Here is a 115343-nt window from a genome sequence, read left to right as displayed (position 1 = left end):
AGCATCGAATACCTGCAAAAAAAATCCGAAGCATTAAAACTCGAACAAGCCAATCTGGAACGCGAGAAAAAGCTCAGTTTCGATTCCGAAGAGCGGATGGCGAATATCGGCAAAGAATTGGCCGAAGTTGAAGGCCGTCTGAAAGAATTGGAAGAAAGATGGCAGACAGAAACCGGCTTGGTTGCCGATCTGTTGGCCGTGCGCGAACAAATCATGCAGGCAGGGCAAGAAACCGCCGATGATGAAAGCAAGCAGTTGTACGCACGCCAAAAAGAGCTAGTCGACAAACTGAAAGAACTGCAAGGTATCCAACCGCTGGTGATGCCGTTGGTCGACAGCCGCACGATTGCCGACGTGGTAGCCGACTGGACGGGCATTCCCGTCGGCAAAATGATGAAAGACGAAGTCGAGGCCGTATTGCAACTGGCCGACACTTTAAATAAACGCATCATCGGCCAACGCCACGGCTTGGATGCAATTGCCCGCCGCATTCAAACCTCGCGCGCCAATCTCGACAACCCCAACAAACCCATCGGCGTTTTCATGCTGGCCGGCCCTTCCGGTGTGGGTAAAACCGAAACCGCGCTGGCTCTGGCCGACACCTTGTACGGCGGCGAGCAAAACGTGATTACCATCAACATGAGCGAATATCAGGAAGCACACACCGTATCCACCCTGAAAGGCGCACCGCCGGGATATGTCGGTTACGGCGAAGGCGGCGTGCTGACCGAAGCCGTGCGCCGCAAACCGTATAGCGTTATCCTGCTCGACGAAGTGGAAAAAGCGCACCCCGACGTGCATGAAATCTTTTTCCAAGTATTTGACAAAGGCTGGATGGAAGACGGCGAAGGCCGCTACATCGACTTCAAAAACACCATCATCATCCTCACCACCAACGTCGGTACGGATTTGATTATGGACATGTGCGACGACCCCGACATGCTGCCGACTCCGGAAGGCTTGGCCAAAGCCTTGCGCACACCCATGCTGAAAGTTTTCCCCGCCGCCCTGCTGGGCCGCATGCAGGTTATCCCCTACTATCCGCTATCCGACGACATGCTCGCGAAAATCGTTGAATTGCAATTGGGCCGTATCGTGAAACGAATCAAAGACAACCACAATATCGACCTGACCTATTCACCCGAAGTGCTGAAGCTGATTACCTCGCGCTGCACCGAAGTCGAATCAGGCGGCCGTATGATCGATGCGATTCTTACCAATACCGTTCTGCCGCAAATCAGCCGCGAACTGCTTACCTGCGCAACGCAAGGCAAACAGGTTTCGGCGGTGAGCATCGGCGTGGCGGATCATGATTTTACCTACGACTACCGCATGAAAAAGCAGGCGGCAGCAAAGCCTAAAAAAACAGGCGGCACGCAAGTAAGCCGACAGTAACGGCAAAAGTGTCGTAAACTCAAAAATAAGGCCGTCTGAAAAGCATTTTTTAATTCTAAAATGCTTTTCAGACGGCCTCTTATAGCAAACGGGCTTATCTTTGCCGCCTTATCAGACTTTAATGCTCTCTCTGTCCGCCAATACTTGGTCAACCAAACCGTAAGCCTGTGCTTCTTCTGCCGACATATAGTTGTCGCGGTCGGTATCGCGCTCCACTTTGGCCAAATCCTGACCGCTGTGGGCCGCCAGCAAGCGATTCAGTTTGTCTTTCAATTTCAACAACTCGCGGGCGTGGATTTCAATGTCGGAAGCCTGCCCGCCCAAGCCGCCGCTGATTAAGGGCTGATGAATCATCACGCGGCTGTTCGGCAAAGCGAAACGCTTGCCTTTGGCACCGGCGGAAAGCAGGAACGCACCCATACTGGCCGCTTGGCCGAGACATAAAGTCGATACGTCCGGTTTAATGAAATTCATGGTGTCGTAAATCGACAAACCTGCCGACACGGAGCCGCCGGGCGAATTGATATACAGGAAAATATCTTTGTCGGGATTTTCGCTTTCCAAAAACAATAACTGCGCCACCACCAGATTGGCACTGTCGTCATTTACCGGCCCCACCAGAAAAATAATGCGTTCTTTCAGCAGGCGGGAATAAATATCAAACGCCCGCTCGCCGCGCCCGCTTTGCTCGATAACGGTCGGCACCAAATAGCCGTTGCTGATTTCAGGAATCATATTGTTCTCCTTTTCAGGATAGTCAGTAAAAAGCACCAAAGCGCGGAAGGCAGCTTCGGTGCTTATTCAATTAGCCAAACTTTTCAGACAGCCTTAGGCTTGTGCGCCCATCACTTCGTCGAACGACAACACTTTTTCATTCACTTTGGCTTTGCCCAATACAAACTCAACCACATTGGCTTCAACGGCCAAAGAAGTCGGGCCTTGCAAGCGTTGGCGGTCGGAGAAATACCAGTCGATTACTTCTTGCGGATCTTCGTAGCTTTCGGCAAAGTCGCTAACTATGGCTTTCACTTGCTCTTCGCTCGGCTCCAGTTTGTTCTCGTCGACCAGTTGCGCCAAAATCAAGCCCAAAGCCACGCGGCGTTCCGCCTGCTCGTTGAACATATCGGCGGGCAGATCCAATTTAGCCGCATCAGCCATGCCTTGATTGACGAAGTTTTGTTTCATTTCGGCAGCCAAGCGTGCGGCTTCTTCTGCAACCAATACTTTCGGCAGTTGGATATCGGTTACTTTCAGCAAGGCTTCCATCACTGCTTCTTTGGTTTGGTCTTTAGTGCGGCGCACCACTTCGCGGGCTACGTTTTTCTTCACTTCTTCGCGCATTTTGGCTACGTCGCCGTCTTCAATGCCCAACGCTTTGGCAAATTGTCCGTCCACTTCCGGCAGGGTCGCTTCGGAAACGTTTCTCACGCTGATGGTGAATACGGCGGTTTTACCGGCTACGTCTTTACCGTGGTAGTCTTCAGGGAAATTGACTTCGACTTCTTTGCTTTCGCCTTCTTTCAAGCCCAGCACGCCGGCTTCGAATTCAGGCAGCATTTGGCCGTTGCCCAATACGAACGGATAGTTTTTGGCACTGCCGCCATCGAAAACAACGCCGTCGATTTTGCCTTCAAAATCAATAATCACGCGGTCGCCGTTTTGGGCTTCGCGTTCAACGTGGTTGAAACGGGTGCGTTGTTTGCGCAGGATTTCAATGGTTTTGTCTACTTCGGCATCACCCACTTCGGCGGTTACTTTTTCGATTTCCTGTGCAGATAAATCGCCTACTTTTACTTCGGGGAACACTTCGAACACGGCGGCCACTTTGAAAGAATCTTTGTCTTCTTGCTCTTCCACGCCTTCAAAGCGGGGCATACCGGCTACTTTCAGGTTTTGGGCGACGGCAACATCGTAGAATGCTTTTTGAACCAGCTCGTTCATCACATCGTTTTGCACGCTTGAGCCGTACATAGAAGCAACCATTTTCAGCGGTGCTTTACCCGGACGGAAGCCGTCGATTTTCACGCGGCGTTGGGTTTGCTGCAAGCGTTTGTCGGTTTCTGCGTTGATTTCGCTCCACGGCAGAGACAACACTACTTTGCGTTCCAGATTTTCTAAATTTTCTACAGTTACGCTCATCGTAAGCCCTTAAATTTTCTCGTGTTAATCAATGAAACGGGCATCATGCCCGTTTTGTTATGCTGCCCCTGCAATCAGGGGATAAAAATTCAGACGGCGAGTATATCACAACGCCGCCACAAAATATATTGCCCTGCGGTTTTGCGTTAACGCGGCTGAACGGGCGGCGGAGCGTTTTTTACGCAATAAAAATGCCGTTTGCACATCGTTCAGGCCGTCTGAAAACGGCTTGGCGTTTGTTTTTCAGACGGCCTCCGCTTTCATTATCCGCTTTACTTCATGCCAACAACCGTCGGGGCGCTGTTCCAAAACCGCAACGATGCCGCTGTCGGTTTTCCGAATATTTTCCGCATTTTGCGTTTCGGCCGAATCCATTCTGGCCGGTGCAAGCAGGTTCATGCGGTGCAATAGGCAATAGCGGCGGTTGAGGCCGTCTGAAAAATTATATTCGGCCCAATCAGTGATATACGAACCGTGCCAACCGTAAGGATTCAGCGGAGCTTCGTGCAGCGGTTGCGGCTGAGCGGAAAAACCGACACCGCGCACAATCGAAACCGCTTCAATCCGTTGCGGATCCAACCCCAACGCTGCCGACGCTTCCCGCCCCGCTTCACTTTGCAGCAGGGCAAGCTGTTGCGGGAGTTTGGCCGCTTTATTCTGCAAGCGGTCTTGACGGTTCAGCCCCACCATTTCAGACGGCCTCCCTGATGCGCAACCGTAATATTTGCAGGTTAATTCGATGTGGTAAGTACGGCCGTTCAAGACGGCGATAAAATCCGCCGCCCCTGCGGTCTGCCCATCGGCACGGCTGACTGCCACATTCTGCCCAAGCAGCGAAGCATGCGGGGCGGTTGACAGCCAAAATGCGAGCAGATGTTCGGCATACAATCCCAAACGGTGGCCGAACGGTTGTTTGTCGGCCAGATATTGCTGCAATGTTTCGGAGCGGTCGTCCAAATCAAGCAGGTAACGGAAGCCCGTTTCCCCCAACAATTCGCGCACGGGCAGTTCGCAGCCGCTGTGCCACAAAGCCGGCGCGGTGAGAACGGAGGCTAAATCGCGGACGTTGGGGTCGGTTAAACGCCACCATAAGGCATCGAGTGCATAGTTCATAAATGGAAATGTTTGGAAAGTTGTTTTGTTTTACGGTTATGCCCGAGGCCGTCTGAAAACTTTCCGCTTTGCCGGAACTTTGTTTTCAGACGGCCTCAACGATTAATCTTTCAAATTGCGTTTCACAGTATTCAAAAAGCCGCGCAGGATATCGATGTCTTCGGTTTGCGTATCTGCCCGCATAAACAGATTCTGCATGCGACGCATCAGGCGTTCGCTGTTGCGGCGGTTGAAAAAGCCGATGTCGTTCATCACGCTTTCCATATGGCCGACCATGCCGGCAATCTGTTCGTGGGTGGCCGGTCGGGTTTCCTGCTGCAAATGCGTCATCGGCATATCGGTTTGGCTGAATAGCTCGTAACACACCACTTGCACGGCTTGAGCGAGGTTGAGCGAGAAATAGTCGGGGTTGCCGTTGATGGTCATCAGGCGGTTGCAGTTTTGCACTTCTTCGATGCTCAGGCCGAAAGTTTCGTTGCCGAACACCAGCGCAACCTGTTGGCCGTCTGAAGCAGCTTGCAGCAATTCGGGCACAAGTTGGCGCGGCGTTTGCAGCGGCGCAGTCAGCTCGCGTTTGCGGCTGGTTAAGGCGCAGCTCAGGGTGGTGTGCGCCAACGCTTCGTCGAGCGTGGCTACGATGCGGGCGTTTTCCAACACGTCCGCCGCACCGGATGCCAACACGAAGCTCTCTTCGGGCAGTTTGAAATCCTGCGGTTTAGCGGCATCGAACACCGGCGGGTTTTCGGTCATCGGCGTGGCAATCAGTTGCGGCGCAACCAAAGTCAAACGGTGCAGCCCCATGGTTTTCATGGCACGGGCGGCGGAACCGATATTGGCGGGGTGGCTGGTGCGGGCGAGGACGATATGGATGTTGTCGAGATAGGCGGGTACGGCGGGTTTGGGATTCATCATGTTTTATTTTCGGAACGGGGGTATAATGTGCGCCTGAATATTTTTTTCAGACGGCCTCGAGGCCGTCTGAATGCTCTTTAAAAACATTGGAAACAGCGTAAACGCAGCGTTTTACGTTTTGCCTTATTGTACCCGATTAGGAAGAATGCCATGAACCCGATTTTAAACACTGCCCTCAAAGCCGCACGCAAAGCGGGCGATATGATGATCCGCGCATCGCGCAACCTCGATGCCGTTAAAACCGACAGCAAAGCGTTTAACGATTTTGTTTCCGATGTTGACCGCACCGCCGAAGCCATTTTGGTCGACGCGCTCAAAGAAGCCTACCCCCATCACAAAATCACCGCCGAAGAAAGCGGCTCGCAAGGTAAAGCCACCGCCGAATACGAGTGGATTATCGACCCGCTCGACGGCACCACCAACTATCTGCACGGCCACCCCCAATATGCCGTCTCAATGGCACTGCTGCACAAAGGCGTGTTGCAGGAAGCGTTGGTGTACGCGCCCGAACGCAACGATTTATACATGGCTTCGCGCGGCAAAGGCGCATTGCTGAACGACCGCCGCATCCGCGTTTCTTCCCGCATCGAACTCAACCGCTGCTTAATCGGCACCGGCTTTCCGGTTGTCGACCAAAGCATGATGGACACCTACCTCGCCATTCTGAAAGACTTCTTAGCCAAAACCGCCGGCGGCCGCCGCGAAGGTGCCGCCTCGCTCGACCTGTGCGCCGTAGCCTGCGGACGTTTGGACGGCTTTTTCGAGTTCAACCTCAAACCGTGGGACATCGCCGCCGGTGCATTGTTGGTACAAGAAGCGGGCGGCATCGTTACCGACATGCAGGGCAACGAAAGCTGGCTGGAAAGCGGCGACATCGTGGCCGGCAACCCGAAAGTGTTGGGCCAAATGCTGCAAATCATTGCGCCGCATCTGAAGTAAGGCCGCAAGCCGACGCTTATCGGCAAGAGGCCGTCTGAAAGATGTTTTCAGACGGCCTCTATTTTGTTTTACCGCCCTGCCGCCGATACACACCCGCCGGCGAATCCTTTACAATACCTTTCCCGAACTGATACGAGAACCGCCCATGATAGCCGTTATCGGAGGCAGCAGCCTGACCCGCCTGCCCGAACTCAACATTACCGACCGCCGTGTTGTGCGCACGCCCTACGGTTTGACCAGCAGCCCGTTGCTGTTCGGCAAACTCGGCAGCCGCGACATCGTCTTTCTTGCCCGCCACGGCCTCAACCATTCGCTCGCTCCGCACGAAATCGACTATCGTGCGAATATTTGGGCTTTGCATTCCATCGGCGCAGAGCGCATCGTATCCGTAGCATCGGTGGCTACCTTAACCGAAGCCTACGAGCCGGGCTCGCTGGTGGTGCCGGATGACTTGGTCGACTATACCCACCACCGCCACAACACTTTCTTCGAAGGCCAGTCGCAAGAAGTGGTGCACATCGATTTTTCAGAACCCTACGATGCCAAACTGCGCCAAGCCCTGCTGAAACACGCCGCCTCGCACGGCACGCCCGTGTACGACAAAGCCGTGTACGGCTGCATCCAAGGCCCGCGCCTGCCCACACGGGCGGAAGTGCGCCGTTATCAAAATGACGGTGTCGATATTATCGGCATGACCGGCATGCCCGAAGCCGCACTGGCACGCGAATTGGAGCTGCCGTATGTGCACTTGTGCGGCGTAACCGGCATCGCCTGCATGAAAAACGGCCCCAACGGTTCCGACACCTGCGGCGCAGATGCACGCAACGCCATCGAAAAAATCCGCCGCCTGCTGGTGGATTTATAGGCCGTCTGAAAACCAAAGAAAGAAACTGCATGAGCAAAACCTTAGCTACCGTTACCATCGGCCTGCTTTCCGCCAGCGATAGAGCCAGCAGCGGCGTGTATCGAGACGAAGGCATTCCCGCCTTGAAAGAATGGTTGCAGGCCGCCGTAAACAATCTCGTTCATTTCGCCGAGGCGCTCGTTCCCGACGAACAATCCGCCATCGAAGCCGCCTTACGCCGTATGGCCGATACCGACGGCTGCGACCTCATCTTTACCACCGGCGGCACCGGCCCTGCCCCGCGCGACGTTACTCCCGAAGCAACATTGGCGGTTGTCGATAAGGAAATGCCCGGTTTCGGCGAACAAATGCGCCAAATCAGCCTCTATTATGTGCCGACGGCGATTTTGTCGCGCCAAACGGCAGGCATTCGCGGCAAATGTTTGATTATCAACCTGCCCGGTCGCCCCAAAGCGATTGCCGAAACTTTGGGCGGCGTACGCGGCGAAAACGGCGAAATCAAGGTGCACGGCCTGTTCAGCGCCATTCCGTATTGCGTCGATTTAATCGGCGGAACGTTTATCGAAACCGATGAAAACGTGTGCAAAGCATTCCGCCCGAAACAGAAATAATCTGTTTTCCACGCCTAAACGTTTTTCGATTGTTTAGGTAAAACTCAGGCCGTCTGAAAAACTGTTTTCAGACGGCCTCTTGTCATAAATCCCAGACCTCACCACCCGCATCATTTGAATACAGAACACGATTTATCCGTCGAATCGTTTCCTGAAAAAACATCTTCACCATCTTCGCAAGAACTGATGCTGGCTTCGCAAACCATTGTTATCAAAGATTCATTTATTTTTAAGATACGCGGTTCATCATTCTTATCAAGAGCAACCGCTTTTAAAGTGAACTGATCATCATGCGCCCCTTGCGCTTTTCCTTGCGCACGGATACAAAACGCATTGGTTTCGGAAACCGGCAGCTCCGGCCAAGTTGTGGAAGTTTGTTTGAATGTACGATTTTGTTGGTAAAAACGTTCCATGAAATGAGCGTTTTCCAACAAAGCCGTGTGGGCGCGTTGTAAATTGCCGTTTTGAATATGATGGCGGTAGGAAGGAATTGCGATTGCCGCCAAAATGGCGGCAATCGCAATAGTGATGAGTAATTGGCCTAGCGTGAAGCCTTGCTGTGTATTCTGCATACTGTTTTCCCTGTCATTATTTTATAAAAAATTATGCCGGCAGTATGCAAAAATTTATAGCCTATGTAAAGAAAACAGCCGAATTTAATCAAGCCTTGCGTCAATATACGTAACAATCCGCTTCGTTGGCGGCAGAAGAGCAAACGGTAACAATACCGTCGCCGTTTATCTTCATAACGCGCGTTTCGCCCTTATTGCTGGTTTGATTGGCTTGAGCAATCAAGCTGAAATTACTGTTATTGTCTTCGGCAGGTTGGTACGAGATGTCAAAATAAGCATTCTGTTTCAATGCGCTGCTTACTTTATCACGCTCCGCTTTATCTTCTGTCGCACTGCCGGGAAATTTGTGGTTTTGCACGTAATAACGCTCAAGCAGTTGGGCATTCGCCAGCAAATCGGAACGCACGCTCTCCAATCGGGTGCGGCGGATGTATGTATCGTAAGACGGATAAGCGATGGTTGCCAAAATACCTATCATCAAGACGATAATCATTAGTTCGGTTAAGGTAAAGCCTTTTTGTTGAAATTTCATATTATCCTATTGTGAGAGAAGTTAAGCCGTTATGTGAAAGCTGATTATTTAAAGTTTATTAAAGAAAAAGTACTTAAGTACAAGTCAGTATAGTCTATCCCGTAATATCTCTGCGGATAAAAGCGATATTTGGTCATGTAAATATACTGAGCGGGATTATCGGCACTTGGTATTGTTCTTCAACATTTACTATTAAAAAATGTCAGCAATCGGGAATTTTGAGTAAACGCCATCTTTACTTATATTTAAATTATCCCACAAAACAATTAAATAACAAAGAGTTGTTTTTGCACTTCACGATAAGCCGTTAACTTGGCTGAAAAACAGGATTGAAGTACACTGCCGCTGTTTTTATTTTCATATAACCACTTTGGGTTTCCGTGTATACAAAACCGGTAATCTATAAAGATATCCAAACATTATGGCAAAAACGATTAAATGGTTCATTCTCTTGGCTGCCGCGGCAATAGTGGTATTTGCTGCATGGTCGTATTTCAAATCCGATGAAAAAATCAATTACCTTACCCAATCGGCCAGTCGCATGGATATACGGCAAACGGTAAGCGCCACCGGTGAAATATCGGCCGCCCAACTGGTCGCCGTCGGTTCGCAGGCTTCGGGGCAAATTAAGAAGCTGCATGTTAAATTGGGGCAGCAGGTAAAAAAAGGCGATTTGATCGCCGAAATCGACTCTACCACCCAACTGAATGCTTTAAATACCAACAAAGCCAAGCTCGATACTTATAAAGCCCAATTGCATTCCGCCGAAATCAAACAACGCACGGCAGAAAAGAAATACAAGCGCGAGAAAGCATTATGGGCGGAAAATGCCACCTCCAAAGCCGAATTCGAAGATGCGGAAGACATGCTGGCGGCGGCCAAAGCATCAGTTGCCGAGCTAAAATCCTTAATCAGGCAAACCCAAATCGCCATCAATACGGCGGAAGCCGATTTGGGCTATACGCTTATTTCTTCACCGATAGACGGCACGGTTGTTTCCATTCCCGTAGAAGAAGGGCAAACCGTTAACGCCAATCAAACGACACCCACTATCGTCCAAGTGGCCGATCTAAGCAAAATGCTGAATAAAATGCAGATTGCCGAAGGAGATGCCAATAAAGTCAAAGCGGGGCAAACGTTGATGTTCACCACCCTGTCTATGCCCGACAACAGCCGCAAAGCGGTTATTGACACAGTCGATCCCGGCCTTACCACCATGTCTAACGGCTCTTACACCACCAGCACCGACACCACCGATACCGCCATCTACTACTACGCCCGCGCTTTAGTACCCAATGAAGACGGTGCTTTGCATATCGGTATGACTACTGAAAACACCATTGTGATCAATCAAGCCGAAAAAGTGTTGAGCGTACCCAATCTGGCGGTCAAAACCAAAGACGGCAAAAAAACCGTGCGCATTTTAGGCGATAAAGACCAAGTGCAAGAACGTGCGGTCAAAACCGGATTAAGCGACGGCACCAATATTCAGATTACAGAAGGTGTGAAAGAAGGAGAAAAAGTCATTATTTCCGAATCAACCGCCGATGACATCGATGCCGCCGGACGCAAAATGGGGAAAAGATAACGGAGCAGGCTATGAGCTTAATCGAGTGTAAAAACATCAACCGTTATTTCGGCAGCGGCAACAACCGCGTTCATGTTTTGAAAGACGTGAACCTGACCATAGAAAAAGGCGATTTTGTCGCCATCATTGGCCAATCCGGTTCGGGCAAATCGACCCTGATGAATATTTTGGGCTGCTTGGACACCGCCAGCTCCGGTTCTTACACCGTCGACGGTATCGAAACCTCACAAATGTCCGCCGACGAATTGGCCGCCCTGCGCCGCAAACGGTTTGGTTTCATTTTTCAGAAATACAATCTGCTCAACGCTTTAACCGCCCGCGACAATGTAGCCTTGCCTTCCGTTTATGCCGGCATAGAGCAGACGGAACGCAGCAAACGCGCCGAAAAAATCCTGCATGATTTAGGTTTGGAAGGCAAAGAAAGCAACAAACCCAGCGAACTTTCAGGCGGCCAGCAACAACGCGTAAGTATCGCCCGTGCCTTGATGAACGGTGGCGAAGTTATCCTCGCCGACGAACCTACCGGCGCATTGGACACCCAATCGGGCGAAAACGTGATGAAAATCATCCACGATCTGCACGCCCAAGGCCATACCGTAATTCTGGTTACGCACGACCCGAAAATCGCGGCCAGAGCCAACCGCATCATCGAAATCCGCGACGGCCGCATTATCTCCGATACCAGTAAAAACGCCGATATCCCTCCCAGCAGCGTGAAAAGCATCGAAGAAAACACCTCGTGGCTGTTTTTCAAAGACCAATTTTTAGAGTTGTTCCGCATGTCGGTGCAGGCGGTTCTGGCACACAAAATGCGCTCGCTGCTTACCATGCTCGGCATTATTATCGGTATTGCTTCCGTGGTGTCGGTGGTTGCACTCGGCAAAGGTTCGCAAGAAAAAATTTTGCAAGACATCAGCGCAATCGGCACCAATACCATCAGCATCAGACCGGGCAAAGGCTTCGGCGACCGTCAGGCTTCACGCATACGCACACTCACAATCGCCGATGCGAATGCCATTTCCAAACAAAGCTATGTTGCCAGCACCACGCCGACCACCGCCACCGCCGGCATACTGACTTACCACAATATTGATGCCACTGCCCAACTTTACGGCGTGGGCGAACAGTATTTTGACGTGCGCGGCATCAAACTGGCACAAGGGCGGTTGCTGAACGAAGATGATGTCAAACAAAACAACCAAGTCGTGGTTATCGACCAAAACACCAAAAACGCCCTGTTTTCAGACGGCACCGACCCGCTGGGCAAAGTAATCCTGTTCAAAAAACGCCCGCTGCGCATTATCGGCATCACCGAAGAAGACGACAGCCCGTTCGGGAGCACCGACAGCCTGCAATTATGGGCACCGTATACCACAGTGCTCAACCAGATTACCGGCCAGCGTTATATCAATGCCATCATCGTTAAAATTAAAGATGATATCAACTCGCAAGCTGCAGAAAAAGGCCTTACCGAACTGCTCATTTCGCGCCACGACAGCGAAGACTTTTTCATGCAAAACAGCGACAGCATCAAGCAAACAATAGAAAGCGCCACCAGCACCCTGACGCTGCTCATCTCCAGCATTGCCCTGATTTCACTTATTGTCGGCGGCATCGGCGTAATGAACATTATGCTGGTATCGGTTACCGAACGCACCAAAGAAATCGGCGTACGCATGGCCATCGGCGCGCGGCAGTCAAACATTTTGCAACAATTCCTTATCGAAGCCGTCTTAATTTGTTTGATCGGCGGTTTGACCGGCGTATTATTTTCAGTCGCCATTAGCTTGGTGTTCAACCATTTCGTTACCGATTTCGCCATGAAATTCTCACCCATGTCGATTGTGGCCGCCGTATCTTGTTCCTCCATCATCGGCGTGATATTCGGCTTTATGCCTGCCAAACGGGCATCCCAACTCAACCCGATTGACGCACTGGCACATGATTAAATTTTTCAGACAGCCTCCGCCATTAAGAGGCCGTCTGAAAACTATGCAGTCAAACCCATTTGAAACAGCGTATCCATGCAACCGGACAAACCTGCACGACCGTTGTTTCAAAGCGGTTTAACGACAGCGGAGAACCTTATGAAACTGCACCAATCTTTTCAGACGGCCTTAAACTTAAGCATCGTCTTCATCATCAGCGGCTGTGCCGTCAACCACACCCCGGACAAAAACCTGACGCTCGAAGCCACCGGCCAAATTGTTTCCGCGGAAGAAGCCGCCCAACGCTACAACATCACTCCCCGCTGGTGGGAAACTTATAACGACACCCGACTCAACGCCCTGATAGAACAAGCATTTGCCCGCAATATCGACTTGAAAAAGGCCGCCGTCAAGGTGAACAAAGCCTTATACCAAGCCAACATTCTCGGCGCAGAATCAGTCCCCACTTTCAGCGGCTCTTTGGGCGCGTCCACCGGCAAAAATCTCAAAGGCGGCAACAGCACTCCTTCGTTCAGCAGCCAACTCGGTTTAAGCTATGAAATCGACTTATGGCAAAAACTCAATGCGCAAGCCGACGCGCAAGTATGGGAATATCAGGCCACACAGCAAGACTTGGCCGCCACCCGTCTGACATTGGCCAACAACATCGCCGATGCCTACTTCAATATCGCCTACCTGAACGAAGCCATCGCCTTAACCGAAAAAACCGTCAAGCAATACCAAGAAATCAACCGCATCGCCTCGGCCAAATACCGGTACGGCAAAGCCGATGCCGCTCAACCGCGTCAGGCGCAGCAGTCATTGCTGTCCGCACAAAACAACCTGATTTCTCTGAAAAACAACCGTGAATTAACACAAGAGACCTTGCGCAACTTGTTGAATCTGAAGCCTGCCGAAGCCATGGCAGCCGCCCCCGCAAGCTATCGCCTGAGCAGTGCCAAAGGCGTGGATTTAAACGTCCCCGTTTCCACCCTTGCCAACCGCCCCGATTTACGTGCTGCGGAATACCGGTTGCAATCGTCGCTGAAAAACGTAACCGCACAAAAACGCAGTTGGTATCCGAGCATTACCGTAGGTGCGACATTAAGCACTTCTTCGGACAAGGCACGCACCGCATTCGACGTACCGTTCTTAGGCGGCTCGGTCAAACTCAATCTACCCTTCCTCAACTGGAAAACTTTGAAATGGGAAGATAAAACCGCCGAAGCCAATTTTGAAAACGCCCGCCTGAATTTTGAACAAACGCTGACCGCCGCTTTAAACGAAGTGCACGGTAACTACCAAAAATTCAGCCATGCGGAAGCCACTTTGGCCAATGCCCGCAAAAAATATGCGCTCGACCAAAAAAACAGCCGCTACTACCAAGTGCGCTACCAACACGGCAAAAACGAACTGAAAGACTGGCTGGATGCGCTCAACACCGAATACGCCTCCGCCCAAACATTGCTGAACGCACGCTACGAAACTTTAAAATACGAAAACATGATCTACAAAGCCATGGCCGGACGCTACCGCGGCAAGAATCGCTAAGGCGGTGTTTTGATACAAAAGAGGCCGTCTGAAAACTTTCAGACGGCCTCTTTGCCAATCGAACGATAAACGATGTTACGCAGCCGGTTTACGGCTTTTCGTTTTATCTTCACCGCCCAATTTGTATTCGCTGCCATCGGCCAACAACAACTTCGGCTGCTCGCCTTTTTCAATCACATTTTCATTAATCACAACTTTTTTCACGCCTTTCAAATCAGGCAGCATATACATGGTTTCCAGCAGACAACGCTCTACAATCGAACGCAGACCGCGCGCACCTGTTTTGCGCTCCATCGCCTGTTTTGCAATACTGCGTAAAGCCGAGGGCAACACTTCCAATTCAACATTTTCCATGCCGAACAAAGCTTGATATTGTTTAACCAAAGCGTTTTTCGGCTCGGTCAAAATATTAATCAGCGCGTCTTCATCCAATTCCGCCAAAGTAGCAATCACCGGCAGACGGCCGATCAGCTCGGGAATCAAACCGAATTTAATCAAATCTTCCGGCTCGACGGTTTCAAATAAAGTGGTGATGTCGGCATTCTCGTCTTTGCTGCTCACAACCGCACCGAAACCGATGCCGCCTTTTTCCGTACGCTGGCGAATCACTTTTTCCAAACCGGCAAACGCACCGCCGCAAATAAACAGAATATTGGTGGTATCGACGTTGATAAACTCCTGATTCGGATGCTTGCGCCCGCCTTGCGGAGGCACCGAAGCCACAGTACCTTCAATCAACTTCAACAAAGCCTGCTGTACCCCTTCGCCGGAAACGTCGCGGGTAATCGAAGGATTGTCGCTCTTACGGGAAATTTTGTCGATTTCGTCAATATAAACAATGCCGCGCTGGGCTTTTTCCACGTCGAAATCACATTTGCCCAACAATTTGGTAATAATCTGCTCGACATCTTCGCCCACATAACCGGCTTCGGTCAGCGTAGTAGCATCGGCCATTACAAAAGGAACATCCAATTTACGCGCCAACGATTGCGCCAGCAGCGTTTTACCCGAACCAGTAGGTCCTATCAACAGAATATTGCTTTTAGACAATTCCACGTTGCCGCTGCTCTTTGGATGGCGCAAACGCTTGTAATGGTTGTATACCGCCACCGCAAGAGCCTTTTTTGCCTGCTCCTGACCGATAACATGGTCGTTCAGATTGGCGACAATTTCGGCAGGAGTAGGCAGCTTGTCCTGAACGCCCTGCACATCGGTTTCATGAGCATCCGTGTGATCATGCTGGCTTTGCAGCATAATGCCGCAGGTTTCCACACACTCATTGCAGATAAAGGCATGTTCGCCTTCAATCAGGTTTTTTACTTCATGCTCGGGCTTGCCGCAAAACGAGCAGGAACGCTTTTCGTCAGACATATTTCCGTATCTTTTAAAATTAAATTGCCGTCGGGCATTGCCCGTTTAGTAAATTCGAACAAATAAGTATAATAAGTATCCGCCCGTTTATCAAACGACATTGGCAACAAATAATGCAAATTACAGTTTTTCAGACGGCCTTTTATCGGGGAAAGTGTACCGTTTACGTAAAATATGACGGTAAAAAGTGAAAAATTTACCGCCCTTGCTTTACAAGCCGCTCAAATTTAATCAATAATACATAAAGTTACCGCATATTAATCTTGAAAATAATGGAATATGAATATGCCGATTATCCGCATAACCAAAAAAGCAGCCGCGATTTGCCTGAGCATCAGCATGGCTGCTTTTACTCTTCCCGCGTCCGCCGATGATTTAGACATTTTAGGCCAATTCTTAGAGCAGAACTTCCCCACCCAAGATGATCCGTTGGGTGCATTTGCCGCAATGAATATCGAAGAACGGATTGAAGCGCAGGCTGCCGTTGCCGGCCCGTTGCTGTCTTCCCAATCTGCACTGATTATTAATGATAAAACCGGCGAAGTGCTTTATCAGAAAAACCCCAACCGTGTGATGCCGATTGCCTCCATCTCTAAGCTGATGACTGCAATGGTGGTGCTGGATGCCAATCAAAACATGAACGAAGCCATCACCATCACGCCAGATGAAATCGACCGTTTGAAAGGTACCGGCAGCCGTTTGAGCATCGGCACCACCTTAACCCGCGGCGAACTGCTGCATTTGAGCCTGATGAGCAGCGAGAACCGCGCCACCCACGCACTCGGGCGCAGCTACCCCGGCGGTATATCCGCTTTCGTGAACGCCATGAACCGCAAAGCACAAAGCCTCGGTATGTCCAGCACCCGTTTCTACGAACCCACCGGCTTGGATTTCCGTAACGTATCTACGGCCAACGACCTGAGCAAAATGGTTCAAGCCGCCAGCAAATATGCCGTTATCCGCCGTAACAGCACTTCCAACTACGGATCGGTTTATACCAACAACGGCCGCCGCCAAAGCTATAAAAATTCCAATGCCCTCGTTCGCGAAGGCAGCTGGAATATCGAGCTGCAAAAAACAGGCTACATTCGCGAAGCCGGCCGTTCTATGGTTGTAAAAGCGAATGTGCAAAACCAACCGATTACCATCGTGCTGCTGAATGCCCCTTCTTCGCTCAGCCGTGTAAACGATGCCCGTCAAATCGAATCTTGGATGCTGCAACGTCGTTCTTAAATTTTTATCTATACTCGAAAGGCCGTCTGAACAACAGTTTCAGACGGCCTTTTTCACTTGCTTAAATCCAAAAAATATTGTTCTAACAAATAGTTAATCGGCAATAACTTAATTTTACAACCATCTGAAATAAAAAAACTATAGTTTTACTCTAATTTTGGCAGATGCTAGAGTATAATGCCTAAGCTTTTAAACACACATCGACAAAACACATCAACTGTTTCACGAAATGCGGTTCTGTCTCCCAAAGCGGAAACACTATCCATCCACTACAAAATTCCCCGCCCCTGCCCCATTTCGAGAAATCTGCTTACTCTATAAAGGAAGCATACATGCAACACGATTTCGACCCTTTGATTATCCGTGGCAAATCACTTATTCCGATTGTGCAGGGCGGCATGGGCGTAGGCGTATCCGCATCCAAATTATCCAGCGCAGTGGCTCGTGAAAACGGTGTCGGCACGATTGCCAGCGTAGATTTGCGCCATCTGCATGAAGACTTGCTCGCCGAGTCGAAAATCAACCCTACTGAAGAAAAATACTGCAAACTCAACCACATCGCACTCGATCGAGAAATTCAGAAAGCCAAAGCCGCCACACAAGGCAAAGGCATGATTGCCGTTAACGTGATGAAAGCGGTTAAAGACCACCAGGCCTTAGTGCGCCAAGCCTGCGAATCGGGTGCGGACGCTATCGTAATGGGTGCCGGCCTGCCGCTCGACTTGCCGGAAATGACCGAAGGCTATCACAAAGACGTTGCCCTGCTGCCGATTCTTTCCGAATCACGCGGTATCAACATCGTGCTGAAACGCTGGATGAAAAAAGGCATATTGCCCGATGCCATCGTTGTGGAACACCCCGCACATGCAGCGGGGCACTTGGGCGCTATGACCGTTGACGGCGTTAATGATCCGAAATTCGAATTCAAACGCGTGATTGAAGAAACATTTGAAGTTTTCAAAAAACTGGGATTGGAAAGCGAAAAAATACCGTTGATTTTGGCAGGCGGCATGGCCAATTTTGAAAAAATCACCACCGCCCTGAAAGAATGGGGAGCATCCGCCGTGCAAATCGGTACGGCATTTGCCGTTACCCACGAAGGCGATGCCCATCTCAACTTTAAGAAAACACTGGCAGGCGCACCGGTAGAGCAAGTGGTTGAATTTATGTCGGTTGCAGGTCTGCCTGCCCGCGGAGTGCGTACCAAATTCCTCGACAACTACATCAAACGCGAAGCCAAACTACAAGCCAATGCCAAAGCAGACCCGCGCCGCTGTACCCAAGGCATCAACTGCCTTTCCGTCTGTGGTCTGCGCGACGGTTTGGAAAAAGTAGGTCAATTCTGTATCGACATCCAACTGGCGGCCGCATGGCGCGGAGAAGTGGATAAGGGCCTGTTTTTCCGCGGCAAAGATCCGCTACCTTTCGACAATGCCATCAAAAGCGTTCGAGAAACCATCGAATATCTGTTGCATGGCTGCGTGATGGAGCAACGTCAAACAGGTTGATTCTTGCTCCGAAGCCATATTTGCTTGAAAGCACCGCAGCTTAAGTAACAGGCCGTCTGAAAACAAATTTTCAGACGGCCTGTTACTTAATCCCACTTTATCTGCGGCGACGCTCACCCGGCAGCGACATGTCTGCCCATTTCATAATGTTGGCGACTTCGGCCGGGTTCAGCTCGTAAAATTGGCCGCGTTTCAAGCGGTTCGGCAAACCGATGGGGCCGAAGCCGACGCGCACCAAACGGCTTACGGTTAAACCTTGGCTCTCGAAAATACGGCGCACTTCGCGGTTGCGGCCTTCTTTGATCACCACGTTATACCATTTGTTGGCACCTTCGCCGCCCTGCTCGTAGATGCGTTCCACTTTGGCCAAACCGTCTTCCAGCATCACGCCTTCTTCCGTGAGCATTTTCATCTGTTCGGTGGAAAGCTCGCCCAACACGCGCACGGCGTATTCGCGCTCGACTTCAAAGCTGGGGTGGGCGAAGCGGTTGACCAGTTCGCCCGATGTGGTGAGGATCAACAGGCCGCTGGTGTTGATGTCCAAACGGCCGATAGCCACCCAACGGCTGCTGGCGGCTTGCGGCAGGCGGTCGAAAATGCTCACGCGGCCTTGTGGGTCGTCGCGCGACACGATTTCGCCTTCTTGCTTGTAATAGAGAATGATGCGCGGCAGGCGGTCGGGCCATTTGAGCTTAATCACGTTGCCTTTAACGGTAACTTGGTCTTCCGGCGAAACTTTGTCGCCAAGCCGGGCGGTTTTGCCGTTGACGGTAACCGCGCCCTGCGTAATCCAGTCTTCCATTTCACGGCGCGAACCCACGCCCGATGCGGCAAGGGCTTTTTGCAGGCGCACCGGCTCGAAGCTGTCTAAATCGACACGTTTTTCTTTCAAATCGCGGGCGCGTTCCATGATTTTTTGATTGGGATTGCGCACCACCAGTTTTTTGGCGCGTGAAGCCTGCGTTTTCGGCGCGGCGGGTTTGCCTGAGGCTTCTTTTACGACCGTTTTATTCTTGAGGCCGTCTGAAAACTTGCCTGTGTTTTTGCGGGCAGCCGTTTTCTTGGCCGGTGCGCCGTCGCGCAATTCACGTTTGCTTGAGATTTTTTTGGTGTTCACTAAGGTCTCCTAACGCATTTTCCTGAAAGGAAAACGGTTCTTCTGCGGCTTTTGCGGCAGGAAGGGTTGTTAAAAATAGATAAGAGATAGGTTTTCAGACGGCCTTTTATATCTGTGAGGCCGTCTGAAATTAATTCAGCCGTAGGTCAGATACTTGTATCCGACAAACGATGGTATTCGGCGATTTTGTCGGATTCGAGAATCCGACCTACTGCTGCTTCTGCTGTGAGGCCATCTGAAATTAATTCAGCCGTAGGTCGGATACTTGTATCCGACAAACAATGGTATTCGGCGATTTTGTCGGATTCAAGAATCCGACCTACTGCTTACAGAGATGCGGGATACTCGGGTCAAGCCCGAGTATGACGGGCATATCGTTTTTTCAAGTAAGGCCGTCTGAAATTAATTTAACCGTAAGTCGAATACAAGTATCTGACCTAGCTGCTAATTCAGTACGGGCGGTTCGGGAAGTGGGTCGGTTTGCCCGGCTTCTGTTTCTTCTTCACCGCTTTCGGCTGGCTCGATTAAATCGGGCAATACCAGCTCGCCCAATTCAGTGAGCGGCGGCAGTTCTTCCAAACTTTCCAACTGCAAATCGCTTAAAAACACATTGGTCGTCGCCCATAAAGCGGGGCGGCCGATGGAATCGCGGTGGCCGATCACCTCAATCCAGCCGCGGTCTTGCAGCGTCTGCATCACGTTTTGCGACACCGCCACGCCGCGTATGCCTTCGATATCGCCGCGCGTAACCGGCTGTTGGTAGGCAATAATCGCCAGCGTTTCCATCACCGCACGCGAATAGCGCGGCGCACGCTGTTCCTGCAAACTGCCCAACCGCTCGAATGCGGCTTGGGCAATCTGAAAACGCCAGCCTTCATGCGTATGCACCAACTGCAAAGCGCGGTTTTGCCAGCGGGTTTTCAAGTTCGCCAGCACATCGATCAGCTTGTCGGGCGACAACGGCGGCACGCACAGTTCGCACATGGTCTTTTCGCTGAGCGGTTCGGTTTGGGTAAGCAGCGCGGCTTCAATCAGCGCGTCGGGGGGGAGTTTGTCGATCATGGTTTAGCCATTGGATAAAGTGGCAAACACAACGAAAAATATCATATAGCACACAGCACACATTATGAAAGCATTAAGAATAAGTTGAAAAAACTTTATAATATCAATATTTTTTTTCATTGCTATAATAATCATATGGATAATGCAAAATAAAAAAGAAATATAAGGGAATATCAAAATCGATTCTTTGTGGAACCAAATAAACTTGATGAAAATAATTGCAGAATTATTTATGTTGGCAAAGGATAATAGAGAAAATATCAATACATAAATAACCAATAATATATTGACTAAAATAATCTGCTTTAACATACTCAATGGGAGTTCTTACAATGTCAGTTATGATTCATTTTCTTGAATCTTTTTTAATATTTCATTTTTTAAAAAAATATCTTCATCTATAAGCGCAAGTTGTTTTAAATTTTCCATTTCCTTTTTTTGAATGTTTTTTTACTAAGCCACCAAAGAAACATACCGTTTCTATTATGCTCAGGGCTTTCCTCATGCTTCTTTTTATGGCTTATAACTTGCATAACAAATAATTCATCGGGATACATATCTAAGTTTATCCAACTGATATCGGCCCTAATGCGACTTAGAAATAATCTTTTGTATTTAGTAATATTTTCTTTTCTTTTAAATTTACTTATAATCATTTTTTTATTCTTAGGTACAATGCCTTAGTTGGATTTTAAAACTTCTATCTATATCACTGTATTTAATTTTAATTGCAAATTTTCATACATTCATATTTTAATGAATGAGGTAAATTTTTATTTTTACAAACCGACATTTGACAAGACAAATTACCTGTATAGAATATTTTTTCTAAAATTTCTACAGGTACATTATCTTTTTCTGCCAACTCAGATAAGATTGCAAAAGCAAACTCATCTTTTTCATTTATCAAAAACGAAACCATATCATCATAAAATGATATTTCTCCAACTTCCAAGCTAACAATTGAATTTTCATTCCAAATTCTTTTTAATTTTTGATAATTCGACACCGGCCACTTATTTATAGAAATATATTTCATATTCTTTACCTTATTCACTTTTCTTTATATTTTAATCCAAATTAAATCCCTGTTGTTTTAACCATTTTTGCCATACTTTTATTTCCTTTTTACTCAAGCTTCCAACACTATCACTTACTGAATGGCATTTTCCTGCGCGATAAATTCTTCCATCTTTATCAACAACAAGATTTTCATCATAAATATGTCCATGTGGCATACTTGGAAATGGATCAACATCGTTAGCATGAACCCGTATTATTCGGCCATTAATTTTTAGTGTCGCCAACCCCAAAGGATCAGCCCAAGTTTGCGCATTCGGAAAAGCAAAATAGGCATTGCTTCCTCCTGCCAAGCCTATCGGGTCTTGGGTTATAAATCTGCCAAAATTAGGATCGTAATAACGATGAAAATTGTAATGCAGGCCTGATTCGGGGTCGTAATATTGCCCTTGCAGTCTGAAAGGCTGATGAACATTCGGAACAAGGGATTCTGCAAAAGTTAACTGCCCCCATGCGCGGTATTTACCATACCATACTAAATTACCATCTTTATCTGTCATCTCGCGAGGAGAGCCTGCTTGATCACAATGAAAATAGAAGATGGTTTCATTGGTTTCGCCTTCTGTATTTGTCCAATTGTGAACTTGGGCTAAAGGTTCGTAGCTGTTTTGGTCGGCATAGGTATAGGTGTAACGCCCGTTGGCGTAAATCTCTTGAAACAGGCGCGAGCCGTCCCAAAGAAATTCGGTGATATTGGTTTGTGTGTTATCGTCAAGAATTTTGGCTTTTTTGGTACGGCAGCGTAAGGTATCGTATTCGTATCCCCATGTGTCTTTTTCCCATGTGCCGTCTTCAAGCTTGGTAAAGGTTTCTATTTTTACAAGCTGGTCAAACAAGTCGTAATGCAGATTTTGAATGATGCCTTGAGTTTCTCGACAAATGACATTCCCTAATTTGTTATAGTAGTAATTGATACCGTTGTAGTGTGTTACACGGTTATTCATAACTTTGGGTGGTGTCGGGTGATGTTTGGTTTGTTCCATGATGAAACTTTTTCCTCTATTTCAGTAGTCGGTTTCCATTTTAATGCAAGGCAAACATTTATCGGAAGCGGCGGGCAGGGATACCCGCCCTACTGTTTCAATCTTTTTCAGACGGCCTTTGTCCTTTACGCTCGGCTTTTCTGGCTTCGCGGGCGGCTTTCAATTCGGCTTCTTTCTGTTTGGCTTTTTTGAGCCATGTTTCCCATTGGTTCGGCGTTTCGAGTGTGATTCTGCCGATTTGGCCGTCTCGGAAGTCGGTGAGGGTATTTTCAGCGGCTTTTTGGTAGTTGATGCGGCCGCCGCTTAATACGGCTCCGCGTTTTTTGGCGATCCATTCGAGCCAGTCGGTGTCGTTCCAATGGCTGCTGGGGTCTTTGTCGGCTTGGTAACGTGCCTGCAACAGGGGCAGGTAGTGGCGGCGCAGGTAGTCGAGCAGTTCGAGGGCAACTTCTTCTTCGTCGAGTGCGTTGCGGCCTACGGCACCGCTGGCGGCGAGGTTGTAGCCGCTTTCTTCTACGATGATTTTCGGCCACAGCATGCCGGGGGTGTCGTAGAGCCAGAAGTCGTCGGCGAGAAACAGGCGTTGTTCGGCTTTGGTGATGCCGGGTTCGTTGCCGGTTTTGGCGGATTTTTTGCCGATCATGCCGTTTATCAGGGTGGATTTGCCGACGTTGGGTATGCCGCAGATGAGTACGCGTAGGGGTTTGTCTATGCCGCCGCGGTTGGGCATCATGTTGCGGCAGGCGCGGGTGATTTTGGCGGTTGCGCCTTGTTCGGAAGAGTCGAGGGCGATGGCTTGGGTGTCGGGCCGGCTGTTGTAGTAATCAAGCCAAACGGCGGTGCGTTCGGGGTCGGCAAGGTCTTGTTTGTTGAGGATTTTGAGTTTGGGTTTGCCGCGTGAAAGTTGTGCCAGCAGGGGGTTTTCGCTGGAGGCGGGCAGGCGGGCATCGAGCATTTCAATCACCATATCGACGCTTTTGATGCGCTCGGCGATGGCTTTTTTTGCCTTGTTCATGTGCCCGGGGAACCATTGGATTGCCATAATGTTTTGCTCTTTTATCGATATGGATAGCAAATGGGTTTGCTATGGGTATTTGTTTTGGGGGGAGGCCGTCTGAAAATAGTGCTGCTTTATTTCGGGTTGGTTTATTGCCCGTAATCGGCCGGATAACGTAATCAGGCAGCCCGACAAAGGCTGCCTGATTGAATGCGGCAATTATAGCATATTGTTTTGCTTTAAGCTTTCAGACGGCCTCTGATGCAAGAGGCCGTCTGAAAAAGAAGTTAACGCTCTGCCAGTACGGACAACTGACGGTGGCGCACGAGCAGTTCGTAATGTCCTTTCAACCGCTCTGCCAACTGCTCGACAACATATACGGAACGGTGTTGCCCGCCGGTGCAGCCAATGCCGATGGTAACGTAGCTGCGGCTTTCCACCTGCATCTGCGGCAGCCAGCGGTTCATGAAATTGCCGATGTCGTTGATCATTTCCCGCACGGCGGGCTGTTGGTTCAAGTAGTTCTGAATCGGTTTGTCGAGGCCGTTGAACGGGCGCAGTTCGGTATCGTAATAAGGATTGGGCAGGCTGCGCATATCAAACAGGAAATCGACGTTGGTCGGCACGCCGTATTTGAAGCCGAACGATTCCAAAATCACCAGCAAGCCTTTGCGCTCTTGTTTCAGCCATTGCTGCACGCTGTAACGGAGTTGCTGGGCGTTCATTTTCGAGGTGTCGATGCAATAGGCCAACTCGCGCAACGGGGAAAGCCACACCCGCTCTTGTTGCAGGCTTTCGAGCAAGGTAAGCGTTTGGCCGGACAGGGGATGACTGCGGCGCGTTTCGGAAAAACGGCGTATCAGCACGGCTTCGTCGGCTTCTAAAAACAATACTTCTACATCGTAGCCTTGTTTGCGCAGGAGTTTGATTTGCTCTTCGGCCTCGTTGATGTCGATACGCGAACGGATGTCGACACTGATGCCGAGCTGGGTTACTTCGCTGTTGTCGAGATGATATTGGATCAGGCCTGGCAGCAGCTTCATCGGCAGGTTGTCGACGCAATAATAGCCCAAGTCTTCCAGCAGCTTGAGGGCAACCGATTTGCCCGAACCGGAAAGGCCGCTAATCAGCACTATTTTCATGATCGGATTCGTTTTCTTTCAACATGGTTTGATGGCGCTCGAGAAATTCCCGCGTGCTGTCTTTGCCGCGCAACTGCAAAATGTAATTGCGCACCGCCACTTCCACCAACACGGCAAGGTTGCGCCCTACTGCCACCGGCAAGGTAACGGAACGGATGTTGACATTCAAGATAGACTCGGTTTCCGTGCGTATGCTCAAACGATCAAGCTGTTTCATATAATCATCGTCTGCCGCCACCAGATTGATGATAAGTTGCAGGATTTTTTTGGGGCGGATGGAAGTTTCGCCGAAAATATGGCGGATATTGAGCACGCCCAATCCGCGCACTTCGAGAAAATCCCTCAGCATCGGCGGGCAGCGGCCGTCGAGGGTTTCGGGGCCGGTGCGGTAGAGTTCGACCGCATCGTCAGCAATCAGGCTGTGCCCGCGCGAAATCAGTTCTAAAGCCAGCTCGCTTTTACCCAAGCCCGACTGGCCGGTAATCAATACACCGATCTCAAACACATCGAGAAATACGCCGTGCTTTACGGTGGAAACGGCCAATACGCGTTGCAGATAAATCCGCAAAACATCCATCAGATAAGGGCTTTCCAATTTCGACGTTAACAGCGGCACATTATTGGTGTGGCAATAATCGCGCAGTATCGACGGCACCGGCAGGCTGTTGGCCACGATAACCAGCGACATTGAAAAATCGAAAAGCTGGCCGAAGCCGGCTGCCGTTTCGTCTTGCTCCAAACGGGTCAGATACTCGACTTCCGCCACGCCCAATACCTGCACTTGATTGGGGTGAATAAAATTCAAATGGCCGACCAGCGCCAAAACGGGCTTGTCGGCCTCTACGCCGATACGGTTATCGGCTCCCGCCGTACCTGCCGCCCACGCCAGTTGCAGCTTGTGCTGGTTGTCTTGGTACAGGCGGCGGACAGAAATACTCGGCATGGTTGGTTACTCGGCGTTGAGTAGGCTCTGCACTTCTTCCGGAGTGGCGGCCGTCATTAAAGCCTCGCGCACCGATTTTTGAGAAAACCTGCCGGCCAGTTTCGACAGCACTTCCAAATGCTCGCCGGTAGCGTTTTCCGGCACCAGCAATACGAAAATCAGGGAAACGGGTTTGCCGTCCGGCGCGTCGAAAGCCACCGGCTCTTTGGTACGGATAAACGCACCCACGGCTTTTTTCACGGAAGCATGACGGCCGTGCGGAATCGCTACACCCTGCCCTAAACCGGTCGTGCCGAGTTTTTCGCGGGCAAACAGGCAATCAAAAACATCGGCGCGTGCCAATCCTGCTTCGTTTTCCAACAGCAGGCCGGCCTGCTCGAATACACGTTTTTTACTGCTGACTTCCAAATCCAGCGCAATATGGGATAAAGGCAAGATTTCGCTGATCAGGCTCATATAATTCTCTTCACACTAGGCAAAACAGGCTGTGATTGTACCTACTGTTCCACCAAATCTCAAATCTTTCAGGGTTGTTTTACACTCCGCACCACTGCCAATCTCTTATTTATTCTTTAGAAATTCAAACAGTTACATCAAATAAAATATCAAGGCCGTCTGAAATGCTGTTTTCAGACGGCCTTTTCTTTTTATGCCGTTTGTTTTCAGACGGCCTGCACAGCCATCCAGATATAGTGCCCTGCCAAGCCTAAAAACCACACCATACCGATGCGGTTGTTTTCAAGGAAAGTGCGGAAACATGCCCAACGATCGCGGCTTTGTATTTCGCGATATTGTTGATATTGCCAATAAACCGTCAACGGCAGCGCCATCCAATAAGGCCATGTTGCGCCGATTTGGAAGCCCAGTATCACCATCAGCATGGTGAACCAGAAATGGCACAGCATCACGGCGGAAATATCATTGTCGCCGAAAGTAATGGCTGAGGTGCGGATGCCGATTTTTAAGTCGTCTTCCTTATCGGCCATCGCATAAATGGTGTCATAAGCCAGCGTCCACAGCACATTGGCGGTAAACAGCAGCCATGCCAGCGGCGGCACGGTTTCGGTAACGGCGGCAAACGCCATCGGAATGCCGAACGAGAAAGCCAACCCCAAATAAAACTGCGGCAACGGGAAAAAACGCTTGGTAAAAGGATAAGTTACCGCCAAAAACAACGCCGGCAAACTCATCAGCCAAGTAAGGCGGTTGAGCGGCAGCAGGCACAATGCCGCCAGCAAACAGAGAATCAAGGCCAGCAAAATAGCTTCTTCGGCAGAAACCAAACCGCGGGCGAACGGCCGGGCTTTGGTGCGTTCTACTGCGCCGTCGAAACCGCGGTCGGCAAAGTCATTTACCACACAACCTGCACTGCGCATCAGAAACGTGCCGACGGCAAAAGCCAGCAGCACCACAAAATCGGGCACACCTTCCGAAGCAATCCATAAAGCCCACAGCGTAGGCCACAGCAGCAGCAACGTGCCGATGGGTTTTTCCACCCGCATCAGCTTGCTGTAAATGACCAGCCTGCCAACCACGTAACGCGGTAAAAATTTTAAGAGTAAACGTTTCACATTCATGCGTAATATTAACTATATTTATTAGATGATTTGCAGCAAAAAAGCCGTCTGTTCCCAAACGGCTTCAAAACCGTGCGAATTATAATCCAATCGATTACAACAATCACACCGTTAAACAAAACTTTTCAAGGCAGGCAGGAAACATTCCGCCAATCCCAGTTTTTCACCATGCCAATCAAACAGCGAACGTCGCGCCAGCACCGCCTTGCCGTCAAATCCGCTTAAAACGCAGGTATCTTTTAAGACGGCATATTCAAACGGGGAGCGCACCAAAGGCAGCGAACCGTCAAACAAGCGTTCCCCCAGCGGGCGGGTGCCGCAGTCGAGCAGCCCGCGCCATTCGGAAGCTGATGCCGCACACAAACTGCGTGCCCACACTACCGGCGTATCGTCCAAACACAGCAATACGTCGCGGGCGAACCACTCTGATGCTTCGTTTCTATCGAGGCCGTCTGAAAACAAGTCGTCAAAACCGCTACCGCCCAAATACAGCAAGCGCACGGAAAAAGCATGCCCCAAACCGCGTAAAGCCACGGTAAGCGATTGCGCCTGCATAATGCCGTCTGCACCGGCCGGCAAATTGTGTTCCGGCAGTTTATCCTGCCATATCAAGGTATTACTCATATCGATTTGTTGTCATTATTTTTTTACGGCCGGTTTCAGACGGCCTGATACGACTTCGGAACATCATATCCTTAGTCGATCTTCACATATTCCACCGACAAAATTTCAATCACTTCTTTACCTTCCGGCCCGTGCAGCACAACTTCGTCTCCCTCGTGCGCTTTAATCAGGCAGCGGGCCAGCGGTGAAATCCATGAAATTTTGTTTTGGGCGGTGTCAATCTCGTCGACACCCACGATTCTGACCGTCTGCTCGCTGCCGTCGCCGCGCAACAGCTCAACCGTCGCGCCGAAAAAAACCTGATCTGTTGCTTCGCGCTGCTCGGGATCAACCACTTGCGCGGCTTCCAAACGCTTGGTTAGAAAACGGATGCGGCGGTCGATTTCGCGCATACGGCGTTTACCGTAAAGATAGTCGCCGTTTTCGCTGCGGTCGCCGTTGCTTGCCGCCCAGTTAACAATCTGGACAATTTCTGGACGCTCTTTGTTGACAAGGCTGTACAGCTCGTCTTTCAAAGCCTGCCAGCCTGCGGGGGTGATGTAGTTTATCGGAGGAGATTGCGGTGCATCGGTACTCATATCTCAATAAGGCCGTCTGAAAACTTCAAAGCAGGTATTTTACTGCATTCCTCAAGAGGCCGTCTGAAATTTAATCCCCTCAAGACGAATGCAACGGCTCTGCATAACTGGTATAGTTAAGCCCTAAACCGATAATAAACAAAAGGAAAACGCTGCTTCTCCGGTGCTGCTTTCAGACGGCCTGATTGTGCCTTATTTATAAATCGATAAATACCGCTTCAGAACACGCCCCGCCCATATCTCCATGAACGAGGATCGTATGCACCTGCCGCAAAAGATTTTTTCCACCGTTACCCTTACTGCCGCCGCGCTGCTTGTTACGGCGGATGCCGCGCCTTCTGCCAAATCGAATACGCCCCGACAAGCGGCGGCAGCCGCCAAAAGCGTGGTGAAAGGCCATATTACCGACATCAATCTAACCCGCTCGTACGGCCGCAGCTACTACGAAATCAACATTACCGGCAACAAACGCAGCTACGAAGTGCTGGTAGACGCACAGCACAGCAAAGTGCTTTCCGTGATTCCGGATTACGAACCAAAATAATCCGCCGCAAGCCCTATAACTGCAAAATTTTCAAAGCAATATCTTTAAAACACCCCTAATTCGGCACTAATTTTCCAGCATTAGAATAACAAGCACTGCTCCCACCAAAAGGAAACCGCCATGAAAAAACTACTGATGGCCATCCCTGCCGCCGCTCTGGTGCTTGCAATCTCCGCACCGGCTTTTGCAACCAAATACATATCCTCCCGACAGGCTGTTGCCGCAGCCAAAGCCAAAGTGAAAGGCCGGGTGATTGATGTCGATTCCGAGCTCGACTCCCGCCGCCCGCATTACGATGTGGACATCCTCTCCAAAGGCAGAAAATATGAATTGAAAGTGGATGCAAGAACCGGAAAGGTTTACTCCAAACGCATCGACTACGACGATTAATCCGAGCGCCGCCATACGCAACAGGCCGTCTGAAAAGTTTCAGACGGCCTGTTTACGCTTCAAATCAAACAACGAACGGTTAGCTCTCCAACTCGTCGCTCAAATAGACTTTCGCACCCGTATCGCGCGGCATCACCAGATTCATTACCAATGCCGCCACGCCGCCCATACAGATCGGGTTTTGGAACAGCTCTTTAACCGGCAGCAACGCAAACACTTCCGGCTTGAAACTCACGCCCAAACCCAAGCCGATAGACGTTGCCGCAATCACGGCTTCGCGGCGGTTGATACCGTTAGTCATAATGATGCGCACGCCTGCAATCGCAATCAGGCCGAACATCAATACCATCGCGCCGCCGATTACCGGGCTGGGAATGGTGGTAAAGGCACGTCCGACAATCGGAAACAAACCGAGCAGCACCAAAATCGCGGCGATATATTTACCCACATGGCGCGAAGCCACGCCGGTCATTTGAATCACACCGTTGTTTTGCGCAAACGTCGTCAACGGCAGCGAACCGAGCGCAGTGGCAATCACCGACACCAAACCGTCGGCCAACACCCCGCCACGCAAACGCTGTTGGAATTCGTCGCCTTCATAAGGCTCGCCGGACACCATCGCCGTAGCAGTCAAATCGCCCACCGCCTCAAAAATACTCAGCAAATACACCAAGCCGGCCACCAGAAACGGCACCCACTGGAAATCAAAACCGTATTTAAACGGCACCGGCACAGTGATTACCGGCAAATCTTCCAGCACCGAAAAATCCACCATGCCCAAAAACAGAGCCACAATATAGCCCGCAATCATGCCCACCGCGATACCGCTCATGCGCAGCAGCGGATTTTTCAAGGCATTGAAAAACAGCACCACCAGCAATACAAACGCTGCCAGAGCAATATTCTGCCACGAGCCGAACGTGCCGTTGCCCAAAGCTGCGAACCCGCCGCCGAATTCGGTAATCGCCACACTGATCAAACTCAGGCCGATCATCATCACCACCACGCCGCTCACGGTCGGCGTAATCACTTTTTTCAGATAAGGCAGCAGCCAAGCGGAACCGGCCACCAAAAACGCGCCGACAAACGCCACGCCCAGCAGCGCCGAAACCATGGCGTGCTCGTCCAACCCCTGCTCTTTCATACCCAAACCGAGCGAAATCATCACGCCGACAAACGAAAAGTTAACCGACTGAATCGACAGCAAGCCCGAACCGATCGGCCCGAAACGGTTTACCTGCAAATAGGTACCAATGCCCGAAGCCACCATCGCCATCGACACCAAATAAGCCGTCATTTCGGGCGGCAGTTTGAGCGCACCGCCCACAATCAGCGCCGGCGTAATCATCGGCACGAAAATCGCCAGCAAGTGTGTGATCGCACTCAGCAGCGCATTGGCAAACGGCGGTTTGTCTTCTAAACGGTAAACCAAATCGGGTTTATCTGCCGTTTTATGAATCGGAGCAGCCATAGCGATTAAATCCTTCCTTACAGATGTAACAAAAAGCTAAAAAATGTAAGAGCGGAATTGTAAACAATTTACCCCGATGCTTCAATTTTCAGACGGCCTGAGCACGCCAAAGCCCCTTTAAATTTATGTCTTTATAATATAACGGGTAAAAATACGGCAGCCCGCGACAAGGTTTAAAAGGCTTTTCAGACGGCCTTTTACCTTTGCAAACCTTTGCAGGCCGTCCGGCGGCAATATTGCACACAGCCCGCAAAATTAAGCTACAATCACAGCGATTTTTCCAATACTTCGAGAAATAAAGGTTTTACCATGTTAAAAGGCAGCATCGTCGCTCTGATCACTCCCATGAATCAAGACGGCAGCGTAAATTTTGACCACCTCAGAACCCTTATCGACTGGCATATCGACAGCGGCACCGACGCAATCGTCGCAGTCGGCACCACAGGCGAAAGCGCCACTCTTCTCGTACAAGAACATCTGGCCGTTATCGAAGCCACAGTCAAACACGTCAACAAACGCATTCCCGTGATCGCCGGTGCCGGTGCCAACAACACCATCGAAGCCATCGAGCTTTCCAAAGCCGCCGAACGTTTGGGCGCGGACTACACTTTGTCCGTCGTTCCCTACTACAACAAGCCCTCCCAAGAAGGCATTTACCGGCACTTCAAAGCCATTGCCGAAGCCGCAAGCATTCCCATGATTCTCTACAACGTGCCCGGCCGCACCGTAGTCAACATGAGCAATGAAACCATTTTGCGTCTGGCGGAAATTCCCAATATCGTCGGCGTTAAAGAAGCCAGCGGCGACATCGCCCGCGAAATCGCACTCATCAACCAAGCTCCCGAAGGCTTTGCCGTTTATTCCGGCGACGACCCCACTTCCATGCCTTTCATGCTTTGCGGTGGCCACGGTGTGATCAGCGTGGCTGCCAACGTTGCGCCCAAAGAATTTGCCGAAATGTGCCATGCATCATTGGCCGGCGATACCGAGGCCGCACGGGCCCTAAACAAGCGGCTCGTGCCCGTTTACGACGTTATGTTCTGCGAGCCCAGCCCCGCCGCACCCAAATGGGCCGCTTCCGAATTAGGCAAATGTAATGCCCACGCAAGGCTGCCGATTATTGAACTTTCTTCAGACGGCCAAGCCAAAGTACGCAACGCATTGAAAAATGCCAAACTGATTTAACCACAGGAATCACAATATGAACCGTATGAAACCGGTAGTATTAGCCGTTACCCTGATCGGCCTTGCCGCTTGCTCCAGCAACAAAGAACAACCCCGGTTGGACTACCAAACCAAAAACCGGAAAGTAGTCAACCTTGAAGTACCGCCCGATCTAACCAATCCGGATCAAGGCAACCGTTATCAGATTCCCGCAGGCAGCGGTGCCGTGCGCGCCAGCGATCTGAACCGCAACAAAGCGGTGCAGCAACCTGCCAACCAAGCCGTATTGCAAAGCGTAAAAGGCGTGCGTTTGGAGCGCGACGGCAGCCAACGCTGGCTGGTGGTCGAAGGAAAAGAGCCCGCCGAAATCTGGCCGCTTTTGAAAGTGTTCTGGCAAGAGAACGGCTTTGATATCAAATCCGAAGAGCCCGCTATCGGTCAAATGGAAACCGAGTGGGCAGAAAACCGCGCCAAAATCCCGCAAGACAGCCTGCGCCGCCTGTTTGAAAAAGTCGGCCTCGGTGGTGTTTACTCCACCAGCGAGCGCGATAAGTTCATTATCCGCATCGAACAAGGCAAAAGCGGCACAACCGACGTATTCTTCGCCCATAAAGGCATGAAAGAAGTGTACGGCGATAAAAACAAAGACACCACTCTGTGGCAGCCGCGCCCGAACGACCCCAATCTGGAAGCCGCTTTCTTGGCACGCTTCATGCAATATTTGGGCGTAGATGCCAAACAAGCCGAAAGCGCCTTGGGTAAAAGCGTTGCCGCCACCCGCAGCGGCAGCGATTTGGCCAAACTGGAAGGCAACAGCGTTGTGTTGCGCGGCGATTACGACCGCAACTGGCGACGCACCGCACTGGCTCTTGACCGCATCGGCCTCACCGTAATCGGTCAAAACACCCAACGTCATGCTTTCTTGGTGCAACCGGCTCCTCAAGAAGGAGAGGCCGTCTCAACTAAGAAACCGAGTCTCCTCAAACGTATTTTCGGCAAAGGTAAAAACCAAGCGTCTGCCACAGCCGCACCCGAACTGATCGTGTACGTGGAGCCCATCGCCAACGGTACCCGCCTGCGCTTGCTGAACAAAGACGGTAGCGCATACCAAGGCAAAGACGCATCCACATGGTTGAGCCGCCTGCATACCGAATTGCGCTAATTACCTGCAATAAAAACAGCCTTAGATTCGTTATCTAAGGCTGTTTTTTTATTGCGGAACAAAATCATTATATAAATGCCGTTCAAAATACGGCTGCACACTCCGCAACTGAACTCTGGCTAATGCTTGAGGCCGTCTGAAAAGGCTTGCCGCCGTTACCAGCAATAACGACAAAACGGCCGGCGGTATGGGAAATAAAATCCATCCCAATCATCATAATAATCATATATCCGCTGTAACCGCTGCTGGGAAATATAGTTTTGCCAAGCCAATTTATAGCAAGCCTGAAACACCGGATCCGCCACTTTATCGACATAACGCAAGCGGAACTCTTTCCGTTCTTTTTCACTTTGTTTTACCGGCGGATTGAATTGCTGCTCCATCAAAGAAGCCGTTTCCTTATCGCATTGTGCTGCCAATGCAACCTGCAACTGCTGCTCATATTTTTTCTGAGCCACTTCACGCGCGGCACGCTGTTCCGGTGTTACCGCACACGATACCAACAAAAAAACGGCAGACAAGGTTAGAGCTTTGTGAAAAGCATTCATGGCAATACTCCTTATTAAAATTAAAGCATTCCGACAATTTAATTTTAAACCTATATGGAGAAACGGTCTAATATTGCAACCACAAATACCGAGGCCGTCTGAAAAGTGTTTTCAGACGGCCTCACTATCGACATCTTGCCTTGTTATACGGCAATCAATTTAACCTCTCCCGTACCCACTTACGCCGTTGGATAGCCGCATACAACCAAGGCGGCATCCGCGCACTCGAACATCCGCAGGCAAACATGACCGTCAAACGCAAAACCCCTTTATCGTCGACAAACCCGACCACGAAAAAACACAGGCAGAGCTAATCGAAGAATTGCACTATATGCGGGCGGAGAACGGCTACCTAAAGGAATCAAAAGCCCTCAGGCACAAAGAAACGGCCGCCAAAAAGCGAAACCGTCCAAGCACTGAAGGCAAAACATCAGCTCAAATACCTGCTGCACAGCACCTCCCTGCTCAAAAGCAGCTTTTATTACCACCACGGCCGCCCCGATCCCGATGCACAGGATAAAGTCGCCGTTGCCGAAGTTTATGCCTGCCATAAAGTGCGTTACGGATACCGGCGGATTGCCGCAGCATTGTCGTGGAACAAGAAAAGGGTTGCGCGTTTGATGAAACTACTGCAATTGAAAGCCAAAGTACGTCCGAAAAAAGCCTACCGCCATCCGGCAATGGGCGAAACATCGGCTAATATTCTGAACCGCCGCTTTGAGGCAGAAAAACCGAATGAGAAATGGCTGACTGATGCCACCGAATTCAAGTGCAGCAATGACAAACTGTATCTGTCGCCGATATTGAATGTATTTAACCGGAAAATCGTAGCCTATTCGATGAGCCTCCGCCCGAACAGCGAGATGGTGGAAAGGATGCTGAATGATGCAGTCGGTAAGCTGACAAAGGCAGATAAAGTGTTGCTGCATTCTGATCAGGGCGTGCCGTACCGTACGGAAGCCTGCCGCTGCACGTTGGCGGAACACGGAATAGTGCAAAGCATGCTGCGTAAGGGCAATTGTTGGGACAATGCACCGATGGAAAGCTTCTTTGCGATACTGAAGACGGAATGCTTTTATCAGGAAAGCAAACTTTCGATAAAGGAGCTGATGCAGACGATAGATGACTATATATGGTATTACAGCAATGAGAGATGCAGTTTGAAATTGAAAAAGCTGAGTCCTGTGGCATACAGAACCCAACTCGAAAAGACCGCCTGAAAAGGCTTTTATGTTTGTCCAAGATTTGGGGAACAGTTCAAATGTTTCAGACGACATGTTAAGCCAATATAATTTAATCAAGCATTAAAGCCGGCTTATTTCGCAGGCGCGGCGGTAGCACCGATTACACCTTTCCAGCCTTTGTCTTTATCGTTAAATTGCGCCTGGCCGGTCAGTACACTGCCGTTTTTACCATAAAAGCCTCCAGTAAATGTACCGTTTGGCTTGAATTTAGCCTCTTCATTCCCCTTAAAAGCCAGGTATCCTGCCACCAAACCGTTTGCATGCACCGAAGCTGTCTCAGGACTTGATACGGCTGGACTATCCTGCAGCCTCCATTGCCCTTCTTGACCGGATATAGTCATGCTCAATCTTTTACTTTGGCCGAAATATGTTGCAGATACATCAGCCTCCGCCGCACGGTTGGGATCGTTGTTGTATTGATAAAACATCTTACCTTTGTAAGTTACATTACCCAAACTGACTGGGAGCCTCAACTGGGAAGAATCGGAAGACTGGAGAAAGAAGTGGCGGTCGGCAGCATAAATTTTTTCACCATCTGGCCTCGCTTCGTCTTTTTTCTGCTCGCTGACACGGGCGTAACCATAGTAGCCGACCAACGTACCGTCCAAGTCTCTCAATGTTTCCACTTTTGGGGTACCGATAAAATCATGCGGCGACACAATCCCTAGGTCTATTTTGCGGGTTCCTTCCTTCAATACCAGATGGAAAAGGTTATCCAAAACCACACCGCTTCCTACGGATTCCAACCTGAGTTTGTCGAAAACTTCTGCGTCTGTTTTTCTCACTTCAGGCTGCTTCGGTTTATTATCCCGTTTCGGTGCTTCAGGCTTTCTCTCAGGAGCTTGGGAAGCGGGAGGAGCAACTTCAGGCACTTTTTCGTCGCCTTGCTCTTTGCCTTTTTCCGGTGCTTTATCCTGTTCCAGCTTAGGAGCAGGTGCAGGCATGGTTTCGGGGGCTTTGCCGCCGCCGCTTCCGCAAGCAGTCAGAAGAGAAGCGGCGGCTAAAGTGAGTAATGTTAACGTATTTTTTGATTTCATTGTTATCAATCCCATTTTGTTTATAAAGTTTTAGAATAAAAAATCCACTATAAAGGCAAAATAAATAAAAACAGCGTTATTATACCGCTTTTGCATGCCGAATCCAATACATTAATATCCAATATCCGACGGCACGGCAAAACTTACATCACTTCCAGAGTTTCGATACCGAGCAGTTCCAAGCCTTTTTGCAACGTAGCTCCTGTCAGCTTGGCCAGTTGCAGCCGTGTATTACGCGTTTCACCTTCCGCCTTCAAAATCGGGCAGGCTTCGTAGAAACGGCTGAACAAGGCGGATACTTGATACAGATAAGCCGCCAGATAATGCGGATAAGAAGTATCGGCCACGTTTTGCAACACGTCTTCAAACTTCAACAACTCTACGGCAAGCTGTTTTTCCAGCGGCTTCGTCAACACCAGCGGTGCGGCGGCATCCCATTCGCCCGCTTTTTTGAATACGCTTTGTACGCGGGTGTAGGCATATTGCAGATAAGGAGCGGTATTGCCTTCAAATGAAAGCATCGATTCCCAATCGAACACATAATCACTGGTACGGTTTTTACTCAAATCAGCGTATTTCACCGCGCCAATACCGATGCTTCTGCCGATTTTGACTGCTTCGTCTACATCCAAATCGGGGTTTTTGCTTTGCACCAAGGCTGTTGCGCGTTCCACCGCTTCATCAAGCAATTCCACCAGTTTTACCGTGTCGCCGCTACGGGTTTTGAACGGTTTGCCGTCTTTACCCATCATGGTACCGAAAGCGATATGCTCGGCAACAACATTTTCAGGCAGCCAGCCGGCTTTGCGGGCTACGGCGAAAAGCTGTTGGAAATGCAGGCTTTGACGCGCATCGACCACATACAGTACGCGGTCGGCATCCAAACGGTTCACACGGTAACGGATACAGGCCAAATCGGTGGTCGAGTACAAAAATCCGCCGCCTTTTTTCTGGATAATAAAGGCTGCCGGTTCGTCGTCTTGGTTTTTAAACTCGTCCAAAAACACCACCCGCGTGCCGTCGTCGTCGACAGCGATACCTTGCCCTACCAACTCGTCGGACACGTTTTGCAAGTCATCGTTATACATTGATTCGCCAGCCACATCTTCGGGACGGAGTTTCAAACTCAGCTTGTCGTAAACATTTTGCGCATGGCTGAGGGAAATATCGACAAACTGCTGCCATAACGCTAACACTGCCTTATCGCCGCTTTGCAGCTTCACAACATAATCTCGGGCGGTATCGGCAAAGGCTTCGTCTTCGTCGAAGCGCACTTTGGCTTCGCGGTAAAATTTTTCCAAATCGGCCAGCTCAAAGGCGGCGTTATCGGTTTGCCGCTCGACCAGATAGGCCACCAACATACCGAACTGCGTACCCCAGTCGCCCACATGGTTTTGGGCGATAACCTCATGGCCGAGATAACGTAAAACGCGGGCGATACTGTCGCCGATGATGCTGGAACGCAAATGGCCTACATGCATTTCTTTAGCCAGATTGGGCGATGAATAATCCACCACCACGATTTGCCGCTCGGCTTCGGCCACACCCAAACGTCGGTCGTTTAATGCGGCTTGAACATGCTCGGCAAGGAAGTCGGGACGCAAACGCAAGTTGATGAAACCGGGGCCGGCCACCTCGGCGGTTTCGATAATCCGGTTGCCTGCCAACGCATCGGCTACTTTTTGCGCCAGCTCGCGCGGGTTTTGTTTGGCTTTTTTCGCCGCGCCCATTACGCCGTTAATCTGGAAATCGCCGAAATCAGCATTTTTGGCAGCCTGCAAAACCACAGGCGCATCGGCGATACCTGCGGCGGCAAAGGCTTTTTCGGCTTCCGTAGCAATGGTTTGATATAGATTCATTTCGGGTATTCTCTGTTTGCTCATTAAAATAAAAGGCCGTCTGAAAACGGCAACCGTCATAAAGCAGCGGTTTTGCTGAATAGCCGTATTCTAAAAGAAATCAGCGTTAAAAACACCTCTTTATCGGCGGTTTTAAAGAGAAAAGGCCGTCTGAAAACGATTTCAGACGGCCTTTTTCCGTTTTTATGAATAAAAACAATTGTGAATTGATACTTCAATTGATTTTAAAAATGATCTTCGCAGGGAATACCGTCTTTATCACCGTCCATTTTCACATTCGGGCAATTGTTCAAAAAGAATTGGGCTTCCTCGAAAGAACGCATTTGCGAACAGTGTTGTCTACCGTCGCATCTGAAATTTTCCCGCACATTGCCCAGCAGCTTTAACTTGACGGAACCCTGCTCTTCCGAAGCCTCCGACGCAGCGCCCGACTGCTCCGCTTTCTCCGCGCTCCGCCCTGCTGGAGCATTAAGCGCCCGTTTCCACGCCTCGCGCTCAGCCATCATTTCTGCGGCAACGCGGTCTACGACGATTTCATTGCTTCTATAAGCCGCACGATACGTTTGCCAATAATCCATAGCGTAATAAGCCGCTGCGCTCAAAGCGGGAACACCGATAATGGCGGCAATCATCAAACCGACCCAGCGGGAAATTTTTTTCGGTGCTTCGTCGGTGAAATCAAACTGCTCCGGCTCGGGAACCCTGTTGCGGTTGGTGTATTCGATATGTTTCGCTTCTTCCGTGCCGCGGCTGTTGCAGACGATTTCAAACGACACGGTTTCACCCTTGCTCGGCGGCGGGTTTTCGTTAACAAAGTCTCCGGCATGGGCGAATATTTCAGCCGTAGACTGTTCTTCTCTGACAAATCCGAACCCAAGCTCGTTGTCCCAGCTGACGATGGTTCCGTGATAACGCATGTCTTCCCTTTTAATGCTTGTTTATGAAAATATGCAAATACTATTTTAAAAGAAATCGGCGGCAAAGGCATCTTTAAATTTTCTTCCGCATGCCCGCCCTCTTTTCATGCCATGCGTATTTTTCTCTGCTCAGCCTTGACAAAGCGTTTGAAAACATTAGTATATCTCTTAAAAAATCATAACAAAAGCTAACATGTCTACACTGAAAATTATTACTGCCGGAGAGTCTGTACTCGTATGTTTTTTACCACCGCCCGCCGCCTTGCCAAAGCAGCGGCGGTTGTGGGCGTTTGCGGATGCGGCACAAACTCTGCCTCATGTAGCGGAAGTAGTGACCGGCATGAATAATGTAACGGTGTTTGCCCGCCCGCAAGCCGATCTGAACAATCTTTCAGACGGCCTGTACCGTTTGTGGGAAAAAACCGAAACGGGCGACCATCAAGGGCGGCATGTAGACATTCCTGTTTGCTACGGCGGCGAGTTCGGCGAAGACTTGGCCGAAGTAGCGGCTTTCCACCACACCACTCCCGAAGAAATCGTACGCCGCCACACCGAGCCGGCTTATACCGTGTTTATGGTGGGTTTCCAGCCCGGTTTTCCCTATCTGGGCGGGCTGCCTGAAAACCTGCACACTCCGCGCCGCGCCGTACCGCGTACCCAAGTACCTGCCGGTTCGGTAGGGATAGGCGGCAGCCAAACCGGTATTTATCCGTTTGCTTCTCCGGGCGGCTGGCAGATTATCGGCCGTACGGAAATACCGTTGTTTCAGACGGCCTCCCACCCACCGACCCTGCTTTCGGCGGGCGATACGGTACGCTTTGTGGCGGAAAGGATTTGTTTATGATGCATGTTGCTGCCGTTCAAACTATGGCCCATATTCAGGATTTGGGGAGATTCGGCCTGCGTTGCCGCGGTATAGGCCATGCCGGTGCGATGGACGCGCTTTCCCTTCAGGCCGGTAATCTGCTGTTGGGCAACGATGCCGGCGCGGCGGCGTTGGAAATAGCATTGGGTGGCATTACCGTATCTTTTGAATACGACACCCCTTTCTGCATCACCGGTGCGATTTACGAAGCGCAACTTGACGACGAACCGGTTTATTCCTACTGGCGCTACACTGCGCGGCGCGGGCAAACGCTGAAACTAATCCGCGCCGTAAAAGGCATGTACGGCTATTTATGCGTACACGGCGGGTTTGACGTGCCTGCGGTGCTCGGTTCGCGCAGCACCGATTTGAGAGCGGCCTTCGGCGGCTTTGAGGGCCGTTGCCTGCGTGCGGGAGATGTTGTGCCGGTAAACTGCTCCGGACTGGAAATGAGTCGGATCGGCATCGCCCCGCCCACCCCCTCTCTCCGCATTCATGCGCTGCCTTCTTCGGAATACTACGCTTTTACCCGCAAAGCACATTACCGCCTCTGGCAAAACGCTTGGACGCTGCAAAGCGACAGCAACCGTATGGGCTACCGCTTCGACGGCGAAGAGCTGCCGTTGGAACAGCCGCTGGAAATGCTTTCGCACGCCGTCTGGTTCGGCACCATACAGGTTCCGCCGAACGGCAAACCGATTATTCTGATGGCCGACGCACAAACCACCGGCGGCTACCCGAAAATCGCCACCGTAGCAACGGCCGATTTGGGGCGGCTGGCGCAAATCCGTTTCGGCAGCAAAATCTTTTTTCAGACGGCCACCCCTGAAGAAGCGGCGGCCCTGCAACACCAAAACCAAGCCTATTTAAACAAAATCAAAAGGATAGCGGATGAAGCACGTTGATCTGAATGCAGATTTGGCCGAAGGCTGCGGCAACGACGAAGCCTTGATGCAACGCATCTCATCCGCCAACATCGCCTGCGCGCTGCACGCCGGCAGTTTTGCCGACATGCGGCGCGCACTGGTATGGGCGAAGCGGCAAAACGTGCGCATCGGAGCGCACCCCGGCTATCCCGACCGCGCAAATTTCGGGCGCACCGACATGACCTTGCCCGAAGCCGAACTGCGTGCCTGCTTGCAATACCAGCTCGGCGCGTTGCAGGCTTTATGCGATGCGGCGGGTGTTCAGACGGCCTACGTGAAGCCCCATGGCGCACTCTACAACCAAGCCGCCCGAAACAGGCAACTGGCCGGCATCATTGCCGATACCGTCGGCCGTTTCAACCCGCAATTAAAGCTGATGGCGCTTTCCGGCAGCCTGTTGCTCGAAGCAGGCCGAGAGGCGGGACTGGGCGTGATTTCGGAAGTATTCGCCGACCGACGCTATCTGCCAGACGGCAAACTTGTGCCCCGCAGCCGTCCCGACGCACAAATCGAAAACGATGAAGAAGCCATCGCCCAAGTGTTGCAAATGGTGCTCGCGGGCACGGTAACGGCAGTGGACGGCAGCACAGTAAACGTGCGGGCCGACAGCATCTGCCTGCACGGAGACGGTGCGCATGCACTCGAATTCGCCGACAAAATCCGCGCGGCTTTAGCCGCGCACAACATTGCGGTTCAGGCCGTCTGAAAAAAAACGGCGGCCTACTGAAAAATCAGAAAAACAACTTACTTAAGGAGAAAACAAACCATGTCAAACCACAACCGCCGCCATGCCCTGATCGGGGCAGCCTTTCTCATGGCCACTTCCGCCATCGGCCCGGGATTTCTCACGCAAACGGCCACCTTTACCGAAAATCTGCTTGCCAGCTTCGGCTTTGTGATTCTGATTTCCATATTGCTCGACATCGGTGCGCAGCTCAATATCTGGCGTATCATCGCCGTATCGGAACAACCGGCGCAAAACATTGCCAACCGCGTGCTTCCCGGCGCAGGCTATTTCCTTACCCTGCTGATTGTGATGGGCGGCTTGGCCTTCAATATCGGCAACGTCGGCGGTGCTGGTTTGGGCATGAACATCCTCACCGGCCTCTCCCCCGAAATGGGAGCGATCATCAGCGGCTGTATCGCCGTCGGCATTTTCCTGTTCCGCGAAGCAGGCAAAACCATGGACAAATTCGCCCAAATCATGGGTTTTATCATGATCGCCCTCACACTTTATGTGGCTTGGCAAGCCAATCCGCCGTTGGAAGAAGCGGTCTACTACACATTCTTACCGGTAAAACTGGATGCCGTCGCCATTGTTACGCTGGTAGGCGGCACGGTAGGCGGCTATATCACTTTTGCAGGCGCACACCGTTTGCTGGATGCCGGCATCAAAGGCAGAGCATCGCTGCCTGAAGTCAACCGCAGCTCGGTATCGGCGATTCTGATTGCATCGGTTATGCGCGTGGTGTTGTTTCTGGCGGTACTCGGCGTGGTATCGCAAGGTGTCAAACTCAACCCCGAAAACCCCGCCGCCACACCGTTCCAATATATTGCCGGCCACGGCGGGTGGCTGCTGTTCGGCGTGGTTATCTGGGCCGCTTCGATTACGTCGGTTATCGGCGCGGCCTATACATCGGTATCGTTCCTCGCCGGCCTGAGTGCCACGGTAAAGAAAAACAAAAACAGATGGATTATCGGCTTTATTCTGGTTTCCACTTTCGTACTCGCCACGGTGGGCCGCCCCGCACAAGTGCTGGTGTTTGTCGGCACGCTCAACGGCCTGATTCTGCCTGTTTCCCTCGGCCTGATTCTGTTGGCGGCTTACCGTCCGGACATCGTCGGCGACTACCGCCACCCGAAATGGATGGCGGTATGCGGCCTGATCGTGGTGGTATCCATGGCCTTGTTGAGCGGCATCACGCTGGTGAAATATATCGGCGGCTTGCTGGGATAAGCCGCGCGAACCCAAACCGAAAGAGGCCGTCTGAAAACGAGCTTTGCAAGTTTTCAGACGGCCTCTTTCAACAAAACATCAGGTTAAGGATTCATAATCCGCGCAATCAATGCCTTATCTTTACCCTGCATGTTCGGAATCTTTACCTGAATACCGTTGCCAGGCGCGGCATCCACCGCTTCGCCTTTGCGGGTCATGGCTTCCAGCACCAGCGTTTGGTTGCCTTGCGGGTGGATGATTTCAATGGTGTCGCCCACGGCAAAACGGTTTTTCACTTCCACCGTCGCCCAGCCGTCGGCATCGATTTCGGTAATCTGGCCGACAAACTGGCTTTGTTTGGCCAGCGAATGGCCGTGCAGGTAGTTTTGGTATTCCTGCGTTTGGTGGCGCTCCAAAAAGCCCGAAGTGTAGCCGCGGTTGGCCAAGCCTTCGAGTTCGGCCAACAGGCTGTAATCAAAGGGTTTTCCGGCCACGGCATCGTCAATCGCTTTGCGGTAGGCTTGGGCGACGCGGGCGACGTAGTAAACCGATTTGGTGCGGCCTTCCACTTTGAGGCTGTCCACACCGATTTCGGCGAGTTTGGCCACTTGCTCGATGGCACGTAAGTCTTTGGAATTCATAATATAGGTGCCGTGCTCGTCTTCCATAATCGGCATCAGCTCGCCCGGGCGGTTGGCTTCTTCAATCAGGAACACTTTGTTGGCTTCGGGATGGCGCACTTGGCCGTTGATGCCTTCAAACGCGGCATTGGCTTCTTCCTGCGCCTGACTGAAATTGAAGCCTTGCAACAATTTGGCATCGCCCGTTTCGTCGGTTTCGGCATCGTGCACTTTGTAGTCCCAGCGGCAGGCGTTGGTACAGGTGCCTTGATTGGGGTCGCGGTGGTTGAAGTAGCCGGAAAGCAGGCAGCGGCCGGAATAGGCGATACACAATGCGCCGTGCACGAACACTTCCAGTTCGATGTCGGGGCACTGTTGGCGGATTTCGGCGATTTCTTCCATGCTCAATTCGCGCGAGAGGATAATCCGCTCCACGCCGATTTTTTGCCAGAATTTCACGCCCCAGTAGTTGGTGGTGTTGGCCTGCACGGAAAGATGAATCGGCATTTCCGGCCATTTTTCGCGCACCTGCATAATCAGGCCGGGGTCGGCCATAATCAGCGCGTCGGGTTTCATGGCGATCAGCGGCCCCATGTCGGCCATAAAGGTTTTCAGTTTGGAATTGTGTGGCAAAGTGTTGACGGTAAGAAAGAATTTTTTGCCGCGTTCGTGTGCTTCGCGGATGCCTTGTTCCAGCACCGGCAGTTTGGCGAATTCGTTGTTGCGGGCGCGCAGGGAATAGCGCGGGCTGCCGGCATAAACGGCATCTGCGCCGAAATCGTAGGCGGCGCGCATGCGTTCGAGACCGCCGGCGGGAAGGAGGAGTTCGGGTGATTTCATGGGATATAAGTTCTTATAAAATAAAAAGTTTCAGACAACTGAGGCCGTCTGAAACATTGAAAAACAAACCGGTGGAATTATCCGCTTTTTTCACACGGCGGTCAATTTGGGGCAGAGGCCGTCTGAAAACGCTTTAAACTGTTTTTCAGACGGCCTTTTCAGGCGGATTTGGTTTACAATAACGGCTATTTCGAAATTTTTATGTTGAGAGAAACCATGTTAGATATCCAACAACTCCGCAACCACACCGCAACCGTCGCCGCCCGTTTGGCGGCACGCGGTTACGAATTTGACACCGCCCGTTTTGAAGAATTGGAAAACAAACGCAAAGCGCTGCAAGTCCGCACCGAAGAATTGCAGGCCGCCCGCAACAGCGAATCGAAAAAAATCGGCATGCTCAAAGGGCAAGGCAAACACGAAGAAGCCGCTCAAGTGATGGCGCAGGTTGCCGATATCAAAACCGAACTCGAACAAAACGCCGCCAAGCTAGAAGCCATTCAAACCGAACTGGAAGCATGGCTTACCACCATTCCCAACCTGCCGCACGAAAGCGTGCCTGTCGGTAAAGACGAAACCGAAAACGTAGAAGTACGCAAAATCGGCACGCCGCGCGCCTTTGATTTTGATGTGAAAGACCACGTTGATTTGGGCGCGCCGCTGGGCTTGGATTTTGAAGCCGGCGCGCAGCTTTCCGGCGCACGCTTTGCCGTGATGAAAGGCCAAGTCGCCCGCCTGCACCGTGCGCTGTCGCAATTCATGCTCGACACCCATACTACGCAACACGGCTACACCGAGTGCTACACACCCTATATCGTGAACGACAGCACCCTGTTCGGCACCGGCCAACTGCCGAAATTCGGTGAAGACCTGTTCCACGTTACCCGCGGCGGCGACGAAACCAAAACCACGCAATATCTGATTCCCACCGCCGAAGTTACCCTCACCAACACCGTGGCCGACAGCATCGTGCCGTCTGAAAGCCTGCCGATTAAGCTGACCGCGCATTCGCCCTGTTTCCGTTCCGAAGCGGGTGCATACGGCAAAGACGTGCGCGGCCTGATCCGCCAGCACCAGTTCGACAAAGTGGAAATGGTGCAAATCGTCCGCCCCGAAAAATCTTACGATGCGCTCGAAGAAATGGTAGGGCACGCCGAGAAAATCCTGCAACTGCTGGAACTGCCCTACCGCGTAATCACCCTCTGCACCGGCGATATGGGCTTCGGCGCAGCCAAAACCTATGATTTGGAAGTATGGGTGCCCGCACAAAACACCTACCGCGAAATTTCGAGCTGCTCCAACTGCGAAGACTTCCAAGCCCGCCGCATGAAAGCCCGCTTCAAAGACGAAGACGGCAAAAACCGTTTGGTACACACCTTAAACGGCTCGGGTTTGGCGGTAGGTCGCACGCTGGTGGCCGTGCTGGAAAACCACCAAAACGCCGACGGCAGCATCAACATCCCCGCCGCACTGCAACCTTATATGGGCGGCGTAACCAAGCTGGAAGCCAAATAACGGCAGAGGCCGTCTGAACACTTTCAGACGGCCTCCATCTTATTGTTTCCGCCGCAACCCGGCCTTACCGCATCTCCCATCTATATTAAACATAATTAAACATACCCATACGACACTTCAGGCCGTCTGAAAAACACAGCGCAACCGAACACGAAAGACCAACATGCCTAAAGCAACATTCTATACCCATGTCGGCAACCCCTACGCCTTCACCTGTCGTTTGGCCGCCCGCGCCATGCAAAGCGGCTCCCGCGTGTTGGTGTGGGCGGATTCGCCCGAAGCCGTTGCGCGCTTGGATATCGACTTATGGCAATTCGAGCCGACCAGTTTCTTGGCTCACGAAGTTTGGGAAACCGGCCAAGCCTGCCCCCGAGACGTGCCGCTGGTGCTGGCCTGCGGCAACACTCTGCCCGAAACGGAAAGCGGTTTGGTGGTGCTGAATCTTGCGCCCGACTTTTGGTGCGACGCGCCGGTGCCGCCTGCACGGGTGTTGGAAATCGTCGGCAGCAACCTCGAAGCTCTCGCCGAAGCCCGCGAACGTTTCCGCGCTTATCGGAGCAGCGGTTTTGAAATCGAGCATCACAATATGCAGGGCAAAGCCTGAAACCGTTTCCGACCCGTATCAAACAACACCCCATCTCTGCCATTTTCTTTCACGAAAACTTTTCACCACGACATCTGCGGTGCATTTCCGCGGGTGCGCCATTCGCGTTCATCTATATGATATCGCCGCGCGGCAACATTGATATGCCTTAAGCTATTCCCATATCCCTCTGCGTCAGGCCCGCCTTAAACTGATATTAGACTGGTTACTATCTCATTTATTACTTCCTAATAGGAAACATTACTTCAATAAAACCTGTATTTTAAAACCAAAAGGAAATCATTAGAATGCATTCCATCGACAGAGCACTGTCATTCGCAAACAGATTTTTTAATTAAAAGTTAAAGGAACCATCATGAAAAAAACCTCAATCATTTTTGCCGCTGTTGCCACTTTTGCTACTGCTTTTGCCGCCGCATCAAGCGGAGCTTCATTACCGAAATGGAACCATGCTAACGACTCCGGTGTGATTACCAGTCTGAAAGAAGTACACTATCAAGGCGTAAAACGAGTTGCCAAAAACGACGACCGTGTGAAATTCGTTGCCGAAGCCACCGGTGTCCGCGTAGATAACAGCTATCATTCACTGAAACGCGAAGGTAACCGTTAATCCGCACACACGCTATACGAGTAAACAGTCCGTACAAGTAAATAAATTCAAACAGGCCGTCTGAAAATCATTTCAGACGGCCTGTTTGATTGGTATTTTTAAATCGTTTCAACCGCGACGAAACGGTAAATCAACCGTTAATCTCTGTTTTAAAAAGATTAACCGCAATACCGTTTTCTCACCCCTGCTTCATCACCTGCTGCAAGAATTGCTGCGCACGCTCGTGTTTCGGGTTGGTGAAGAATTCTTCCGGTTCGGCTTCTTCGATAATTTGACCGTGATCGACAAAAATCACACGGTCGGCCACTTCGCGGGCGAAACCCATCTCGTGGGTAACGCACATCATGGTCATGCCGCTGTTTGCCAAATCTTTCATTACTTTCAATACTTCGCCGACCATTTCCGGATCAAGCGCCGAAGTCGGTTCGTCAAACAACATCACGCGCGGCTCCATCGCCAAGCCGCGGGCGATTGCCACGCGTTGCTGCTGGCCACCGGAAAGCTGGCCGGGCATGGCATATTTTTTGTGCGCCAAGCCCACGCGGTCTAAAAGCTCCATCGCTTTTTGCTCGGCCTGTTCGCGGCTTTGCTTTTTCACTTTCATCGGCGAAAGGATGATGTTTTCCAACACGTTTAAATGCGGATAAAGGTTGAAGCCTTGAAACACAAAGCCCACCTCTTCGCGCACTTTGTTCAAATCGGTTTTCGGATCGGCCACGTTCATGCCGTCTACCCAAATTTCGCCGCTTTCAATGGTTTCGAGCTGGTTGACGGTGCGGATCAGGGTGGATTTGCCGCTGCCGGACGGGCCGCACACCACTACCACTTCGCCTTGTTTCACTTCCAAATTTATGCCGTTAATCACATGCAGGTCTTTGAAGTATTTGTGTACATTTTTGAATTTAATCATATTTTTCCCAAATTTCAGACGGCCTTTCCCACCAAATAATTGCTCAACTGCACATAAAGTTCCGGTGCGATGTGTTCGGCGCGGTCTTGCGGGTTGATGCCTACCGCCTGCAAATCTTCGTCTGAGGCAACTTCTTTCAGATTGTTGCGTATGGTTTTGCGCCGTTGGGCAAACGCGGCTTTAACCAGCTTGCCGAAATGCTCGAAATCGCGTGCGACACCGATGCGGCCTTGCTGCGGAATCATGCGCACTACGGCGGAATCGACTTTCGGCGCGGGGTCGAACGATTCGGGCGGCACTTCGATCAGCATTTCCATATCGAAAAAATATTGCAGCATCACGCCTAAGCGGCCGTAGTCGTTGGTTTTCGGCTCGGCCACCATGCGCTCGACCACTTCTTTCTGCAACATAAAGTGCATGTCTTCCACTTCGTCCGCCACCTCGCTCAGGCGGAACAGCAACGGCGTGGAGATGTTGTACGGCAGGTTGCCGACGATTTTTTTTCTGCCCGCCACGCTTTTGAAGTCGAACTGCAAAACGTCGCCTTCGTGAATCACCAGTTTGTCGGCAAACGGCAGGGTTTTCAGGCGCTTGATGATGTCGCGGTCGATTTCGACCACATGCAGCCGGTTCAATTTCTTTGCCAACGGCTCGGTAATCGCCGCCAAGCCGGGGCCGATTTCAATCACAATATCTTCCGGCTGCGGGCGGACGGCGTTCACAATATCACTGATAATGCGGGTGTCCTGCAAAAAATTTTGCCCGAACCGTTTGCGGGCTTTATGTTCTTTCATGCTGCTTCTTCAGAATCCGTTCCAATCGCGCATTGTAGCGCAAAACACTTGAGGCCGTCTGAAAAACACGGTGTTCAGACGGCCTCGAAGCCTTGTTTACAGCCACGCTTTCAGCCCCGCCAGCAGCACGCCGTAGCGGATGAATTTTCCTGCAACCAACATGATGCAGCTTTTCCAGAAATGCAGCCGCAGCCAGCCGGCGGCAATCGGCAAACCGTCGCCGACAACGGGCAGCCACGCCAGCAATAATACCCAAATGCCATAGCGGTTGAGCCGGCGCAGCACTTTTTCAGACGGCCTCTTTTTATCGGGAAACAGCCGCCCCATACCGTAAGAGGCTATGCTGCCCAAGCCGTTGGCGGTACCGGCAACCAGCAACGCCCCCGCCCATGCTTCGGGGCGGTTTTGTACGAACAGCGCAAACGCCGCCTCCGATGTGCCGGGCAGAATGGTGGCGGAAGTAAAAGCAGAAGCGGCAAGTGCCCAGTAGAGCCAGAATAAGTCCATCGGATGCGGCAAACACAAAAGCAGGCATTGTAGCGGGGATTGGGGCCGTCTGAAACCGCCATCGGCAACAGAAAAGGTTTTCAGACGGCCTGATATGGTTCGGACGGCAACCGGATGCCGTCTTAACCGATATCCCGCACAAGCAATTACTCAGGTTATAACCAACCGCATTTCAGGCCGTTTGTCCGAAACACTATCACGCACGGAAATTCATCGGCATAATACCGCCTCTTCTTACCGGCTTCAGTGGCGGAACCAATCCGAAACACCGCCCGCATATTTTTGTATCCACCTTTCAAAACGGAACAGGTAATGCGTACCTTTTTCAGCATCATATTTCTCATTGTAGCGGTAACTTTTTTCCATATGTTCGGCTTGGTGGCGTTTATTTCGACCGAACCCGCCATTCCGAAAGGCATCATGCTTTCGGGTACGTTGGCGGTGAGCCTGATTACTTTAATGGCGGGTTTGGCTTCCAACCGCTTTAAAAGATGGCAGCTCAGCAGCGGTTTGGTGATGCTGGCTTCGGGCGTGGGCATGTTAGGCATCATCTGCTTTTTCATCGCATGGTCGGGCCGCCCCACCCCGTCCGGCGGTATGATCAGGGAAATACTGGAGAGTTTCCACAGCTATTTTTCCGGCAGCAGCATCCTGATCATCTATATACTGGCCGCCACACGTTTGCTGACGTGGCACAAACAGGTTGCCGCTATCGAAAACCGCATTTCCGCATTGAAGCAGAGAATCCAGCGGCTTTAACTTTGTTCCATCGACGCAGGCCGTTTGGAAAATTTCAGACGGCCTGCCGTTTTATCGTTTAACATACACCGTCTTTACTGCTTTAAAAACACACACTATGAAAACCATCTTAATCACCGGCTGCTCCAGCGGCATCGGCTACGACACCGCCAAACAACTGCACGCGCTCGGCTGGCGGGTATTCGCCACCTGCCGCCGTGCCGAAGACGTTGCCCGCTTGCGCAACGAAGGTTTAACCGACACCCTCCAACTCGACGTTACCGACAGCCACAGCATTCAGACGGCCTTCGATACCGTGCTCGCCCAAACCGGCGGCAAACTCGATGCCTTGTTTTCCAATGCGGGCTACGGGCAGGTGGGCGCGGTGGAAGACATTCCCCGCGATGCCCTGCGTGAACAATTCGAAACCAACGTATTCGGCGCGTGGGAATGCATCCGCCGCGCCATGGAAGTGTTCCGCAAACAAGGGCACGGCCGGATTTTGGTCAACAGCAGCATTTTAGGTTTCGCCGCCATGCCGTGGCGCGGTGCGTACAACAGCACCAAATTCGCCCTCGAAGGCATGTGCGACACCCTCCGCCTCGAAACGGCGGGCAGCGGCATTTTCGTGAGCTTGGTCGAACCCGGCCCGATTGCCACGAAATTCCGCCCCAACGCCTTGAAAAAGCTGCACCAATACATCGACATCGACAACAGCTTCCACGCCCGCAGCTACCGGCACCAGCTCAACCGCCTCGAAGCGGAAGGCGCGGTGGCACCGTTTACCATGTCGTCGCCCGATTGCGCCGCCATCTGCGTGAAAGCGCTCACTGCCGCCCAACCCAAAGCCCGCTATCTGGTTACTTTTCCCACCGTATTGTTCTGGTATCTGAAACGCCTGCTGCCCACGCCCCTGCTCGACCGCCTGCAACGGCGCGCCGTAAAAGGACAAGAAGTATGAACACGCTGTATCTCGCCTCGGGCAGCCCGCGCCGGCGCGAAATTCTCGAAAACATCGGCTATACCGTTATCCGCCTGCCCGCCGATATCAACGAAACCCCTTACGCCTGCGAACCCGCCGCCGCTTACGCCGCGCGCATGGCCTGCGAGAAAAACGCCGCCGCCGTCGCCTACTGGCAGCAGCAATATCCCTACCAGCCGCTATACCCGTTGATTACCGCCGACACCACCGTTGCATTGCATAACCATATTCTGGGCAAACCCGAATCCCCCGCCGAAGCTGCCGCCATGCTTCTGGAGCTTTCCGGCACCACCCACCAAGTGCTGACCGCCGTATGCGTGTATTGGCAGGGCGAAACCCGCGCCGTCCTCCAGCAAAGCGACGTTACCTTCAAACCGCTGACTGCCGCCGAAATCGCCGCCTACATTGCCAGCGGCGAACCGATGGACAAAGCCGGCGCATACGGCATTCAAGGCTTGGGCGGCCTGTTTGTCGAAAACCTGCACGGCAGCTTCACCGGCGTGATGGGGCTGCCCGTATATGAAACCGTAGCCCTGCTGCAAGAATTCGGCCTGCCCGTGCCGCCGTTTCAGACGGCATAAAGGCCGCGGCACAAGGCATAAACAAGAGGCCGTCTGAAAAACAGATTTTCAGACGGCCTCAAAGCATGGTTTCGTACTTATGGCAAACAAACTTGTTTTTTATCGCGGTTCCGTCATGCCCGGACTTAACCAACATACTATTTTTTAGACTTTCTTCTGTATTTTTCAAACAGCGGCTTGCGCCGACAAGCGGACGAGTGCCATACAAAAGGCAAACAAAAAACCGCGAACAAAACGGTGCAGCCGTAAAGAACGGCCGTTCCGCTTCTCCCCGCGGCTGATAACGCACATCAGCGTACCGGCCAATACCGGTGTGAACAGCAAATTGAATACTTGCAGGTTTTCGCTGCGGATAAAGTGCTCGGGAAACACCAGCAAACTGCCCGCACCGATTAACGCACCGGCAATCCCATAACCTGCGGCCACCAACCAAGATTGCGGTTTGCGGAGGCTTGATTTGGCAGAACGGATGCCCAGTTCGACTAAAACTTCGGCAACAATCTGTAAAACGAATTCTGCAAACAGCTCGAATAAAATTTCCATGACGATTCAAAATTCATAGGCCGTCTGAAAGCGAAACTCACAAAACTCGCTTTGGCGAAGCTCACTAAACTCGCTTTCAGACGGCCTCTTCAACCGCATCAATCCATATCAACGCTTTTTCAAACGCAATTCCGCCGCCCTTGCGTGTGCCGTCAGCCGCTCGCCGTGGGCCAATATGCTGGCGGTTTCGCCGAGATACTGCGCCCCCTGTTCGGAAACCTGAATCAGGCTGCTGCGTTTTTGGAAATCGTAAGTGCCTAGCGGCGAAGAGAAACGCGCCGTGCGGCTGGTGGGCAACACATGGTTGGGGCCGGCGCAATAGTCGCCTAAACTCTCGCTGGTGTATTTGCCCATGAAAATCGCACCGGCGTGGCGGATTTTTTGCGCCCATTCCTGCGGGTTTTCCACCGACAATTCCAAGTGCTCCGGCGCAATATAGTTGGCGACTTCGCAGGCTTCGTCCAAATCTTTGGCCAGAATCATCGCGCCGCGGTTGCCCAGCGAGGCTTCAATAATCGCGCGACGCGGCATGTCTTCGATCAGCTTGTTCATGGCCGTCTGAACTTCGTCCAGATATTGCTGCGAGGTGGCAATCAGAATGGCTTGGGCGATTTCGTCGTGTTCGGCTTGGCTGAACAGATCCATCGCCACCCAATCGGCGGGCGTGGTGCCGTCGGCAATCACCAGAATTTCAGACGGCCCCGCTACCATATCAATGCCCACCACGCCGAACACGCGGCGTTTGGCGGCGGCCACAAACGCATTGCCGGGGCCGGTGATTTTATCGACCTGCGGCACGGTTTCAGTGCCGTAAGCCAGCGCCGCCACCGCCTGCGCGCCGCCGACGGTAAACACTTTGGTTACGCCGGCCACAAATGCCGCCGCCAACACAATATCGTTGCGCTCGCCTTGGGGCGTGGGCACCACCATGATGATTTCGGGCACGCCGGCCACATGCGCGGGCATGGCGTTCATAATTACCGAGCTGGGATAAGCCGCTTTGCCGCCGGGCACATAAATGCCTACGCGGTCGAGCGGGGTGATCTGTTGACCGAGCAAGGTGCCGTTTTCGTCGGTGTAGCTCCAAGATTCCATTTTCTGGTGTTTGTGGTAGCTTTCCACGCGGGCGGCGGCGGTTTTCAAGGCCGTCTGAACGTTTTCGGGCAGGCGTTCGAAAGCGGCCTGCAAATCGGCTTGGGTAAGCATCAAATCGCCCATGCTTTGTGCTGCGGTGCCGTCAAAACGGTTGGTGTATTCGATAACCGCCGCATCGCCGCGCTTTTGCACGTCGGCACAGATGTCGGCAACGATTTGGTCGATTTTCGGGTCTTGCGCAGTTTCAAAAGCCAGCAACGCTTTCAGCTCGGCTTGGAAGTTGGGGGATTGGGTGGAAAGGTGTTTCATGGCTTTAACTTTTCGATTTAATAAGCGGCATAGAACGCTTTTGCCTTGGTTGATTTAACAATTTAAATACTGAATCGGATTTTGCGGTGCTTTGTAATTTTCTATCGAAGGGTAGGTAATTTTATGTACCAGTTCTTGATATTCGGCCGAGTCATTGGGTAAAGCCGTACCGTCGAACGCCCAGCGGCCTTTTATTTCAGACGGCATCCAATGATGAATGCGGTAGGCCGCAACCGACCACCCGCGATAAACTGCCACGGCATATTTCGCCTGATTTCTGCGGATACCCGTTTTCCAAGCTGCCCGGGTTCGTTTGTAAATTTCGTTATCCCGTTCAGTATCAGAAATTTCACCTGCTTTAATCTGCTTTTTCAGCCTGTCGTATTCCCGATTGATGGTAATCAACATAACAGGCAAAGCGGTTTTCAATTCTTCGGGGGCATAAATCCGTTTAATTTCCGCCAAATCCATCAAACCTTTCGTCGATGAATAAGTGCCGCCCTGTATATTGGTTAACGGCTTCTGCCCGGGCTTAACCAACGACAGCAAATCAATGGCGGTTGCTTCATATTGCAAAGCCGAAAGTTCATCTTCAATGCCGTGCCGCAAAATATAATAGTTCGGCGGGGTTTGGCATTCGGAGTAAATCTCCCGAATCAAATCCAATTTGTCGCTTGTTTGGGCCGGCTCCGTTAGAGCACATCGGGCATGATGGAATACACGGTTTCCTATGCCTTTTCCGACATAAAAAATATTGTTGTCCCTCGGATCAACCAAGCAGTAAATATAATATTTAATCTGCTCGCAGACAGCGGTTGAAAACACAGTGCCGTTCCCTTTGACGAGTTAAATGGCCCGTTAAAGCCCTTTAATCTGATGTTGCCTTATTTTCAAGTTTGGTTTTCAGACGGCCTCAATATCTAGAAACGATAAGAGGCCGTCTGAAAATATTCAATCCTTGCTCACAAACCGCTTGTTCACACGCACGCGTTCGCCGCGGCCGGCTTTTTTGATTTCCAACCAGTCACTGTAAATGGCGTGAATCAGGGCGCGGTCGGTGTCGAAGCCGTAGTCGTGCGGGTTCACCGTGGGGGCAAGCTGTTTCAACACGTCGCTCAGGCGTGCCCAGCCTTGCGGGTCGGCGGTGTTGTCAACGGCTTGCTGTACCAACGGAATCAGTTTGGTGAATTTGGCCTTGCCGTTTTTGGGCTTGGGCGCGTCCGGCTGTTCGGGTTTCGCATTTTCGGCGACTTCTGCCGTTGGTGCAGGCGGCACGGCGGTTGGTTCCATTTCGGGCTGCTTACGCTCTTGCTGTTGGCGTTTTTTGCCGCGTTTGCCGGCGGGTTTGACGCTGTCGGCTTCGGCGGCAGGTACTTGCGGTGCGGCTGCTTCGGTAACTTGTTTTTCTTTGCTGCCTTTATTTTCAGACGGCCTGCTGTTTTTATCGGCAGGGTTTTGGTATCTGCGCACTTGGATTTGATTGTTGTCGGTACGGTATTCGAACAAATCGAGCGATTTGATCAGGTCGGAAAGTTTGCCGAAGCCGTAGAGGCGCGGGTCGAAATCGGGGTTGGTTTTGTTGATGTAGCTGCCGATGGGGCCGAGGTTGGCCCAACCGAGGTCGTCGGCATTTTCTTTCACGGCGCGGATCAGCAGCTTGGATACGTCGGTTTGCTGGGCGGCGGTTTCGGCAGGTTCGCTCTGTGTTTTGGCTTTGCCGCTGTTTTTATTTTTCTCCGGCGCGCGTTTTTCGGGGCGGAAGATTTCGGTGTAGATGAATTTGTCGCAGGCTTTGCGGAAGGCTTCGGGGGTTTTCTTTTCGCCGAAGCCGTAAACGGTAAGGCCGCTTTCGCGCAGGCGGCTGGCGAGGCGGGTGAAGTCGCTGTCGCTGGAAACGATGCAGAAGCCGTCGAAATTGCCGCTGTACAGCAAGTCCATCGCGTCGATTACTAATGCCATGTCGGTGGCGTTTTTGCCTTTGGTGTAGGCAAACTGCTGCACGGGAATGATGGCGTGCGGCAGCAGGGCGGCTTTCCATTTGGAAAGGCCGTGGCTCCAGTCGCCGTAAATCCGTTTGACGCTGGCGATGCCGTATTTGGCAATCTCGGCCAGCAGACGGTCGATGATGTCGGCGGGGGCGTTGTCGGCATCGATTAAGACGGCCAGTTTTTTATCTGAGGTGATGTTCATGGGGTATGTCTAATCTAAAGTGAAACGTGTAACAGCGGCTTTTCAGACGGCCTCTTTACGGTTTTTCTACCGCTTCGGCAAACGCATTGATAATCGGCTGGATAAGTGCATGTTTGACTTTCAACGCTGCTTTGTTGACCACCAAACGGCTGGAAATATCCACGATATGCTCCACCGCTTCGAGATTGTTGGCCTTCAATGTGCCGCCGGTAGATACCAAATCGACGATCGCGTCACTCAAGCCGACCAGCGGGGCAAGCTCCATCGAGCCGTAGAGTTTAATGATGTCCACATGCACGCCTTTGCCGGCGAAGTGTTCGGCGGCGATGTCGGGGTATTTGGTGGCGACGCGCAAACGGTTGCCCGGCTGCGATGCGGCGGCGTAATCGAAACCTTTGCGCACGGCAACCATCATGCGGCATTTGGCAATCTGCAAATCCAGCGGCTGATACAGGCCATCGCCGCCGTGTTCGATCAATACGTCTTTACCTGCGATGCCGAAATCCGCCGCGCCGTATTGCACATAAGTGGGCACGTCGCTGGCGCGCACAATCACCAAGCGCACGTTGGGCAGGTTGGTGCCGATAATCAGTTTGCGCGAGCTGCCCGGTTCTTCGAGCGGCACAATGCCGGCGGCTGCCAGCAGCGGCAGGGTTTCATCAAAAATACGGCCTTTGGAAAGGGCGATGGTTAAAGCGTTGTCAGTCATGTTTTTTCCCGCTGAGGCCGTCTGAAAATATTATTTGCAAAGTAAAATTTTCAGACGGCCTGCCAAATTTGACGAGGTTTATGATTTAAGCAAAATTTTAATATCGTCGGCGAATTGCGCGGCCGTGCTGCCGTAAGGCTCAAACACAACCACTTCGCCGTTTTTATCTAACAGATAAGCACCGGCAGTATGGTCGACCAGATAAACTTTTTCGGATTGCCGCTGTGCTTTGGCCGAAACCACCCGATATTGCTGCTTGATAACCGGCAAGTTCTGCCCTTCGGTAGCAGTTAACCCGATAAAATCGGGGTGAAACTGCTTCACATATTTACCGATTAATTCAGGCGTATCGCGCTCCGGATCCACGCTGGCAAACACTACCGCCACATCTTTGGCTTGTTCGCCAAGCTGGTTCAACGCATCACGGTGGGTCAGCAATTCGGTCGGGCAAACATCGGGGCAATGCGTGTAACCGAATGACAGAATAACCACTTTGCCTTTCAGATCACTGATATTAAACGGTTTGCCGTTACCATCGGTCATAGTGAAATCGCCGCCGATGTCTTCCTTGCGCATATCCGAACCGTGAAACCCTGCGGCAGCGGCCGCTTGTTGCGGCACAACCGATGCCGCCGCCGGTTCGGCAGGCTTGGGCGCAGCCTGTTCTTGCGGCTGGCAGGCAGACAGTGAAGCCAATGCAAACGTGGTGAATAATAAATTCTTCATCATCCGGTTCATAACAGTTTCTCCCAAAGGCCGAAAATACGTCTATCTTAACGTGTTTAACCGTTTTCATGTAGGGGAAAAACGTAGTTTTTCAGGCAGATTCCGCCTGAATTTGCCCCAAGCTACTTCTACCGTTAAACTTTTAGTTAAAGATAAACTTAATTTTTATATTTTTCATACACTTGTTAAAAATAAGCCTAAATATCCGCCATAAGGCTTTACAAGATTATTTTTATCATTATAATGGCATTCTCTTCCACCTGCCCAGGTGGCGAAATTGGTAGACGCAGGGGACTCAAAATCCCCCGCCGAAAGGTGTGTCGGTTCGAGTCCGACCCTGGGCACCAAAGATTACAACCGCTTGAATATAAAATTTCAAGCGGTTTTTAATTTGCCGTTCGCTCTCACTGCAACAACCTGAAAATAAACAGAGCTGAAACAATCCGGCAATATCATCACCCGTTTATCTCAGCCCTTCCAATTAAAATCGTGATTGCGGTCGTTTTCTGTTCACATACATTCAAAAGCGCGTAACTTACTCAAATCAAAGGGATTGGATGCGGTAGAAGTAGCAAACTCAACCACTACGTTTTTGCCTTGGATATTGTATTCGACCACAGTGGTATTGCCTGTTTGACGCAGAATTTTACCTTTTTCAATCAGCTTAAACACAGACCACACGCCGGTTTCGCTAATTCCGGCACTATTGATTTCGGGCGAGGCAATATCAATTTTAGCCAATGCCCCTTCGTTTTTCGAAGGCCAAGTGAACGTTACCGGAGCAACCGGCCCATGACTGTATACATAGCTCTTACCGTCATACGAAATATTGGCACTCTCCACGCTGGGATCCAAAATCAATACTTTCACAGAAAAATCAAAAGTGGGCGTTTCCGAACCTTTATCGAAATAAGCATGCCGGATAGCGGTAATTTTATCGAGCATAGCAAAACGCTCTTTAAACGTTTCATTTTTAGCTCTTACCGTTTCCAATTTATCCGACTTTGCCAACACGGCAGTTTGGCCGGATAAATTGTTGAAATTGCTATATATACCATTCGGCCCGAAAACATTGGAAAAACTTTCAAGCGCTACGCTGTTGGGAGACCCTGCTTCAAAGGGATATCCTTGTTTACGCATGTCTTGGCAACTGTTGGTTAGGGTTACGAGCTGCTTCTCCAAAGTAGACATCAGCTTTTCATCAACCACCTTATCGGTGTTTTTCAGAATAATGCCTGAAAAATTATCCAACATCTCACGAAACGGCGACGGCAAGCGGTTTACTTCGGCTTTATATTTAACGAACGAATCATCCGGCGGCAAATCAACGCCTTTTTCCACCGCAACATTGATGGCTACCAAATAAACATAAAGTTCGTTAATGGCTTCCGTAATACCGTGGATGGCCGGTTCCTGATTGTTGTCAGACACGGTCAGAATATGAAAATCGGAAAAGGCATCGTCAACCGGCGTTGAATGTTTCAAGGCCGCCAATTCATTTTTAACTTCGCTCGTTCCTTCCGTTCCGAGCAGTTTGGAAAGCCCTGCTTTACTGAGCCAGTCTGCAACTTTACTGCCTGCTTTGGTTGTTAATTGGTTGTTGATATTCAGCGTCGTGTTATCGCTGATTCCTTTGATGATATTCGCCAAAGGAGAGTTTTTTTCCGACAGCAATTTGGCAATCTGAATGCTTTCGCGGGTTGATTTGGGTGTAACCAGCGATAAGTCGGCCACATAACCCTTCCATGCACGGATATAGTTATCGAAATAAAGCCTTTGGGCATCCGAAAGAACCGATGCCTTGCTTTGGCTGAGCGATGCATAATCACCCAACACCCAATTATCTTCACGGAAAAATTGCTCAGCCGACTTTACCATCGTAGGCAGCACTTTTTTAATATATGTTTCTTTGGTATAGATAAAGTTAATCGGCTGCTTCAACGCCCCTCCGCTTTTCCGGCGGAACAACAAATGGCTTTGCACTCCTCCCATGCTCGAAAACGACACCGGCGTTATTCCCGCCGTGCCTTCACGAGCCACGGAGGCAATGGTGTCTTCCAACACCATAGTGGCAATATCTCTTCGTGCGATTTCCTGTCTGCGGCGCTCTACCAATTCTTCATCATAAGGCACGCTGGAAGTAATGCTCTGTTTGGAAAGAATCTGGTTCAAAGCCTGCTCAATGGATTTTTTCTGCTTTTCATCCATTCCGGCAGATTCTGCCTTAGACAGATTGGACATCAACCAATTCTGCATGAAAGCGGCATCGAAATGTTCTTTATTAAACATCATCAAATATGCTTTCAAAGCGTTGTAGCCATTGATGCCGTCTGAACCACTGGTGGTTCTCAGCAGTTCGTCGAGCTTGTAGCTGATTAATGGCATCACATTGTTTTGGAGAATCCTGCGGTATGCAGACTCACCCACATCACCCATCTGTTCGCCCTGATACAAACCCATTCTGTAACTGAGCGGCGGAGAAGAAAGATCGGGAATATCTTCGCTCTTTGTGGTATCCCGCACTTGCTCCGCGAAAGCAACCGCTTTCAACAAATCAGGTGCTTCTGCAAAAGATTTTGTTTTTTGCTCCAGTTGGGTTGCTTTATTGGTAACTTGCGACAAATACGAACTGTTATTGGCATAGCTGTTCAACATCAAGGTAATGCCGCCGATAACCGCTGCGGCAATAACTGCCGCCCCCAACCAATACAGCATTTGGTTGCGGAAAAACCAAGATTTATTCTCACCGGCTAAGTTGGCCTCGCTGAGAATAACATCCGAAAACAACCTGTGTAGGAAAAAGCTGTAATCCGTATTTGCGGGGCTGGTGCGCTCTGAATCAAGGTATTTTTTCGACAGTTGGAATTCACCTTGCAAACTTTCCAAGGCCGGATTGAAAAGCTCTCCGGTTTGGGTTGCACTGGAGAAATACACACCACGCCAAACAATGGGCTGCTCGAATTTGGAAGACTTCGACAATTCTTTCAGCAAAGAAAGCACGGCCTGATTCAGGCGTTCAAACTCTTCCGGGAACGCAAATGCTGCGGCTTTATCTTCCGGGGATTCCAGATTATTGATCGTTCCCAACATGGAAGAACGCAATTTATCTTGAATCTGCACCAGCAAATTAGAAGCGGCCGCAAGCGGTGTTTCCAAACTTTCGTTGGCAGATAATGAAATACCGAAATATTGGCTGCGCTGCTCTTCGGTAAGATGTGCGAAAAACTTATCGAATCCATGCAGCAAATCGAGCTTGGTTATCATCAAATACACAGGGAAATGAATGCCCAATTTGTTGTGCATTTCATGGATACGTTTACGCAGCTCCACCGACATCTCGGCAATATTGGTTTTACCGCCCAGCAAATCGTCTACGCCAACGGTAACCAGCACGCCGTTAATCGGCTGTTTGGGGCGGTAACGTTTCAACAGCGATACGAATTCTTCCCAGTCTTCGGAATCTTTTTCGCTGTGGTTGTCATGCACCGACAAACGGCCGGCCGTATCCAGCAACACGATTTCATCCGATAAAAACCAATCGCAATCACGCGTACCGGCCAAACCGCTTACGGAAGTGCCCAATGTGCTTTCCAGCGGGAAATTCAATCCGGAACGTTTCAGCGCAGTGGTTTTACCCGAACCGGCCGCACCCAAAACAACATACCAAGGCATTTGATACAGATATTGGCCTTCTTCCAGTCTGGCCAACAGACTGTTTTTAGATTTTGAAAACTTGGCGTTTTTCAATACCTTGTCCATCTCGGCAAACTGGCGGCTCATAGAGCTGATATCCGTTGCACTTTTTAAGATGGGTTCTTGCGCCGCGCGAATTTCCTTCAACAAGGCAGCATTGCGGCGCGATTCGCGGTATTGGCGGAATATGCCTTTAGCCAGCCAAATCGCCACAATCGCCGTACACACCGCCAAACGGATGCTTTTACTCGCCAACGGGCGGATATCTCCGACAGAAACCAGCGGGCCGATAAACCATACCAAGATAATCAAACCGGCTATACCCAACATCACCCATAAAGAGCGGGATCCTAGAAAATAAAGAAGTTTTTTCATGCTCGTTTTTCCGTATCAATCCAATTTCAGATTACTTGCCCTTAGGTACATTATTGAGCAGCAGACGATGCCGACGATTCGACCGGCACTTCCACGCTGCTGCCTAATCTAGGGCCGGTACCGGTAGTGAATAACGTAATCTCAACCCTTCGGTTTTTGGCTCTGTTTTCCGGAGAATCATTCGGTGCCACCGGATCCGTAGAACCGCGGCCTTCCGAGCGGATACGGTTGTTTCCGTTTTGTACGTAAGTCAACAGAATTTCTTTAACCGCATCCGCCCTTCCTTGCGACAAATGCCAGTTGGATGGGAAATTCAGGCTTTGTATCGGTTTGTCGTCGGTAAATCCGGTAACGACCACTTGCCCGTCAACACTGTTCAACGCCTGCCCCACTGCAGCCAAAACCGGATAATACTGGTCTTGAATATAAGTGGAACCGGATTCAAACAGGCCATCCCCCAGAATAGTTACCGTGCTGCGGTCGGGCGCGTCGGCAACAGAAACCAATTTTCTGGCGATTTCATTCTCCAGCAACGGACGCAGACGAACGGTGTTTTTCACTTCTCTTTGCTTAGGAGCAACCATGGGCAGCTTGAGGCTGTTCACTTTCGTGCTCGCCGTATCGAAGTCGTCCCCGAGAGACCACTGCATCGCAAAATAAGCGATGCCCAACACTACCGCACCTAAAACCCCTACCACCCATAACGGAATGGTTAATCTGCGCTGCTGCCTTTGTACGGTATTTTTCACTACCGGATCGTGGCCGAACAGATTGGCGGTTTGGTCGGGGCGGCGGGCGTGGATAATCGCCAGCAAATCCCTTTTGATTTTGTCCACTTCCAGCTCGCCGCTGGCCAAGACTTGATATTTACCTTTGTAGCCGAATTGCAAGCACAGATACATAAATTCAATCAAATCAATATTTTTATCCGGATCTTGCTTTAAATTTTGAATAATTTCGAAGAAACGCTCACCACCCCACGTTTCATCATAAAAAGACACCAACAAGCTGTTTTTAGACCAGCTCTCATCGGCCCAGCCTGCACGCACGGCCAACTCGTCCACAAACGTGCACAAACAATATTTTGCCGCCTGTATTGCGTCATATTTAGCACCGTTTTTTTCAGCATCTTCTTCAAAGCGGTTAATCAACAAAGAAAATTTGTTGATCAGACTATCTGTAGGCAACTGACTGGTTGTTTGCCTCATAGCATTGACCAAAATGAAAACAGGCTTCGCCGCTTCAATCAATGGGTTGTAAATATTTACATTTCCATAAGCAGCATAATTCTGGTTATTCATACACAGTTCCAAATCAAATTAATTAGCTCAAAGATTTAATCGCCCAAAATTCAACGTCTAAATTCGGGAAATTCCCTGCCAGATGGAAGGCCATTCCTGAAGAAGTATCAAACATATCCCACAGTTCGTTCTTCTTATCCAGCTCGAAATAAACATAACCGCTGTGATACGGCAGCTCCCGCGGTGCAACCGACAACGCATGCACTCGGATACCGGGCAAATGGTAAGCCACCAATTCTTTCACTTTTTCCACCGTGCCGATTTTCACTACGCTGGGAATCTTCTGGCGCAGGGCTTCATTCGGCATATCGGCTTTAACGGCCAAAATAAACGAGGCTTTATCCAGCAAAGTCTGATTCGGCGTTTGTGCGACGTGCGTCGCTTCATCGCGCATATCCAGCGGAATTCTGATGGCGCGCTGCTCAAGCACAATGGAAAGAGATTTACGCAAATGGAAAAACAGCTTGCCGAAACAGGAAGCCAAATCGTTGTGCATATAAACAGGAAGGTCGCCCACCTTTCTGGCCGGCAAAAATGTCATCAAATCGGCACAAAGTTTGGAGAGGTTCACAAACAACTGCTCGGGGTGGGTTTGGCGCGCCCCTTCCTGCTCGTGGCCCAAATAAGCCAAATAGCGGTTAATCGTTTGAAGCATCATGAAATCCATCACTTCAACCGACCCGCCGGTATTCGGATCATTCACGGCATTCGCCAAGCTATTGCTCTTCTGCATCAGCAATCCGTATATCTCGGAAATATAGGCTTTCAAATGCTGCTGTTTCTGACTACCCAAGCACGGCGGGATATAAGTTTCGTCCAACACCACCTCAAAATCGGCCGAACAAGAATCAATCAACGCTACGGGCAATGCGGTTTGCCCGCTGGTTACATCGCTTTCCAACACCAGCATCGGATTCAGTTCGGCCAATGTCAATTGGCGGGCATCCAATTCGGTATTGGTCGTATCGGCCAATGTTTTCTCAAACGCTTTATAACGGAAAGAGCCGGCAAGTCCTTCTTCCGGAAAACCGATTTCGTTATTGACCGACGACGGCAGCGTAACCGCCAAACACAGCTTGGTGTCTTTAACATTGGCAGGCACTTTGAAACTTAAGCTTTCCAATTGTTTTTCAGACAACATAAAAACCGAACCGTCGGGGAATACTCCTTCGGCTTCGCGCACGCCGATAACGCCCCGTTTCAATCCGCCGGTATCCAGCACCAATGAAGAAAATCCCCAAAAATATCCTTCCCGCGATAATGCCAGTTGCCGCAAGCCGGATTCGATATAACGCTCAAACTGCTGGAAATGCTGAGGGGTAATGAATATACCTTCCGACCAGACTACTTTTGCTTCGATTGCCATGTTTTCAACCCAAATAAATTATCGTTATACGTGTGCAGATTATTTATCTTCGCGGAAAATACCTTTGCTCAAATCATTGGCTTCCTTACGCGCTTTGCCGCTTTCCCGAATATTTTTTTGTTCGGGATGCCGCTCTTTATATTCTTTCAACATTTCCTTCATTTCTTGTTTGGAAAGTTGGCTGACGGTGTTTTTACCGATATTCAGATACAGATATTGTCTGCCGAACTGATACCAGCGTTTGTCTTGCTTCAACAGCATCAACCGCCATTGGCTTTCGTTCAAATCGCGATAGCTGACCACCACGCCGAAGTATTTCAAATGCGAATCGACTTTTACCGGAAATACCTTAACCGTATCGGGATGCAGCATATATTGATTATGCTGAATCAGTTTATCGCCTAATTTTTCTTTGGTTTCGTTGATGAGATCGAAATAATTGGACTGTTTGAATTCACCGTCGGAAGTGAGCTGGTATAAATCCAAACGAACGGGAGAAGGTCTGCCGACCATATCGGGGTTAACATCGGGTGCAACGATTATTTGAACATTGATTTTTTCGCCGCTTTCATCCGATTCTTTCGGCGGCTTGTGATCAGACGCACAAGCTCCCAGCATTAAAAAAGATACGATTAAAATCAATATCTGCGATATCAAATTCTTTTGCATATTCATTCCTGTGCTTTCTCTTTAAAGCATCATGTTTGAAACAACCGAATCATGACCAAATGCTTGATAAAAATTTCTTACAATTCTAGCATTTGGAAAAAAAATGTAAAACAGAAAACAGGCTTTAAGCAATAAATTCTCCAACTTGGCGGTGTTGGCAGCCATAAACTTAAGATAATAAGAACATCAAACAGTAAAAATGTTCCTTAACTTTTGCCCAAGCACTTTCTTCCGTCTCATAACACCAAGATTAATCAACAACTAAATAATGCGGCAGCTTCACCATTATGCCGCCGGCACGGCAAGCCTCTGCTCTATCCAGAATAGCGTTGGTAACAATATTTCAATAGCACGGCAAAGGAGAACCCTATAAACAGCAAGAGGCCGTCTGAAAGATATCTTTCAGACGGCCTCTTGCCGCTTTCTGGCCTTATCCGCCCGTCAACGCCATAACGCGGATAATTTTTTTCGGCTTTTCCACAAACTCATGTTTTTCCGGTTTCAGCATTATTGCGTGGCGGATGGCTTTCTCCAATTCGGCATCGCTGCAACCGGCTCGCAGCATCGGACGCAAAGCCACTTTATCTTCCTGCCCCAAACACAGATGGATATTGCCTGTGGCGGAAAGGCGCACACGGTTGCAGGTGGCGCAGAAATGCTGGCTCATCGGCGTAATCAAGCCAAGCGTAAAGCCGCCGTCGGCACTCTGCCAATAACGTGCAGGTCCTCCGCCGATTTTGCCTTCAAACGGCGTTAAATCAAACTTCTGCTGCAACTCCGCCAATACCGGCTGCAAGCTGACTTTGGCATGCGCCTGTCCGGTTTCTCCCATCGGCATGGCTTCAATCAGGTTGAGAATAAAGCCGTTTTCGATACAGAAAGCCACCATGTCGTCCAAATCGGCATCATTAATCCCTTTAAGCGGAACCATATTGATTTTGATGCGTTCGAAACCGGCTTCTTTGGCTGTTCGGATGCCGTCCAATACCTGCGGCAGGCAGTCGGTGCCGGTAATATCTTTCACACAGTCATTACGTAAACTGTCCAAACTGATGTTCAGACGGCGTACACCGGCTTCACGCAATTCGCGGGCGTGTTTGTGCAGTTGCGTGCCGTTGGTGGTCAACGAAATGTCTTCGACACCGGGCTGGCGGTTGATTGCGGCGGCCAAATCAGCCAGCCCTTTACGCAGTAGCGGCTCGCCGCCGGTAAGGCGGAAACGTTTGGTACCCAACCGTGTGAACGCAGCAGCCACACGGCCGAGCTCTTCAATGGTCAGCCAGTCTTGGGGAATGGCAAAACCTTTGAAGCCTTTGGGCAAACAGTAAGTACAACGCAAATCGCAACGGTCGGTTACGGAAATGCGCAAGTAATCAATGTTGCGGCCGTATGCGTCGGTTAGCATGGCAATACCTGTAATAATGTGTTGTGTTTGATGGAGATTGTATGCCGCCCTGCCCGCTTTGTTGATGCTGCATTGTGGCTAGGGGCTAGTTATTTCGGAGAATATACAGGCCGTCTGAACGTATTACAAAGGCCGTCTGAACGTATTACAAAGGCCGTCTGAAAGTTTCAGACGGCCTTTTCGGTTGCGTAATTACACACCCAGCAGAGGAATCAGTATCGGCACCAATGCGGCGGTCAGCACGCCGTTGAAAATCAATCCTAAACTGGCATACGCGGCGAGCTTGCGGCTGCGTTCCAACGAAGCGGCAATACCCATCGCGTGGGATGCCGCCCCCATCGACATGCCTTGCGACGTAGGCATGCGCACCGTGCTCATATTCATCAGGCGAAAGCCGATCATCTGCCCCATCATACCCGCCAAAATCACCGTCGCGGCGGTAATGGCAGGAATGCCGCCGATGGTACGGGTGATTTCAATGGCAATCGGGTTGGTAACGGATTTTGCCGCCAACGACAACACCACGTCCCGCCCAGCTCCCATCCACTTGGCAATATACACGCCGGTAATGATGCCGGTAATGCTGCCCGCCGCCTGCGATATCACAATCGGTAACCACTGGCTGCTGATTTTTTTCCAATTGAGATACAGCGGCACGGCAAGCGACACCACGGCCGGCTTCAGCCAAAAATCAATAAATTGGCCGGCCTCGTGGTAGGTGGCATAGTCGATATCGAACGTTTTCAAATAAAGGATAACCGCAATGGTGCTCAACACCACGGGGTTACAAAAGAAACTGCCTGTCCGCACCCGCAACACATTGGCAACCCAATAAACGGTTACGGTGATAAACAGCAGCAATACGGGATGGGCGAACATTTCCATTACCACAGCCTCCGCATCCATTCATGCACCTTTCCGGTAACAAACATCACCAAAAAAGTGCTGACCACCGTAGCGGTAACAATAGAAAGCAAATCACGCCCCACCAAATCGAGATAGCTCATCACGGCTACGCACGGTGGCACGAGAAACAGGGAAAGATTTCCCATCAGCACGTCCACCAACTGCTGCAACCACGACGTTTTCACCCACCCCGCATGCAGCGCGGCAAACAGCAGCCCCATGCCGATAATACTGCCGGGCAGTTTGATGCCCGTGAAATAAACCACGCCCTCGCCCAACGCCAAGAAGCCAAAAATAATACTCAACGGCCTGATCATATGTGTGTTTTCTCCTTCTCCGCCGATAACGTGCCGTCTGAAAAACCTTTACCGAAGGCCGTCTGAAACAAGCCTTCCGTCTTCCAAACCACCCGCCATCCTGTTTTATTAAGTTGTTAATCTGTGTAAATCATAACGCCGTAGAGGCCGTCTGAAAAGACGAAACCGCTGCAATACACAAAAGAAAAACGGAATCCTGTTAAGATTCCGTCTGCATTGCAACAATATGCTTCTCTGTTTCAACTTTGTTTGTAAGGATTTTCCACGCCGTCTACCAAACGGTGCAGATATTCGCGCAACTGCGCTTCGCCGCAACCCATCAGCAGCGCATCTTCAAAAGCATCTTGTGCCGTCTGAAAAAGCTCGGTCATGTTTTCCGTCATCACTTTGATTTTCTCGGTACACGATACGATTTCACCGTTATCGCCATACCATTTCGGCATTTCGGGCATACCCATATCAACTCACCCTAGTTCAAAAAACGCGAAGGATCGTTTTTCTTTACCCGCCGTGCCGTAGCATATTTCGAGTTCCAATATTTATTGGAAAGACTGGTAATTTCGATGCGCTTGCCCGAACGCGGCGCATGGATAAAACGATTGTTGCCGATATACAGCCCCACATGGGAAATACGCCCGCGCCCCAAAGTGCGGAAAAACACCATGTCGCCGGGCTGCAAATCACTGCGGCTTACCGCAACCCCCATTCTCGCCTGCTCCGCCGAAGTGCGCGGCAAACTGATCTGCATGCTGCGGCTGAAAATATGCTGCATAAAACCACTGCAATCAAAACCCGTGCGGGCGGAAGAACCGCCGTAGCGGTAAGCCACCCCCAGCAATCCCATCGCGCTGCGGATTAAATCGTCGGCATTATCCCCGCCTGACGGTTGAGTACGCCGGCTGTAATCATCGGCTTGCAACGCCTGCCCCGACTGAAGGCGGATTAAATTTTCCAATTCGTCGGCCTGCACATTGCCCGCGCCGGGCAACATCAAACAGGCCGCCGTAAAAACGGTAAAACACCATCGTTTGAAATGAATCATCGTCAATCTGTCCGTAAACTGCTTTTCAGACGGCTTTTTGTCATTTGTTACCGTCCTTTATGTTATGCTCTCTGCTCCAATCAGCCGCTAAGATACAGCAAAAGCCATGATGATTCCAACTTTACTTGCCATGCGTGATTTCTCACGAATGCGTGAAATCATTGCCATCCTGACCAAATACGGTTTGGGTGAGTTTGTGCAGCGCATCAAGTTGTCTTACCAAAACAGCAACGAAGGCGAATCCGCCCCCGAAAGCCGCTACATGAGCACCCCGCGCCGCTTCCGCATGGCATTTGAAGAATTGGGGCCTACTTTTGTCAAACTCGGGCAGGTATTGTCCACCCGCGTCGATATTTTCAACGCCGAATGGATTGAAGAATTCGAACGGCTGCAAAGCGATGTGGCACCGATTCCCACCACCGACATCCGCGCCCTGATCGAATCCCACCTCGACCGCCCCGTTGCCAGCGTATTCAAACACATCGACCCCCAACCCATAGGCAGCGCGTCGATTGCGCAAGTACACCGTGCCGAGCTGATCAACGGAGAAACCGTAGCCGTTAAAATCAAACGCCCCGATATCGAACCGACCATACAGGCCGACCTGCGCATTTTAACCCATCTGGCCAACCTGATTGAATCGGAAATCCCCGAAGCGCGCCGATACCGGCCGGTGCAGATGGTGCAGTATTTTTCGCGCAGTTTGGCCAAAGAAACCGACTTGTCGGTAGAACTGCGCTATATGCAGCGGTTTGAAACCACCTTTCAAAACCACCCGTTTATCCATATTCCCAAAGTTTACCAAGAATATTCCAACCGCCATATATTGGTGCAGGAATACGTGTGCGACACCTTGCTGAAAGACACGCCGTCTGAAACCTTAGACCCCGACACCCGCCGCACGCTGGCCGGCCGCATCACCGACACCCTCTTCATCATGATACTCAAACAGGGTTTCTTCCATGCCGACCCGCATCCGGGCAACATCTTCCTCAACAGCGAAGGCCGCATCACGCTGATTGATTTCGGCTTGGTCGGCCACCTCAGCAGCACCCGCCGCCGCGAAATCATCGACCTCATCAACGCCCTTACCCGCCGCGACCAATTCACCATGCAATATGTGTTGAGCAACTGGGCGCAAGGCGAACTGCCCGATGAAAACCTGCTCGGTGCCGACGTTTTGGAAATGCTGCTCAACTACGAGCACACGCCCATACGCGATTTGCGCATCAGCCAAGTGATCAACGACATCACCCAAATCATGCGCCGCCACGGGCTGACCCTGCCCGGCGACTTGGTGATGCTGTTCAAAACCCTGATCACCCTCGAAGGCGTGGTCAAACGGCTCGACGGCAGCACCGAGCTGCTTGAGCAGGCCAAACCGATTGTCGCCGAAGTGTTCCGCGAACGCGCTTCGCCCGAACACATTCTGCGCAAAAGCAAAATGCATGCCCAAACCATCGTGCAGGCGCTGGACGAGCTGCCGCAAAACCTCTTCCGCCTCAGCCGCCGTCTGCAAAAAGGCCAAGTCGGGCTGAATATCGATTTCAAACACTTCGACCAATTCAGCCACCAAATCGACCGCGCCACCAACCGCCTGACCATGGGCATCGTAACCGCTGCGCTGATTATCGGTTCGTCTATCGTGATGAGTATCGAAACCGGCCCCAAATTCGTCGGCTTCCTTGGCTACCTGCTTGCCTTTGCCAACAGTATATGGATTATCTGGTCGATTTGGCGGTCGAGCAAACATTAACCGAGCCGCCCTATCTCTCGAGGCCGTCTGAAAACATCTGCGACAATGCAGACCATGTTTTCAGACGGCCTCGAAACATCCGGTTCACATTTAATCTTACAAAACTTGACTATCCGTCAGATTTGCAGTAATGTTGGCAACCTAATTTTTAATACGCCGATTTGACACAGCTTGCGGGCGTTAAAACAGCTAAAGCGTGCGGTTGCCTTGATGCAATGGCAATCCCGTCTGTTACAGCCCGCTGTGTCACAACATCGGGCTTTGTTGTATCTGGAAGAATTATGATTATTTTGGACAACGTCTCCAAGCGTTACCAACACCGCGACAAAACATGGTTTACCGCTGTCGAGCCGACTACTCTCGAAATCAAAGCAGGCGAAATTTTCGGCCTGATGGGTTATTCCGGCGCAGGCAAATCCACCCTGCTCCGCCTGATAAACCTGCTCGAACGCCCCGACAGCGGCAAAGTAACCGTCGGCGGTGAAGAATTAACCGCTTTGAGTGCCGCCGCTTTACGTAAAGCACGACAAAACATCGGTATGGTGTTCCAGCAGTTTAACTTGTTAAGCAACCGCACCGTTGCCGGAAACGTGGCTTTCCCGCTGGAAATCGCCGGTTGGCCGGCGGATAAAATCAACCAGCGCGTAACCGAATGTTTGGAAATCGTCGGTTTGGAAAACCGCGCCGAGCATTATCCCGCCCAACTTTCAGGCGGCCAAAAACAACGTGTCGGCATTGCCCGCGCGCTGGCCTCCAGCCCGAAAGTGATTCTTGCCGACGAACCGACTTCCGCCCTCGACCCCGCCACTACCCGCAGCGTGCTGGAATGTTTGGAAGACATCAACAAACGCTTCAACGTAACCATCGTTATCGTTACGCATGAAATGAGCGTTCTGCGCCGCCTCTGCGACCGTGCCGCCCTCATCCACCACGGTAAAATCGTCGAAGTTGTCGATGTGGAAAACAACCAAATCCATGCCCAATCCGAAATCGGGCGCGAACTGGTGCGGGAGGATTGATATGGCCGGCTTTACTTTATCCCAATCTCTGCAAACCATCAGCGGAATGCGCGGCGAAATCATGCAGGCACTGTGGGAAACCTTTATCATGGTCGGCCTTTCCACCACATTCGCCACCGTATTCGGCACGCTTCTGGGCGTATTGCTGTTCGTTACCGCCAACCGTCAGCTTCATTACAACCGCCCCGTCAATCTGGTGCTCGACAACATCGTCAACCTGATGCGCGCTTTTCCGTTTGTGATTCTGATGATTGCCATGATTCCGGCCACCCGCGCCATCGTCGGCAGCACCATCGGCCCGGTTGCCGCTTCATTGGTATTGAGCGTTTCCGGCTTGTTTTACTTTGCCCGGCTGGTCGAACAAAACCTCCGCGAAGTTCCCCGCGGCGTAATCGAAGCGGCCGGCAGCATGGGCGCATCGCCTGCCGCGATTATTTTCAAAGTGCTGCTCAACGAAGCCCGTGCCGGTATGGTTTCCAGCATTACCGTATTGGCGATCGGTCTGCTCTCATACAGCGCGGCCGCGGGTATGATCGGCGGCGGCGGATTGGGCGACTTGGCCATCCGTTACGGCTACTACCGGTACCAAACCGAAGTCATTATTTTCATCGTGGCGATTTTGGTATTGCTGGTTATCACGATTCAGAGTTTGGGCAACTCTATTTCGCACAAACTCGACAAGCGCTGAATATTTGAACCGGGTCGTCTGAAAACGGCATTTTCAGACGGCCTCGAAGAAACCTACCCCTGCATCAACCATACAAGGAGTATCAAACATGCAAGCAAACGCTTTACTCAGAACCTTCTCCGCCGGTGTAGTGGCTTTGGCTCTGGCTGCCTGCGGCGGCCAGCAAGAAACTGCTCCTGCAACCGCTTCTCCGGCTTCCGCCGCCGATAATACCGTCGAGAAAAAAGAAATCGTATTCGGCACCACCGTCGGTGATTTCGGCGATATGGTAAAAGAACAAATCAAACCCGCCTTGGAGAAAAAAGGCTACAAAGTAAAACTGGTTGAATTTACCGATTATGTACGCCCCAATTTGGCTTTGGCCGAAGGCGAACTGGATATCAACATCTTCCAGCACAAACCTTATCTGGACGATTTCAAAAAAGAACACAAACTGGACATTACCGAAGTATTCCAAGTGCCGACCGCTCCGCTGGGTCTCTATCCGGGCAAACTGAAATCGTTGGACGAAGTAAAAGAAGGCAGCAGTGTTTCCGCACCAAACGATCCGTCAAACTTCGCCCGTGCTCTGGTTATGATGAACGAACTGGGCTGGTTGAAACTGAAAGCCGATGTCAACCCTCTTACCGCGTCTAAAAACGACATCGCCGAAAATCTGAAAAATATCAAGATTGTCGAATTGGAAGCCGCCCAACTGCCCCGCAGCCGCGCCGATGTCGACTTTGCCGTCGTTAACGGCAACTATGCGATAAGCAGCGGTATGAAACTGACCGAAAACCTCTTCCAAGAGCCGAGCTTTGCTTATGTGAACTGGGCAGCCGTCAAAACTGCCGATAAAGACAGCCCATGGGTAAAAGATGTGGCCGAAGCCTACAACTCCGAGGAATTTAAAAAATACGCCAAAGAACGCTTTGCAGGTTACAAATATCCTGCCTCTTGGGGCGAACAAGCGGTACAAGGTGCGGCCGCAGAAGCTGCTTCAGCCGCCTCCGCTGCCAAATAAGCCTATTATTTAACCTTTCCGGCAAACGCCTTCCGATTGGGAAGGCGTTTTTTCTGGGCTGCTTTTTGCAAAATAATCAAACTGAAAAAGCTGTAACTTTTATCCCTCTTTCTTAGCAGAAAATCTCTTTCTTTTTATCGATGAAAAAATTTCAAAGGGCATGCAATCCGCTACAGAGATTGATATACCGCATCTATTCTTTCCGCTAATTTAGCTATAATGCCGTCTGAAAAGGATGTTATCGTTATCCCGCCAATTCAGACGGCATTTCTGTTCCATACAAAAGCATTTATGACTACTCCGCCTGTACGCCCGCAAGTTTCTGTCGGGCTTCTCTTATTTGCCGTAGTGCTACTTTCCATCAACCTGCGCTCCCCGATTATCGCCATCGGGCCGGTGGTCGGCTTTATCCGCGATGATTTAGGCGTATCCGGCTCTTTCATGGGCTTGGTAGGTGCGCTGCCGATGCTGGCTTTTGCCTTGTTTTCGCCGTTGGCGGCGCGGTTTGCACGGCGGTTCGGCATGGAAAACGTATTGGTCGGTTCAATCGTATTGTTGTCTGCCGGTATTGTTTTACGTTCCGCCTTGCCTTCGCCGGCCTTGCTGGTTATCGGCACTGTTGTTTTGTCGGCGGCCATTGCAATGGGCAATGTATTGCTGCCTGCGCTGGCAAAACGCAACCTGCCGAAACGTATCGGTTTGGTTGTCGGCACTCTGTCGGCCACCATGTCGGTTTCCGCCGCCTTAGCCGCTATCATCGCCGTGCCGATGGCGCAATGGCAAAACTGGCAGTGGCCGCTCGGCATCTGGATACTGACCGCTTTGCCGGCCTTGGCGGTATGGCTGTATATCCGTATGGCAAACGGCGAAACGGCCACCCGCAGCCAACCGGTTTCAGACGGCCTCAATGTGTGGCAATCCCGTGCCGCTTGGTGCATCAGCGTGTTTATGGGCATCCAGTCGCTGTCTTTTTACGCCATGGTCAACTTTCTGCCTTCGGTATTGATTGAAAAAGGAATGACTCCTCTAACCGCCGGAGCGTGCGTTTCCCTATTTCAAGCCTCCTCACTGATCGGCGTGCTGGCCGCTTCTTTCTGGTTCGGGCGCAGCAATAAAAAACAGCTTTTCAACTTAACTTCGGCCGTTTTCATGTTTGCCGGTATTGCCGGCCTCTGGCTCGGTTCCACACCGACGATGTGGTTATGGGCAGCCTTAACCGGCATCGGCGGATCGGCGGCTTTTTCTATCAGCCTGATGTTGTTTGCCCTACGCACGGACAATACTTACGAGGCCGCATCGCTTTCCGGCATGGCGCAGACCGTAGGTTACAGCATTGCAATCATCGGGCCGCTCGGCATGGGTGTTTTGTATGACTGGCTCGGTTCATGGTCGGTATCCATGACGGCATTGACCGTGTTGATGTTTGTCGAATGCATATTGGCTTGGTTTGCCGCCAGCCCGAAAACCCTCTCGCAGAGCCGAGCGGGATAGCCGGCAGGATTTTTATGCAGGCAGGCTCTTCCGCCTCATCAAGCATAACCGCGGCCGTTTGTCTTGGCCGGCTTTTCTTCCGCTTCATCCGAGGCCGTCTGAAAACATTGTTTTCTATACCGAAACTAAGGATTTTGGTATAATGCGCCGTTTAATTTATGACCGGTGCCCGAACACGAACAAACCGCGCACCGCTGCAAAACTACTACTTTAAGGATAAAACATGGGCTTTTTGCAAGGTAAAAAAATCCTGATTACGGGCATGATTTCCGAACGCTCCATCGCTTACGGCATCGCCAAAGCCTGCCGCGAACAAGGCGCGGAGCTTGCCTTTACTTATGTTGTCGACAAACTGGAAGAACGCGTGCGCAAAATGGCCGCCGAACTGGGTTCCGAGCTGGTATTCCGCTGCGACGTGCAAAGCGATGAAGAAATCGAACAAACTTTCGCCGACTTAGGCAAAGTATGGGACGGCTTGGACGGCTTGGTTCACTCTATCGGCTTTGCCCCGCGCGAATCGCTCAACGGTGATTTCTTAGACAGCATCAGCCGCGAAGCCTTCAAAATCGCCCACGAAGTTTCTGCTTACAGCCTGCCTGCTTTGGCCAAAGCCGCCCGCCCGATGATGAAAGGCCGCAACGCCTCTATTGTCGCCCTCACTTACCTCGGTGCTGTGCGCGCCATTCCGAACTACAACGTAATGGGCATGGCCAAAGCGAGCTTGGAAGCCGGAGTGCGCTTCATCGCCGCCTGCTTGGGTAAAGAAGGTGTGCGCTGCAACGGCATTTCCGCAGGCCCGATCAAAACGCTGGCCGCATCCGGCATCGCCGATTTCAGCAAACTTCTGAGCCACGTTGCCGACCACAACCCGTTGGGCCGCAACGTAACAATCGAAGAAGTAGGCAATACCGCCGCTTTCTTGCTGTCTGACCTTTCTTCCGGCATCACCGGCGAAATCACTTATGTGGACGGCGGTTACAGCATCAACGCATTAAACGATCCGGAAGAAAACGCTTAAACAGGCCGTCTGAAAAAACGGAAATAAAAGCACCCGAAACATTATTTCGGGTGCTTTTTTATATGCTTACAAAAAATCGGCCGCATTCACGATGCCATTTTAAAGTGCTGTAAAAAAGTTACACTCGTTTTTCAAACGGTCTTTTTTCTACCCAAACGGGAACTAAAACGACAATTTCTTATCAAAAAACAAAATTTAACTTTGAAATACACTCTGTTACATTAAAACCGTTAGTATGCGCGGTCTTGTTTTATTGAGTTGTATTAAGCAAATTAAATTAAATTACCCATACACTTTAGAAAAGGAAAAATTATGGCTATTGTACAAGAATTTAAAGAGTTCATTATGCGCGGCAACGTGATCGATCTGGCGGTCGGTCTGGTTGTCGGTACTGCTTTCAGCGGCATCGTAAAATCATTGGTTGACGACGTAATCATGCCTCCCATCGGTATTCTGATCGGCGGCGTAGACTTCTCCAACCTCTTTATCACGTTGAAAGACGGTACTCCTGCGCCCGAAGCCGGTTATGCTACCCTGCAAGCCGCCCAAGCCGCCGGTGCCGTTACCTTGAATATCGGTTTGTTCATCAATACCGTTATCAGTTTCCTGATTATCGCCGCTGCCATTTTCGTAGTCATCAAAGGCATCAACAAACTGAAAAAAGAAGCACCTGCCGTTGAAGAAGCTCCGGCAGAGCCTTCTGAAGAAATCCTGCTGCTGCGCGAAATCCGTGATTCTTTGAAAAAATAATCATCACTATCGCCGAACATAAAAACAGGCCGTCTGAAACAATATTTCAGACGGCCTGTTCCATTTCAGCTTAAATCTTAAACATTATTGCACTCTAAGATTCTCTTCGCGCACGGCGCTCACAACATCCATCCCGAACAGTGCATTAACATCGGTTTCATCAAACACATACTGGGCGTTGCAGAAATCGCAGTCGATTTCCACACTGCCCTGCTCCGCCACCACCGAACCGACTTCCTGCCCGCCCAACATCAGCAACATGTCGCTCACTTTACCGCGCGAACAAGTACAAGCAAATTCAATGCTTTCAGGCTCGAACACGCGGGGCGGCGTTTCGTGGAACAAACGGTATAACAGATGATGCGCATCCAGCGTAGTCAACTCTTCCGCCGTTACCGTTTGCGCCAGCGTAACCACATGCTCCCACGATTCAGTATCAATTTCCTGCTCCGGCAGGCGCTGAACCAGCAAGCCGCCGCAAACTTCGTCGGAAGCAGCCAGCGAAATATGAGTATCGAGCTGCTCCGAACGTTTCATGTAATTTATCAACATTTGCGCAATACTGTCGCCTTCCAGCGGCACCACACCCTGCCACGGATCACCGTCTTGCGGCTGTAACGTAATGACAAACACGCCATTCTCGCCCAACAAATCGCGCAAACTCTCGTTATCGTCGATGGCAGACTGCTCGTCCCAACGGGCGGTCGCACGGCAAGTCTGTTCGGACGTAGCCTCTACCACCAGCATTTTCAGACGGCCTTGCCCCTGCACTTGAATAGTCAGCGTGCCGTCAATTTTCAAATTGCTCGACAACAACGAACCGGCGGCCAGAAGTTCGCCCAATGCCCGGCGGATGGCTGCCGGATAATGCTTCTGACGGACAATGTGCTGCCACACCTGCTCAAGGCGCACATGCAGGCCGCGCACAGGCATATCGTCGAAAATAAAACGGGTACGGCAATCATTGTGGGAAGCGGCTGCCGCAGGAATATTCGGTGTCATGGTTTTCTTTCAAGCATAATCAAGTTGTCTGCAATATGGTAACAGGCCGTCTGAAATCAAGTACCTATAGAATAAACTTACAACTTCTACGGCGTAACCGCGCCTTAGCTCGAAGAGGACGATTTTGCAAACTGCCAAAGCGGCAACAGCATCGGTTCCGTACTGCTTGCCCTGTCTGCGGCTTGCCGCCTTGTATCAAAAATAAGTTTATCCGCCATAAAGCAAGAGGCCGTCTGAAAAACGAGTTTTCAGACGGCCTCTCTGCCAATCACCGTAAGTTACTCGCGCCCTTCCGAACGTTTAAAATCCCGTGGACGGAATCCCAGCACTGCCAGCGCAGCAAAATACAGCGTAGCTCCAAACAGCACCAATCCCAACAACTGCACCGCCTTATACCAGCCGGCAGCCTCTACCCATTGCAGTGGCAGATACGCCTGCACCGCCCACAAACCGCCGCCCATTACTGCGAGCGCAGCAAAAAGTTTTGCCAAAAACACCGGCCACCCCGCACCCGGGCGGTAAATATCCTGCTTCCTCAGCAACACATACAGTAAACCGGCATTCAAACATGCCCCCAAACCAATCGCCAACGCCAGCCCCACATGTTTCAACGGGCCGATAAACGCCAAGTTCATCAACTGCGTACATACCAGCGTGAAAACAGCGATTTTCACAGGCGTTTTAATATTTTGGCGTGCATAAAACCCCGGTGCCAACACCTTAATCATAATCAGCCCGATTAAACCGAACGAATACGCAATCAACGCATTCTGCGTCATCACCGCATCGTTCAAAGTAAACTCTTTATACATAAACAACGTAGCCACCAGCGGAAACGACAACACCGCCAGCCCCACCGCAGCAGGCATGGCCAACAGCATGCACAGGCGCAGGCCCCAATCGAGCAATGCAGAAAATTCCTGTGGATTATCACTCGCCGCATATTTCGACAAAGTAGGCAGCAAAATCGTGCCCAGCGCCACGCCGAGCACTCCGGTAGGCAGCTCCATCAAACGGTCGGCATAATACATCCACGACACACTGCCCGATTGCAGGAACGACGCAAAAATCGTATTAATCACCAACGAAATCTGCGCCACACTCACCCCCAGAATCGCAGGAGCCATCTGCTTCATCACACGGTTTACCGCCGCATCCTTAAAATCCAGTTTAGGCAGCTTCAAAAAACCCAGCTTCGCCAACCACGGCAACTGGAAACCCAACTGCAACAAACCGCCCACAAACACCGCCCATGCCAAAGCCATTACCGGCGGATCGAAATACGGCACGAAAAACAGCGCAAAAACAATAAACGAAACATTCAGAAAAGTAGGCGTGAACGCCGGAATACTGAATTTATGGTAAGTATTCAAAATACTGCCCACAAAAGAAGAAAGCGAAATCAGCAGGATATAGGGAAACGTAACCTTCAGCAGTTTAACCGACAGCGCAAACTTATCCGCATTTCTCGCAAACCCCGGCGCAGATACATAAATTACCCACGGAGCAGCCAAAATGCCGACCGCCGTTACAATGACCAAAATAAACGACAGCATCCCCGCCACATGACGCACAAACTCACGTGTCGCCTCTTCCGAACGGGTTTGCTTATACTCCGCCAAAATCGGCACAAACGCCTGAGCAAACGCCCCCTCTGCAAAAATCCGCCGTAGCAGATTGGGCAGCTTGAACGCCACAAAAAACGCGTCCGTTGCCATTCCCGCACCGAACGCCCGTGCAATAATCGTATCGCGCACAAAACCGAGAATACGCGAAAGCATGGTCAAACTGCCGACTTTCGCCAGCGCACCGAGTAGATTCATAAAAATTTCCGTTCAGCTTCTTATAGCAGAGCGCATATTGCCAGATTCAGATGGGCAGTCAAGCAGACTTTAAACAACACCGTGCAGCATGAGGCCGTCTGAAACCTTGTTTTCAGACGGCCTCATGATACGATATCCGCTACTTGCGCCCTTTGGAAATAATATACCGCCATCTCAGAAACCCCCATGATTCCGGCGGCTCCACTCTGAACCAAGCACGGGAATCATGCACATAGTCATCAAAAAGAACCGTTATCGCACTATTTCCCGACAATACATCCTGTATCTCCCTGCTTTCCCATATCGCTTTAATGCCTTGCTGCCATTGGCTGTATTTTTCCCTTTCCGCCCAATCGTGGGAAAATAACCAAGACTTTTCTCCCACTAACTTGGTATTCTCGCCATATTTGGTAGAGTGCACATAATTTTTCTTTCTTCCCCTTATCTTGTTCTCTTCTATACCCAGCGATTCTTTAAATACTTTTACCGCATGCATTTAGGTGCCGCTCCGCGTCTTAACCCCTTCACCGGGAAACACATCATACAAACGTGCAACATTGCTGTGTGAATAACTGGCAGTATCGAAATATTTGTTATTGTTGGTACCATCGAAAAATACCCACGTGCAGATAATTCGAACAAGTCGGGCAGGCTTGACCTTTAGCGTTGGTTTTTGGATGTTGAAGGATTTTACGAAACCTATCAATAGCTCTCTTTTCATTCTCAGAAAAATCAAAAGAATTTTCTTTACATCTATCAGCAAATTTTGCCATTGCTACTCCCCAAATTCAGGCGAACGCCAATTAATATCACACATTTTCTTATTAGAAACAGGGTCATAACTATCTATTCTGTCATAATCTTCTCGACAATCCATTAACCATAACTCACAATAACTTTTACCTATCCTATTTGGGCGGTTTTCCCTCTTAATCTCAAATTCCATCTCTCTTAACCACTTAGAATTTTTTTCTATTTTTGCTTGTTGAATTTGATTTTGTAAAAATAAAATAAATTCTTGTTTTTTTTCTTCTGTATTAATTTCCGCTTTTTTTAAAGCAAGTTTTTCTCGGCATTGGACTCGCCATGACTCCGCCTGCCTATCTGCTAAATTCTCATAATGCGGCAAATACATATAACAAAACTTCTTCTCATGTTTCGCCATACATGCCGTTAACGGATCACTTGGCTCTTTCCCCCGCCAGCCCGCTTCGCCCGGCATCGCCGAACCGATCACAAACTCGGCACGATGCTCCGGATAAAATGCCACCGTCAGATCTTCAGGCCGCTCATAGCGCGGCAACTCCGCCATATAGCGGTATACCTTCGGGTCGTTGATCTGCCCCGATTCCGCTTTCCACAACACCGTATATTTCAATCCCGGCCGCCACTGCTCCGGCAAACGGGCACAGCAGTTTATTCCACCGCCGGATAATGCCAGCAAATTGTCTCCCCCGACCGGATAATAGCCCTCCAACGACAACGGATTAAGAGGTTGGGCTTGAATCGCACCATTTGCTGCTGCAGAAGTGTCATATAAAGAGAATAAGACACCTCTATCGGCGTTGTAATTGACGCTGCGTATCGCAACATCAACACCCGCCTGCCGTTTTTCTTCTTCCACTTGTGTGCAACCCGAAAACAGCAATATCAACAAGGGGCACAGGAATACCAACCGTTTTCTCATGATATTTTCCTTATGATTAATCATTCACTTTTTACTCTAAGAGGCCATCTGAAAAGTTGGAAATACTTTTTCAGACGGCCTCTTAACTGTGCAAGCGGTTTATCTATTTATCCGTTATCTTCATCTTCTCCGGTATATTGCTCTTCAGGACGCGGTGGCCAATACACGGCTTCTTTGCTCACAATGCCACGCTTCAGAATATCCGCCGCCATTGCCGCCGTATCGGGCGGATTTTGGTAAAACGCGGCATCTTCTTCGCTCATCGCCGAATAAATGCCCTGCCATTTCACCTTGCCCGGCGGTAGCGGCAGCACTTCGTTCAGTCGGGGGAAAGTGTAGAAGATATTGCCGCTTTCGGTGCTGGTGCCGTCTATGGCAACTTTCAGCTCACGGTAGGCTGCTTCCCTTGCGGGGTCGGGCGGAGTGGCCGCAAATTCTTCCATAAATTGCTTACTTCCAGCATAGACGACTTCCAATCTCAAAGCAGAGCTCTTCCCTCCTAAACCACCCTGCATAACCGCACCATGCATCAGTTCCAAGGATTCGGCCAGTTGACCATTAATTGCTTTATAACTAGATAATTCATTCATAGCAGCAGAAAAACGTTGTTGTGAAGCGCAGCCCAACAATAATTTCTCAATAGAGACTTTATCGAAACGGTTGCCGTAAATGCGACCGAGCTCATATTGAGCCAAAGGCACGCCCAAATCTACTGCTTTTTGCAGGTAGGCCAAGCTGAGTTTTTCGTTATGGGGATAGCCAGCATTGCCTTCTGCCAAAGCATCCGAAAGCCAGTAATAGGCCATTGCCCAGTTTTGCTCCAAACCGTAGTGCAGCAGGCGGCGTGCGCGCAGCTGCAAGGGATCGTAAAAGCTCCCTGTCGAACCCTGTACATTGGTGTAAAGCAGATACAGGTTGTTGATGGCACGGTAATGCCCGCGCGTAGCGGCGGCTTCATACAGAATAACCATATTCTGTATCTCTTCGGGTGTTCTGCGCCATTCTTTGGCATGCAGCAGGGTGGCGGCCTTATACCAGCGTTGCGATTCGGCATCGGGAGCGGTCGGCGGGCTCCATTCAGTGCAGCGGTATTCGGTGCGTTCGGGGCTGAAGGCCGGAGGATTGGGATGTAGGCGGGTGTAGTCGTCGTGCATGGTCGGCTCCTGTCGACAGGCGGTCAAGCCTGCGATAAACAATAATGTGCAGAATATCGGTTTCATTCAGGGCACCCTGATACTGGCGGCACTGCGCTCGTCGGCAAACGGCACAGCATGGCCGGTGATTCTTTTCTGTTCTTTCATTTTGTGTTGATTCTTCAAGGCTACTTCTTGGAATCTTTGGAAAAATTCTTTCATATCGCCGTATTGCTTGGGCTGCGGAATTTCTCCACCGCTGTACCGCTGCAACAGAGTGCGGCGGAAATGCACGGCTGTGGCATCGTCGTCGCTGAGGATGTTCAGTTCCGAGTCTACCGCCATGCTGCGGATATTCAGATTGGCCGAACCGAGGGTGAAGAAATCGTCGTCAATCACGGTGAGCTTGGCATGAATATAGATGTCTTTCGGTTTTTTGCCGGTTACTTGTGTTTTCAGGTTGCAGAATACCGTTTCTATGCCTATGGCTTGCAATTCTTTTCGAGTTTGTTTGGCAGCCGCCCCTTCGGCTTTGCCTTTTTTCGTTAACACATAAGTACCGTCTGGTTGGAGGCTGTAAAATTCGCTGTCCCCCTTGCCTACTTGATTGCTCACACCGAGCTCATTAGCCATCTGGTGGGTGCGGAACATCATGCCTTCTTTCTCAGGTTCTGGAGTAAAGGCGAAAATGTAAATCTGCCGCTTCGCCCCCCTGTTGCTTGGCAGCCGAAAAATGCCGTTTGATCTCTCTAACCCATCGGGCATATTGGAAATATTGGTTAACAATCAGAATATAACGGTGCGGATTGGCTGCAATCTGCATATAGGCGCGGCGAATTTCTTTTTCCTTGCGGCCGTTCACTTGTTTGTCGGGGCGGGTGCGGACAATTTGCCCGCCCGCACTTCCTTTAGGGGCTTTCATCGCACTGCTTAATTTTTCGCGTGCTTGAGTGATTTTATCGCCTTTGCTGCTCACATATCTATTGCAATTGTCATCCCATGACTCGCAGAAATTATGGTTTAAATCGATTAAGCACGGCCCTTCTACCCGTAGCGAAAAATCATGGAAAGGACCGTTTCGATAACCTTTTTCGTAGTTGTATTCGCGTAAGTCGGTATCATGCAGCATCTGTACAGTATCCCAATAAGCCGTCAGACTGTTGTGCCCCATCACGTAACCGTGTGCATTTTCAAAACCGTAATCGACCATAAATGATTTTTGATGATCAGTAGGATAACTCAAAGTAGAGCTTTCCCCTCTTGTCCTGCTGTCTTCACTATTCCATAAGCTGCCTTGGTCGTTAATATCGCGAAAAACCACTTTAATATTGGGTTGCTTACCGAAAAATACATCATGAAACCATTTGGGAGCATATTCTGTCGCGGTTTTATTACCACGCTTTACCCTTACCATACCTGTAACGGCTGCTACTCGACCGGAAACATTTTCTTGTGCTTGGTTTCCCGGTTGTGTATACCAAATTAATAACCGGACTTTCACATCTCTTGCCGCAGCTTGCTTCAGCAGGTGATTTGGTGAGCCTATCTTTTCAGTATGAACCTATTAGCCTGATCTCAGGCCGTCTGAAAAATAAACCATGGATAATACTCCATTGATCCTGACTGCCGGTGTAAACGAAGCCGGACGCAGGCCACTGATCGGCAGAGTGCTTGCCGCCACCGTCCCCCTCTCGTCCGACCATGATCTGCCAGATTTGACCGATTCTAAAAAGCTGGCTGAAAAATAAGTTCAATTTTCAAAAAAATTATTCACAATATCTTTTCTATTAGAGTTTAAGATTTCATTAATGTGCTCTTTAAAGATAGGATCTTTTTCTTTATTTTCTAAATTTTCCAGTTTTGTTCGTGCTTCTTCAGGGCTTTTCATATAAAGCATCAACAAATAATTAAGATCTGATTCTGGTTTAACTATATTAGCTGAATATATGTTTATTGCAGATTGGTAGCATGGCATATCAAGAGTACCTAACTTTTCATTTAAGATACACTCACTAAACTTCAAGATACCATCTTTTTTTAACTGATTAATCTTTTGCAAATCCTGTAAAGCATCCGGGTAATGTTTTAAATTTAAAAACATTCTCATCCTAACTGAAAGGGCTTGGAAATTATTTGGCTCTTCAAGCAAAAAAGTATTTATATTATGGAGCATTTCCTTTTTTCTTTTATTGCCTTGCAACGATTCGTCCTGTTCTAAAAATATTCTATTCCACTCTTCAACTTGTGCATTAAATTTTTCATTGCTACTGTTGGTAACTATAGGGTTATTATTGTTTTCTAAAAAATTGGTTTGTTTAGAGTGTGCTGCATTATCAGAGCAGCTAATGAGAAGTGGTATGAAATAAAAGGCTATAAGAATTTGTTTCATTTTAACTCTGTGTGAAAAGATAATGTTTTTGTAATCTTATTTGATACAAAGGAACCGGATCCAGCATCTCGGACTACTTGATACATCGCCTCTAATTTTAATAGGGTTTCTTGACCGCGTTGAGGTTCAGGTAAATCAAAAATTGCCTCCCCTATTATTGTGTATATGCTGTCGCTAGATTTCCAATAACCATGAGGATTCCATTCTAGTTGTTGAGAATGCAATCGTTTTTTATTTATATATACTGTTGCATTAACTAAAAATTCTAATTTACCATCTCCTGCTAAAGGGTGTCCTGCATTAGAATGCCCTTGTGCAAATACTAATAATTTATTATTTGTAATTTCTATATTTCCAATTATATGAAATCCTCCTCGAATTCCAACGTTTTCAACTGCTTGAAATGAGCTTGAAACGCCAGTTTTCATCTTAAAATCTTCTCTTACTTGAATATATCTATATCGTTTTCTCGTAATTTGTACTTGAGAGACTTTTTCTTTATCCATTTTTCCTTTTGATTCGAAATAATCTATAGTTGCTTCCAATAATTTGGGGTTAATTTTTTCACTTTCGAATTCAGTTAAATGAAAAGGGATAATATGTGAATTCTTTAAAACAGGGATCAAGCTCCCTCCCACTTTTTTGTATAACATCACTTCTTTTAAAAATTTATTTGCAGCACCTCTTGGAATGGCTTTGGTTTTATGTATGCCAATCATGCCATCTGATTTTAATGATTGTCCTCGTAAATTTAAAATAGCTGATCCTTTATTATCATGCACTTTAATGTCATAAAATAAATCTTTAGTATTAACATTTGTTCGAACTTTTGCATAAATATTGAACGTAACCATTTCACTATCATTTTTCATACTTAGATTACCTTCTATCTTCATTGTTTTCAGAATGTTGTATTAAATGTATTTTGACTTGATCCGGTTTATCTGAATAAAAAATTTGAGTAAATCCATCAGAGTCTGTTTTTCCATGAACAACTTTATAATCATTTAGGTAAGCTACGTATTCTGTATTTTTATAAGGAATCCCTTCATCATCCACAAAATGATACCGTAAATCATACAGCCGACTTGTATCAAATAGTGGTAAATCGGCATTGTTAAAACTACTCGGCCCCGTAACCTCCCAAGCCGCCGCCTTCACCCGCACCACTTTCGGGCATCCCAACTCAATCTCGCCGTCCTTAATCCGGATATACGCTCCGCCCGAAGTCAGTACGATTTCTTCTTTGGATGCGATAACCACTTTCCCCGCACTGCTGGTTAAGACGGCATCTTTGAGGGCATTAATCTGCATTTCATCGTTCTGTGCCTGTATCTCCACCTTGCCCTGATTGGCCTGCAGTTTCGCCCCGTTGCTCTGCGCAAACAGGTTGACGCTCCCGACCGCATGGGCGGTGAAGTTTTGGCCGGCGCTGATGTCGGTGTCGCCGCCGCTGATATGGTGGAGGTGTTGGCCGGCGGTGTGCAGCTGGCTTTGCGGGGTGGCGGTGGCGATACCGTCGGGGGCCGACAGTAAAATCACTTGTTGGTATAAGTCTTTAATACAGTTTTTCAGACGGCCTTCCTGCTCTTCGGTTAAGGTTCCTTCCGCCTTAGCAGTATGGGCGGCTTTGTTCAAACTCTTTGCCAATGACAATGCCTGTTCCAAATTGGCAATGGCTTGGTCGCGGTTTAATACCGTTCCCTGTGCACCGCTTTGGCCGTCTGAAGAAATCAACAAACCCTTACCCGCCCGCAATGCACCCCAACTGTCGGTACGCAACTCAAAGCCTTCACCGTTGTCGCCGCGTTTTTGTCGTTGCCCGTCGACGATATGGCCGAGGTTGAGTTGGCTCTTGCCGTATTCGGTCGCCAGTTTGATGTGTTCCTGTCCCTGTTTGTCTTCCATCCGCAGTTTGTTGTTGGCCCAAGTGCGGATAACGTTGCGGGTGTTCCAATCGGCAGGGACGTGGTCGGGGTGGGAACTGTCGTGCATCACTCCCGAGATATACGGCCGGTCGGGATTACCCTGCACGAACGACAACATCACTTCGGTGCCTTCGTGGAGCGGGAAGTGTTGGCCGTAGGCGGGGCCGGCATACGGTTTGGCCAAGCGGATGGGACGGCTTTCTCCGCCCGGGCTCCACTCGTCGAGGTCGAACGGCAGTTTGACGCGGTAACGGCCCATATTGTCGAGATAGGCATAGGTGTAGTTGCCGGGACTGGTGATTCTGGCGGGTAGGCTGCCCTGAATCTTCGGCAGCGGGGTAATCCGTTCGGGACGGAACACCTTATCGGCGGGAATGGCGGTAAAGCTGTTACGGTAGCTGTCGCTGCGGCCGCCGTGATGCTGGGCCGACACGATCAGCCAACCGTGATCGGCTTCGGCCACAGACGGGGCCGTCTGTAACACCCGTCCCTGACTGACGGCGGTCACGTTGCCGCTGCCGGAGGCGACGAGACGGCGGCAGTGGTCGAGCTGTTGCAGTAACGCCGTCTGAAGTTGCGCTTCCTCGGGAGTCTTGTGATGCAACCCCCAACGGCTGTCGCGGCCGAGTAAGACGCTGTTGTCGCCGTCGGCACTCTTTGCCGTGGCTTCGGACCATAGGTCGCTGTCGGCAGCACGGTAGTTGTAGTCGCCGACGCGGACGGATTCGAGAATCGGGTTGTGGACGGTGTTGAAGGTATGGAAGGCTTCGGCACCGACACTCTCCAATCCCGCCTGCGGCCGGTAGGGATACGGCAGACTGCTGCCGCGGCAATAATGGCCGGCATCGTCGCCGAATACCGCCACATCGCCATACTCCTCATGTTGTTCGAAGGCGTACCAGATGCCTTCCTCCTCGCACAGCCGGTTGATGAAGGCGAAGTCGCTTTCCTGATACTGGGTTACATATTCGCGCACACTGTATTCGCGCGAAGTATTAAAGCGGAAATCGACACCGGCAAAGCGGTGGTGCTTCAACACCGCGGCGATGATGTCGGGCACGGATTGGTTTTGAAACAAACGGGAGGCGGTAAAATGTGTTAGAGCCGCTAAACGCGGCTCTAACATCAAACGGTAACGGGTTTCGTCGGCGGAAGTGTCCAGCCGCTCGCAACGGGTGATGATGCCGTGCCAGCTTTTCAACGCATCGGGGGCGAGCATGCCTTCGATTAATCCCAACACATCGGAGCTGACCGGGGTCACGGTAAAGACGGCGGTTTGGTTGATATACGACGACAGCGGCAGGTCGGCATCGCTGGAGGTGAGTTCGATGTCTAGGCGGTAGGTGCTGTTGAGGGCTTCGGTGGCGGTAAAGGAGACGACGGAGAGTTTGGGGCTGAAGCGGGAGAAGGTGAGGTGGTAGGATTGGGTCGGCATGATAGGCAATCTGCTGGAAAAATAAGCAAGATTTTAAACCATACGGGTATTGTTATGCTATCCGGCTGAAACAGAAGGCCGTCTGAAAAGCTGAGCGGCTTTTTCAGACGGCCTCATCCGTTCATTCCCAAGTTAAAACGTAAATCCGGTTTCCAATTCGTCATCGCCAACCAATTCGACCAACAATGCATATAGCGGAGCCAAATCATTGTAACGGCGCGATGCCCGCCGCAGATAATTGAGGAACCGCGGAATCTCGGGGCGGTATTTATCTTTGCCGTCGCGGTAATACAATCGTGCAAAAATACCGGCCACTTTAAGATGGCGCTGTACTCCCATCCATTCGAACCAACGGTAAAACTCATCAAAATTTTTCGGCACGGGCAATTCGGCGGCACGGGCCTTTTCCCAATAGCGGATAACCAAATCCAGCACGAATTCTTCTTCCCATTCGATAAAAGCATCGCGCAGCAGCGACACCAAATCGTAAGAAATTGGGCCGTAAAGCGCATCTTGAAAATCCAACACTCCCGGGCGGCCTTTTTCCAGCATCAGATTGCGGACGATAAAATCACGGTGCACATACACTTGCGGCTGCGCCAACAGAGGCGGCAACAGGGTATCGACGGTTTGCTGCCACAGTTGGCGCTGTTTGAAATTCAAGTTCTTACCCAATTCTTTGGCGACAAACCATTCCGGAAAAAGATTGATTTCGCGCAACATAACTTCTCTGTCGTATTCGGGCAATATGTCTTTTTTACTGTGTTTCTGCAAAGTAATCAGCTCGTCAATCGCTTCGAGTAACAAGGCTTTATGTGCAGTTTCTCCGTTTTCTTGCTGCATGGCGGTCAGGAAAGTGGTGTTGCCCAAATCGTTTAACACCATAAAACCTTGAGCTTCGTCTACATGCAGAACCTGTGGTACGTTTATCATGTCAAATAATTTTTGCACTTTCAGGTAAGGTGCGACACTCATTTTCTCAGGCGGGGCATCCATACAGATTACGGTGCGGCCGTCTGAAAAAGCGGCGCGGAAATACCGCCGGAAATCGGCATCGGCTGCGGCAAAGCTTAATTCGAAAGACTGGGCGGGATAAACCGTTTCCAGCCAATTTTTCAATTCGGTTTGTCGTTGCATGGTCGTTTTTCATTTTTTCAGGTTAAAATATCCGCTATTCTAACTGGCAAAACCGATTTAAGGTGAGACTTTGGCTCGTTTATTTTCATTAAAACCGCTGGTATTGGCCTTGGGAGTAGGCTTCGGCGCAGCAGCGACGGCGCAGGCTGCCGACGATTTGCCGCTCGGCAGCACATGCCTGAAATGCTCGCCGGAAAAACTGCGTAACGAAGCGGCGGCACATGCCGTACCCGACATCAAACGCAGCAGCGGCGAAGCCCTGCCCGCAGACTATACCCGCATTACTGCCGACCGACTCGAAGGCCAAACCAATATCAAAGTGCGTGCCGAAGGCGATGTGATCATCGAACGCAACGACCAAATACTCAACGCACAATGGGTAGACTACGACCAAAGCCTCGAAGTCGTGCGGGCAGGCGATACGTTCACGCTATATCAAAACGGCTCCACCGTCAGCGGCAGCACGGTCGAATACAACTTAGCCGCAGGCACCGGCATTTCGCACAATGCCCGCTTGGAAGCCGAACATGAAGGCCGCCGTTTGCAAAGCGTGAGCGAAACGGCCGAAATGCAGGCCAACGGCCGCTACAAACTCACCAACACCAAATTCAACACCTGCGAGCGCGGCGACGCAAGTTGGTATATTCAGGCAAAAAGCATCGAAGCAGACCAAAACAGCGGCATCGGCGTGGCCAAACATGCATCGCTGGTTTTCGGTGGAGTACCGGTTTTATATACGCCGTGGGCCGACTTCCCCATCAACGGCAACCGCAAAAGCGGCTTGTTGGTACCGGCGCTTTCTATCGGTTCAGACGGCCTAGAAATGGCTCTGCCCTATTACCTCAACCTTGCGCCGAATTATGATGCAACCGTTACGCCCGGCTTTATCAGCAACCGCGGCGTTCAATTAGGCGGGCAGTTCCGTTATCTCGAGCCTAAATTTTCAGGAAAAGTCGAAGGCACTTGGATGCCCGACGACAAACGGAGCGAACACAACAACCGCTACCGCGCCCAATGGGAACACCGCCACCAATTTACCGACCGTCTCAGCGGCGGCATAGACTTCCACCAAGTATCCGACAACGACTATTACCGCGATTTCTACAACCGCGACGACATCGCCCGCAACGTCAACCTCAACCGCCAAGCATGGCTGAAATACCATTCCCGTTTGTTGGACGGCTTCTTTGACGGCTATTTCACCGCCCAAAAATACCAAACCCTTGCCAATGCCGACGGCTACAAAGACGAACCTTACGCCCTGTTGCCGCGCTTTTCCGCCCGCTGGCAGAAAAGCATAGGCGGTGCGCAAGTCAACGTATTCAGCCAGTTCACCCGCTTCGACCACGACAGAAAGCAAGCCGGCAGCCGCGTGGTGCTGTATCCGAGCGTCAAATGGGATTTGCACAATGCTTGGGGCTATCTGCGCCCCAAAATCGGCGTGCATGCCACCTATTACGATTTGGATAAATTTAAAAATAAAGACGCACGCACACTCAGCCGCACATTGCCGGTTTTCAATGTCGACGGCGGCCTGACTTTCGAGCGCAAAGCCTCGCTCTTCGGCAACAATTACGTCCAAACCCTCGAACCGCGCCTGTTTTACAACTACATCCCCACCAAGTCGCAAAACGACCTGCCCAATTTCGACTCTTCGGAAAACAGCTTCAACTACAGCCAGCTTTTCCGTGAAAACCTGTATTCCGGCAACGACCGCATCAACTCCGCCAACAGCGTTTCCACCGCGGTACAAACCCGTTTTCTCAACCCGAACAACGGTGCCGAACTATTCCGCGCCGGTATCGGCCAGAAGTTCTACTTGAAAAACGATAACGTATTGCTCGACGGAAGCGTGGGCCGCTACACCCGCAACCGTTCCGATTGGGTGGCGTTTGCCAATGGAAAAGTCAGCGACAGCGTGAGCGTGGACACCGACGTGCATTACAACGAAAACCTGAAACGCACCGAAAGTTTCTCCACCGGCCTGCGTTACAACCCCGAGCCGGGCAAAGTATTGAGCGCGCGCTATAAATACGGGCGCAACGAAAAAATCTACCTGCAGAAAAACGGCGAATATTTTTACGACAAACTCAGCCAGATAGACCTTGCCGCCCAGTGGCCGCTTACGAAAAACCTGTATGGCGTTGCCCGCTACAACTATGAAATCAATGTTAAAAAGCCGCTGGAAATACTCGCCGGCGTCGAATACAAAAGCGGCTGCGGCTGCTGGAGTGCCAGCGTGGTCGGCCAGCGTTACGTTACCGGCCTGAACAGTAAGAAAAACGCCGTATTTTTCAACCTGCAACTGAAAGATTTGAGCAATATCGGCAACAATCCTTTTGAAAAACTGCGTTTAGCCATTCCCGGCTACAGCAAAACCAACGAGGTAGTCAAACAATGAACTGCAAATCCCTGATTCTCGCCGCCGCGCTCGGCCTCACCCTGCAAACCGTTCAAGCATCCGACATCAAATTGGTCGACGGTATTGCCGCTGTTGCCGGTACGGAAGCGATTACCCACCGCGATGTACGCCAAGGCATGGCCGAAGCGCGGCGCAACCTGCCCAAAGGCAGCCAAATCAGCGATCAAGAACTGCGCCAGCAGGTGTTGCGACAGCTTATCGACCAATCGCTGATCGTACAGGCGGGCAAACGGCGCAACATCAGCGCCGGCGATGCCGAAATCGACGAAGCCCTCGCCCGTATCGCCCAATCGCGCAAAACCACTATCGACGGCCTGTATGCCCAATCAGCCAAAATCGGTATCGGCAAAGCTGCCGTGCGCCGCAGTGTTGCCGACAGCATCATTGCCCAAAAAGTACAGCAGCAGGCGATTATGCAAAACAGCCGCGTAAGCGATGCGGAAATCGACAACCTGATCGCACAAGCCAAACAACAAGGCCTCTCGCTGCCCGAAGGCAGACCGATGCGCCAATACCGCGCCCAGCATATTTTGCTGAAAGCCGAAAGCAGCAATGCGGCGGCAGCGGCGGAAAGCAGCATCCGTAAAATCCACAATCAGGCACGCAGCGGCCACGATTTTGCCGCCCTTGCACGCCAATTCTCGCAAGACGGCAGCGCCGCGGCCGGAGGCGATTTGGGCTGGTTTGGCGAAGGCTATATGGTTCCCGAATTTGAAAGTGCCGTAAAAGCCCTAAAACCGGGTCAAGTAAGCCGCCCCGTGCGCACCCAGTTCGGCTGGCACGTTATCAAACTCAACGAAGTGCGCGATGCCGGCTCTCCCGAAGAGCGTCAACGCGAAGCCGTGCGCCAATATATTGCACAGCAAAAAATCGAACAGGCCACTGCCGGCCTGCTGCAAGAGTTGCGTACCAACTCGTTTGTAGAAATCCGCCGCTGATATCATGCATAAGGCGAGAGGCCGTCTGAAAGATTTGTTTAAAGTCTTTCAGACGGCCTCTTTCACATGCGGCGGTAAAACCCAACCGGTATTACCGCAACCGTATTCCAACGCTTTCTAGCGTTTGCGCCCCAACAAACAAATTACCGAACTGGTTCCCCGATGGCGGCTGCCTTCGTTCATTTCGCGCAAACTATGCTCGGCAATCAGCCATTCCAAACCTTTTAACGCATTTTGCATTTCTTCCAGCGTGCCGAGCATGGCGGGATCACTAGGGCCGCCGGTGCCGTAGCCGATCTGGTCGGGATGATAAAACACGCCGGCAAACAAACCGCCGCTTTGCAATGCGCCGATAATGCGCTGCATTACGCGGGTACGTTCCGGTTCGGCGAAGTGGCAGAACACCGAAGTGATCACGGCATAATGTTCAGACGGCATCTGCATTTCGGCAATGTTTTCCAAACGGGTGGCAAAGCGCACGCCTTTGGCTTCCGCCAGCTTTTGCGCTTTTTCCAAGCCCACCGCCGACATGTCCACCCCTTCGGCATCCAAACCATGCCGGGCGAGGAAAACACCGTTGCGCCCTTCGCCGGTAGCCAAATCCAACGCCCTGCCGCTCTCAGGCAGAAAGGGGCGGATGCGGGCGATAAATTCGTTGGGTTCGGTGCCGAAAATATATTCTTCGGTTTGATAACGCTCATTCCATTTGGACATTTTCTTCCTCCATACTTTTCAGACGGCCTCTACAATCCGTCCGGCGGGGCGTTTTTCAATACCACATCGGCACGGGCCTGTTCGCTGGCCAAAGTGAATTCGGCCGCCTCCCACGTGTCGTTGGCCAACTGACGGTAACGGATACGGTAAGCTCCCGCGCCGAGCTTGAAAGCGGTGAAATCGGCATGGGCGGGAATATAAACGGTGCGGATGGCGGTATCGCCTTTGGCCGGATAAATCTGCACGAACACCGCCGAACGGTTGCGGCGGTTATCGATTTTCACCATACCGTTGCCCCGCTCCGCCAGCACGGGATAGCCGTCGAGATATTGGGCGAATTCGGGATAATGCTCGGAAGCGGCAACCGCACGCGGCGGCATATCGGCAGCGGCTTCGCGTTGTTGCTGCGCCAGCCAAAACAGGCCGCCCAGCAAGAAAACGAAAAACGCCAGCCCCAGCCAGAAACGGCGCTGCCGCAATAAGTTTTCAGACGGCATCGGCTCCGCTTGTGCGGGCATGGGCGAGCTTAACGGCATCTCCGACCCGCAGCCTTGCTGTTGCGCGGCAATCCATTCATCGTGCGCACGCCGCTGTTCGGGGTCGGACAATACCGCATACGAGCGGTTAATCAGGCTCATGATACGGTGTGCGGCGGGGTTATCTCGGTTTTGGTCGGGATGGTATTTTTTGCAAAGCGAACGGTAAGCCGCGCGGATGACTTCTATCGGTGCGTCCTGCGCAACTTTGAGATTGTCGTAATGGGTATGTATGCGTTTCGACATGGGCTTTGCGGTGGGAAGGAAGGGTTATTGGGAAGGCTGTTTCACAATATCCGTCAACGGCCAGCGCGGTTTCACATTAAATCCGCCCGAAGGTTGCGCCTGCTGCAAACGCATCGCGCCGGCAAAAGCAATCATCGCGCCGTTGTCGGTGCAATACTCCATCGGCGGGAAGTAAACCTTTACGGCTTCAGCGGGCGGTTTCGGGCGGCCTTTGACGTAAGGTGGCTGTATTTTCAGACGGCCTAAGGTTTCGCGCAGTTTCCAGTTCGCCCCCACGCCTCCGGCCACCACCAAAGTGCGGAAACCGGTATCCAGCAGAGCCTTGTGCGCTTTGGCCGCCAACACGTCCACCACTGCATCTTGAAACGCACGGCAGATATCGTTGCGGGTTTGTTCGGGAATTTCGCCGTCGTTCTCCGCCCGCACTTTCTGCACGGCAGTCAGCACGGCGGTTTTCAGGCCGGAAAAGCTCATCTGCAAATCGTCGGAATGCAGCATCGGGCGCGGGAAACCGAATGCGTCGGGCGAACCGAGTTTGGCAAGTTGGGAGAGCTTGGCACCACCCGGATACGGCAGGCCGAGCAGTTTGGCGGTTTTATCAAACGCTTCTCCGGCGGCATCGTCCACGCTTTCGCCCAAAAGCGTGTAATCGCCGATGCCGCGCACCGCCATAAACTGCGAATGCCCGCCCGACACCAGCAAAGCCACAAAAGGAAACTCGGGTTTTTCATCGGCCAGCAGCGGCGAGAGCAGATGCCCCTCAAGATGGTGGACGGGAATCACGGGCTTGCCGAGCGCAAAAGCCAAAGCATTGGCATAGCTGGAACCGGCCAGCAGCGCGCCGCCCAATCCCGGGCCTTGCGTGAACGCCACCGCATCAATATCGGCATACCCTGCCCCTGCCTCTTCCAAACAACCCTGCGTCAGCGGCACCAGCCTGCGGATATGGTCGCGGCTCGCCAGCTCCGGCACCACACCGCCGTATTCGGCGTGCATCGCCATTTGCGTGTGCAACTGATGCGCCAGCAAACCGCGTTCGGTGTCGTAAAGCGCCACACCGGTTTCGTCGCAAGAAGATTCGATTCCCAATACCAACATAACTCGAGGCCGTCTGAAAAAGTAAAGCGTGATATTTTAGCGGATTTTCCACCGCCATGCGTATGAATGCGCAAAGGCCGTCCGAAACACTGTTCAGACGGCCTCATGTCCACCGATATATCCGTTACTCGAAGGTTTCTTCTTCCGCCCCTTCGTCTGCGGCGGCATGGCCGCCGTCCATCACGGCTTTGATTTCTTGAAACAAAGCGCGGAAATTTTTCGGCGGTTTGTTCAGCTCCTGCTCTTTGCGCGTGTTGCGGATTAAAGTGCGCAATTTACCCGCATCGGCATTCGGGTATTCGGCAATAAACGCCGTGAGCGCATCGTCGCCCGCTATCAGGCGGTCGCGCGCTTGTTCCACCCGCTGCAAAAAGGCGTTGTGGGCGGCATTGTCGCCACGCAGTTTGGCAAGGTAGCGTTCGATCGGCTCGGGGTCGGTATCGCGCATCAGACGGCCGATGTATTGCGCCTGCCGTTTCAAAGCGCCGTTGGAAGTTATTTTTTTATACGCCAGTACCGCTTCGTGCAAATCTTCGGGCAAGCCGATTTTTTTTAAGGTGTCGGGAGAAAGTTTGGTCAGCTCCATGCCCAAATCTTGCAGGCTGTCCATCTGTTTTTTCATCTGGGTTTTGCTTACCCATTCTTGTTCGTTATTGCTCATTTTCTTGTCTCTTTATCAGGTTGCCGCATTTTAACACAGCCGCCCGCCTTGTCTTTGCCGCCGCTATATTTTTACCGAGGCCGTCTGAAAGCAGTTAAAATACCGTGCAACCCTCATTGACGACAAAAATCATGTTCAATCACAGTAAAAACGAACTCCTGCAACTCTGCGATCAGGTGTTGGCCTTGGCCAAGCAAAGCGGTGCCACGGCCGCCGAAGCGGATTTGAGCGAATCGCTCGGCCAAAGCGTTAATGTGCGCCTGAACGAAATCGAACAAATCGAATACCAGCAGGACAAATCGCTCGATATCACCGTATACGTCGGCCGGCGCAAAGGCCGCGCCAGCACCGCCGACTTCTCGCCGCAAGCCTTGCGCGACACTGTGCAGGCTGCCGTCGATATTGCCAAATACACCGCCGAAGACGATTGCGCGGGCTTAGCCGATGCCGATTTAATGGCTCGTGAAATCGGCGATTTAGACAAATACCACGAATGGGATTTATCCGCCGAGGCTGCCGTCGCCCTTGCCAAGCAATGCGAACAGGCCGCGCTGGATACCGACAACCGCATCACCAATTCCGACGGCGCAGGCGTACAAACCGGGCATTACCAATATGTTTACGGCAATTCGCACGGCTTTTCCGCCCACCAGCAAGGCACGCGCCACAGCATTTCGTGCAGTGTGGTCGCCGCCGATTCAGACGGCATGCAGCGCGATTATTGGTACGACACCTCTTGCCGCCATCTCGATTTGGAATCGCCCGAAAGTATCGGCCGCACCGCCGCCGAACGTACCGTGCGCCGTTTGGGAGGCCGCAGCATCCCTACCGGCAGCTATCCCGTGTTGTTTGACACCGGCGTTTCCGGCGGCTTGATCGGACACCTTATCGGCGGCTTGAGCGGCGGCGCACTCTACCGCCAAAGCAGCTTCCTCATCGACAGCCTCGGCAAACAAATTCTGCCAACCTTCATCAACCTGCGCGAAGAACCGCATATTCCGCGCGCGTTCGGCAGCACTTATTTCGACGGCGAAGGCGTGGCTACTCGACCGCGCTTCGTGATTGAAAACGGCATCGTGCAAGGTTATTTTTTAAGCAGTTACAGCGCACGCAAACTCGGCATGCAAACCACTGCCAACGCGGGCGGTGCGCATAATCTGTATTTGAGCAGCACCCATACCACCCAAGCCGATTTGCTCAAAGAAATGGGCACCGGCCTGCTCGTTACCGAACTGATGGGGCAAGGGGTCAATACGCTTACCGGCGATTATTCGCGCGGCGCGGCGGGCTTCTGGGTGGAAAACGGCGTGATTGCCTATCCCGTGCAAGAAATCACCATTGCAGGACGTTTGCAGGATATGTATCTGAACATCATCGGCGTTGCCGACGATGCGTTAAAACGCTCGCCGAATAAAATCGGTTCGGTTCTGATCGGCGGCATGACGGCGGCGGGCGCGTAACCGCACCGAACGCCCGGGAAGCGGTGCAACGTTTCAATCGGATTCCGCCTTCCGTCTGTGGACAAACCGGCTATTTCAATCTGATTGAAAAGGCCGTCTGAAAATGTTTTCAGACGGCCTTTTGACTATTTACGGTTTATGGCAAGCCTCATACAGCGGCTGCAACGCCCTAATCGTTTGCGCAATCCATTCCGCGCTGTCCGCCTTTCCCAAATCGTCCCGTTCGATATGCTTGCCGATACAGAAAAAATCTTCGTCCGACTGCAAGGCAAACCCCTGCCCCGCCTGCCGCGCCACGGTCGGATAGTCGGCGTACTCGCTCTCGCTTCCATGCCAAACATCGAAACCGCCGAAGGTTTCAAGGTCAAGCCCATCCGGCCATTGATTATAGTGGGCAAGGGTAATCGGCGATTTTCCCGCTTTGTAGCAATGCCAATCCAAACTCACGGTCAACCGGCGGCGGTTGAGCAGCACCGACAAAATGGCTGCCGAATCTTGATAGGCGGCGTATTTGAAATAGGCGAAAAAGTGGGCGCGCACCTGCCAACCGTTGCACCAGCGTTCGATATGCGGCGGAGCGAACGGTTCGCCCAATTTTTCGGCCGTTTGCAGAATAGTGTCCTGCCAAATCTGCCATGCGGTTTTGTAGTCGGCTTTGATTTGGGGAATGGCTTCGGGCTGGTATTTTTTGAGTTGTGCGAATTGGAAAAACGGCCGGTTGAATAAATCACAGCTTGCCGGAGTGAACATGGTGTTCCCTTTGCGGAAAGTTTTATCAAACGGCTTTCAGACGGCCTCTCGGTTCAAACCTTGCTTCGGAAGGCCGTCTGAAAACGGACGGGATAAAGTTTGGCACGGCCGGAGCTTTTCAGACGGCCTTTTGCGGCAGCATTACAACGTGGTATCCAACGCATTGGAAATATCGTTCCAAATATCGTTGATGTCTTCGATGCCGGCGGAAAAACGCAACAAACCTTCTTTGATGCCCAAGCCTGCTTTCAATTCGGGCGGCATACCGCTGTGCGATTGGGAGTAGCTGTGGTTCACCAAACTTTCCACGCCGCCGAGACTGGAAGCCATTTTGACGAGTTTCATGTTTTTAATCACGCTGTTGGCCGCAGCTTGGGTATCGTTTTTCAGATAAACCGATACCACGCCGCCGAAACCGCGCATCTGCCATTTTGCCAATTCGTGATGCTCATGCGACGGCAAGCCCGGGTAAAACACTTTGGCAACGGCGGGATGCGTTTCCAAGCGGCGGGCGAGTTCGGCGGCGTTTTCAAGATGCTGCTTCATCCGCACCACCAGCGTTTTGATGCCCCGCAGCACCAATGCGCAATCCATCGGACCGGCCACGGCTCCGGTGTTCGTCATCATATTGCGCAACGGTTTGGCGAGTTTCGCATCTTTTACCGCCACCACCCCCATCAACACGTCGGAATGGCCGCATAGGTATTTGGTAGCGGAATGGAACACGATGTCGCAGCCCATATCGAGCGGGTTTTGCAGATACGGCGTGGCAAAAGTGTTGTCCACCCCCACCAATGCGCCCGCCGCTTTGGCTTTGGCGGCCAGCGTTTTGATGTCGACCAAACGCAGAAGCGGGTTCGAAGGGGTTTCCAGCCACAGCATTTTCACTTTTCCGCCGGCGAGAATAGCGTCGAGATTGGCGGCATCGGTCAAATCGGCAAACACCACGTTCACACCCCAATGCGCGTATACGTCCATCAGCAAATCATAGGCCCCGCCGTAGATATCGGCCACCGCCACGATGGTGTCGCCCGGGCGTAAAAACGTGCGCCACACGGCATCGATACCGGCCATACCGCTGGCAAATGCAAAACCCGCCGTACCGTTTTCCAGCTCGGCAACCGTGTCTTCCAATACTTTGCGGGTGGGGTTGTTGAGGCGCGAATATTTGTAAGGCGCATTTTCACCGATTTCGTGCATGGCAAACATGCTGTTCTGATAAATCGGCGGCATGATGGCGCGGTTGTGTTCGTCGCAGTCGTAAGCGGAGTGGATGGTTTGGGTGGCAAATTCCATAGCGTTCGACCTTTAGATAAATAAAACAGTATTTTATCACTATCTAAAAAATAGAAACAATCAATGCCGACCGCGGTTTCGAGTGATATAATTCCGCTTCTAAAAAGCAACCAAGCCTTGTTTGGCAACGATAAAGATAAAACAGGCCGTCTTAAAATACGGAACCGGTTTCAGACGGCCCGATACTGGCTTCGGCCTTGTTTTTTCACACCGCAGCACACACATAGGGCATCCGCCCGTTTTATTCTAAGGAAATCCGCCGCATGAACGCCATTGCAGACGTGCAATCCAGCCCCGATTTACGCAATCTGCCGATTAACCAAGTCGGCATAAAAGATTTACGCTTCCCCATCACGCTCAACACCGCCGAGGGTTCGCAAAACACGGTCGCCCGCCTGACCATGACCGTTTTCCTGCCTGCCGACCAAAAAGGCACGCACATGTCGCGTTTCGTGGCGCTGATGGAACGCCAAACCGAAGCCTTGTGTTTCAACCGTTTGAAAACGCTTACCGAAGAGATGGTGGCATTACTCGATTCGCATTCGGGCAAAATCAGCGTATCATTTCCATTCTTCCGCAAAAAAGCCGCCCCCGTGTCGGGCATCCAATCGCTGTTGGATTACGAAGTTACCCTCACCGGCGAAATCAAAAACGGCGTATACAGCCACACGCTGAAAGTATTGGTGCCGGTAACCAGCCTGTGCCCGTGTTCCAAAGAAATTTCCCAATACGGCGCGCACAACCAGCGCTCGCACGTTACCGTAACCATCACCTGCGGCAGCGAAGTCGGCATCGAAGAAGTGATCGATTGCGTGGAATCTCAGGCTTCCTGCCAACTCTACGGCCTTCTCAAACGCCCCGACGAAAAATACGTTACCGAAAAAGCGTATGAAAATCCGAAATTCGTGGAAGACATAGTGCGTGATGTCGCCACCCGCCTCATCGCCGACAGCCGCGTGTGCGGCTTTGTAGTGGAAAGTGAAAATTTCGAATCCATTCACAACCATTCGGCCTACGCTTACATTTCCTACCCTTAAATTGGGGGTGGGAAGGCCGTCTGAAAAACATGGCATCCGTTTTTTCAGACGGCCTCTCCTTCATTTTACGGTCTTTATAAAAACATAACTTTACAACCCGTCATGTCAGAATACTTTGCGCTTTCCGTCTAGAAACATGATTGATAGATTGCAAAACCGCCCGCCCCGACAGCCGGATATTTCGTTTTTTTATCTTACTTCAACTATTCATACTTTCAGGCCGTCTGAAACGAGCAATGCCATGAAAAAACTACTTTATTTCTTCACTACCTTTTTTGTTTTCCTCACCGGCGCACATGCGGTGGACGCTTCCAAACTGCTGCCGCCCGAGCAGGCCTTCATGCCGCAGGTCAACGTAACCGACCAAGGGATCAACGTGCAGTTTGCGATTGCCGACGGTTATTATCTCTATCAGGCGAAAATCCTTGCCGACACCAATCCCTCAGGCCTGCTGGCCGCGCCTCAATACAGTAAAGGCGAAGAAAAAGAAGATGAATTCTTCGGCAAACAAACCGTGTACCACCATGCCGCGCAAATCAACTGGCCATATGCGAAAAAACCGCAAAAATACCAATTGACGCTGCAATATCAAGGCTGTGCCGAAGCCGGTGTATGCTATCCGCCCACCGAAACCACTTTCGACATTACCCACAACGGGCTTTACCAGCCTCAGGCCGAAGCACCGGCAAACGGCAAAGACCGCTTCCTGCAATCCGCTCCGGCGGCATCGGGTTCGTCGCCCGCTCCCGCCAAAGGCTTGGACAGCAGTCGGTTCAAACTTTCATGGGATACGCTAAACGCCAATTTATTGGCGTTTTTTCTCGCCGGGCTGGGCTTGAGCTTTACCGCCTGTATGTATCCGCTGCTGCCGATCGTATCGAGCATCGTGGTAGGTGATAAAAACGCGTCCAAAGGCCGTGCTTTCGCCCTTTCCATGGTTTACGTGCAGGGCTTGGCGCTCACTTACACCATGGTCGGCGTGGTTGCGGGCTTAACCGGTGCGCTGCTTACCGTGTGGCTGCAACAACCGTGGGTGGTGCTGGCGGCGGCGGCCGTGATGGTGTTGCTGGCTTTGTCGATGTTTGGCGTGTTTACCCTCCAACTGCCTGCTTCCGTACAAGGCTATTTCCAAAACCAGAGTAATAAATTAAGCGGCGGCAAAATCGTTTCCGTATTCGTGATGGGCATGCTGTCGGCCCTGATTGTCGGCCCCTGCGTGGCTCCGCCGCTGGCCTTTGCCCTTGGCTATATCGGCCAAACCGGTGATGCCGCATTGGGCGCCTTGGCTTTATACACGCTGGCGCTCGGCACCGGCGTTCCACTGATTGCCATCGGTACCTTCGGCGGCCATATTCTGCCCCGCGCAGGCACTTGGATGGACGGCATCAAATACGCTTTCGGCTTTATCCTGCTTGCCGTTGCCGTTTATCTGGCCACGCCTTATCTGCCCTATCTTTTGGTGATCACCCTGTACACTTTGCTGCTGATCATTCCCGCCGGACTGTTGTTGGCCGGCTCCAGAAAACAGCCAGGCCGTCTGAAAAGCGCGAGCTTGGTTTTAGGCGTGGTGCTGCTTGCCGGCGGATCATGGTTTGCTTACCAAAGCGCCAACAAACAAACCACCGCCCTGCACCACTTCCTCACGCTTACGCCGCCTGCCGCCGAAGGGGAAAGCAGTGCACACGGCCATGTTTACACCGATGTTTCGGAGTTGAAAGCCGCTATGCAGGCCGCTTTGGAACAAAACCCGCAAAAACCGGTATTGCTTGATTTTTATGCCGACTGGTGTATTTCGTGCAAAGAAATGGCGGCCTACACCCTCAACCAGCCTTCGGTGCATGAAGCGGTGGATATGGATCGTTTCTTCCAAATCGACGTTACCGCCAACACGCCCGACCATCAGGCGTTGTTGAAAGAATACGGCTTGTTCGGCCCGCCGGGAGTGTTTGTCGTCCGTGCCGACGGCAGCCGCAGCGAAGCCTTGCTGGGCTTTGTGAAACCGGATGCGTTTATTGAGTGGTACAAACAAAACGAAAAGTAATTTCTACAAACCGAAGAGGCCGTCTGAAAAGTGTTTTCAGACGGCCTCCTTCTCATTTCGACCACTTTAAAGTTCCGTGCTTTCCGCTTCAAACTTCCTCAGCAATCGGGCCTGACATTCCCCCAGATGGCGGCGCATAACCTTGCAGGCGCGGTTGCGTTTGCCTTCCGCCAGCAAATCGAGCATTTCACGGTGTTCGCAATAAGTATGCCGCAAGCGGTCTTTCGGTTTGTCGAACACGGCGATAATCAGCGACGAACGCGCGCACACGGCATGCATCATTTCCAGCAGCACATCGTTATCGAGCAACCGTGCCAATTCGATATGAAACGCATTGGCTAAACGGTTCCAGCTCACGCGGTCGCCGCGCGCGAAAGCCGCTTCTTCCTCGTCCACCAAGGCATACAGCGGTTGCAAACGCTTCGACAGGCTTTCGTCGTTTTGATCCAGCAGCATGTTTACCACGGTTTCTTCCAGCGCAATCCGCGTTTCGAACACATCGCGGGTTTCTTTTGCGTCGGGCACATGTACGAATGCGCCGCGGTTGGGTAGCAGGTCAACGATTTTATCGTGCGCCAGCAATGAAAGCGCGCCGCGCACGGTGTTGCGCGAGCAGACCATCTGGCGGCACAAATCGGATTCGGTCAGTTTTTTGCCCGGCAGCAGCGCATGGTCAGTAATGCCGTCGAGAATGCGGGAATAAACGCGGAAAAGCTCCGAGTCATGTCGTCCGCCGGGTATCATGGAGGAGGTGGCCGGTGCTTCCGGCTGGTTGTTTTCGGTTTCGGTCATAGATATTCTCATGCCGGCATTACGGGTTGGAAACGTATGGACGGCCGCTTCATTTTTTTTCTGGAAATCGCGGCCGTACGAATTGGTTTTATCCGGCGGGCGGATTATAAACCATTGCCGGATTTTATTCTTGACTTTGCTGCAACTTGCCGTCTGAAAGCGGATGTTCGCGCTTTTTCAGACGGCTTTTGCAGAATATAACAGCACTAAACCGCAGCGGCTTTATCCTTCGGCCACTTCGAAACTGTGCGTTATCTTGACCGCCTTGCCCAGCATAATCGAGGCCGAACAATATTTTTCCGCCGACATCTGCACGGCTTTTTCAATCGCGCTTTCTTTCAGGTTGCGGCCCAATACTTTGAAATGGATATGGATTTCCGTAAATACCCGCGGCGTTTCGTCGGCGCGTTTGGCCGTTACGATGGCTTGGCAGTCGGTGATGTCCTGACGTTGCTTTTCGGCAATCATCACCACGTCGATACTGGAACAGCCCGCCACGCCCATCAGCAGCAATTCCATCGGGCTGGGGCCGCGTTTGGGCTGTCCTTCGACAGGCATGCCTTCCATAATAACGCTGTGGCCTGCCTCGTTGGTAGCCACAAAGCATGAATTGTCCAACCATTTTGAAGTGATTTTCATCTCGGATTATTCCTCTTCCCGCAGCGGTTTTTCCGACACCAGAATGCCGTCCGAATCGCTGTACAGATAATGTCCGGGCGTGAAGGTTACGCCGCCGAACGATACGGCTGCATCCACTTGGCCCGCTCCGTCTTTCGCGCTTTTGCGCGGATTGGTGCCCAGTGCCTTCACGCCGAAATCAAGTGTGTTGATGGCTTCGCCGTCGCGGATCGCGCCGAAAATCACCGCGCCCGCCCAGCCGTTTGCCGCGCCCGCTCCGGCAATCATGTCGCCCATCAATGCGCTGTATAAAGAACCGCCGCCGTCCACCACCAGCACTTCGCCGTCGGAATGGGTATTCATCATCTGCTTGACCAAACCGTTGTCGCGGTCGCATTTAACCGTGCGGATTCTGCCGCAGAAGCTGTATCGGCGGCCGAAATGGCGGAACTGCGTTTCGCATGACGGCGTATCGGGGGCGGTGTCGATTAAGTCGGCGGTGGAAAAATAAAATTTCTCGCTCATGTTTCTCTCCTCGGTTATGGGGCGATCCCGTTTTCAGACGGCCTCTGATATTTATAGAAGGCATGAGGCCGTCTGAAACGCATTATAAATCATTTGCGGAAACGGAAAAGCGGCCGATGGCTTTGCCATATGTACGAGGCCGTCTGAATATCCTTTTTCAGACGGCCTCTTCGGAATTTCCGGCTCTAATCCTGCTGCAAGCTGTTGATCACGCCGTTTACACCGGCCGCCGCAGCAAGTTTGTATAAGATTTCCTGAGGCATGTCGCCATGCCACAAACGGGTAATGTTGGCGACAACGGGCAGATGGCTCACCTTGCGCACACGCACCACGGCATCGACATCCAAACGGTAGGGGTGCTCCGGTTCGAAACTGAGTGTGCCCGCTTCGCCGAGGATAATGTGGTGGTTGCCGCGCAAAGCGATATGTTCCGCTGCCACCAGCCACTCGTCGGCACGGTGGTGCTTGTCTTTACACAACACGACGGGAGTATTCAGACGGCCTACTTCGTCTTGAAGGGCGCGGTTGCTCATCAGTTCTCCCCCCAAATAGAGGACATCGGCCTCGGCATCCAGAGCAGGTGAGATCTGGCGGACATCGCGCACCCGCACGATCACGGGTTTGCCGGCGGCATGATGGCGTTGCACTTCGGCCTGCATGGTGCGGATTTGTTCCTTTTCGCTGCTCCGGTCGGTGTCGGCATAAGGGCGCGAAGGCAAATAGAAAGGATCGGCGAACACCGCATCGGCCATACCCGCACGGTTGCCATCGGCGGTAATATCCAGCATTTTTTCTCCGCCGAACGCCACACCGCGCACCGTGATGATGCTGTTTTCGGGCTGGGTTTCACGGCTGATGATGCGCCATTCGTTCAACACGCGGATGGCCCGCTCCACAAATGGCAGCCGTTCCAATTCGTTGGGATGGAACACGCGCTCGTCGCCCACCGCACCGATAATAGTACGCTCCTCGCCTTTGGAAACATGCTCCTGCAACCCGCGGCTGCGGATAAATGCCACCACACATTGTACCGCTTCGGCGGAAGCCTGTTTCTGCATCACGATAATCATCTGAATCTCCCTGATTGGCCTGACCGAATAGTAGCAATAATCATCCACATACGCCAACAAAGCACTTGTTCTGACGGCCTGTGTGCTATACTTCGACAATCCGTTTTTATTCTTTCATCATGATTTGCCTGCCCCGCTCCGGAAAATTCTGGCTGAGATTCATCGTATTCGGCGGTTTCATTACCATATTGCTGATATTCGGTTTTTACGCTTCGCTGCTGTATGTATTCAGCAGCGAACGCATTCATGCGCTGGCCGACGAATCGGTGGCCGACACGGGGCGCTCCATCCGCTTCAGCGACAAAATAGGCCGCAACTGGCTGCCCCGCCCGACCATCGTGTTACGCGATATCGTACTCAGCAAGCCCGACAGCAGCGCATCCGCCGTGCACATCGAAGAAATGAGCATCGGCCTCGCGTGGAGCGGCCTGTGGAACAACTCCCCCATTATCGAAAAATGGGTTGTTAAAGAAGCCGATGCCGAAATCACGCGCCGAAGCGACGGCAGTTGGAGCCTGCAAGATTTATGGAAAAAACCGGGCAAACCCGTTGAAGTCAACCGCCTGATTGTGGAAAACAGCCGTCTGAACATCAACCTGCCCGACGACAGCTATCACGTCCGGCAATTCGGTTTGAACATGGGAGACGAAAACGAAAACAGCCGCATTTTCCATTCCGAAGGCACCGTCAGCCGCGCTCCGACCGAAACCGCTTCGTGGAAAAGCAACGGCACACTGCGCCGCAACGGTAAACAATGGGAACTGCCCGCGCTGAATTTTGAAGCCCAAGCTCCCGTTAACGGCGAAACAGCCACCGTAGCGGCCACGGCGGATTTGGTTTGGCAGCCGCAAGCCGATACTTTATACACGCGCAACCTCAACCTGCGCGCCGACAGCTCGTGGCAGCAGTTGCACCTTACCGCCCGCAGCCCGCTGCTGCTTTGGAAAACCAATCATCTTACCGTCAGCAAATTGAGCGGCGTATTCACCGCCGGCGAAGGGCACAACCACTGGGACGGTTCGCTCTCCCTTGCCCGCGCCAGCCTGCGCCCCGGCATCGCCACCGCCAGCGAAATCGAACTCAACGGCAGCTACCGCACCGACACCCGACAAGCCACTTTCAATATTTCCGGCCCGCTGATCTGGCAGAAAAACAAGCTGTTGCAATCGGAAAACCTCCTAATCACCAGCCATCTCGACAACACCAAGTCCGCCCCCAATTCGCGCCTGATCAGCCGTTTGAACGGCAGTTTCTCTTTAGTGAACAACCGCAATTGGACAACCGAGTTGAAAGGGCTGTTCGACCGCCAGCCGGTTACTTTCTCGGCCGCTTACACGGCCGCGGGAGAAGACCCTGCCAAACTCACGGCCAAACTCAATCTGCAAAAACTGGCTCTCGCCCCCTATTGGAGCGACTTTCAGGCACAGGCGGGCAACCTCTACCCCGCCCTGCTCAACCGCCGCCAGATTCCCGATATCGAAGCAGACATCAAAATCGGCAGCCTCGCCATGCCCAATCTGCAAGTTAGCGACCTGCAAACGCTGCTTTATGCCGACAGCCGCCGCATCGCCCTTACCCATTTCCGCGCCGGCTTGTACGGCGGCACCACCGAAGGCGGCATCAGCATCGCCAACACCAATCCGCCCGCCTACCATCTGCAACAAAACGCACAAGGCGTGCAAATCCGCCCGCTGCTGCAAGATTTGCTCGGCTACCACAGCATCAGCGGCACCGGCGATGCCGTCATCGACCTTACGTCGCAAGGAAACGACCGCCGCAGCCTGACCAAAGCCCTTAACGGCAGCCTGCAACTGAACGTTTCCAACGGCGCATGGATGGGCGTGGACATGAACAACATTCTGCAAAGCGTGCGCAACAACACCGCCATCGGCGGCAACGGCCGCAATGTGCAAACCCCGTTCCGCCAATTTTCATTAACCAGCGATATCCGCAACGGCATCGGCAGCCACATCAATGCGGAATTCTTATCCGACGGCCTGAAAATCAGCAGCAACGGGCAAACCGACCTCAATACCCAAACCGTGTCGGAAAACGTATTGATAAGCAACACCCGCAATCCCGAAGCCAAACCCGTGCCGCTTAAAATCAGCGGGCCGTTAAGCAACCCTTCCGTTACCATCGACTTCAACCGCCTGACTTCCGGCCTAAACACGCCCGAAGAAAAACAACGCGCCTTGGCCGAGACGCTGAAAGAGCAATGGCAATGGCTGAATCCGCGCTGATTTGAGATTAAACAAACCAAAGAGGCCGTCTGAAAACAACCATGCTTTCAGACGGCCTCTTATCTTCTTCCGAGCCGCTTAACGGTTCGAGCCTTGCACCATATCCATCAAAAACAATCTGCAATCCAGATTGCCGTTATACAGCGGCACTTTGCGTTTGGGCGAAAGGCGCATGAACTTCGGCATGTCGCGGTCGCCGGTGAACATGCCCACCAGCCAGCCTGCGTAATGCTGCTTCAGCCAAGTGCCCAGTTGCGGATACAAAGCCTGCAATGCCTGCACTTCGGCCAAGCGCACGCCGTAGGGCGGGTTGGAAATCATGATGCCGTTTTCACCGTTGGGGCGCACGGATTGCGCGTCTTTCACTTCCCAGCGGATGATGTCGTCCACTTCCGCCGCCTGCGCGTTGGCAATCGCAGTCCGTATCATGTGGCGGTCGTTGTCGCTGCCGCCTATGGCAGAGGCCGTCTGAAACTGGATTTGCTGCTCGGCTTCGCGGCGGATTTTTTCCCACAACGTTTTATCGAACCCTTGCAGTTTTTCAAATCCGAAACGGCGCATCAGGCCGGGGGCGCGGCGGGTGGCAATCCATGCCGCTTCGATGGCAATCGTGCCGCTGCCGCAAAACGGGTCTTGAAACGGCTGCGTGCCGTCGTAACCGGCCAGCAGCAGCAAACCGGCGGCCAGATTTTCGCGCAACGGCGCTTCGCCGGTTTCTTGGCGGTAGCCGCGTTTGAACAAGGCTTCGCCGCTGGTGTCGATAAAAATCTGCACGGTTTTGTCGTTGATAAAGGCGTGAATGCGTACGTCGGGCTGCACTTTGCCCACGCTCGGGCGGGCGTTGCAGGCTTCGCGGAACGCGTCGCACAGGGCATCTTTGATTGTCAGGCCGACAAAATCAAGGCTCTTCACCCGCGCGCGCTTGCCTTCTACTTTCACTTTGAAGGTCTGTTCCAGCGCAAACCAGTTTGTCCAACGGATATTGCGGGCGAGTTTGTAGATGTCGTTTTCGTCGCGGTAGCTGCCTTTGGTCAGTTGCAGCAGCACGCGGCTGGAGGTGCGCGAATGAAGGTTGACGCGGTAAACGTGTTCCAACGTGCCTTTGCAGGCAACGCCGCCGTCGGTCGCTTCAATCTGCGTGCAGCCTTGTGCGGCCAATTCTTCGGACAGTACGGTTTCCAAACCGCGCGGGCAGGTAATAAACAGGGAATATTGGGTCATGGCACTTTCTTTGTGAAGAAGCATTCAGGCCGTCTGAATGCGGTAGAAAAAACCGATTATAGCCGATAAACTGGCCGGTGCTCGGGTAAAAATGGCCGCCGCCTCTCTTTGGGCAGACATTCGGCTTGCTCCGTTAAAGCGGCCGCCTCCTTGTTTACAAGCCGAAGCCATTTCCCGTTGCACTCCGCTGCCACACTTGCCCGGCTTCGGCCCGCTTGCCGCCAAGCCTTGAACCGCATCACTGTCCGAGCATTTTGCCGATGGTTTAGACCGTCTGAATTGTTTTCAGACGGCCTTATCTTTATACTTCCATAGTTCAAAAATATTTAACCGCGTCTACATTCGAAAGCCCGTCATGACCGACATTCTAAACAAAATCCTAGCCACCAAAGCCGAAGAAGTGGCCGCCGCCAAAGCCGCCGTTCCCCTTGCGGAAATCAAACGCCGTGCCGAAGCCGCCGCTCCGCCGCGCGGATTTGCCGCCGCGATTCATGCCAAACATGCCGCCGGTTTGCCCGCCGTAATTGCCGAAGTAAAAAAAGCCAGCCCGTCGAAAGGTTTGATCCGGTTGGATTTCCATCCGGTAGAAATCGCACAAGCCTACCAACGCGCGGGAGCGGCCTGCTTGTCGGTGTTGACCGACGAACAATATTTCCAAGGTTCGCCCGAATATTTGAAGCAGGTAAAAGCCGCCGTAGAACTGCCCGTGTTGCGTAAAGATTTCATCATCGACGACTATCAGATTTACCAAGCCCGGGCATGGGGAGCCGATGCCGTCCTGCTGATTGCCGCCGCATTGGAAGCCGAAGAGCTCGAACAATTCGAGCGTACCGCCCACTCGCTCGGCATGTCGGTGTTGCTGGAGCTGCATGATAAAAGCGAGCTGGAAAAATGCCGCAATCTCACCACACCGCTATGGGGCGTGAACAACCGCAACCTGCGCACGTTTGAAGTGTCGCTGCAACAAACGCTCGACCTGCTGCCCTCGCTCGACGGCAAAACCGTGGTTACCGAAAGCGGCATCGGCAGCAAGCAAGACGTGGAATTCATGCGGCAGCACGGCGTACACACGTTTCTAATCGGCGAAACCTTTATGCGCGCGGATGATATCGAAGCAGCGGTAAAATCTTTGTTTTAAACTTTTATAGCCAATAAACTTAACCCGCTTCGTCGTTGCCGTGCTTTAGTTCAAAGAAAATGATTTTGTAAACCTTTGAAGCGGCAATAAAATTCGTTCCGTATTGCTTGTACTGTCTGCGATTTGCCGTCAGCTAACCGATAAAAGAAAGGCCGTCTGAAAGCGAACTAGGTGAGCTTCGCTAAAAATTTCAGACGGCCTCTTTTTAAACACCGGCTTTTATTTCAACTTAGCCAGTTGCGCTTGTACTTTCGCCATTTTGTCTTCCAACTCGGCCAGCTCGGCGCGGTCTTTTTCGACCAGATGCGCGGGGGCTTTGTCGGTGTAGCCGGGTTTGCTGAGTTTGGCGTTGAGTTTGTCCAACGCTTTTTGCAGCTTCTCGGCTTCTTTGTTCAGGCGGGCAGTTTCGGCGGCTTTGTCGATTTCCACTTTCAACATCAGGCGCGCGTTTTGGCAAACGGCCACCGGCGCATCTTCGCTTTCGGGCAGTTTGCCGACCAGCTTGGCTTCGGTCAAACGCGCCATCATCGGCACATATTTCAGCAAGGCTTCCAAATCTTTGCCGCCTTCGACAAACAACGGTGCTTTCACGCTCGGTGCCAAGCCCATTTCGCCGCGCAGATTGCGCACCGCGCCGATTAAGTCTTGCAGTGCGGCCATTTGTTCAAACGCGGCGGGCACGATTTTTTCGTTGTCGGCAAGCGGCCAAGCGGCCATCATGATGCTGTCGGTTTTCTTGGCGTTCGCCAGCGGCGCAACGGCCTGCCACAGCTCTTCGGTAATGAACGGCATAATCGGGTGCATCAGGCGCAGCACCACTTCCAACACGCGCACCAAAGTGCGGCGGGTGGCGCGCTGAGTGGATTCGCAGCCGGTTTGCAGCTGCACTTTCGCCAGCTCGATATACCAGTCGCAATATTCGTTCCACACGAATTCATACAGCGTTTGCGCTGCCAAATCAAAGCGGTAGGTATCGAATGCTTCGGCAACGGCGGCCTCGGTTTGTTGCAGGCGGCCGATAATCCATTGGTCGACAAAGCTGTACGCCAGCGGCAGGGTTTCGTCTTGGCCGCAGTCTTTCTCTTCGGTGTTCATCAACACGAAATTGGTGGCGTTCCACAGCTTGTTGCAGAAATTGCGGTAGCCTTCGGCGCGTTTGAAATCGAAATTGATGCTGCGGCCGAGGCTGGCGTAGCTCGCCATCGTGAAGCGCAATGCGTCGGTGCCGAACACGGGAATGCCTTCGGGAAACAGTTTTTCGGTGGCTTTTTTCACTTGCGGCGCTTTTTCGGGGCGGCGCAGGCCGGTGGTGCGTTTCACCAGCAGGCTTTCGAGGTCGATGCCGTCGATTAAGTCGACAGGGTCAATCACGTTGCCTTCGGACTTCGACATTTTCTTGCCTTCGTGGTCGCGTACCATACCGTGGATATACACGTCTTTAAACGGCACTTTACCGGTGAAGTGGGTGGTCATCATAATCATGCGCGCCACCCAGAAGAAGATGATTTCGTAGCCGGTTACCAATACGTTGCTCGGCAAGAAGGCTTTCAATTCTTCGGTTTCAGACGGCCAGCCCAAAGTGGAGAACGGCACCATTGCAGACGAGAACCAAGTGTCCAGCACGTCTTCGTCGCGGGTTAAGCCGCTTTTGCCTGCCAGTTTTTCCGCCTCTTCCTGATTGCGGGCAACGTAAACGCGGCCGTCTGAATCGTACCAAGCGGGAATCTGATGGCCCCACCACAGTTGGCGCGAAATACACCAATCTTGGATATTGTTCATCCATTGGTTGTAGGTGTTGACCCAGTTTTCGGGGATAAACTTCACTTGGCCGGAATCCACCGCGTGTTTGGCTTTTTCGGCCAAGCTCATACCGGCAAACTCGCCAGCCGGTTCGCCGCCGTTGGGCTTCGCGCTCATCGCCACAAACCATTGGCTGGTCAGCATCGGCTCGATGACGCTGCCGGTGCGGTCGCCTTTCGGGGTCATCAAGGTGTGCGGTTTCACTTCCACCAACAAACCTTGCGCTTCCAAATCGGCCACGATTTGCTTGCGGGCGGCGAAGCGGTCCAAACCTGCGTAGGCTTCGGGCAAAGCAATGCCTGTCTGAACCTCGCCTTTGTAGTTGAATACTTCGGCTTGGCTTAAAACTTTCGCTTCCAAATCAAACACATTGATTAAAGCCGTATCGTGGCGTTTGCCGACTTCGTAGTCATTGAAATCATGTGCGGGCGTAATCTTCACGCAGCCGGTGCCGAAATCTTTTTCCACATATTCGTCGGCAATCACGGGAATGGTGCGGCCGGTAAGCGGCAACACCAGTTCTTTGCCGATTAAATGGCGGTAACGCTCATCTTCAGGATGAACCGCCACCGCTACGTCGCCCAACATGGTTTCGGGGCGGGTGGTGGCCACAATCACGCTTTCAGACGGCCTCTCCGCCAACGGATAGCGGATGTGCCACATGCTGCCCTGCTCTTCCACGCTTTCCACTTCGAGGTCGGAAACGGCGGTGCCGAGCACAGGATCCCAGTTCACCAAACGCTTGCCGCGGTAAATCAAACCCTGCTCAAACAGGCGCACGAACACTTCGGTAACCACTTCGGCGCGGGTCTCGTCCATCGTGAAATATTCGCGGCTCCAGTCGGCCGAACAACCCATACGGCGCATTTGTTCGGTAATCGTGCCGCCGGACATGTTTTTCCATTCCCACACTTTTTCAAGAAAGGCTTCGCGCCCCAAATCGTGACGGGAAACGCCTTTTTCGGCCAACTGGCGCTCCACCACGATCTGCGTGGCGATACCGGCGTGGTCGGTGCCGGGAATCCAGCAGGTATTGCGGCCTTTCATGCGGTAATAACGCGTGAGGCCGTCCATAATCGTTTGGTTGAAGGCATGCCCCATGTGCAGGGTGCCGGTAACGTTGGGCGGAGGAAGCTGGATGGAGAACGATTCTGCAGCGGCCATATCCGGCTGGAAATAGCCTTGCGATTGCCAGTTTTGATAATGTTTGGCTTCGATTTCGGCGGGATTATATTTGTCTAGCATGATGTTTTTCGTATTGGCTGGAAATGATTCTGAATTGGCAGATTATAACGCAAACGGCTGTCTGAAGTTAGAAGCATAACGGGCAATCCGGCCGTTTCATGATTCGTTCTGATGTGGTTCCGGTTGCGAACGAGGCCGTCTGAAAAAGATTTTCAGACGGCCTGAGTATGTTGTGAAAGAAAAATATGGAATGGAAACGATTCCGCCCCGCCGTTTATCGCAAACTAAAAAGGGTAAATTTTGCCAAGGCTTCAGGTTGTTTATGTTGCGGATTAAACGGTATTTCTGCTCTATTGTAAGGATCTTCAACTTCAAAATGATAAGAAATGAACAATATCGAAATGCCGTCTGAAAACACTTACTTACAAACTCCCAATACCGTGCCGGCCCATCAAAACCAAATCAAAATCATGTTTACATCATTGATTTAATTTAATCTTTTTTTACTGCCGTATTTTAGAGCATTTTTGAACTTTTCTTCTTTCAGCTTTTCTCACAGGAACATGTTACAGAACATGGTGTTTTTTATTAATCTTGAAGAAGAGGATGTACTGATGAAAAAATTTATCGCACTTTTAACTACCGCCGCATTGTCTGCCACCGTAATGGCAGCACCTGTTGAAAAAGCGGCCACCAACAAGGTAGAGGAAAAAGTAACAGGCTCCAAATCTGCTAAGTCTGCCAAAAAAACCAAGAATTCAACCAAAGCAGCTACCGGCACGGCTACAACCGGCGCTGCTACTGCCACTCCTTTAGACGCTTCGGGCGTAGGAGCGGCTAGCGGTGTGGTGAAATAATAACCCGCCCGTTAAATCCAACTGCTCTGAAAAGCCTGTCCTTTGAGGACAGGCTTTCTTTTTTTAAATATTTAACGGCTTGATCGGGGCGGACGAATAATCATGCCGTACCGCGAAATACCCATACCCCGCGCGCTCAAATCCAATCAACAACTCTCGTTATCAAGCCACAATGAACAGCGGCACGGTAAAAAAATGCCGTCTGAAAACATTCAGACGGCCTCTCGGTTTATGTGTAATGTTTGGATTTTCTATGCCTATATTCAAAATAACCTGCTGATACAGGGAAAACTGTTTGAAACATAATGCTATTTTGCATATCTTTCGAATATCTGTTCAATCAGAGCATCAGCAGAAGACCAATCGGTTACGTCCGCTTCCGGCATATCCGTCTTCTTTCCCATTCCTTCCGATACTGCTTTGCCGTCTCCCGCACTTGCCGTATCCACTTTGGCTGTCATTGACAACCCTACACGCAGCGGATTGGCTTTCAATTCACGTGCATCCAAACTGATGCGTACCGGCACGTGCTGCACCATATCTGTGGATTCGGCTTTTCCGCTGCTGGAAAAAACGCTGCCCGAACCAACCGACAATCCTATAACTTTACCGTGATAAGTTACTCTGCTTCCATATAAATCCGCAGTCATCTCTACCGGCTGCCCAATGCGCATTTTACGCAACTGGGTTTCTTTAAAATTGGCATCAACCCACAGATTCTGCAAAGGAACAACCGACATAACCGCTACTCCGGGTTCAACCCGTTGCCCCACTTGAATATTCCTTTTGGCAATTTGCCCTGCTGTCGGTGCCCGGATTTGTGTTCTCTGAAGATTCAACCAAGCATCTTTAATGTGGCTGATTGCAGTTTGTACGGCAGGCTGCTGGCGTAAAGGCACGTTCTTACCCAACATCGCCCGCGTAGAAACCTCCTCGGCTTCCATCGCTTTTAAAGCTGCCTGTGCCTGAATAACCGCCGCCCGCGCATGGCTTAATTCTTCTCCCGAAATGGCATCCGTTCCCGCTAGGGACTCACGGCGGCGCAAATCCGCTTGGGCTTTGGCCAAATCTGCTTTATGCAATAAAACTTGGGCTTTGGTTTGGGTTGAAATGGCCGCCTGTTGCTTATTTTTACGGATTGCCTGAATCAATTCGTTTTGAGCCCTGTCGTAAGCCAGTTGGAAATCACTATCGTCCAATAAAACCAGCACATCGCCTTTTTTAACAATATCGGTATCATCCGCCATTACTTTGCGTACAGAACCGGCTATCTGAGGCGTAATCTGAACCGAATGCCCTGCAACATAAGCATCTTCCGTGGTTTCTTCATGCTGCCAAACTAAGAAATACATCATGGCAAACCCCAGCGACAATGCAATAAAAAGCAGCGTAACCAGAGTTAAATTGCGCATGTATCGAGAAGACAAAGAAGGCTTAGATGCTGTATCTGTCGCGTTGTTTTGTGAAGTATTCATCATCCCGTTTATTCCGATTGATTTTCTTCAAAATCTACATTTCAGACGGCATCCATTGAAGCGGGCCGACATTATTATTGTAAAAAAAATTCATTCATCAAAAACAAAATTTCTTTGTATCAAAGCTGTTTTAAAATGAATTTATCGCTTATAAATTCTTTTTATTTTATAGCTATGGCAGTTTCTTAAGCAAGTTATAGTACAGCTAAATATTAAGCACTTTCCAAGCCTGACGCATCTGCTGCGCATAACAGAATAAAATAAAAAACTAAAATTTATCAATGATATAAAATATAAAAATTCAGACGACCTATACAACTTAGGCCGTCTGAACTGAAGAATTCCCATCGGATTTTATACTCTGTCACATCTTAAAACCGCCACCCAATTGGGCATGTACATTACTCCATGCGATCGCCAAATCCGCTTTGGTTTGTACTGCTTTCGTTTTCAATTTTAAAGTTTCATCCCGTTTTTGCAAATGAGTCAGGCCGTTATCCAGCCCTGCACGCACACGACGCAAAGTAGCTGCCTCCGCTTTCTGTGCCGTATTGACAATACGCTCCCGAAAGGCAACCTGCTGTTGCAGATTTTGATAATCGTTGATTGCATCGGCCGCAGAGCGCATAGCATTCAATACCGTTTGATCATAAATAGCAACTTGTTCATTATATTGAGCATTTCTCACTGCCAACTGAGATTGCAATACTCCCGACTGAAAAATCGGCAACCTCAATGCCGGTGAAATACCCACAGCGGCCGAGCTTTTTGCTTTCACCACATCAAAAGCATCAATATGTGCCAATCCGGCTAATAATTTCAATTCTATATTGGGATAAAATTGAGCTTTGGTTTCTTGAATATTATGAAATTTTGCCTGTAACAAAGTACGTTGTGCCGCAATATCAGGACGGCTGCCCAACAAGTCCGCACGCACATGCCCCACTGCCAAACTCGGAACAGAAGAAACCAAACCGGGTTGCTTATCGGCCAAAGCATTCGGGGTTTTACCGACTAAAGCAGCCAAACTATAACGAACCGATTTCTCTATACGCTCAAGTTGGAGTAACTCTATCTGCAATTGCTGCTGCGTCAACTCTGATTGATAAACCGCACTTGTCGGTAAAATCTTCGCCTGAACACGACGCATCAGCAGTTTTTCAGAGTCTTTGGCAATATCAATACGCTGGCGGA

The 115343-nt window shown here is 51.2% G+C and carries 109 protein-coding genes and 1 tRNA gene (2 of these 110 cut by a window edge); 43 read left to right on the top strand and 67 right to left on the bottom strand.

Annotation, left to right across the window (positions count from 1 at the left end):
• A protein-coding gene (tssH, locus tag Q0X97_RS07365; RefSeq protein ID WP_302067097.1) for a type VI secretion system ATPase TssH crosses the window boundary here: on the top strand, positions 1-1395 show its 3' portion. The gene continues 1290 nt to the left of window position 1, outside the view; only the last 1395 of its 2685 coding nucleotides appear in the window; the start codon falls outside the window, past its left edge; its stop codon occupies positions 1393-1395.
• Positions 1396-1506: 111 nt separating this feature from the next.
• Here tssH and clpP read toward each other — a convergent pair whose 3' ends face one another.
• From clpP to Q0X97_RS07345, 4 genes are all read right to left on the bottom strand, one after another.
• The gene (clpP, locus tag Q0X97_RS07360) at positions 1507-2130 is read right to left on the bottom strand and encodes an ATP-dependent Clp endopeptidase proteolytic subunit ClpP (protein ID WP_302067096.1); all 624 of its coding nucleotides are present in this window, start codon (positions 2128-2130) and stop codon (positions 1507-1509) included.
• Between the two features lie 93 nt (positions 2131-2223).
• A complete protein-coding gene (tig, locus tag Q0X97_RS07355; RefSeq protein ID WP_302067095.1) occupies positions 2224-3534 on the bottom strand; it encodes a trigger factor in 1311 nt (436 codons plus the stop codon).
• A 243-nt stretch (positions 3535-3777) separates the two neighbouring features.
• On the bottom strand, positions 3778-4647 hold the full coding sequence (locus tag Q0X97_RS07350) for a DUF1853 family protein (RefSeq protein ID WP_302067094.1): 870 nt from the start codon (positions 4645-4647) through the stop codon (positions 3778-3780).
• Positions 4648-4749: 102 nt separating this feature from the next.
• Positions 4750-5559: an RNA methyltransferase gene (locus Q0X97_RS07345; protein ID WP_302067093.1), complete on the bottom strand. Its 810-nt coding sequence runs from the start codon at positions 5557-5559 to the stop codon at positions 4750-4752.
• A gap of 150 nt (positions 5560-5709) precedes the next feature.
• Between Q0X97_RS07345 and Q0X97_RS07340 the strand changes: the two genes are divergently transcribed.
• The 3 genes from Q0X97_RS07340 to mog all read left to right on the top strand — a co-directional run bounded on the left by Q0X97_RS07340 (position 5710) and on the right by mog (position 7974).
• Positions 5710-6498 (top strand): inositol monophosphatase family protein, encoded by a 789-nt coding sequence (locus tag Q0X97_RS07340; RefSeq protein WP_302067092.1) that lies wholly within the window; start codon positions 5710-5712, stop codon positions 6496-6498.
• Between the two features lie 145 nt (positions 6499-6643).
• Positions 6644-7363, top strand: a complete 720-nt coding sequence (locus Q0X97_RS07335) for an S-methyl-5'-thioinosine phosphorylase (protein WP_302067091.1) — start codon at positions 6644-6646, stop codon at positions 7361-7363.
• Positions 7364-7392: 29 nt separating this feature from the next.
• Entirely contained in the window at positions 7393-7974 is a 582-nt protein-coding gene (gene mog / locus Q0X97_RS07330; RefSeq protein ID WP_302067090.1) for a molybdopterin adenylyltransferase, read from the top strand.
• Positions 7975-8084: 110 nt separating this feature from the next.
• Here the strand turns inward: mog and Q0X97_RS07325 are convergent, their stop codons facing one another.
• Both Q0X97_RS07325 and Q0X97_RS07320 read right to left on the bottom strand, forming a co-directional pair.
• Positions 8085-8546, bottom strand: coding sequence for a type IV pilin protein (locus Q0X97_RS07325; protein ID WP_302067089.1), 462 nt, complete (start codon positions 8544-8546; stop codon positions 8085-8087).
• Positions 8547-8646: 100 nt separating this feature from the next.
• Entirely contained in the window at positions 8647-9078 is a 432-nt protein-coding gene (locus Q0X97_RS07320; RefSeq protein ID WP_302067088.1) for a type IV pilin protein, read from the bottom strand.
• A 421-nt stretch (positions 9079-9499) separates the two neighbouring features.
• On the opposite strand from Q0X97_RS07320, the gene Q0X97_RS07315 reads away from it, so the two are divergent.
• The 3 genes from Q0X97_RS07315 (at position 9500) to Q0X97_RS07305 (ending at position 14145) form a co-directional block, all read left to right on the top strand.
• Positions 9500-10666 (top strand): efflux RND transporter periplasmic adaptor subunit, encoded by a 1167-nt coding sequence (locus Q0X97_RS07315; protein WP_302067087.1) that lies wholly within the window; start codon positions 9500-9502, stop codon positions 10664-10666.
• 11 nt (positions 10667-10677) lie between these two features.
• Positions 10678-12615: a MacB family efflux pump subunit gene (locus Q0X97_RS07310; protein WP_302067086.1), complete on the top strand. Its 1938-nt coding sequence runs from the start codon at positions 10678-10680 to the stop codon at positions 12613-12615.
• Between the two features lie 138 nt (positions 12616-12753).
• Entirely contained in the window at positions 12754-14145 is a 1392-nt protein-coding gene (locus Q0X97_RS07305; protein ID WP_302067085.1) for a TolC family protein, read from the top strand.
• 75 nt (positions 14146-14220) lie between these two features.
• Here Q0X97_RS07305 and clpX read toward each other — a convergent pair whose 3' ends face one another.
• The gene (clpX, locus tag Q0X97_RS07300) at positions 14221-15516 is read right to left on the bottom strand and encodes an ATP-dependent Clp protease ATP-binding subunit ClpX (protein WP_302067084.1); all 1296 of its coding nucleotides are present in this window, start codon (positions 15514-15516) and stop codon (positions 14221-14223) included.
• A gap of 285 nt (positions 15517-15801) precedes the next feature.
• Between clpX and Q0X97_RS07295 the strand changes: the two genes are divergently transcribed.
• Positions 15802-16749 (top strand): serine hydrolase, encoded by a 948-nt coding sequence (locus Q0X97_RS07295; protein WP_302067700.1) that lies wholly within the window; start codon positions 15802-15804, stop codon positions 16747-16749.
• Positions 16750-17081: 332 nt separating this feature from the next.
• Positions 17082-18257, top strand: coding sequence for a nitronate monooxygenase family protein (locus Q0X97_RS07290; protein WP_302067699.1), 1176 nt, complete (start codon positions 17082-17084; stop codon positions 18255-18257).
• A gap of 97 nt (positions 18258-18354) precedes the next feature.
• Here Q0X97_RS07290 and Q0X97_RS07285 read toward each other — a convergent pair whose 3' ends face one another.
• The 11 genes from Q0X97_RS07285 to greB all read right to left on the bottom strand — a co-directional run bounded on the left by Q0X97_RS07285 (position 18355) and on the right by greB (position 28360).
• On the bottom strand, positions 18355-19374 hold the full coding sequence (locus Q0X97_RS07285) for a pseudouridine synthase (RefSeq protein WP_302067081.1): 1020 nt from the start codon (positions 19372-19374) through the stop codon (positions 18355-18357).
• Positions 19375-19818: 444 nt separating this feature from the next.
• A complete protein-coding gene (locus Q0X97_RS07280) occupies positions 19819-20436 on the bottom strand; it encodes an SMC-Scp complex subunit ScpB (RefSeq protein WP_302067080.1) in 618 nt (205 codons plus the stop codon).
• Between the two features lie 724 nt (positions 20437-21160).
• Positions 21161-21475 carry a hypothetical protein gene (locus tag Q0X97_RS07275; RefSeq protein ID WP_302067079.1) on the bottom strand — a complete coding sequence of 105 codons (315 nt, stop codon included), beginning with the start codon at positions 21473-21475 and terminating at the stop codon, positions 21161-21163.
• A 31-nt stretch (positions 21476-21506) separates the two neighbouring features.
• Positions 21507-22499 (bottom strand): RHS repeat domain-containing protein, encoded by a 993-nt coding sequence (locus Q0X97_RS07270; RefSeq protein WP_302067078.1) that lies wholly within the window; start codon positions 22497-22499, stop codon positions 21507-21509.
• A gap of 97 nt (positions 22500-22596) precedes the next feature.
• The gene (gene ylqF / locus Q0X97_RS07265) at positions 22597-23541 is read right to left on the bottom strand and encodes a ribosome biogenesis GTPase YlqF (protein WP_302067077.1); all 945 of its coding nucleotides are present in this window, start codon (positions 23539-23541) and stop codon (positions 22597-22599) included.
• Between the two features lie 242 nt (positions 23542-23783).
• The gene (gene rapZ / locus Q0X97_RS07260) at positions 23784-24638 is read right to left on the bottom strand and encodes an RNase adapter RapZ (RefSeq protein ID WP_302067076.1); all 855 of its coding nucleotides are present in this window, start codon (positions 24636-24638) and stop codon (positions 23784-23786) included.
• Positions 24619-25581 (bottom strand): HPr(Ser) kinase/phosphatase, encoded by a 963-nt coding sequence (hprK, locus tag Q0X97_RS07255; RefSeq protein ID WP_302067075.1) that lies wholly within the window; start codon positions 25579-25581, stop codon positions 24619-24621. The genes rapZ and hprK overlap by 20 nt, the downstream gene beginning before the upstream one ends.
• Positions 25582-25587: 6 nt before the next feature.
• Positions 25588-26037 carry a PTS IIA-like nitrogen regulatory protein PtsN gene (gene ptsN / locus Q0X97_RS07250; RefSeq protein WP_302067074.1) on the bottom strand — a complete coding sequence of 150 codons (450 nt, stop codon included), beginning with the start codon at positions 26035-26037 and terminating at the stop codon, positions 25588-25590.
• Between the two features lie 206 nt (positions 26038-26243).
• Entirely contained in the window at positions 26244-27158 is a 915-nt protein-coding gene (ubiA, locus tag Q0X97_RS07245) for a 4-hydroxybenzoate octaprenyltransferase (RefSeq protein ID WP_302067073.1), read from the bottom strand.
• Positions 27159-27269: 111 nt separating this feature from the next.
• Positions 27270-27782 (bottom strand): chorismate lyase, encoded by a 513-nt coding sequence (locus Q0X97_RS07240; RefSeq protein ID WP_302067072.1) that lies wholly within the window; start codon positions 27780-27782, stop codon positions 27270-27272.
• A 71-nt stretch (positions 27783-27853) separates the two neighbouring features.
• Positions 27854-28360, bottom strand: a complete 507-nt coding sequence (greB, locus tag Q0X97_RS07235; RefSeq protein ID WP_302067071.1) for a transcription elongation factor GreB — start codon at positions 28358-28360, stop codon at positions 27854-27856.
• A gap of 259 nt (positions 28361-28619) precedes the next feature.
• Here greB and Q0X97_RS07230 point away from each other — a divergent pair, with 259 nt between their 5' ends.
• Both Q0X97_RS07230 and Q0X97_RS07225 read left to right on the top strand, forming a co-directional pair.
• The gene (locus Q0X97_RS07230) at positions 28620-28904 is read left to right on the top strand and encodes a PepSY domain-containing protein (protein WP_302067070.1); all 285 of its coding nucleotides are present in this window, start codon (positions 28620-28622) and stop codon (positions 28902-28904) included.
• Between the two features lie 120 nt (positions 28905-29024).
• Complete coding sequence (locus Q0X97_RS07225) at positions 29025-29294, top strand: PepSY domain-containing protein (RefSeq protein ID WP_302067069.1); 270 nt, start codon at positions 29025-29027, stop codon at positions 29292-29294.
• Positions 29295-29373: 79 nt separating this feature from the next.
• Here Q0X97_RS07225 and Q0X97_RS07220 read toward each other — a convergent pair whose 3' ends face one another.
• Complete coding sequence (locus tag Q0X97_RS07220) at positions 29374-30765, bottom strand: nucleobase:cation symporter-2 family protein (protein ID WP_302067068.1); 1392 nt, start codon at positions 30763-30765, stop codon at positions 29374-29376.
• A gap of 309 nt (positions 30766-31074) precedes the next feature.
• Between Q0X97_RS07220 and dapA the strand changes: the two genes are divergently transcribed.
• Positions 31075-31950 carry a 4-hydroxy-tetrahydrodipicolinate synthase gene (gene dapA / locus Q0X97_RS07215; RefSeq protein ID WP_302067067.1) on the top strand — a complete coding sequence of 292 codons (876 nt, stop codon included), beginning with the start codon at positions 31075-31077 and terminating at the stop codon, positions 31948-31950.
• A gap of 16 nt (positions 31951-31966) precedes the next feature.
• Entirely contained in the window at positions 31967-33091 is a 1125-nt protein-coding gene (bamC, locus tag Q0X97_RS07210; protein ID WP_302067066.1) for an outer membrane protein assembly factor BamC, read from the top strand.
• Positions 33092-33246: 155 nt separating this feature from the next.
• Here the strand turns inward: bamC and Q0X97_RS07205 are convergent, their stop codons facing one another.
• Positions 33247-33639: a hypothetical protein gene (locus Q0X97_RS07205; RefSeq protein ID WP_302067065.1), complete on the bottom strand. Its 393-nt coding sequence runs from the start codon at positions 33637-33639 to the stop codon at positions 33247-33249.
• A gap of 140 nt (positions 33640-33779) precedes the next feature.
• Here Q0X97_RS07205 and Q0X97_RS07200 point away from each other — a divergent pair, with 140 nt between their 5' ends.
• Entirely contained in the window at positions 33780-33953 is a 174-nt protein-coding gene (locus Q0X97_RS07200) for a helix-turn-helix domain-containing protein (RefSeq protein WP_302067064.1), read from the top strand.
• 102 nt (positions 33954-34055) lie between these two features.
• Complete coding sequence (locus Q0X97_RS07195) at positions 34056-34859, top strand: IS3 family transposase (protein ID WP_367881754.1); 804 nt, start codon at positions 34056-34058, stop codon at positions 34857-34859.
• A gap of 95 nt (positions 34860-34954) precedes the next feature.
• Here the strand turns inward: Q0X97_RS07195 and Q0X97_RS07190 are convergent, their stop codons facing one another.
• The 3 genes from Q0X97_RS07190 to Q0X97_RS07180 form a co-directional block, all read right to left on the bottom strand.
• Positions 34955-35920, bottom strand: coding sequence for a hypothetical protein (locus tag Q0X97_RS07190; RefSeq protein ID WP_302067063.1), 966 nt, complete (start codon positions 35918-35920; stop codon positions 34955-34957).
• Between the two features lie 143 nt (positions 35921-36063).
• Positions 36064-37779 (bottom strand): arginine--tRNA ligase, encoded by a 1716-nt coding sequence (gene argS / locus Q0X97_RS07185; RefSeq protein ID WP_302067062.1) that lies wholly within the window; start codon positions 37777-37779, stop codon positions 36064-36066.
• Between the two features lie 224 nt (positions 37780-38003).
• Entirely contained in the window at positions 38004-38696 is a 693-nt protein-coding gene (locus Q0X97_RS07180; RefSeq protein ID WP_302067061.1) for an excalibur calcium-binding domain-containing protein, read from the bottom strand.
• Positions 38697-38889: 193 nt separating this feature from the next.
• Here Q0X97_RS07180 and pxpB point away from each other — a divergent pair, with 193 nt between their 5' ends.
• From pxpB to Q0X97_RS07160, 4 genes are read left to right on the top strand one after another with little or no spacing between them, the layout of a single operon-like run.
• The gene (pxpB, locus tag Q0X97_RS07175) at positions 38890-39540 is read left to right on the top strand and encodes a 5-oxoprolinase subunit PxpB (RefSeq protein WP_302067060.1); all 651 of its coding nucleotides are present in this window, start codon (positions 38890-38892) and stop codon (positions 39538-39540) included.
• On the top strand, positions 39537-40466 hold the full coding sequence (locus tag Q0X97_RS07170; protein WP_302067059.1) for a biotin-dependent carboxyltransferase family protein: 930 nt from the start codon (positions 39537-39539) through the stop codon (positions 40464-40466). Before pxpB ends, Q0X97_RS07170 begins: the two co-directional genes overlap by 4 nt.
• Positions 40453-41193, top strand: coding sequence for a 5-oxoprolinase subunit PxpA (pxpA, locus tag Q0X97_RS07165; RefSeq protein WP_302067058.1), 741 nt, complete (start codon positions 40453-40455; stop codon positions 41191-41193). The genes Q0X97_RS07170 and pxpA overlap by 14 nt, the downstream gene beginning before the upstream one ends.
• A gap of 60 nt (positions 41194-41253) precedes the next feature.
• Positions 41254-42444 (top strand): NRAMP family divalent metal transporter, encoded by a 1191-nt coding sequence (locus Q0X97_RS07160; RefSeq protein WP_302067057.1) that lies wholly within the window; start codon positions 41254-41256, stop codon positions 42442-42444.
• An 83-nt stretch (positions 42445-42527) separates the two neighbouring features.
• On the opposite strand, the gene yegQ is transcribed toward Q0X97_RS07160, so the two are convergent.
• Entirely contained in the window at positions 42528-43883 is a 1356-nt protein-coding gene (gene yegQ, locus Q0X97_RS07155) for a tRNA 5-hydroxyuridine modification protein YegQ (RefSeq protein ID WP_302067056.1), read from the bottom strand.
• A gap of 216 nt (positions 43884-44099) precedes the next feature.
• On the opposite strand from yegQ, the gene serS reads away from it, so the two are divergent.
• The 3 genes from serS to Q0X97_RS07140 all read left to right on the top strand — a co-directional run bounded on the left by serS (position 44100) and on the right by Q0X97_RS07140 (position 46609).
• Positions 44100-45395 carry a serine--tRNA ligase gene (gene serS, locus Q0X97_RS07150; protein ID WP_302067055.1) on the top strand — a complete coding sequence of 432 codons (1296 nt, stop codon included), beginning with the start codon at positions 44100-44102 and terminating at the stop codon, positions 45393-45395.
• 163 nt (positions 45396-45558) lie between these two features.
• Complete coding sequence (locus Q0X97_RS07145) at positions 45559-45999, top strand: DNA polymerase III subunit chi (protein WP_302067054.1); 441 nt, start codon at positions 45559-45561, stop codon at positions 45997-45999.
• Between the two features lie 355 nt (positions 46000-46354).
• Positions 46355-46609 carry a hypothetical protein gene (locus Q0X97_RS07140; RefSeq protein ID WP_302067053.1) on the top strand — a complete coding sequence of 85 codons (255 nt, stop codon included), beginning with the start codon at positions 46355-46357 and terminating at the stop codon, positions 46607-46609.
• Positions 46610-46787: 178 nt separating this feature from the next.
• Here Q0X97_RS07140 and Q0X97_RS07135 read toward each other — a convergent pair whose 3' ends face one another.
• The 3 genes from Q0X97_RS07135 to Q0X97_RS07125 all read right to left on the bottom strand — a co-directional run bounded on the left by Q0X97_RS07135 (position 46788) and on the right by Q0X97_RS07125 (position 48820).
• Positions 46788-47519, bottom strand: coding sequence for an amino acid ABC transporter ATP-binding protein (locus Q0X97_RS07135; protein ID WP_302067052.1), 732 nt, complete (start codon positions 47517-47519; stop codon positions 46788-46790).
• A gap of 14 nt (positions 47520-47533) precedes the next feature.
• A complete protein-coding gene (gene rsmA / locus Q0X97_RS07130) occupies positions 47534-48313 on the bottom strand; it encodes a 16S rRNA (adenine(1518)-N(6)/adenine(1519)-N(6))-dimethyltransferase RsmA (protein WP_302067051.1) in 780 nt (259 codons plus the stop codon).
• A gap of 96 nt (positions 48314-48409) precedes the next feature.
• Positions 48410-48820 (bottom strand): YqaA family protein, encoded by a 411-nt coding sequence (locus tag Q0X97_RS07125; RefSeq protein ID WP_302067050.1) that lies wholly within the window; start codon positions 48818-48820, stop codon positions 48410-48412.
• A gap of 312 nt (positions 48821-49132) precedes the next feature.
• Here Q0X97_RS07125 and Q0X97_RS07120 point away from each other — a divergent pair, with 312 nt between their 5' ends.
• The 3 genes from Q0X97_RS07120 (at position 49133) to Q0X97_RS07110 (ending at position 51121) form a co-directional block, all read left to right on the top strand.
• Complete coding sequence (locus tag Q0X97_RS07120) at positions 49133-49579, top strand: hypothetical protein (RefSeq protein ID WP_302067049.1); 447 nt, start codon at positions 49133-49135, stop codon at positions 49577-49579.
• Positions 49580-49676: 97 nt separating this feature from the next.
• Positions 49677-50519 (top strand): SDR family NAD(P)-dependent oxidoreductase, encoded by an 843-nt coding sequence (locus Q0X97_RS07115; RefSeq protein WP_302067048.1) that lies wholly within the window; start codon positions 49677-49679, stop codon positions 50517-50519.
• Positions 50516-51121, top strand: a complete 606-nt coding sequence (locus tag Q0X97_RS07110) for a nucleoside triphosphate pyrophosphatase (RefSeq protein WP_302067047.1) — start codon at positions 50516-50518, stop codon at positions 51119-51121. Before Q0X97_RS07115 ends, Q0X97_RS07110 begins: the two co-directional genes overlap by 4 nt.
• Before the next feature lie 165 nt (positions 51122-51286).
• On the opposite strand, the gene Q0X97_RS07105 is transcribed toward Q0X97_RS07110, so the two are convergent.
• The 6 genes from Q0X97_RS07105 to Q0X97_RS07080 form a co-directional block, all read right to left on the bottom strand.
• Positions 51287-51664, bottom strand: coding sequence for a hypothetical protein (locus Q0X97_RS07105; protein WP_302067046.1), 378 nt, complete (start codon positions 51662-51664; stop codon positions 51287-51289).
• Positions 51665-51772: 108 nt separating this feature from the next.
• Entirely contained in the window at positions 51773-53068 is a 1296-nt protein-coding gene (hisD, locus tag Q0X97_RS07100; protein WP_302067045.1) for a histidinol dehydrogenase, read from the bottom strand.
• 54 nt (positions 53069-53122) lie between these two features.
• The gene (locus tag Q0X97_RS07095; protein WP_302067044.1) at positions 53123-53893 is read right to left on the bottom strand and encodes a hypothetical protein; all 771 of its coding nucleotides are present in this window, start codon (positions 53891-53893) and stop codon (positions 53123-53125) included.
• A 126-nt stretch (positions 53894-54019) separates the two neighbouring features.
• Complete coding sequence (locus tag Q0X97_RS07090) at positions 54020-55258, bottom strand: NYN domain-containing protein (protein ID WP_302067043.1); 1239 nt, start codon at positions 55256-55258, stop codon at positions 54020-54022.
• Between the two features lie 55 nt (positions 55259-55313).
• Positions 55314-55967, bottom strand: a complete 654-nt coding sequence (gene hisG / locus Q0X97_RS07085) for an ATP phosphoribosyltransferase (protein ID WP_302067042.1) — start codon at positions 55965-55967, stop codon at positions 55314-55316.
• 78 nt (positions 55968-56045) lie between these two features.
• The gene (locus Q0X97_RS07080; RefSeq protein ID WP_302067041.1) at positions 56046-56705 is read right to left on the bottom strand and encodes an SCO family protein; all 660 of its coding nucleotides are present in this window, start codon (positions 56703-56705) and stop codon (positions 56046-56048) included.
• Between the two features lie 250 nt (positions 56706-56955).
• Between Q0X97_RS07080 and Q0X97_RS07075 the strand changes: the two genes are divergently transcribed.
• Positions 56956-57040, top strand: a tRNA-Leu gene (locus tag Q0X97_RS07075).
• A gap of 163 nt (positions 57041-57203) precedes the next feature.
• On the opposite strand, the gene tssM is transcribed toward Q0X97_RS07075, so the two are convergent.
• From tssM to Q0X97_RS07030, 9 genes are all read right to left on the bottom strand, one after another.
• Positions 57204-60761 carry a type VI secretion system membrane subunit TssM gene (gene tssM / locus Q0X97_RS07070; RefSeq protein ID WP_302067040.1) on the bottom strand — a complete coding sequence of 1186 codons (3558 nt, stop codon included), beginning with the start codon at positions 60759-60761 and terminating at the stop codon, positions 57204-57206.
• Between the two features lie 50 nt (positions 60762-60811).
• A complete protein-coding gene (gene tssL / locus Q0X97_RS07065) occupies positions 60812-62062 on the bottom strand; it encodes a type VI secretion system protein TssL, long form (protein WP_302067039.1) in 1251 nt (416 codons plus the stop codon).
• Between the two features lie 22 nt (positions 62063-62084).
• Positions 62085-63428, bottom strand: coding sequence for a type VI secretion system baseplate subunit TssK (tssK, locus tag Q0X97_RS07060; RefSeq protein WP_302067038.1), 1344 nt, complete (start codon positions 63426-63428; stop codon positions 62085-62087).
• A gap of 39 nt (positions 63429-63467) precedes the next feature.
• Positions 63468-64097 (bottom strand): type VI secretion system lipoprotein TssJ, encoded by a 630-nt coding sequence (tssJ, locus tag Q0X97_RS07055; protein ID WP_302067037.1) that lies wholly within the window; start codon positions 64095-64097, stop codon positions 63468-63470.
• Between the two features lie 430 nt (positions 64098-64527).
• Positions 64528-65502, bottom strand: a complete 975-nt coding sequence (moaA, locus tag Q0X97_RS07050) for a GTP 3',8-cyclase MoaA (RefSeq protein WP_302067036.1) — start codon at positions 65500-65502, stop codon at positions 64528-64530.
• A 192-nt stretch (positions 65503-65694) separates the two neighbouring features.
• Positions 65695-66408 carry an LrgB family protein gene (locus tag Q0X97_RS07045; RefSeq protein ID WP_302067035.1) on the bottom strand — a complete coding sequence of 238 codons (714 nt, stop codon included), beginning with the start codon at positions 66406-66408 and terminating at the stop codon, positions 65695-65697.
• Complete coding sequence (locus tag Q0X97_RS07040; protein ID WP_126305199.1) at positions 66387-66725, bottom strand: CidA/LrgA family protein; 339 nt, start codon at positions 66723-66725, stop codon at positions 66387-66389. The genes Q0X97_RS07045 and Q0X97_RS07040 overlap by 22 nt, the downstream gene beginning before the upstream one ends.
• 239 nt (positions 66726-66964) lie before the next feature.
• Positions 66965-67183 (bottom strand): hypothetical protein, encoded by a 219-nt coding sequence (locus tag Q0X97_RS07035; RefSeq protein WP_302067033.1) that lies wholly within the window; start codon positions 67181-67183, stop codon positions 66965-66967.
• Positions 67184-67194: 11 nt separating this feature from the next.
• Positions 67195-67767, bottom strand: coding sequence for a C40 family peptidase (locus Q0X97_RS07030; protein WP_302067032.1), 573 nt, complete (start codon positions 67765-67767; stop codon positions 67195-67197).
• Positions 67768-67873: 106 nt separating this feature from the next.
• Here Q0X97_RS07030 and Q0X97_RS07025 point away from each other — a divergent pair, with 106 nt between their 5' ends.
• From Q0X97_RS07025 to mscL, 7 genes are all read left to right on the top strand, one after another.
• Positions 67874-69523 carry an AarF/ABC1/UbiB kinase family protein gene (locus tag Q0X97_RS07025; RefSeq protein ID WP_302067031.1) on the top strand — a complete coding sequence of 550 codons (1650 nt, stop codon included), beginning with the start codon at positions 67874-67876 and terminating at the stop codon, positions 69521-69523.
• Positions 69524-69804: 281 nt separating this feature from the next.
• Positions 69805-70542, top strand: coding sequence for a methionine ABC transporter ATP-binding protein (locus tag Q0X97_RS07020; RefSeq protein WP_302067030.1), 738 nt, complete (start codon positions 69805-69807; stop codon positions 70540-70542).
• 1 nt (position 70543) lies between these two features.
• A complete protein-coding gene (locus Q0X97_RS07015) occupies positions 70544-71230 on the top strand; it encodes a methionine ABC transporter permease (RefSeq protein ID WP_302067105.1) in 687 nt (228 codons plus the stop codon).
• Positions 71231-71318: 88 nt separating this feature from the next.
• Positions 71319-72233, top strand: coding sequence for a MetQ/NlpA family ABC transporter substrate-binding protein (locus tag Q0X97_RS07010; protein WP_302067029.1), 915 nt, complete (start codon positions 71319-71321; stop codon positions 72231-72233).
• 291 nt (positions 72234-72524) lie between these two features.
• Positions 72525-73724 carry an MFS transporter gene (locus Q0X97_RS07005; protein WP_302067028.1) on the top strand — a complete coding sequence of 400 codons (1200 nt, stop codon included), beginning with the start codon at positions 72525-72527 and terminating at the stop codon, positions 73722-73724.
• 223 nt (positions 73725-73947) lie between these two features.
• The gene (gene fabI, locus Q0X97_RS07000; protein WP_302067027.1) at positions 73948-74742 is read left to right on the top strand and encodes an enoyl-ACP reductase FabI; all 795 of its coding nucleotides are present in this window, start codon (positions 73948-73950) and stop codon (positions 74740-74742) included.
• Positions 74743-75054: 312 nt separating this feature from the next.
• Positions 75055-75492 carry a large conductance mechanosensitive channel protein MscL gene (gene mscL, locus Q0X97_RS06995; RefSeq protein ID WP_302067026.1) on the top strand — a complete coding sequence of 146 codons (438 nt, stop codon included), beginning with the start codon at positions 75055-75057 and terminating at the stop codon, positions 75490-75492.
• Positions 75493-75576: 84 nt separating this feature from the next.
• Here mscL and hslO read toward each other — a convergent pair whose 3' ends face one another.
• The 7 genes from hslO to Q0X97_RS06960 form a co-directional block, all read right to left on the bottom strand.
• Positions 75577-76494 carry an Hsp33 family molecular chaperone HslO gene (hslO, locus tag Q0X97_RS06990; protein WP_302067025.1) on the bottom strand — a complete coding sequence of 306 codons (918 nt, stop codon included), beginning with the start codon at positions 76492-76494 and terminating at the stop codon, positions 75577-75579.
• Between the two features lie 278 nt (positions 76495-76772).
• The gene (murJ, locus tag Q0X97_RS06985) at positions 76773-78317 is read right to left on the bottom strand and encodes a murein biosynthesis integral membrane protein MurJ (RefSeq protein ID WP_302067024.1); all 1545 of its coding nucleotides are present in this window, start codon (positions 78315-78317) and stop codon (positions 76773-76775) included.
• 139 nt (positions 78318-78456) lie between these two features.
• A complete protein-coding gene (locus Q0X97_RS06980; protein ID WP_302067023.1) occupies positions 78457-78738 on the bottom strand; it encodes a hypothetical protein in 282 nt (93 codons plus the stop codon).
• A 354-nt stretch (positions 78739-79092) separates the two neighbouring features.
• Positions 79093-80004 (bottom strand): DUF3304 domain-containing protein, encoded by a 912-nt coding sequence (locus Q0X97_RS06975; RefSeq protein WP_302067022.1) that lies wholly within the window; start codon positions 80002-80004, stop codon positions 79093-79095.
• A gap of 107 nt (positions 80005-80111) precedes the next feature.
• Positions 80112-81224, bottom strand: a complete 1113-nt coding sequence (locus Q0X97_RS06970) for a sel1 repeat family protein (protein ID WP_302067021.1) — start codon at positions 81222-81224, stop codon at positions 80112-80114.
• A complete protein-coding gene (locus Q0X97_RS06965; RefSeq protein ID WP_302067020.1) occupies positions 81225-81791 on the bottom strand; it encodes a phospholipase D-like domain-containing protein in 567 nt (188 codons plus the stop codon).
• A gap of 10 nt (positions 81792-81801) precedes the next feature.
• Positions 81802-82551, bottom strand: coding sequence for a phosphatidylserine/phosphatidylglycerophosphate/cardiolipin synthase family protein (locus Q0X97_RS06960; RefSeq protein ID WP_302067019.1), 750 nt, complete (start codon positions 82549-82551; stop codon positions 81802-81804).
• 184 nt (positions 82552-82735) lie between these two features.
• Here Q0X97_RS06960 and Q0X97_RS06955 point away from each other — a divergent pair, with 184 nt between their 5' ends.
• Positions 82736-82885: a hypothetical protein gene (locus tag Q0X97_RS06955; RefSeq protein WP_302067107.1), complete on the top strand. Its 150-nt coding sequence runs from the start codon at positions 82736-82738 to the stop codon at positions 82883-82885.
• A gap of 2 nt (positions 82886-82887) precedes the next feature.
• On the opposite strand, the gene Q0X97_RS06950 is transcribed toward Q0X97_RS06955, so the two are convergent.
• The 4 genes from Q0X97_RS06950 to amgK form a co-directional block, all read right to left on the bottom strand.
• Positions 82888-83526 carry a hypothetical protein gene (locus Q0X97_RS06950; protein ID WP_302067018.1) on the bottom strand — a complete coding sequence of 213 codons (639 nt, stop codon included), beginning with the start codon at positions 83524-83526 and terminating at the stop codon, positions 82888-82890.
• The gene (locus Q0X97_RS06945) at positions 83523-84398 is read right to left on the bottom strand and encodes a hypothetical protein (protein ID WP_302067017.1); all 876 of its coding nucleotides are present in this window, start codon (positions 84396-84398) and stop codon (positions 83523-83525) included. Before Q0X97_RS06945 ends, Q0X97_RS06950 begins: the two co-directional genes overlap by 4 nt.
• A gap of 7 nt (positions 84399-84405) precedes the next feature.
• Positions 84406-86889, bottom strand: coding sequence for a type VI secretion system Vgr family protein (locus tag Q0X97_RS06940; protein ID WP_302067698.1), 2484 nt, complete (start codon positions 86887-86889; stop codon positions 84406-84408).
• A gap of 132 nt (positions 86890-87021) precedes the next feature.
• A complete protein-coding gene (amgK, locus tag Q0X97_RS06935; protein ID WP_302067198.1) occupies positions 87022-88026 on the bottom strand; it encodes an N-acetylmuramate/N-acetylglucosamine kinase AmgK in 1005 nt (334 codons plus the stop codon).
• A 70-nt stretch (positions 88027-88096) separates the two neighbouring features.
• Here amgK and Q0X97_RS06930 point away from each other — a divergent pair, with 70 nt between their 5' ends.
• Together Q0X97_RS06930 and Q0X97_RS06925 are read left to right on the top strand one after the other, a co-directional pair.
• On the top strand, positions 88097-90427 hold the full coding sequence (locus tag Q0X97_RS06930; protein WP_302067199.1) for an LPS-assembly protein LptD: 2331 nt from the start codon (positions 88097-88099) through the stop codon (positions 90425-90427).
• Positions 90424-91386, top strand: a complete 963-nt coding sequence (locus Q0X97_RS06925; protein WP_302067200.1) for a peptidylprolyl isomerase — start codon at positions 90424-90426, stop codon at positions 91384-91386. Before Q0X97_RS06930 ends, Q0X97_RS06925 begins: the two co-directional genes overlap by 4 nt.
• Before the next feature lie 117 nt (positions 91387-91503).
• Here Q0X97_RS06925 and Q0X97_RS06920 read toward each other — a convergent pair whose 3' ends face one another.
• From Q0X97_RS06920 to yjgA, 4 genes are all read right to left on the bottom strand, one after another.
• Positions 91504-92100, bottom strand: a complete 597-nt coding sequence (locus Q0X97_RS06920; protein ID WP_302067201.1) for a bifunctional 2-polyprenyl-6-hydroxyphenol methylase/3-demethylubiquinol 3-O-methyltransferase UbiG — start codon at positions 92098-92100, stop codon at positions 91504-91506.
• Positions 92101-92129: 29 nt separating this feature from the next.
• Positions 92130-92882 (bottom strand): J domain-containing protein, encoded by a 753-nt coding sequence (locus tag Q0X97_RS06915; protein WP_302067202.1) that lies wholly within the window; start codon positions 92880-92882, stop codon positions 92130-92132.
• A gap of 24 nt (positions 92883-92906) precedes the next feature.
• Positions 92907-93980, bottom strand: coding sequence for a tRNA (adenosine(37)-N6)-threonylcarbamoyltransferase complex transferase subunit TsaD (gene tsaD / locus Q0X97_RS06910; protein WP_302067203.1), 1074 nt, complete (start codon positions 93978-93980; stop codon positions 92907-92909).
• A gap of 124 nt (positions 93981-94104) precedes the next feature.
• Positions 94105-94641, bottom strand: coding sequence for a ribosome biogenesis factor YjgA (gene yjgA, locus Q0X97_RS06905; RefSeq protein WP_302067204.1), 537 nt, complete (start codon positions 94639-94641; stop codon positions 94105-94107).
• Between the two features lie 128 nt (positions 94642-94769).
• Between yjgA and pmbA the strand changes: the two genes are divergently transcribed.
• A complete protein-coding gene (pmbA, locus tag Q0X97_RS06900; RefSeq protein ID WP_302067267.1) occupies positions 94770-96101 on the top strand; it encodes a metalloprotease PmbA in 1332 nt (443 codons plus the stop codon).
• Between the two features lie 129 nt (positions 96102-96230).
• Here the strand turns inward: pmbA and Q0X97_RS06895 are convergent, their stop codons facing one another.
• Together Q0X97_RS06895 and Q0X97_RS06890 are read right to left on the bottom strand one after the other, a co-directional pair.
• On the bottom strand, positions 96231-96851 hold the full coding sequence (locus tag Q0X97_RS06895) for an HI_0552 family protein (protein ID WP_302067205.1): 621 nt from the start codon (positions 96849-96851) through the stop codon (positions 96231-96233).
• Positions 96852-96992: 141 nt separating this feature from the next.
• Positions 96993-98147, bottom strand: a complete 1155-nt coding sequence (locus Q0X97_RS06890; RefSeq protein ID WP_302067206.1) for a PLP-dependent aspartate aminotransferase family protein — start codon at positions 98145-98147, stop codon at positions 96993-96995.
• Between the two features lie 263 nt (positions 98148-98410).
• Here Q0X97_RS06890 and folE2 point away from each other — a divergent pair, with 263 nt between their 5' ends.
• Both folE2 and dsbD read left to right on the top strand, forming a co-directional pair.
• Entirely contained in the window at positions 98411-99184 is a 774-nt protein-coding gene (gene folE2, locus Q0X97_RS06885; protein WP_302067207.1) for a GTP cyclohydrolase FolE2, read from the top strand.
• 241 nt (positions 99185-99425) lie between these two features.
• Positions 99426-101225: a protein-disulfide reductase DsbD gene (dsbD, locus tag Q0X97_RS06880; RefSeq protein WP_302067208.1), complete on the top strand. Its 1800-nt coding sequence runs from the start codon at positions 99426-99428 to the stop codon at positions 101223-101225.
• 66 nt (positions 101226-101291) lie between these two features.
• On the opposite strand, the gene Q0X97_RS06875 is transcribed toward dsbD, so the two are convergent.
• From Q0X97_RS06875 to Q0X97_RS06860, 4 genes are all read right to left on the bottom strand, one after another.
• Entirely contained in the window at positions 101292-102017 is a 726-nt protein-coding gene (locus Q0X97_RS06875) for a GntR family transcriptional regulator (protein WP_302067210.1), read from the bottom strand.
• A gap of 222 nt (positions 102018-102239) precedes the next feature.
• On the bottom strand, positions 102240-102656 hold the full coding sequence (locus Q0X97_RS06870; RefSeq protein ID WP_302067211.1) for an OsmC family protein: 417 nt from the start codon (positions 102654-102656) through the stop codon (positions 102240-102242).
• A gap of 6 nt (positions 102657-102662) precedes the next feature.
• A complete protein-coding gene (gene rraA, locus Q0X97_RS06865) occupies positions 102663-103160 on the bottom strand; it encodes a ribonuclease E activity regulator RraA (protein WP_126303887.1) in 498 nt (165 codons plus the stop codon).
• Between the two features lie 185 nt (positions 103161-103345).
• Complete coding sequence (locus tag Q0X97_RS06860) at positions 103346-104230, bottom strand: chorismate mutase (protein ID WP_302067697.1); 885 nt, start codon at positions 104228-104230, stop codon at positions 103346-103348.
• A 119-nt stretch (positions 104231-104349) separates the two neighbouring features.
• On the opposite strand from Q0X97_RS06860, the gene Q0X97_RS06855 reads away from it, so the two are divergent.
• Complete coding sequence (locus tag Q0X97_RS06855; protein WP_302067214.1) at positions 104350-106473, top strand: AsmA family protein; 2124 nt, start codon at positions 104350-104352, stop codon at positions 106471-106473.
• Between the two features lie 78 nt (positions 106474-106551).
• On the opposite strand, the gene Q0X97_RS06850 is transcribed toward Q0X97_RS06855, so the two are convergent.
• On the bottom strand, positions 106552-107694 hold the full coding sequence (locus Q0X97_RS06850; protein WP_302067215.1) for a class I SAM-dependent RNA methyltransferase: 1143 nt from the start codon (positions 107692-107694) through the stop codon (positions 106552-106554).
• Between the two features lie 355 nt (positions 107695-108049).
• On the opposite strand from Q0X97_RS06850, the gene trpC reads away from it, so the two are divergent.
• Positions 108050-108832 (top strand): indole-3-glycerol phosphate synthase TrpC, encoded by a 783-nt coding sequence (trpC, locus tag Q0X97_RS06845; protein ID WP_302067216.1) that lies wholly within the window; start codon positions 108050-108052, stop codon positions 108830-108832.
• 219 nt (positions 108833-109051) lie between these two features.
• Here the strand turns inward: trpC and Q0X97_RS06840 are convergent, their stop codons facing one another.
• Positions 109052-111877 carry a valine--tRNA ligase gene (locus Q0X97_RS06840; protein WP_302067217.1) on the bottom strand — a complete coding sequence of 942 codons (2826 nt, stop codon included), beginning with the start codon at positions 111875-111877 and terminating at the stop codon, positions 109052-109054.
• A gap of 503 nt (positions 111878-112380) precedes the next feature.
• On the opposite strand from Q0X97_RS06840, the gene Q0X97_RS06835 reads away from it, so the two are divergent.
• Both Q0X97_RS06835 and Q0X97_RS06830 read left to right on the top strand, forming a co-directional pair.
• Positions 112381-112674 carry a hypothetical protein gene (locus Q0X97_RS06835; protein WP_302067218.1) on the top strand — a complete coding sequence of 98 codons (294 nt, stop codon included), beginning with the start codon at positions 112381-112383 and terminating at the stop codon, positions 112672-112674.
• A gap of 102 nt (positions 112675-112776) precedes the next feature.
• Positions 112777-112980, top strand: coding sequence for a hypothetical protein (locus Q0X97_RS06830; RefSeq protein ID WP_302067219.1), 204 nt, complete (start codon positions 112777-112779; stop codon positions 112978-112980).
• A 2-nt stretch (positions 112981-112982) separates the two neighbouring features.
• On the opposite strand, the gene Q0X97_RS06825 is transcribed toward Q0X97_RS06830, so the two are convergent.
• Both Q0X97_RS06825 and Q0X97_RS06820 read right to left on the bottom strand, forming a co-directional pair.
• A complete protein-coding gene (locus Q0X97_RS06825; protein WP_302067220.1) occupies positions 112983-114152 on the bottom strand; it encodes an efflux RND transporter periplasmic adaptor subunit in 1170 nt (389 codons plus the stop codon).
• Between the two features lie 361 nt (positions 114153-114513).
• On the bottom strand, positions 114514-115343 hold the 3' portion of the coding sequence (locus tag Q0X97_RS06820) for an efflux transporter outer membrane subunit (protein WP_302067221.1). Its footprint extends 568 nt past the window's final position; the window shows 830 of its 1398 coding nt (coding positions 569-1398); its start codon lies off the right edge, out of view — the gene reads right to left on this strand; it ends in the stop codon at positions 114514-114516.

Origin of the sequence: Neisseria sp. MVDL19-042950 (assembly GCF_030504625.1) — a bacterium.
Lineage (GTDB): Bacteria > Pseudomonadota > Gammaproteobacteria > Burkholderiales > Neisseriaceae > Neisseria.
The sequence above is the reverse complement of the archived record's forward strand: the minus strand, read 5'-3'. Positions and strand labels throughout refer to the sequence as shown.

Bases quoted from the DNA above. Each gene is read 5' to 3' on its own strand.
- Q0X97_RS07160 (WP_302067057.1), top strand. From the start codon at position 41,254: ATGTCAAACCACAACCGCCGCCATGCCCTGATCGGGGCAGCCTTTCTC.
- Q0X97_RS07275 (WP_302067079.1), bottom strand. From the start codon at position 21,475: ATGAAATATATTTCTATAAATAAGTGGCCGGTGTCGAATTATCAAAAA.
- Q0X97_RS07345 (WP_302067093.1), bottom strand. From the start codon at position 5,559: ATGATGAATCCCAAACCCGCCGTACCCGCCTATCTCGACAACATCCAT.
- Q0X97_RS07350 (WP_302067094.1), bottom strand. From the start codon at position 4,647: ATGAACTATGCACTCGATGCCTTATGGTGGCGTTTAACCGACCCCAAC.
- tssL (WP_302067039.1), bottom strand. From the start codon at position 62,062: ATGAATAACCAGAATTATGCTGCTTATGGAAATGTAAATATTTACAAC.
- ylqF (WP_302067077.1), bottom strand. From the start codon at position 23,541: ATGGCAATCCAATGGTTCCCCGGGCACATGAACAAGGCAAAAAAAGCC.
- Q0X97_RS06855 (WP_302067214.1), top strand. From the start codon at position 104,350: ATGATTTGCCTGCCCCGCTCCGGAAAATTCTGGCTGAGATTCATCGTA.
- Q0X97_RS06965 (WP_302067020.1), bottom strand. From the start codon at position 81,791: ATGATGTTCCGCACCCACCAGATGGCTAATGAGCTCGGTGTGAGCAAT.
- Q0X97_RS07205 (WP_302067065.1), bottom strand. From the start codon at position 33,639: ATGAATGCTTTTCACAAAGCTCTAACCTTGTCTGCCGTTTTTTTGTTG.
- Q0X97_RS07080 (WP_302067041.1), bottom strand. From the start codon at position 56,705: ATGAACCGGATGATGAAGAATTTATTATTCACCACGTTTGCATTGGCT.
- rapZ (WP_302067076.1), bottom strand. From the start codon at position 24,638: ATGAAAATAGTGCTGATTAGCGGCCTTTCCGGTTCGGGCAAATCGGTT.
- greB (WP_302067071.1), bottom strand. From the start codon at position 28,360: ATGAGTACCGATGCACCGCAATCTCCTCCGATAAACTACATCACCCCC.
- Q0X97_RS07115 (WP_302067048.1), top strand. From the start codon at position 49,677: ATGAAAACCATCTTAATCACCGGCTGCTCCAGCGGCATCGGCTACGAC.
- Q0X97_RS07045 (WP_302067035.1), bottom strand. From the start codon at position 66,408: ATGGATGCGGAGGCTGTGGTAATGGAAATGTTCGCCCATCCCGTATTG.
- Q0X97_RS07290 (WP_302067699.1), top strand. From the start codon at position 17,082: ATGCAACACGATTTCGACCCTTTGATTATCCGTGGCAAATCACTTATT.
- Q0X97_RS06875 (WP_302067210.1), bottom strand. From the start codon at position 102,017: ATGACCGAAACCGAAAACAACCAGCCGGAAGCACCGGCCACCTCCTCC.
- Q0X97_RS07335 (WP_302067091.1), top strand. From the start codon at position 6,644: ATGATAGCCGTTATCGGAGGCAGCAGCCTGACCCGCCTGCCCGAACTC.
- tsaD (WP_302067203.1), bottom strand. From the start codon at position 93,980: ATGTTGGTATTGGGAATCGAATCTTCTTGCGACGAAACCGGTGTGGCG.
- fabI (WP_302067027.1), top strand. From the start codon at position 73,948: ATGGGCTTTTTGCAAGGTAAAAAAATCCTGATTACGGGCATGATTTCC.
- Q0X97_RS07135 (WP_302067052.1), bottom strand. From the start codon at position 47,519: ATGATTAAATTCAAAAATGTACACAAATACTTCAAAGACCTGCATGTG.
- clpX (WP_302067084.1), bottom strand. From the start codon at position 15,516: ATGTCTGACGAAAAGCGTTCCTGCTCGTTTTGCGGCAAGCCCGAGCAT.
- tssJ (WP_302067037.1), bottom strand. From the start codon at position 64,097: ATGCAAAAGAATTTGATATCGCAGATATTGATTTTAATCGTATCTTTT.
- Q0X97_RS06925 (WP_302067200.1), top strand. From the start codon at position 90,424: ATGAACTGCAAATCCCTGATTCTCGCCGCCGCGCTCGGCCTCACCCTG.
- Q0X97_RS06895 (WP_302067205.1), bottom strand. From the start codon at position 96,851: ATGTTCACTCCGGCAAGCTGTGATTTATTCAACCGGCCGTTTTTCCAA.
- hisD (WP_302067045.1), bottom strand. From the start codon at position 53,068: ATGAAACACCTTTCCACCCAATCCCCCAACTTCCAAGCCGAGCTGAAA.
- Q0X97_RS06950 (WP_302067018.1), bottom strand. From the start codon at position 83,526: ATGAAACAAATTCTTATAGCCTTTTATTTCATACCACTTCTCATTAGC.
- mscL (WP_302067026.1), top strand. From the start codon at position 75,055: ATGGCTATTGTACAAGAATTTAAAGAGTTCATTATGCGCGGCAACGTG.
- tig (WP_302067095.1), bottom strand. From the start codon at position 3,534: ATGAGCGTAACTGTAGAAAATTTAGAAAATCTGGAACGCAAAGTAGTG.
- Q0X97_RS07270 (WP_302067078.1), bottom strand. From the start codon at position 22,499: ATGGAACAAACCAAACATCACCCGACACCACCCAAAGTTATGAATAAC.
- Q0X97_RS07295 (WP_302067700.1), top strand. From the start codon at position 15,802: ATGCCGATTATCCGCATAACCAAAAAAGCAGCCGCGATTTGCCTGAGC.
- Q0X97_RS07240 (WP_302067072.1), bottom strand. From the start codon at position 27,782: ATGAGTAATACCTTGATATGGCAGGATAAACTGCCGGAACACAATTTG.
- Q0X97_RS07035 (WP_302067033.1), bottom strand. From the start codon at position 67,183: ATGGGTATGCCCGAAATGCCGAAATGGTATGGCGATAACGGTGAAATC.
- moaA (WP_302067036.1), bottom strand. From the start codon at position 65,502: ATGCTAACCGACGCATACGGCCGCAACATTGATTACTTGCGCATTTCC.
- Q0X97_RS07140 (WP_302067053.1), top strand. From the start codon at position 46,355: ATGAAAAAAACCTCAATCATTTTTGCCGCTGTTGCCACTTTTGCTACT.
- Q0X97_RS06975 (WP_302067022.1), bottom strand. From the start codon at position 80,004: ATGAGAAAACGGTTGGTATTCCTGTGCCCCTTGTTGATATTGCTGTTT.
- Q0X97_RS06840 (WP_302067217.1), bottom strand. From the start codon at position 111,877: ATGCTAGACAAATATAATCCCGCCGAAATCGAAGCCAAACATTATCAA.
- Q0X97_RS07340 (WP_302067092.1), top strand. From the start codon at position 5,710: ATGAACCCGATTTTAAACACTGCCCTCAAAGCCGCACGCAAAGCGGGC.
- ubiA (WP_302067073.1), bottom strand. From the start codon at position 27,158: ATGAATGTGAAACGTTTACTCTTAAAATTTTTACCGCGTTACGTGGTT.
- folE2 (WP_302067207.1), top strand. From the start codon at position 98,411: ATGAACGCCATTGCAGACGTGCAATCCAGCCCCGATTTACGCAATCTG.
- Q0X97_RS06955 (WP_302067107.1), top strand. From the start codon at position 82,736: ATGGATAATACTCCATTGATCCTGACTGCCGGTGTAAACGAAGCCGGA.
- Q0X97_RS07230 (WP_302067070.1), top strand. From the start codon at position 28,620: ATGCACCTGCCGCAAAAGATTTTTTCCACCGTTACCCTTACTGCCGCC.
- pxpB (WP_302067060.1), top strand. From the start codon at position 38,890: ATGTCTACACTGAAAATTATTACTGCCGGAGAGTCTGTACTCGTATGT.
- Q0X97_RS07020 (WP_302067030.1), top strand. From the start codon at position 69,805: ATGATTATTTTGGACAACGTCTCCAAGCGTTACCAACACCGCGACAAA.
- dsbD (WP_302067208.1), top strand. From the start codon at position 99,426: ATGAAAAAACTACTTTATTTCTTCACTACCTTTTTTGTTTTCCTCACC.
- Q0X97_RS06835 (WP_302067218.1), top strand. From the start codon at position 112,381: ATGTTACAGAACATGGTGTTTTTTATTAATCTTGAAGAAGAGGATGTA.
- rsmA (WP_302067051.1), bottom strand. From the start codon at position 48,313: ATGAAAGAACATAAAGCCCGCAAACGGTTCGGGCAAAATTTTTTGCAG.
- yegQ (WP_302067056.1), bottom strand. From the start codon at position 43,883: ATGAAATCACCCGAACTCCTCCTTCCCGCCGGCGGTCTCGAACGCATG.
- hprK (WP_302067075.1), bottom strand. From the start codon at position 25,581: ATGCCGAGTATTTCTGTCCGCCGCCTGTACCAAGACAACCAGCACAAG.
- Q0X97_RS06945 (WP_302067017.1), bottom strand. From the start codon at position 84,398: ATGAAAAATGATAGTGAAATGGTTACGTTCAATATTTATGCAAAAGTT.
- Q0X97_RS06940 (WP_302067698.1), bottom strand. From the start codon at position 86,889: ATGCCGACCCAATCCTACCACCTCACCTTCTCCCGCTTCAGCCCCAAA.
- serS (WP_302067055.1), top strand. From the start codon at position 44,100: ATGTTAGATATCCAACAACTCCGCAACCACACCGCAACCGTCGCCGCC.
- Q0X97_RS07015 (WP_302067105.1), top strand. From the start codon at position 70,544: ATGGCCGGCTTTACTTTATCCCAATCTCTGCAAACCATCAGCGGAATG.
- hisG (WP_302067042.1), bottom strand. From the start codon at position 55,967: ATGACTGACAACGCTTTAACCATCGCCCTTTCCAAAGGCCGTATTTTT.
- Q0X97_RS06825 (WP_302067220.1), bottom strand. From the start codon at position 114,152: ATGATGAATACTTCACAAAACAACGCGACAGATACAGCATCTAAGCCT.
- Q0X97_RS07220 (WP_302067068.1), bottom strand. From the start codon at position 30,765: ATGGCTGCTCCGATTCATAAAACGGCAGATAAACCCGATTTGGTTTAC.
- Q0X97_RS07125 (WP_302067050.1), bottom strand. From the start codon at position 48,820: ATGGACTTATTCTGGCTCTACTGGGCACTTGCCGCTTCTGCTTTTACT.
- pxpA (WP_302067058.1), top strand. From the start codon at position 40,453: ATGAAGCACGTTGATCTGAATGCAGATTTGGCCGAAGGCTGCGGCAAC.
- Q0X97_RS07120 (WP_302067049.1), top strand. From the start codon at position 49,133: ATGCGTACCTTTTTCAGCATCATATTTCTCATTGTAGCGGTAACTTTT.
- Q0X97_RS07315 (WP_302067087.1), top strand. From the start codon at position 9,500: ATGGCAAAAACGATTAAATGGTTCATTCTCTTGGCTGCCGCGGCAATA.
- mog (WP_302067090.1), top strand. From the start codon at position 7,393: ATGAGCAAAACCTTAGCTACCGTTACCATCGGCCTGCTTTCCGCCAGC.
- murJ (WP_302067024.1), bottom strand. From the start codon at position 78,317: ATGAATCTACTCGGTGCGCTGGCGAAAGTCGGCAGTTTGACCATGCTT.
- Q0X97_RS06860 (WP_302067697.1), bottom strand. From the start codon at position 104,230: ATGATTATCGTGATGCAGAAACAGGCTTCCGCCGAAGCGGTACAATGT.
- Q0X97_RS07280 (WP_302067080.1), bottom strand. From the start codon at position 20,436: ATGATCGACAAACTCCCCCCCGACGCGCTGATTGAAGCCGCGCTGCTT.
- rraA (WP_126303887.1), bottom strand. From the start codon at position 103,160: ATGAGCGAGAAATTTTATTTTTCCACCGCCGACTTAATCGACACCGCC.
- Q0X97_RS06970 (WP_302067021.1), bottom strand. From the start codon at position 81,224: ATGAAACCGATATTCTGCACATTATTGTTTATCGCAGGCTTGACCGCC.
- yjgA (WP_302067204.1), bottom strand. From the start codon at position 94,641: ATGAGCAATAACGAACAAGAATGGGTAAGCAAAACCCAGATGAAAAAA.
- Q0X97_RS07025 (WP_302067031.1), top strand. From the start codon at position 67,874: ATGATGATTCCAACTTTACTTGCCATGCGTGATTTCTCACGAATGCGT.
- Q0X97_RS06890 (WP_302067206.1), bottom strand. From the start codon at position 98,147: ATGGAATTTGCCACCCAAACCATCCACTCCGCTTACGACTGCGACGAA.
- dapA (WP_302067067.1), top strand. From the start codon at position 31,075: ATGTTAAAAGGCAGCATCGTCGCTCTGATCACTCCCATGAATCAAGAC.
- tssM (WP_302067040.1), bottom strand. From the start codon at position 60,761: ATGAAAAAACTTCTTTATTTTCTAGGATCCCGCTCTTTATGGGTGATG.
- Q0X97_RS07030 (WP_302067032.1), bottom strand. From the start codon at position 67,767: ATGATTCATTTCAAACGATGGTGTTTTACCGTTTTTACGGCGGCCTGT.
- Q0X97_RS07145 (WP_302067054.1), top strand. From the start codon at position 45,559: ATGCCTAAAGCAACATTCTATACCCATGTCGGCAACCCCTACGCCTTC.
- clpP (WP_302067096.1), bottom strand. From the start codon at position 2,130: ATGATTCCTGAAATCAGCAACGGCTATTTGGTGCCGACCGTTATCGAG.
- ptsN (WP_302067074.1), bottom strand. From the start codon at position 26,037: ATGAGCCTGATCAGCGAAATCTTGCCTTTATCCCATATTGCGCTGGAT.
- Q0X97_RS07040 (WP_126305199.1), bottom strand. From the start codon at position 66,725: ATGATCAGGCCGTTGAGTATTATTTTTGGCTTCTTGGCGTTGGGCGAG.
- Q0X97_RS07325 (WP_302067089.1), bottom strand. From the start codon at position 8,546: ATGCAGAATACACAGCAAGGCTTCACGCTAGGCCAATTACTCATCACT.
- trpC (WP_302067216.1), top strand. From the start codon at position 108,050: ATGACCGACATTCTAAACAAAATCCTAGCCACCAAAGCCGAAGAAGTG.
- bamC (WP_302067066.1), top strand. From the start codon at position 31,967: ATGAACCGTATGAAACCGGTAGTATTAGCCGTTACCCTGATCGGCCTT.
- Q0X97_RS06915 (WP_302067202.1), bottom strand. From the start codon at position 92,882: ATGTCGAAACGCATACATACCCATTACGACAATCTCAAAGTTGCGCAG.
- Q0X97_RS07305 (WP_302067085.1), top strand. From the start codon at position 12,754: ATGAAACTGCACCAATCTTTTCAGACGGCCTTAAACTTAAGCATCGTC.
- Q0X97_RS07005 (WP_302067028.1), top strand. From the start codon at position 72,525: ATGACTACTCCGCCTGTACGCCCGCAAGTTTCTGTCGGGCTTCTCTTA.
- tssK (WP_302067038.1), bottom strand. From the start codon at position 63,428: ATGGCAATCGAAGCAAAAGTAGTCTGGTCGGAAGGTATATTCATTACC.
- Q0X97_RS07105 (WP_302067046.1), bottom strand. From the start codon at position 51,664: ATGGAAATTTTATTCGAGCTGTTTGCAGAATTCGTTTTACAGATTGTT.
- Q0X97_RS07190 (WP_302067063.1), bottom strand. From the start codon at position 35,920: ATGAAATCAAAAAATACGTTAACATTACTCACTTTAGCCGCCGCTTCT.
- Q0X97_RS07180 (WP_302067061.1), bottom strand. From the start codon at position 38,696: ATGCGTTATCACGGAACCATCGTCAGCTGGGACAACGAGCTTGGGTTC.
- Q0X97_RS07320 (WP_302067088.1), bottom strand. From the start codon at position 9,078: ATGAAATTTCAACAAAAAGGCTTTACCTTAACCGAACTAATGATTATC.
- Q0X97_RS06870 (WP_302067211.1), bottom strand. From the start codon at position 102,656: ATGAAAATCACTTCAAAATGGTTGGACAATTCATGCTTTGTGGCTACC.
- Q0X97_RS06920 (WP_302067201.1), bottom strand. From the start codon at position 92,100: ATGTCCAAATGGAATGAGCGTTATCAAACCGAAGAATATATTTTCGGC.
- Q0X97_RS07090 (WP_302067043.1), bottom strand. From the start codon at position 55,258: ATGAACATCACCTCAGATAAAAAACTGGCCGTCTTAATCGATGCCGAC.
- Q0X97_RS06830 (WP_302067219.1), top strand. From the start codon at position 112,777: ATGCCGTACCGCGAAATACCCATACCCCGCGCGCTCAAATCCAATCAA.
- Q0X97_RS06850 (WP_302067215.1), bottom strand. From the start codon at position 107,694: ATGACCCAATATTCCCTGTTTATTACCTGCCCGCGCGGTTTGGAAACC.
- Q0X97_RS07225 (WP_302067069.1), top strand. From the start codon at position 29,025: ATGAAAAAACTACTGATGGCCATCCCTGCCGCCGCTCTGGTGCTTGCA.
- hslO (WP_302067025.1), bottom strand. From the start codon at position 76,494: ATGACACCGAATATTCCTGCGGCAGCCGCTTCCCACAATGATTGCCGT.
- Q0X97_RS07010 (WP_302067029.1), top strand. From the start codon at position 71,319: ATGCAAGCAAACGCTTTACTCAGAACCTTCTCCGCCGGTGTAGTGGCT.
- Q0X97_RS07170 (WP_302067059.1), top strand. From the start codon at position 39,537: ATGATGCATGTTGCTGCCGTTCAAACTATGGCCCATATTCAGGATTTG.
- Q0X97_RS07110 (WP_302067047.1), top strand. From the start codon at position 50,516: ATGAACACGCTGTATCTCGCCTCGGGCAGCCCGCGCCGGCGCGAAATT.
- argS (WP_302067062.1), bottom strand. From the start codon at position 37,779: ATGAATCTATATCAAACCATTGCTACGGAAGCCGAAAAAGCCTTTGCC.
- Q0X97_RS06960 (WP_302067019.1), bottom strand. From the start codon at position 82,551: ATGGTAAGGGTAAAGCGTGGTAATAAAACCGCGACAGAATATGCTCCC.
- amgK (WP_302067198.1), bottom strand. From the start codon at position 88,026: ATGCAACGACAAACCGAATTGAAAAATTGGCTGGAAACGGTTTATCCC.
- Q0X97_RS07310 (WP_302067086.1), top strand. From the start codon at position 10,678: ATGAGCTTAATCGAGTGTAAAAACATCAACCGTTATTTCGGCAGCGGC.